Below are 114,186 nucleotides of genomic sequence, written 5' to 3'. Positions count from 1 at the left end.
TCGGCAACGTCTCGTACGGCATCGATCTGAAGCTCGACGACCTGCGCCGGTACTACGACGCGGTCGTGTTCGCCACCGGCGCGATGGCCGACCGCCCGCTCGACATCCCGGGGATCGACCTGCCGGGCAGTTACGGCGCGGCGGACTTCGTGAGCTGGTACGCCGGGCATCCCGACGTACCGCGGGACTGGCCGCTCGAGGCCCGTGAGGTCGCGGTGATCGGGGCCGGCAACGTCGCGCTCGACATCGCCCGGATGCTGGCGAAGCCGGCCGACGAGCAGCTCAGCACCGAGATCGCCGACAACGTCTACGAGGGGCTGAAGCTCAACCAGGCGACCGACGTACACGTGTTCGCGCGGCGGGGTCCGGCGCAGATCAAGTTCACGCCGATGGAGTTGCGGGAGCTGTCGCACTCGCCGTCGGTGGACGTGATCGTGCACCCCGAGGGGTTCGAGATCGACGAGGCGAGCCAGGCCGCGATCAACGCCAGCAAGGGCACGCGGCTGGTCGTCGACACGTTGCTCAAGTACGTCGAGGCCGAGCCGACCGGCGCGCCGCACCGGATCCACATCCACCTCTGCCACGCACCCGTCGAGGTCCTCGGGCGCGACCGGGTCGAGGGCCTGCGGACCGAGGTGACCCAGTTGCAGGGCGACGGCACGGTCAGGGGCACGGGGGAGTACGTCGACACGCCCGTGCAGGCCGTGTACCGCGCGGTCGGCTATCTCTCGTCCCATCTGCCGGAGATCCCGTTCGACCACCACGCCGGCGTGATCACCAACGATCGGGGCAGGGTTCTCGACCTGGACGGCGTACCGCTGCCGGGCCTTTATGTCACGGGCTGGGTCAAGCGCGGCCCGATCGGACTGATCGGCCACACCAAGTCCGATGCAGCGGAGACGATCGCGAGTCTGCTCGCCGATCTCGACACGCTGCCGCAGCGCGAGATCCGTGATCCACAAGGGATTCTGGAGCATCTCGCGGGCCGCGGCGCGACCGTGATCGACTCCGACGGCTGGGCCCGCCTCGACACCTACGAGCTCGCTCTCGGCGAGGCAGTCGGCCGCGAACGCATCAAGGTCGTCCCCCGCGAGGACATGGTGAGCATCGCGAACGGCTGACTGTCAGCGGGTGAAGGGTCAGCGGGTGACGCGGTCGACGCGGCGGCCGGTGCGGTCGAAGAGGTGGATCTGGGACGTGTCGAGGGCGAGGTGGATGCGCGTCCCGCGGGCCAGTTCGGTGTCGACCGGGAGCTCCACGACCAGGTCGGCGCGGCGGTGGGTAGCGCCGTGGATCTCGGGCGGGGGAGCGGCCGGCGCGCCGAGCCCGAGCCGGGAGCGAACTCTGGTCAGGAACGACGGCGCCGCCTCGGCCGCGGGCGACGCGTGCGCCGGTGCGACGCGGCCGATCTTGTCGGGATCGACGACCTCGATCCCGCACTGGACGAACGCGATCGACTGCTGGCCGTGGAACTCGAACGCGCGGATCGTGCCGCTCAGCTGGTTCGGCGCGTCCTCGGTCGTGATCAGCTTGAAGGCGCTCGAGCGGGCGCCGACGATCACCTCGGCGCCGTCGTGGTGCCGCAGGATCAGCGACCGGCGATCGGTGGGGTCGAGACCGATCGACTGGTTGCCGAGGTCGAGGGCGACCCGGTGGTGGGCGGTGACGCGCACGGTCGCGGCCATCAGGTTGATCCGCGGCGTACCGAGGAAACCGGCCACGAACGCGGTCGCCGGGTCGTTGTACACCTGGGTCGGCGTACCGACGTCCTCGATCCGGCCGTCCCGCATCACCGCGATCCGGTCGGCCAGCGTCAGCGCCTCGACCTGGTCGTGGGTCACGTAGAGCGTGGTCACGTTCAGGTCCCTGGTCATCGCGCCGATCTCCTGGCGGAGCTCGGTGCGCATCGTGGCGTCGAGGTTCGACAGCGGTTCGTCGAGCAGGAACACCCGCGGCCGCCGTACCAGTGCCCGGCCGATCGCGACCCGCTGCCGCTGACCGCCCGACAACGTCCGCGGCATCCGGTCGAGCACCGACTCGATGCTGAGGATCTGCGCGAGCCCTGCCGCGGTGGACCCGGCCTGTACGTCGTCCTGGCCGGCGATCTGCAGCGGGAACATGATGTTCTCCTGCACCGTCCGGTTCGGGTACAGGGCGCCGGTCTGGAAGACCATCGCCACGCCGCGCTCGCGCGGTGCGAGCCGGGTCCCGAGGGTCCGCCCGAACCAGACCTCGCCGGCGGTGACCCGTTCGAGGCCTGCGATCATCCGCAGCAGCGTGGTCTTCCCGCATCCGGACGGCCCGAGCAGCACCATGAACTCGCCGTCGTCGACCTCCAGCGACAACTCGTCCACGGCCAGGTGTTCACCCTCGAACACCTTGGACACCGCGTCGAGCCGGATCGCCGTCATGTAGGCCTTATACGGGAAACTCCGGTTCACCGGCAAGAACTGGGCACTTTGCGAACTGATTGCAGACGGCACGATCCAAAACTCAACTGTTGCTGCGGGCAATCAATCTGCCGTTGACAACGACGGTTGCGAGGTCGCCGACGGCCCCGTCCGGGGTGCTGGTCAACTGGACCAGATCGGCGCGGGTGCCGACTTCCAGGCGGCCGCGGTCATGGAGGCCGAGGAGGTCGGCGGGGGTCGTGGTGGCCATGGTGACGGCGGTTTCGAGGGGGAGCCCGCCGGGGCCGGTGGCCCACCGGAGGCAGTCGAGAAGGGAGGCGCCGCTGCCGGCCAGGTACGGCGTACCTTGCAGGCGGAGGCTTCCGTCGGCGGCGACGGTGACTGCGCCGCCGACCGCGGTGGTGTAGTCGCCGGGGGCACACCCGGCCAGGGCGGCGGCGTCGCTGGTGAGGACGCAGCGCCCGGGTCCCTTGGCGCGGACCAGGGCGGCGAAGGTGTCGGCGGGGAGATGATGGCCGTCGGCAATCAGCCCCGCGGTGAGCGTGTCCTCCGTGAGCTGGGGCCAGATCGGGTTGTGGTGTCGGTCGATCTGAGCGGGCAGTCCATTACCGAGGTGAGTCGAGAGCCGTCCGCCGGCGGCCGCGAACGCGTGGACGTCGGCGGCGGTCGCCAGCGAGTGCCCTACTGAGGGAACCACACCGCACCCTGTCGAGGGTCGTGTGAGATGGCGGGTGAACTCGATGGCGCCCTTGCGTTCGGGGGCGAGGGTCATGATGGCGATCGCGCCGTCGGCCGCGGCCTGCCAGCGGTCGAACTCGTCGGCATCCGGGTCGCGGATCACGGCCGGGTCGTGCGCACCGCGGGCGCCCTCCGCGGACGAGATGTACGGACCCTCCAGGTGCAGGCCCGGTACGCCGTACGCCACATCGGGATCGCTGGCGCGCGCGGCGGCGGCTCGCTTGACGAGCGTGGTCGTCGTCGCGTCGTCGGCGGAGATGATCGTCGGGTAGACCGTGGTCACCCCGTGTCCCCACAGCGCGCGGACGAGGTCGGGCAGCTCGCTCGCCGGGCGGGACGAGTCGTTGACGTCCAGGCCGCCGTACCCGTTGAGCTGGATGTCGACGAGACCGGGGATCAGTAGTAGATCCGGTGCCGACGGTGCGTCGGTGATTTCCTCGATCCCGTCGGCTGAGAACCGCACCCGCACACCGCGGCCGGTGGCGGTGCGACCTTCCAGGACCTCGCTCATCAGATGCGGCCTCTCCTCGGCGTCACGTGCAGTTGATCATGCCCCAGTTAGGCCGGTCGGCGGATTGGGTATTGGTGAGAGGTGGCTCGAGCATGGCTCATGGCTGGTACGGCGTTCTGCTCGCTGGTCTTGGTGGCCGCGTGTGGAGGACCGGCCACGGGCGAACCTCGGACCCCGGCACCGACCACACCCGCGGCGCCGACAACGACTGTCACTCAGACTCCGACCGGTCCGGAGGCGGGCGTCGTGCCCAACGTGGTCGGCCTGAACCATCAGCTGGCTCAGGACACCATGCAGGCGGCGGGGTTCTACTACCTGACCGAAGAGGACGCCACGGGCCAAGGCCGCCTGCTCATCAACGACCGGAACTGGGTCGTCGTCTCGCAGGAGCCTGCCGGCGGGACGCGCGCGGCATCCGACACCAAGATCGTCCTGCGCTCCAAGAAGATCGGCGAGTAGCGGCTACCGGGCGAGGGCGGTCCGGAGCTGGCGGCGGGAGGTGATGCCGAGCTTGGAGAACGTTTTGCGGAGGTGCCACTCGACGGTTCGGGGGCTGATGAAGAGCTGGGCGGCGATCTCCGGGTTGGTGAAGCCGTCGCGGGCCAGGCCGGCGATCTGCGCCTCCTGAGCGGTCAGGTCATTGGTGGTTTCGGGCGTGCGTTTCCGGACCGTCTCGCCGGTGGCGAGCAGCTCGTGGCGGGCGCGTTCGGCGAAGGCTTCGGCACCCATCGCGGCCAGTTGTTCGTGGGCGGTGCGGAGGTGGGCACGGGCGTCCTGGCGGCGGCCTTCGCGGCGCAGCCATTCGCCGTACAGCAGCTCCGCGCGGGCCGACTCGATGCGGAGACCGGTCCGGCTCAGGTGGTCGATTGACGCACGGTACGCGTCCTCGTCGTTGCTGAGGAGCGCTCGCGCGCGGGCCTCCATCCCGCGACCCCAGTCCGACGGCGTTGCGGCGACGCGCTCGTTCAGCCAGACCAGGGCGGTCTCGACCAGCTTGGTGTCGCCGGTCCGCGAGGCGGCTTCGGCGAGTTCGCCGATCACGAGTACGCCGTACGCGACAACATCCTGCTCGAACACCTGCAGCGCCGCGTCTCGGGCCGTCTCGTAGCGGCCGAGGCCGTTGTTCAGCAGGGAGCTCGTGTACGTCGCGATAGCAGTCATCCTGCCCTGGTCCTGAGCGCGTGCCTCGCGGATCATCGCGTCGATCAGCGGTGTCGCCTCGGCCTCGTTCCCGCGCAGCGCGGCCAGCTGCATGCTGCCGATCCCGAGCACGCGGTTCCCGGTCGCGGCCGCGATCTGCCGCTCTTCTTCGACGTACGTCGAGGCGGCTGCGAGGTCGCCGGTCATCGACACCACGTTGGCGCGGAAGTTCAGCGCCCACTGGAGCTGGACGAGCGCACCGCTGTCGCGGGCGATCCGGTCGTGGCGTGCGGCCAGTTCGAGTGCCGCGTCGAGGTCCCAGACGTCGACGGCGACGATCGCGCTGGCGCGGTTGCCCGCGAGCCACATCCAACCGCGGACGTCTTCGGTCTCGCTCTGCCTGGCCTGGTCCAGGGCCTTCACGAGCTGCGGTGCGGCGGCGACATACCCGCGGGTGAAGCGGAGCGCGAGCGCCTGCAGGAGCAGGTCGCCCGGCGGGTCCGACGGCGCCGGAGCGGGTGCGGCGGATGCGGCCTCACCGAGAATCCCGGGTGTGTCCGGGCCGCTCGCCCAGATCGCGGCCGACATCGCCTCCAGGTATGCGACGCGCGCCTGCTCGTGGTCGAGCGGATCCAGCTGCTTCGCGGCGACGACCAGCGTTCGGGCTGCCTCGGTCGCGTGTCCGCGGTCGAAGGCGATCTCGCCGCGCAGGCGCATGACCTCGGCCTCCCGTACGGCGTCCGCGGGGCCTGTGGACGCGGCGCCGAGTAGGTCGAGTGCAGCGTCGAGCGCACCGGCGCTGCGCTTCGCGGTGGCGGCGGCGAGTACGCGGTCGGCTCGGAGACCCGGGTCGATCGTCAGCGCGGCCGAGCGCTCGAGGAACGTGCCGGCCGCGAAGAACCCGCCACGAGCTTGCGCGCGCTGTGCGGACCGTTCGAGTTCGGCGGCGACACTCTCGTCGGGGGCCATGGTCGCCTGCGCGCGATGCCAGGCCCGGCGGTCGGGGTCGGTCTCGGGATCCGTGACGTCGGCGAGTGCCCTGTGCACGGCCAGTCGTTGCTGCGGCGTGGCCGTCCGGTACGCCGCGGACCGCACCAACGGGTGCCGGAACCGGATGTGCTGGCCGATCGTGATCAGCCCGGACTCGATCGCGCTCGCGGCCGGATCAGCGCCGAGCCCGAGTTGCTCGGCCGCCTGCCACAGGAGCGTCGGATCGCCGAGCGGTTCGGCGGCCGCGGTCAGCAGGAGGAGCCTGGTGCCGGTCGGCAATGCTTCGACGCGGCGTACGAAACCGTCCTCGAGCCTGCTTGTCAGGGTGCCTGCCGTGAGGCCGTCGGCCAGCTCCGCCGCGGTCCAGGCGCGGGGGAGCTCGAGCAGGGCGAGCGGGTTGCCGCGGGTTTCGGCCACGATGCGGTCGCGAACCCGGGGGTCGATCGGTCGGGGGAGTACGGAGTCGAGCAGGGCGCGGGCGTCGACCTCGTCGAGGCCGCGGACCTCGAGTTCCGGGAGCCCGGTGAAGGCGTGATCGATGCCGTCGCGGACCGCGAAGACCATCACGACCGACTCGGCCGCGAGCCTGCGGGTGACGAACGCGAGGATCCGAGCCGACATCAGGTCGAGCCACTGCGCGTCGTCGACCACGCACACCACGGGCCGCTCTCTGCTCGCGTCGGCGAGCAGGTTGAGGACCGCGAGCCCGATCAGGAACTTGTCCGGGGTCGGACCGCTCACCAGGCCGAACGCCGTACCGAGCGCTTCCCGTTGCGGCGCCGGCAGGCGATCGAGGTGATCCAGGAACGGCTGGCACAACTGGTGCAGACCGGCGTACGCGAGCTCCATCTCGGACTCGACCCCGGCCGTTCGGGTGACATGGCAACCGTCGGTCTTGGCGACCAGGGCGTCCAGCAGGGCCGACTTGCCGACGCCAGCTTCTCCGGTGAGCAGCAGCACCTGGCTACGCCCGGCCTTCGCCTCGCTGACCAGCCCGTCCAGTACATCGGTCTCGCGCCGCCGGCCCCGGAGCGCTCGATCTGCCATCCCCACGCCGGTCAGCCTAGCCGGGGTCTCATCTCAGGCGTCGAGTAGCTGCAGCGCCTGTGTGATCGAGGCGGTGACTGGTGCGCCTGTGGTTTGCAGGGCCTCAAGAGTCATGGCGCCGGTGGTGACCAGTACGCAGCGGGCACCGGCTGCTCTGGCGGCGTCCGCGTCGTCGACGACGTCTCCGATCAGTACGACGTCCGACGGGTCGAGCTGCTGCGCCTGCAGATGGCGGATCAGGCTGTCGACCTGCGCCCACTCCTCCTCGTCGAGCGTGCGCTGCAGGATCTGCTCGTACGAGAGCCGCATCGGACGCGCATACGCCGCCTGCCACTCGCCCCAGCTCAGCTCCGCCCGCCCGAACCCCGCACAAACCTCGTTGACGGCAGCCAGGACGGCGTGATTGTCATTGAGGAGCGTCCCGTTCCAGTCCCACACCACATGTCTCACCGGGCAACTCTAACGATCGGAAGGTAGTGCAGTGACCGAATTCCGGCAGGCGGCCGAGGTCGCGGACGGCTTTCACGCTGAGGTGATCGCACCTCTGGTGGGGGCTGTCGGCTACGCGGCTGGGCTGCTCGGATGGGGCTCGGACGTGTTGGGATATGACACTGCGCGCTCGACGGACCACGGGTGGGGTCCGCGGCTCGTCGTACTGGTTGACGCGGACCAGGTCGAGCGGGTGCGTAAGGCTGTCGACGTCGGGCTGCCGGTCGAGTACGCCGGATACCCGGTCCGCTTCGGCTGGGACAGCTACGAGCCGCGGCACCACGTGACGGTCACGACCGTGGGGGACTGGTTGCGGGAGCAGCTCGGGTTCGACGCGTCGCAGGGGATCGGGGTCGACGACTGGCTGGTCACACCGCAGCAGCAGCTCCTGGGTGTGGTCGCGGGACGGGTGTACGCCGACGACGGCCGGCTGGCACGGGTGCGTGACGCACTGGCCTGGTACCCGGACCAGATCTGGCGGTGGACGCTCGCCTGCCAGTGGTCGCGGATCGCGCAGGAGGAGGCGTTCGTCCAGCGCACACACGAGGTAGGTGACCAGCTCGGGTCACGGGTAGTGGCTGCCCGGCTGGTGCGAGACCTCATGCGGTTGGCGTTGCTGCAGGCACGGACCTATGCGCCGTACAGCAAGTGGCTCGGTACGGCGTTCGCTCGCCTCGGGCACCGGGACGGGCTCGACGTCGCGCTAGGGGCCGCGGTGGCGGCCGAGTCGTACGCCGATCGCGAGCAGGCGCTCGTCACGGCGTACGAACTGGTCGGCCGTCGCCACAACGCGCTCGGTCTCACCGACGAGCTGGACCCGCTACCGCGGCCGTACTTCGACCGGCCCGCGCAGGTGCTTCAAGCCGGGCGGTTCGCGGAGGCGTGCCTGGCGACGGTGACCGACGACGCGGTGTCGCGGCACGGGCTGATCGGGTCGATCGACCAGTTCGCGGACAACACCGACGTACTCAGCAACCCGGCCGCGTTCCGGAAGCTGATCGCTGTCTATCGTTGACCGATGACCCTCGCCCGGCACGTCATCAGCTCCGTCACGACCACCGAGATCCGCTACGAGTACCTGCGGACGATCGGCCGCAACGCGTTCCTCGGGAGCCACGGGAACGGCGGCAGCACCACGGCGTACGTCGTGGAGACCGACCGCGGCGCGACGGGTTGGGGGCTTCCGTTGTACGACGCCGATCCCGGTGTGCTGCTGGGTCGGTCGTTGGCCGAGCTGATCGATCCGGAACGGGGTGTGACCGACCCGGCGGCGGAGTTCCTCGACTACCCGCTGCACGATCTGGCGGCGCGGATCCTCGACGTCCCGGTCTACGCGATGCTCGGCGGCGCCGGGTCGCCGCGGGTGCGCTGCTACACCGGCGGCATCTACTTCGACGACCTCGACGGCGGGATGGACGCGATCCGGGCGAATCTCGCGCAGGACCACGCGTTCGGGTTCCGCGACTTCAAACTGAAGATCGGCCGCGGCCACCGGTGGATGGACACCCGCGCCGGACTGCAGCGCGACATCGAGGTGACGCGGCTGACCCGGGAGCTGTACCCGGACGCGGGGATCCTTGTCGACGGCAACGACGGCTTCACCCTCAACGGCCTCTTCGAGTACCTGGACGGTGTCGCGGACTGCGACCTGTACTGGATCGAGGAACCGTTCGCGGAACGCCACCCGGACCTCGAGGCTCTGCACGAATACCTGCAGACGCTGCCGTCCCGGCCGAAGGTGGCTGACGGCGAGTACGACCCGAACGAGGCCCATGTCCTGGAACTGGCCCGCGAAGGCCTCGTCGACGTGGCCCTGATGGACGTCACCGGCCACGGCCTCACCGCCTGGCGCCGCACCATGCCGCACCTCAAGGCCGAAGCCTCACCCCACGCGTGGGGCCAGCCCCTCAAGACCCTGTACGCCGCCCACCTGGCAGCAGGCCTCGGCAACACCCCCATCATCGAAGGCGTCCCCGGCCCCGGCTTCTACACCCTCGAAGACGGCCACGTCGTACTCCCCGAAACCCCCGGCTTCGGCCTCAACCTCCCGTAGGACTGAGTCAGGCCTCCTGGTTCAGGCGCTTGGTGTACTCCGCTACTTGCCGCAGTGACTTCTCGTCAGCCCACGACCACGTCGGCGCCGGTGTCGACGGACCGTCGTACGGGAGGTCCGCGTAGTGCGCCTGGAGCTCGGCCAGTTGGACAGTCAGCGCTGCACGTGTCTCGGCGTACGACGGGTCGTCTGCCACGTTGACGAGCTCCTCCGGGTCCTTATGCAGGTCGTACAGCTCCCACTCGGACTCGAACAGCCGCTCCGACGACCCCGGTACGCCGAGACCGGCGCCGTAGTAGTGGATGAGCTTGTAGTTCTTGGTTCTGATGCCGTAGTGCGCCGGGGCATGGTGGATCGGGTCGTCGTGCTCCCAGTACCGGTAGTACACGGCGTGTGGCCAGTCCGGGACCTCCTCGCCCCGCAGTACCGGCAGGAAGCTCCTGCCTTGCGAAGTAGGCATGTCGAGGCCCGCCATGTCGAGGAACGTCGCCGCGAAGTCCACGTTGGTGACCATCGCGTCGCAGGTGCTGCCGGCCGGGATGACCGACGGCCAGCGGATCATCATCGGCATCTGCAGCGACTCGTCGAACATCAGCCGCTTGTCGAACCACCCGTGGTCGCCGAGGAAGAACCCCTGGTCGGACGTGTAGACGACAACCGTGTTGTCGCTGACCCCCTCCTCGTCCAGTACGTCGAGGAGCCGCCCGACGTTGTCGTCGATGCTTTGGACGCACTGCAGGTAGTCGCGCAGGTAGCGCTGGTACTTCCACCGCATGCGCGCCTCCCGGTTCTCCGGGCCGCGTAGCTCGTCCGGAAGCTCCTCACCGAGCTCGTCCGCACCCAGGTCGTCCGCAACGGACATGCGCACACCACGGACCGCCTGGCTCCGGGTGCTGTGGTCGTCGAACAGCGTGCTCGGCTCCGGGATCGAACCGACCGGGTAGAGGTGCTTGTGCTTCTCGTCCGGTACCCACGGCCGGTGTGGTGCCTTGTGGTGCACCAACAGCAAGAACGGCTGCTCCGGGTCCCGCTGCCGGATCCAGTCGATGCTCTGATCCGTGACGATGTCCGTCGCATACCCGGGCACGGTCTCGGCGCCGTCCGGTCCGAGCATCAGCGGGTCGACGTACTCACCCTGCCCGGGGAACACCCGCCACGCGTCGAAGTGCCGCGGCGCGGACTCCGGCCGCTCGCCCAGGTGCCACTTGCCGAACAGCGCGGTCTGGTACCCGGCGTCCTTCAGCACCTCGACGAACGTCGGCACGCGGTAGTCGATCTCCGTGAAGATCGACGCGACCCCGTTCACGTGGCTGTACGTCCCGGTCAGGATCGACGCCCGCGACGGCGAACAGATCGAGTTCGTGCAGTACGTCGCATCCATCCGCACCCCGTCCCGCGCGAGCCGATCCAGGTACGGCGTGCTGTTCACCTTGCTCCCGTATGCTGAGATCGCGTGCGCGGCATGGTCGTCGGACATGACAAAGACGATGTTCGGAGTCGGCATCATTGCCTCACCCTAGTGAGTTGTGGACACCGCTTTCCGGCGGGTGCTTTCTGGGCGTAGGTTTGGCGCTTATGGCCATGTTCGACCTTTCCCTCGACAAGCTCCGCGAGTACCGGCCCGAGGTGGCCGCTCCCGCCGACCTGGTCGACTTCTGGCGCCGGTCCATCGAGAAGGCGCGCGCCGACGACCTGTCCGCCACGTTCACCCCGATCGACAACAAGCTCGCGGTGATCGACACCTACGACGTCACGTACGCCGGCTTCGGCGGCTCGCCCGTGAAGGGCTGGCTGCACGTTCCGGCCGGTACGGACGGCCCGCTGCCGACCGTGGTGCAGTACCACGGGTACTCCGGCGGCCGCGGCTTCCCGCACGCGACCACGCTGTGGGCCCAGGCCGGTTACGCCCACTTCGTGATGGACACACGCGGCCAGGGCTACAGCTCCGGCGGCCCGGACGGTACGCCGGACGACACGCCGTACGCCGGTCTGAACCACACGCCCGGGTTCATGACCGCGGGGATCACCGACCCCGAGACGTACTACTACCGCCGCGTGTACATCGACGCGGTGCGGGCCATCGAGGCGGCGCAGACGTCGCCGTTCGTGGACCCGGACAAGCTGATCGTCAGCGGCGGCAGCCAGGGCGGCGGCATCTCGATCGCCGCGGCCGGCCTCGCTCCGATCGCGGGGATCGAGCTGCTCGGCTGCGCTCCCGACGTACCGTTCCTGTGTCACTTCCAGCGGGCACTGCAGATCACCGACAGGGATCCGTACGGCGAGATCACGCGGTACCTGAAGGGTTTCCGGCACGATGTCGACGCGGCGCTGAACACGCTCAGCTACTTCGACGGCGTCAACCTCGGCCGGCTGGCCACGGCGCCCGCGCTGTTCTCGGTCGCGTTGATGGACGCCACCTGCCCGCCGTCGACGGTGTTCGCCGCGTTCAACCACTACGGCGCCACCGGGAGCGAGCAGAAGGACATCGAGGTCTACCACTACAACCAGCACGAGGGCGGGCAGACGTACCAGCAGCTCGCACAACTCGACTGGTTCGCGCAGATCTTCGAGGCTGCCGGAAACTAGTCATCGATCGACCGATGAGTTTTTGGTTCGTACGGCGTTACACGGTCATGGATGTCGGTCAGACTGGACCGACGGTGACCGCGGGAGGCCGCAAATGGACTGGAAGCTCGAGCTCGTGATCGTGCCGGTGTCGGACGTGGATCGGGCCAAGAAGTTCTACACCGACCAGCTCGGGTTCGCCGAGGACGTCGACCATCGGGCGGGCGACTCGTTCCGGGTCGTGCAGCTGACCCCGCCCGGGTCGGCGTGCTCGATCACGATCGGCACCGGGCTGACCTCGGCGACGCCGGGCAGTTACCAGGGCACGCACCTGGTGGTGACCGACATCGCGGCGGCCCGGGCCGAGCTGGTGGAGCGCGGCGTGGAGGTCGGCGAACCGTTCCACTTCGGCGCCCAGGGCAAACAGGACGGCCTGCACCCGGAGCGTTCCGACTACGGCACCTTCCTGTCCTTCGAGGACCCGGACGGCAACGGCTGGACGGTCCAGGAGGTTGGACACCGGCCGTGACAACTCTCGAGGAGGCGGCGTTCGCGGGTGACGAGACCGCGTTCGCCGCCCTGGCCGGGCAGTACCGGCGGGAGCTTCACGTGCACTGCTACCGGATGCTCGGGTCGTACGACGAGGCCGAGGACGCGGTGCAGGACACGTTCTTGCGCGCGTGGCGGGCCCGCGACTCGTACGACGGGCGCACGTACTTCCGGGCCTGGCTCTACAAGATCGCGACCAACATCTGCTTGGACGTCGTACGGCGGCCGGCCGCGCGAGACCTGGTGTGGCTGCAGCCGTACCCGGACCGTTTGCTCGACGAGATCGCTCCGTCCCACGATCGACCCGACGTGGTGGCCGTGGATCGCGAGACGATCGAGCTGACGTTCCTGATCGCGCTCCAGGAGTTGCCTGCTCGGCAGCGGGCCGCTCTGATCGCCCGCGACGTACTCGGCTGGTCGGCTGCGGAGACTGCCGGGCTGTTGGACACCAGCGTGGCCGCGGCGAACAGTGCGCTCCAGCGGGCCCGGGTGACGATGCAGCAGCGCCTGCCTGCACGTCGGAGCGATTGGAGTGCGCCGCAACCGACAGCTGAGGAGCGAGAGGTGCTGGCGCGCTTCATCGACGCGCACCAGCGGTGTGACGCCGCCGCGGCGATCGCGATTGCGTCCGAGGACCTGCGGATCTCGATGCCGCCCGACCGGTTGTCGTTCGACGGCCTCACCGCGTGCCTTCCGCTGTTCGAGCGCGGGCTCGGTCCGAACCGGGACGGCGAGTGGCGGCTGGTGCCGACGTCGGCGAACCGGTTGCCCGCCGCGGCGTCGTACCTCATGCGGCCGGGGGACTCGATCTGGCGGGCGTTCAAACTCGACGTGCTGTGGGTCGACGACGGAAAGATCACCGAGATCATGACCTTCGGCTACTCGCGTTTCCCGGCCTTCGGCCTCCCTGACCAGTTGGCTCCCTAGCGGCCGCTACTGTGGGGAGCATGCTGGGACTACCTACGGGGATCCAGGCCTGCTTGTTCGACCTGGACGGTGTGCTCACCGATACCGCTGCCGTTCACGCTGCCGCGTGGAAAGAGATGTTCGACGAGTTCCTCCGCGACTACGCGACGCAGCACGGGATCGCCTTCCAGGCGTTCGATGCGCGCGCGGAGTACGACGCGTACGTCGACGGCAAGCCGCGAGCCAACGGCGTCCGGGACTTCCTCACCGCGCGCGGCATCACGCTGCCGGAAGGGACCGCCGACGATCCACCGTCCGCGATGACCGTGAACGGCCTCGGCAACCGGAAGAACGAGGCAGTGCAGCGGCGGATCCGGACCGAGGGCGTGCATGTGTTCGAGGGCTCCCGGCGGTACCTGCAGGCCGCCGAGAAGGCCGGGTTCCGTCGGGCCGTGGTGTCGTCGAGCGCGAACACCCGCGAGGTGCTCGACGTCACCGGCCTCGCGCAGTACGTCGAGCAGATCGTCGACGGTGTGACGATCCGGACCGAGGGCCTGAACGGAAAGCCGGCGCCGGACACGTTCCTCGCCGCGGCCAAGGGCTTCGGGCTCGAGCCGTCGCAGGCGGCGGTCTACGAAGACGCACTCGCCGGCGTGTCCGCCGGCCGTTCGGGCCACTTCGGGCATGTCATTGGAGTAGACCGCGTCGGCCAGGCGGCCGAACTGAAGTCGCACGGCGCCGACGTGGTGGTCCGCGACCTGGCTGAGTTGCTGGAGAACAAATGATCGACCGAGGCCACCACCCGATCGAGCCGTGGCGGCTGCGAGAGACGCGGCTCGCCATGGACAAGTTGGCGCAGGCGGAGTCGCTGTTCGCGCTGTCGAACGGCCACATCGGCCTGCGCGGCAACCTCGACGAGGGCGAGCCGTACGCGATTCCCGGTACCTACCTGAACTCGTTCTACGAGCAGCGTCCGCTGCCGTACGCCGAGGCCGGCTACGGCTACCCGGAGTCCGGGCAGACCCTCGTCGACGTCACCAACGGCAAGCTGATCCGGTTGCTCGTCGACGACTCGCCGTTCGACGTCCGCTACGGCTATCTGTCCAAACACGAGCGCTCACTGGACTTCCGGACCGGCATCCTCGAACGCGACGTGGACTGGACCTCGCCCGGCGGCAAGCGGATCAAGGTCCGCAGCCGCCGCATGGTGTCACTCACCCAGCGCGCGGTCGCCGCGATCGAGTACGTCGTGGAGCCCGTCGACCAGCCCGCCCGCTTCGTGATCCAGTCCGAGCTGGTCGCGAACGAGGCGCAGCCGAAGCTGTCCGACGATCCGCGCGTGGCGGCCGTACTGGACAACCCGTTGAAGCCGGTCAGTCATGACGGCGGCGAGCACGGGACCGTCCTCATCCACCGGACGACGCGTAGCCAGCAGTTGATGGCCGCGGCGATGTCGCACGAGGTGGACACCTCCGCCCGCTACAAGATGGACCAGGACGTCCGTGAGGACTGGGCGCGGACCACGGTGATCTGCCAGCTGCAGCCGGGCGAGAGCCTGCGCGTGGTGAAGTACCTGGCGTACGGCTGGTCCAGCCTGCGGTCGGAGACCGCGATCCGGGACCAGGTCGCGGCCGCGCTCGCGAGTGCCCGGTTCTCCGGCTGGGACGGGTTGACCAAGCAGCAGGTCGAGTTCCTGGACGACTTCTGGGACGGCGCCGACGTGGAGGTGCAGGGGCACCCGGAGTTGCAGCAGGCGGTGCGGTTCGCGCTCTTTCACGTCCTGCAGGCCGGTGCACGCGCCGAGCGGCGCGCGATCCCGTCGAAGGGCCTGACCGGAGCCGGGTACGACGGGCACACGTTCTGGGACACCGAGGGCTTCGTGCTACCGGTGCTGACCTACACGATGCCGGACGCGGCCGCCGATGCGCTGCGCTGGCGACATTCGACGCTGAAGATGGCCAAGCAACGAGCCGAGGAGCTGGGGTTCAAGGGCGCCTCGTTCCCGTGGCGGACGATCCGCGGCCAGGAGTGCTCCGGCTATTGGCCCGCGGGTACGGCGGCGTTCCACATCAACGCCGACATCGCGGAAGCCGTCATGCGCTACTACCGAGCCACCGGCGACGAGGACTTCCTCGACGAGGTCGGCCTGGAGTTGCTGGTCGAGACCGCCCGGTTGTGGATCTCGCTGGGCCACCACGATCGCGAAGGCCGTTGGCACCTGCCTGGTGTGACCGGGCCGGACGAATACAGCGCCGTTGCCGACGACAACGTTTTCACCAACCTGATGGCGGCGCGCAACATGCGGTCCGCGGCCGAGGTCGCAGCGAAGTTCCCGGCCAAGGCGCGGGAGTTCGGCGTCGACAGCGAGGAAGAGGCGGGCTGGCGGGACGCGGCGGCTGCCGTGTACATACCGTACGACGCGGATCTCGGCGTACACCCGCAGTCCGAAGGTTTCACCGGGTACGCCGTGTGGGACTTCGAGGCCTACAAGGACAGGTACCCGCTGCTGCTGCATGCGCCGTACTTCCAGCTGTACCGCACCCAGGTGGTGAAACAGGCCGACCTGATGCTGGCGACGTACTGGTGTGGTGACGCCTTCACCCCCGAGGAGAAGGCGCGGGACTTCGACTACTACGAGCGGCTGACGGTGCGGGACTCGTCGTTGTCGGCGTGCGTGCAGGCCGTGATGGCGGCCGAGGTCGGGCATCTGGATCTGGCCTACGACTACGCGTACGAGGCCGCGCTGATCGACATGCGCAACCTGCACCACAACACCGGCGACGGCCTGCACATGGCATCGCTCGGCGGTGCGTGGAGTGCGCTGGTGGCCGGGTTCGGCGGGTTGCGCGAGCGGGACGGCAGCCTGTCCTTCGATCCGGCGCTGCCGATCGGCCTGGCCGGGCTGAGTTTCACGATCCGGTGGCGCGGCGTCCGGCTGAAGGTGGAGATCGATCCGGTCGCGGTGAAGTACTCGGTGCACGACGGGCCGGACGCGTCGATGACGATCCGGCACGCCGGCGAGGAGCTCCTGGTCACCGCGAAACAGCCGGTGGTCCGGACACTGGAGAAGCGCCGGCCGCTGCTGCCCCGGCCGCCCCAACCACCGGGCCGCGAACCACGGCCGGCGATGGCGATCAACGAGGGCGGCTAGGCCGACGCCCTACAGCAGATCAGCGAGTGACGTTCTTCTTGTTACGGGCGGCGAGCGACTCGGCGGTGCCGACCAGCATCACCGAGGAGATCACCGCGACGATGAAGCCGAGCACGTTCAGCTCGAAGATGCCGCCGGTGCCGAGGATGCTCGCGATGGTTCCGCCGATCACCGAGCCGGCGAGTCCGAGCAGGAGCGTGGCGAGCAGGCCGAGCTTCTGCCGGCCGGGCGTGAAGAGCCGGGCCAGCGCTCCGATGACGAGTCCGGCGATGATGAAGCCGATCATGGCTGATGTCCTCCGAGGGTCGAACGGTATGACTCCAGTCTGCCGACGCAACCGCTGCAGCGGCAGTGGAGTTCTCCCTGACCGGACCCGGAGCCGACCCTGGGCGATCTCGACCGGTCAGGGCCTCGCGGTGACGGTGAAGAGCTGGCTGTTGGCGAGCAATCGGGGAGCGCCGCCGAGCCGTCCGATGACAGCGGCCTCGAGTTGCTCGGTCGCGCGCGCGTCGCCGTGCAGGAGATCCTTGTAGCCGGCTCGGCACGGGTAGCGGGGGGTCAGGATCTCGACGTACACCTGGATGTCCGACAGTTTCGGGTATTTCTTGAGCACGCTCAGGGTGCTCTTCGCGCAGCGGATCAGCGTCGGGCGGGTCTGGTCCGAGCTCGAGCCGTTCCGGACGATCAGTTGGTCGGCCAGAGCCTTCGCGACGAAGTACGCCGCGGTGGACGACCTGTCCTGCAGGTAGCGGACGGTCGCGGTCTGCTTGACGTCGTCGGTGAGCGCGCAGAGCGCCCACTGCGGCGGCAAGTCGACCACCTGATTCAGCGGGACGTACTTGGGAATGCCGGTCAGCTTCGCGCCGCTGTTGTTGACGGCGATCAGCGCGGCTCGCGACGCCTGGTCCTGCGGGTTGGCGTACGGCGCGGCCTCCAGGCTGGTGCTGAAGTTCGCGTCCGGGATCACCACGACCGACAGGTTGCCGGTGTTCTTCAGGAGCAACGACGTACCGCTTGGATCGGTGCTGCGCGTCAGCTGGACGCCGTCGGTCTCCGCCTCCGTCGGGAGCGGCACGGTCGATTGGGTGCAGTCGGTCGCCGGTTTGAGAGACGTCTGCGTGCGCGGTACGACGATCGTCGGTGTCGGCGGGGCCGTGGACGGCAGGCCCGACCCTTTGGCGACCGCACAGCCGGCGGCGACCAACGCCGCCAGCACCACAGCACAGGGCATGAGCGCCCGACTACGTAGTGCCACCATTACCCCCTGAACTCCGAGCACCAGGTCCCCACCCACTCGGCTACAACCCCAGAATCACTCCCAGGATACTGTCCGCGCCATGCCCTAGCCTCGAATCGTGACCGTTCATCACCTGTCGAAGCGAGATGCCCGGCGGTTGGCCGTGCGGGGGCAGCTGCTCACCAGTCAGCGACCGGCGGATTTGTTCGAGGTTGTCCGCGGGCTGAACGTGCTGCAGCTCGACCAGACGGCGTACGTCGCGCCGAACGCGGATCTGGTGACCTGGAGCCGGCTCGGGTCGTCGTACGACCCGACCGAGCTGGCCGACGCGCTGGCCTCGCTGGAGCTGCTCGAGCTGCGCGGGTTCGTGCGCTTGCCGGAGACTCTGGCGCTGTTCCGGGCCGAGATGGCGGCGTGGCCGAGCGACGGGGAGCCGCTCGACTGGCAGGAGTACCGGCGGGACTGGGTGCGGGCGAACGAGGGCTGCCGCGTCGACATCCTCGAGCGGTTACGGCAGGACGGTCCGCTGGTGATGCGCGAGCTGCCGGACACCTGCGTGCGGCCGTGGAGGTCGAGCGGCTGGACCAACAACCGGAACGTGTCGCAGCTGCTCGAGTTCATGATGCAGCGCGGCGAGGTGGCGATCGCAGGCCGCGACGGCCGGGACCGCCTGTGGGATCTCGCGTCGCGGGTCTACCCGGACGATCCGGCGGTGCCGATCGCGAAGGCGGCCCGGATGCGGGACGAGCAGCGGCTGCGTTCGATGGGTCTGCTGCGCGCGAAGGGCCCGGCGTGCCCGGGCGAGCCGCTCGACGCCGGCGAGTCGGGGGAGCGAGCCGTCGTGGACGGCGTTCGCGGCGACTGGCGGATCGATCCGGAGCTGCTCGACCGGCCGTTCACCGGACGTACGGCGATCCTGTCGCCGCTGGACCGCTTGGTGTACGACCGGAAGCGGCTGGTGGAGCTCTTCGACTTCGACTACCAGCTCGAGATGTACAAACCGGTCGCGAAGCGCAAATGGGGGTACTTCGCGCTACCGATCCTGCATAACGACCGCCTGGTCGGGAAGCTCGACGCGATGTCGGACCGGAAGGCCGGCATCTTCCGCGTCAACGCGATCCACGAGGACGAACCGTTCTCCAAGACCCTGACCGCCGCCGTCCATCGCGAGATCCGCGATCTCGCGAAATGGCTGCGGCTGGAACTCGTGCTGAGCTCTTGACCGATGGAGCTGTTTACGTAAACATCGCGGGGTGAGATCAACCGTCCGCAGTCTCCTCGCCGTCCTGTTGTGCTGCTTCGCGCTGTCCGCGGTGCCTGGCGCGGTGCCCGGCGCCGCCGCCGCGGGTCCGCCGGGCACGAACGACTTCCGCGGCGTCAACTGGGCCGATCCGCGCGACAACTACGCCGACGACGAGGTCGTGCCGTCGGGACTGAGTACGGCGGACGACTACGGGACGACGTACCGCAAGGCGCTCGGGATCGTGGGGGAGTTCCGCAAGGAGCTGAAGGCGAACACGATCCGGCTCCCGATCAACCCGTCGAGTGTGGGCACCGACTGGTGGCGCTCCTACCGCGCGGCGATCGACGCGTCGACGGCCAGCGGGTTCAAGGTGATTCTCAGCTACTGGGAGGCCGACAACGCCAAGGATGGACGGGTCGACGATCCGGCGGCGTACGCGGCGATGTGGGACACGGTGGTGCAGACGTACCGACGGAACCCGCACGTGTACTTCGAGCCGATGAACGAGCCGTTCGGGTACTCGCTGACCGAGTGGGTGTCGCTGACGTCGTCGTGGATCGCGCGGCACAGCGATGTTCCGCGCGGGCGGATCGTGATCTCCGGGACGGGCTACAACGACAACGTGACCGGGGTCGGTGCGGCGCCGGAGCTGAAGGGGACGCTGCTGTCACTGCACTTCTACGGCTTCTGGGCCTCCGACACGACCGAGGCCGCCTGGCTGGCGAACCTGCGGCCGCGGATCGGCTCGTACGGCTGGCGGACGATCATCGACGAGGCCGGCTCGCCGATGACGATCGGCCTGAACTACGGCAACCACGAGGGGAACGTCTACACGTCGTACCTGGCCGCGCTCACCCAGGTCGCCCGCGAGCAGGGGATGGGCATCGTCTACTGGCCGGGTCTGCGCACCGGTGATTCGTACTCGATGACGACGCAGGTCGGGCCGCGCGATCTCGAGGTCAACAGCATCAGCGGACGCGACCAGCTGTGGTGGGGCTGGGGCCTCCTGAAGGACGAGCCGACGAACAGTGAGCCGCCCGCCCCGCCGGGTGAGCCGCTGCGCGGCGTCGCCAGCAACCGGTGCGTCGACGTACCGGGCTTCTCGACCAGCCCAGGTACGGCGCTGGACCTGTGGGACTGCAACAACGGCGGGAACCAGTCGTGGAACCTCACGGCGACGAACCAGTTGACGGTCTACGCCGACAAGTGCATGACCGCGGGGGCCTCGGCTGTGACGATCGAGACCTGCACAGGCGCCGCCGACCAGGTCTGGCAGCTCAACGCCGACCAGACCGTCACCTCGACCGCTGGGTGCCTGACGGCCAACGGGACCGGGAACGGCGCGGCCGTTGTCGTTGCCGCCTGCAACGGTTCCGCTGACCAGAAATGGACCCGCTCCTGAGCCGATGAGTGCGTTCGATGGACTGGCCCCAGGTCGTGCCGATCAGCATGAGGGCGGCGCCGATGACGGCCGGGACGGTGAGGCGTTCGTTGCCGAGGCTGATGCCGATGGCAACGGGCCAGATCGGTTCGGTGCCGAGTAGCAGGCTGGCACGGCTGGCGGACGTGCGTTGGACCGCCCAGGTCTGCGCGAGGAAGGCGAAAACGCTGCAGAACAAGGCGAGATAGACCATCTGCAGCCAGGTGCCCACACCGGCGTGCGTCGGCAGGTGCGGTACGGCGGGCACCACGAACAACGCCGTACCGACGAGGGTCTGGACTGTCGTCAACTGCAGCGGGCGCACTCCGACCGAGAGCCGGCCGACGAGTGTGACATGACCCGCGCGGACGACGGCGGCGGCGAGCATGAGCAGGTCGCCGACGCCGGGGGAGTGCAGGCCGTCGGCGGACATCAGCAGTCCGACGGCGACCATGCAGATCGCGGCCGCGAGATAGAACAGCGGCGGCAGGCCACGTCCATCGAGCAGCGGCGTGAGGACAAGCGTCAGGCTGATGATCAGTCCGGCGTTCGCGGCGCTGGTCTGCGTCACGCCGTACGTCTCCAGGACCAGGACCGACGCCTGCGTGAGACCGAGGATCAGGCCGGCCTTCAGTTCCTTCCGGGTGATGCCGCGAACCAACGGGACCAAGGCGAGGGCGGAGATGCCGTAGCGGAGGAACAGCACGGTCAGCACCGGTGCGCTGCTGGTCGCGGTCTTGGCGGCGAGATAGCTCGAACCCCAGACGACGGCGACCAGGAGCAGGACGAGATCGGTACGGCGGGATCCGGGCACGGGTTCAACGGTGAGGGGTCGCAACGTTGAAGCCAAGTACCAATGTCTTCAGCAACGCTGTAGGACAGCTAAAGTATCTGGATGGACGAACGGCAGCTGCGCGTGCTCCGGGAAGTCGGTGAGCTGGGCAGCGTCACCGCGGCCGCGGAGGCGCTGCTCGTGACGCCGTCGGCGATCTCACAGCAGCTGCGCTTGCTGCAACGATCGATGCCGGTACCCCTGACCGAACGCGACGGCCGCCGGGTCGTACTCACCGCGGCCGGGCGCGCGTTGGCCGGGGCGGCTGCGGACGTGGAGTCAGCGCTGGCGCGGGCCCGGCAGGTGGTGGATGAGTTTGCCGAGCAGCCGGATGCGGTCGTGTCGGTCGCCGCGTTCCACAGTGCGGCCGCGGCGTTCTTCCCTTCGCTGCTGCGGGCGGGGGACGGGCCGCGGGTCAGTCTGCATGACGAAGACGTTCCGCAGGACGAGTTCCCGCCGTTGACCCGGGAGTACGACGTCGTACTGGCGCATCGGCTGGATCATGCTGCTGCCTGGCCGCGGACCGTTGCGGTCACGCCGTTGCTGCATGAGCCGTTGGACGTCGCCGTACCTGTCGATCATCCGTTGGCGTCGAAGCGGTCGGTGTCGCCGCGGGACGTGGCGGGGGAGCCGTGGATCACCGTGCACGACGGGTTCCCGTTGATGGCGACGATCGAGGCGATCGGGGCGGCGGCCAACCATCGGCTCGAACTGGTCCACCGGGTGAACGAGTTCACCGTGGTCGCCGAATTGGTTGCCGCCGGCGCCGGGTTGGCGCTGATCCCGCGGTGGACGGCCCGTTCGCATCCGGGCCTCGTGCTCCTTCCGATGCGGGGCGTGCACGCGCGGCGGCACATCGATGCGCTGCATCGGCCGGAGCGGACGGCTCGGCGGGCGGTGCGGACGACACTCGCCAACCTTCAGGCCGCGGCGGCGACGGTGCGGAAGCCGAGCGCTTGATAGCCTCGCGGGAGTTCGCTGTCACCCCGCCCGGGGCAGTGGTTCGGGTCCGGAGAGGGAGACATGACAGGAACTATGCGTGGCGTTCTTGCCGCGGTCGGCGTGCTAGGAGTCATCGGCGTCATCGCCGGGCCGATGGCGGCCGCCCAGATCGCGGGACCGAAGCGGCCGCCCGGCGTACCGTCGGGTGAAGTCTCGATCCCGGTGGCGGGGGAGTTCAACGTGGCGACGAGCAACGGGCCGCTGCGCGCGCTGGCGCCGCACGGGCCGTTCGAGAGTGGGCGGGCGGTGGTCGTGATGGTGTCGCAGGGCGCACGAACCACCGTTCGCCTGAAGGTGACCGGAGTCGGGCGTACGGCGGCCGGTCGCACGTTCGGCGCGCATCTGCACACCGGCCCGTGCGTGGCAGGCGACGGCGCGGCCGCCGGACCGCACTACAACACCGACGTGATCAACGGCCGCAAGCCGGCACGCGTCGACCGCGAACGCGAGATCTGGCTCGACTTCACCGTCAGCCCTAGCGGCGCGGCGAACGCGTCGACCGCCGTACCCTTCGCGCCGAAACCAGGCGACCGCTCCATCGTCATTCACGAACACGCAACCGACCACCACGGCACCGCCGGCGCCCGCCTCGCCTGCCTCCCCCTGACCTGGAACTAGGCCGAGCCACCGTTGCTCTTCAGGAGTTGGGCGTTGATCCACTGACCTTGGGGCGAGCAGAGGAAGACGACGAGGTCGCCGGTGTCCTGCGGCGTGCCCAGGCGACCGAGTGGAGTCTGCTGGAGGCAGGCGGCGCGAATCTCGTCGGTCATCCAGCCGGTGTCGATCGGACCCGGGTTGATCACATTGGCGGTGACGCCGAGCTCGGACAACTCGTGGGCAGCCGCGAGAGTGATCCGGTCGAGCGCGCCTTTGCTGGCGCCGTACGGGAGATTGTGGACGGTGTGGTCGCTGGTCAGCGCCACGATCCGGCCGGTGCCGTGGGCTCCGGAGAAGCGCCGGGCGAACTCGCGGATCAGCAGCCAGGTCGCACGGGCGTTGACGGCGAAGTGCCGGTCGAAGCTCTCGATGGTTGTGTCGAGGATGCTGGAGTCGACCGACTCACAGTGACACATCACCAGCGCGGTGACCTTACCCAGTTGCTCCTCGGCGGCGGTGAAGATCTGCTCCGGAGCCGCAGGATCGGTGAGGTCGGCCTCGATCGGCGCCACTGTCGCGCCGAGGCCGCGGAGCTCCTTGGCGATCTCGTCGGTGGCCCCGGACTGCACACCCCAGCTCATGCGGTCGTCGTACGCCGTCCAGTAGCTGAAGGCGATGTCCCAGCCGGAGGCGGCGAGCCGGCGGGCGATGCCGGCGCCGATGCCGACGGTACGGCCCACGCCGGTGACGAGCGCGACAGGGCGGGCAGTTGGCTGAGCTAATAGCTGGGCCGCTGTCTCGGTCATGCCAGCGATCCTGGTGGACGGCTCGCCCGGTCGGCAACCGGATTGTTCGACGTCCGCCGGGAGCCCTTCTAGGCCGTGTTGCCGAGCAGGGGCGGTGGGTCGGGGTCGGCCCAGGCGGGGCGGCTGACGACTGGGTGGCCGTTGTTCATTGAGACCGTGAGCTGTCCGCGGTGGACGTTGTTGTGGTCGCGTTTGCAGAGGAGGGCGAGGTTGTCCAGAGACGTCGGTCCGCCGTCGGCCCAGTGGGTGATGTGGTGGGCCTCGGATATGCCGGGCGGTGCGCCGCAGGCGATGCAGCCTTTGTCGCGGGCGTTGAGGGCGTGGCGGATGGCGCGGGTGACGAAGCGGTGTTCGGCGCCTACGTCGAGGGGTTCGGAGTTGGAGCCGAGGACCAGGGGGATGATGCCGGCGTCGCAGGCGAGCCGTCGTACGGCGGCGGCAGAGAGGTTGTCGCCGTGGACGAGGTGGCCGCGGCCGGAGGTGCCGGCGGCGCTCTTGAGGTCTTCGAGGTCGACCGTGACGGTGATGTGTGGCTTGATGTCGCCGTGGCTGGGCGCTGCGGATCCGGTGCCGGCCGCGGTGGTGAGGACGGCGGTGAGGGCGTCGGCCTGTCGCTTGCTGCGCGGCCGCGGGTCGCGCTGACCGTCGTGGGTCTTGTGCGGTTTGGCACCGGCGAAGATCAGGGTCTGGAAGAGTTCGGCGTTCTCGTCGGCGAGGTAGCCGCCGAAGGTGACGCCGCGATCGGCCGCTTTGATCCACAAGGCCTCGCGAGACGACGCTTCGTCCTCGTCGCCGCGGGGCTCGGGGCCGTCGGTGTCGAGCCGTTCGCGCATCTCGTTGCCGAGCTTGCGCAGGTCGGCCGGCGGGAGCAGGCCGGCTGCCTCGACCATGGCCTCCTCGGCGACACGCAGGTCCTCGACCGGCACGCCGGCCGCGGTCGGCACTTTCTCGAGCGCGGAGACGATCGCGTCGGCCTGTCCCAGGTTCACCGATGTCCGGGGCGTCGAGTTGTCGGAGTCGTTGGAGCTGTCCGGGCGGCCGGTGCCGAGGGCCGCGTTCACGGCCGGGTACTTGTGCAGGGCACGAGCCAGGCGGAGGTCTCGGCGTACGTCGGCGGCGTCCAGGCGGTAGCGGACCGAGAGCAGTTGCACCGTGTCGCGAGCACCGACCTCCTGGGCATAGCCGTCGGCGTCGAGCCCGGCTGTCAGGTGGAGGCAGCGCACCTGGAGGCGCGCAATCTCGGCGTGCGCCGCGTCGAGAGCCGACAGCTTCTCGCCACCGCTCATCGACCATACGGGTCGCTCGTCCAAGATCACCATACACACGACCCTAGACACCACCACGGACAGTTTCCGGCCCGCAAAGCCCTTATCTACAAGGGATCCCGCAATTGGCAACTTCCTGTCAATTTATCCACAAGCGAACAGATCGAGTGGATCCGCTGTCGGGAGGGTTCCCGAGCCGGACTGATTCGGCGGTCTGCTAGCTGTCGGCGTGCACGATGTGGGCGTCCGGGCCTGGGAAGAACAGTGACTCGGTGTCTGTGTCGGTCCAGTGGACAAGGTACGGCGGTGCGCCGTTCGGGTCGTGTACCTCGACGATCTGTCCTTCGCGCCGGTGTGCCGACAGGTGGCTACTCTCCACTACGACCTGGTCTCCTGCTGCAGCTTTCACCACACCCACCTCCTCCTCCCCAGCTTGGTCCACTCCTCAGTGGATGTCGATGGCGAGCCTGGCGGCGAGCCCCGCGAAGATCGCGGCCGTGACCCGCTCGAGCCGCCGCCGGATCCTGCTCCCGGTACGGAAGAACCTCTCGGTGAGCGTGCCGGCCAGCAGCGCCGCACTCGCGTCGACGGGGAAGCCGACCAGGATGAACACCGCGCCGAGCACCAGGAACTGCACCGTCACCGGCCAGCTACCGCTCCCGGTCGTGATGAACTGCGGGACGAACGCCAGGTAGAACAGGATCACCTTCGGATTCGCCAGATTGGTGAGGGTCGCCATCAGGTACGTCCGGCGCAGCGTTCGTCGAGGCAGCTGCGGCGCGTCCTCGGGCGCCCCGACCTCCTGCCGGCTGGCACGCCAGGTCAGATACGCCAGATAGAGCAGGAAGGCCGCTCCCGCGATCCGTACGCCGTTCAGGACCTGCGGCGCCGCCTGGATCAACGCACCCAGCCCGAGTGCTGCCGCGACGCTGTGCACCGCGAGACCCGTCGACATCCCGGCCGCCGCGACGACCCCGGTACGTCGCCCACCCGCCGCCGCGTTCGCGACGATGAACAGCATGTCCGGTCCTGGTACGACGCTGACCAGGAAGACCGCGACCAGGAACCCGAGCACCACCGAGACGTCCATGCGTTCCATCCTGACCCACAGGTGTCGCCGGGTCGGCCAGGTTTTCGCTCTGTGGTCAGTTCGGGAGGGTGACGGTCGCGGTGGTGCCGCCGGAGGTTGAGGAGGTCAGGGCGATCGTGCCGTTGTGCGCTCGGGTGATTTCGCGGGCGATGGACAGGCCTAGGCCGGAGCCGCCGCTGGCGCGGGAGCGGCTGGTGTCCAGGCGGACGAAGCGTTCGAAGACCCGTTGCCGGTCCTGCTCGGGGATTCCGTCGCCGTCGTCGGACACCGTGATGATCGCGGATCCGTTCTGCTCGGCCGTGGTCAGGTGGACCGTGGTGTGTGCGGCGCGGGCGGCGTTGTCGACGAGGTTCCGCAGTACCTGGCTCAACCGGGCCGGATCGCCGACGACCCGGACCGGATGGACGTCGCCGGTAACGGTCAGATCAGGTGTCGAACTCCGTAGCCGCTGGATCTCGGCCGCGACCAGGTCGTCGAGATCCACATCGACCTGCCGCATCCGGATGCCGGTGTCGTCGGCCTTCGCGAGCAGCAGGAGATCCTCGACGAGCTGCCGCATCCGGTCGGTCTCGGTCTCCATCACCTGACGCAGCTCGTGCCACGCCTGCCCGGTGGTGTCCGCCTCGATGACCTCCAGCGCCGCTGTCAGCGTGGCCAGGGGCGACCGCAACTCGTGGCTGGCGTCCGCCACGAACGCCCGCTGTGTCGCCTGCCCGGTCTCCAGCCGGTCGAGCATCTCGTTCATCGTCACCGCGAGCCGCGCGATCTCGTCCCGGGTCTGCGGTACGGGGACCCGCTCGGTCAGATCCCGCGTGCCGATGCGCTGCACCCGGCCGCGGATCCGTTCCACCGGCCGCAGCGCCTGCCCGACCATCAGCCACCCGGCGACCCCGACCACGATCAGCAACGCGGGGAACCCGATCGCCAGGTACTTCGCCACGGTCACGACCGTCTGCCGCTGCGTCTCCACGGACGACGCGACCACGACGGTGTACGTGCGGCCGTTGTACGCCGCTCCCTGGGCGACGATCAGGAACGAGTGGTCGTCGTCGATCAGCGGCATCTCGCCGACCTGGGACCGGAGCAGCGCATCGGCCGGTGGGCGGAGGTCGGTCAGCGGGGTGGTGTCGACCCGGGTCGACGAGGCGGCGTCGACCCGGCCGGACGGGTCGAGCACCTGGATCAGCTGGCCGGCGCGCGTGGTCTCGGCGAGGTCGGCGGTGAGTCCCGCCGTACCCTTCGCGCTGACCTGCCTGGCTATGTCGCCGACGCGGCCCTCGGCGGCGTCGGACACTTCGGTGATCAGAGCGCGCTGAAGGAGCAGCAGCAGCGCGGCCGCGCCGAGCATCATCGCCACGGCGACCACGATCACCGCGGCCGCCGTCGAGCGGCTCCGCACACTGGCCTGCCGCAGACCCCCGGCGGTCCGGTACCACCCGTCGACGCGACGTCGCACCACCGTGCTCACATACCTAGTCTCGCTCAGCCGCCTTCGGGGTTCATGCGGTAGCCCATCCCGCGGATGGTCTCGATTGCGTGCCGGGCGAACGGGGTGTCGATCTTCTTCCGCAGGTACCGGACGTAGACCTCGACGACGTTCGGGTCGCCGTCGAAGGCCGGATCCCAGACGCCGGCCAGGATCTCGGCCTTGCTGACGGTGTCCCCGCGGTGCCGCATCAGGAACTCCAGCAGCCCGTACTCGCGGGGCGTGAGGGTGATCTCCCGCCCGTCGCGCTCGACCCGTCGCCGGGCCACGTCGAGCGTCAGGTCGCCGGCCGTCAGCACCACCGGGCGCTCCGGCCCGCCGCGCCGGATCAGCGCCCGCAGCCGGGCGACCAGGACCAGGAAGCTGAACGGCTTGGTCAGGTAGTCGTCCGCGCCGAGGTCGAACGCGTCGGTCTGGTCGTACTCGCCGTCCTTCGCGGTCAGCATCAGCACCGGCGTCCAGATCCCGCGCGCCCGGAGCAGTTCGAGCACGCGGTACCCGTTCAGCTTCGGCAGCATGATGTCCAGCACGATCACGTCGTAGCTGTGCTCGGTCGCGGCCCACACCGCGTTCTCGCCGTCATGGACCAGTTCCACCACGAAACCGGCGTCGGTCAGCCCACGGTGCACCGTGTCGGCCAGCCGGAGTTCGTCCTCGACCATCAGCACTCGCATTCTCACAGTCTCACCGCTGACCGCTGAGAATCCGCTGAGAGGCCACAACTTGACGTCGTGAAGGCGGCATCCCTACGGTTGTCGAAGCGCTTCGACAACCCCCCGAGAGAGGCTGTCCACGATGAAGTTCACCGATGGGTACTGGCAGTTACGGGCGGGGCTCACCCGGTTGCGGCCGGCGGAGGTCGAGAGCGTGCAGGTGGGGGACCGCGATCTGACCGTGTTCGCGCCGGCCCGGCGGATCGAGCGGCGGGGCGACACCCTCAACCAGCCGATGTTCACGGTGACGTTCTCCTCGCCGGCGCGCGGTGTGATCGGCGTCCGGATCGCGCACCATCTCGGCGGGTTGCCCGCACGGCCGTCGTACCGGCTGAACACCGACGACGAGCATCCGGTGAAGGTCGAGGTCGGCGCGACCGAGGCGCGGCTGACGTCCGGCGAGCTGAGCGTGGTGATCGCGCTCGAAGGTCCGTGGGACGTCCGCTTCGAGCAGGACGGGAAGCCACTGACGAACTCGGGGGAGCGCAGCGTCGGGCTGATCACCGATGCCGACGGCAAGCGCTACGTGCACGAGCAGCTGGCACTCGGGGTCGGCGAGACGATCTACGGGCTCGGCGAGCGGTTCGGCGCGTTCGTCAAGAACGGTCAGGTGGTCGACAGCTGGAACGCCGACGGCGGTACGTCGAGCGAGCAGGCGTACAAGAACGTCCCGTTCTATCTGAGCAGCAAGGGGTACGGCGTACTCGTCGACAACCCCGCCCGCGTGTCGTTCGAGCTCGGCTCGGAGGTGACGTCCCGCAACCAGTTCAGCGTCGAAGGCGAAGAGCTCGGGTACTACGTCTTCGCCGGCCCGGCGCCGAAGGACGTACTGCGCCGCTACACCGCCCTCACCGGACGACCCGCCCGCGTCCCCGCCTGGTCGATGGGGTTGTGGTTGTCGACCTCGTTCACCACGGACTACACCGAGGAGACCACGAGCGCGTTCGTCGACGGCATGGCGGAGCGGGACCTGCCGCTGAGCGTCTTCCATTTCGACTGTTTCTGGATGCGGCAGTTCAACTGGTGCGACTTCGTCTGGGATCCGGTCGCGTTCCCGGATCCGGCCGGGATGGTCCGCCGGCTGAAGGAGCGCGGGCTGCGGGTCAGTCTGTGGATCAACCCGTACATCGCGCAGCGCTCGGTGCTGTTCGAGGAGGGACGCCGGCTCGGGTACCTGCTGAAGCGCCCGGACGGCTCCGTCTGGCAGTGGGACATGTGGCAGGCCGGGATGGCGATCGTCGACTTCACCAACCCGGACGCGACGGCGTGGTTCCGCTCGAAGCTGCAGGCGCTGATCGACATCGGCGTCGACTGCTTCAAGACCGACTTCGGCGAACGCATCCCGACCGATGTCGTCTGGTACGACGGTTCCGACCCGGAGCGGATGCACAACTACTACGCGCAGCTCTACAACGCCGCCGTGTTCGGATTGCTCGAGGAGAACCGGGGCCAGGGCGACGCGGTCCTGTTCGCGCGCTCCGCCACTGCCGGCGGGCAGCAGTTCCCGGTGCACTGGGGCGGCGACTGCGAGTCGACGTTCGAGGCGATGGCGGAATCGCTGCGCGGCGGGCTGTCGCTGGCCTCGTCGGGCTTCGGCTACTGGAGTCACGACATCGGCGGGTTCGAGGGGACGCCTGATCCCGCGATCTTCAAGCGGTGGGTGGCGTTCGGTCTGCTCTCGTCGCATTCCCGGCTGCACGGCTCGTCGTCGTACCGGGTGCCGTGGGCCTTCGACGACGAGGCGGTCGACGTACTGCGGAGGTTCACCAAGCTGAAGCTGTCGTTGATGCCGTACCTCGTCGCGGCCGCCGAAGAGGCGCATCGGGACGGGGTGCCGATGATGCGGCCGATGGTGCTGGAGTTCCCGGACGATCCTGCTGCCGCCTATCTGGATCGCCAGTACATGCTCGGCCCGGACCTGCTCGTCGCGCCGGTGATGAGCTTCGACGGCGAGGTCTCGTTCTACCTGCCGCGGGGACGCTGGACGTCGCTGCTGACCGATGAGGTGCTGACCGGTCCTGGGTGGATGCACCAGACGCACGGTTTCGACACCTTGCCGTTGTACGTCCGTGAGGGCGCGGTGATCCAGCTGGCAGACCCGGCCGTCATCGAGCTCACGCTCCGCGACGAAAGGTGGAATCCCGCATCGTAGAGGGCACCTGCGAGCGCTACACCGTGAAGCTCTCCAAGACCACGTCGGCTGCGGAGAACACCGCGTAGAGCGTGTGTACGCCGGTCACCGAGGCGAGCTCGCCCGCGATCGCGACGAGCTCGCCCGTCGGCGGCACCTGCACGGTGCTCAGGAGTTCACCGTGCAACGGATCGTCCAGACGGAGCTCGATGGTGGCGGGTCGATCGCCGCGGTTGGCGACTCGGGCTTGGTACGTCGCCGGCTCGACCACGAGGTCGTCGAAGGCCAACCAGGCTTGCGGTTCCAGCGAGACGACCGCGTCGCCGCGGTCGCGTGCGGCGGTCGTCAGCGTGATGGCGCAGTACTCGTCGAAGCTGGTTGCGGCGAGGCGGGTGAGCGTTCGTGGCGGGATCCGCTCGCCGCGCACGTCGAGGGTCGCGGTCAGGCGCAGATCGGTGCTGGACCGGCCGACCATGATGCTGTGGCGCGCCGTCTCGACGCAGCGCCGGTCCCGGGTCACATCCCAGAAACCGAGGTCCGCAGCCGCGACGGTCAGTTCGATCTCCGCGGTCTCGCCCGGATCCAGTGCCACGCGGCGGAAGCCGCGCAGTTGCCGCAGCGGTTGCTTGACCCGTGAACGCTGCTGCCGCGTGTACAGCTGAGCGGTCTCGGTTCCCGGGCGATCACCGGTGTTGGTGATGGTGAACGTGACGCGGACCTCGCCGTCCGCCGCCGTCGACGGTGCGCTCAGCCGCAGGTCGCCGTACGTGAAGGTGGTGTAGCTGAGGCCGTGGCCGAAGGGGTAGAGCGGTGTGCCCCGGTAGTACAGGTACGTCGCGTCTGTCGCGATGATGTCGTAGTCGAGCAGTCCGGGCAGGTCGGCGGCGGAGTGGTACCAGGTCTGAGTCAGTCGCCCCGCCGGGTCGTCGTCGCCGAAGAGTACGTCGGCGAGCGCGCGACCGTACTCCTGCCCGCCGTGCGCGGACCACAGGATCGCCGGGAGGTGCTGTTGCGCCCAGCCGATCCCGTACGGGTAGCTGCTGCTCAGCACCAGCACCGTCCGCGGGTTCGCCGCGTGCACCTGCCGGATCAGACGGTCCTGAGCCGGCGGCAGGTCCAGGGTCTCCCGGTCCTCGGTCTCGCGACCGTTCACCAGCGGGTGGTTGCCCGCGACAACGATCGTGACATCGGCGCGGGCGGCCAGCTCGGCGGCCGTCGCCGCGCCGTCGACCACCACGTCGAGCTCGAACGCGGTTCCGTCGTCCGCCAGGCCGACCGTGCCGTCCGCGTCGACCTGGAGGTACCGGCCGCTGTGCAGGTGCTGGATGCGGAGGGTGTTCGACGACTGCACGAGCCGGAAGGTCTGCTTGACCTCCCAGCCGTTCGGACCGGGCTGGTCCGCGACGAGCTCACCCTCGTCGGTGACGGTCAGGTGCCGCCCGTTGCGCACCGAGCGCAACGCCCAGGCGTCACCACCCCAGTCGAAGAGATCGAACTCGCCAGGGTCGATGCTCGTCCGCAGCACCGCGTCGTCACCGACAACGAGGCACGACGACGACCCGGCGATCCGCAGCGTGATCCGGTCGACGCCCTCGCAGTACTCGACTCGCTCGTGGCCCAGCCGTTCGATGAGGCCGTCCAGCGCGGTGACCTGGTAAGGCAGGGTCCCGGCGTACCAGTCCTCCGACAGTGTGCCCGCGAGTGGTCCGACGACGGCGACCCGGATCGATGCATCGAGCGGCAGGACCTGGCATTCGTGCTTGAGCAGCACGATCGCCTGGCGCGCCGCGTCGTGGGCGAGCCGGCGGTGGCTGGGGCAGTTGACCAGTTCGGGTTCGAGCGCCCGGTACGGGTCGAGCTCGGACGGGTCGAATTCACCCAGCCGGAAGCGGATCGCGAGCACCCGCCGTACGGCGGAGTCGAGGTCGGCGGCCGTGATCAACCCGCGGTCGAGTGCAGCTCGCAACCGCTCGATGCTCGGGACGGCGTCGGTGCCGTCCTGCGTGAAGCTGTCCACGCCCGCCTTGAGTGCTGCGGCGTACGCGGTCGGTCCGTCGGGCAGGTACTGCTGCAGGCCGAACAGATTCGCCGGTGCGTACGCGTCGCTGACGACCAGCACTTCGTCGGTCGTCCAGGTCCGGAGTACGTCGTTGATCAGCGGGCTGAGGTGGGCGGGCCGTCCGTTCACCAGGTTGTACGACGGCATCACCGCGACCGCTGCGCCCGCTTCGATCGGCGCACGAAACGCCGGTAGCTCGTAGTCGTGCAGGACCCGTGGCGGCAGGTTGCTCGAGGTCGTGCAGCGGTCGGTCTCGTTGTTGTAGGCGAGGAAATGCTTCAGGGTCGGAGCAGTCTTCAGGTACGCCGGATCGTCGCCGGCCAGACCGTGTCCGTACGCGGTCGCGATCACCCCGGTCAGCCAGGGATCCTCGGCGTACCCCTCCTCGTTGCGGCCCCAGCGCGGGTCGCGCAGCGGGTTGACCACCGGCGCCCAGACGTTGAGGCCGACGCCGACCGGGTCCTTCTGGTGGAACACGCGGACCTCGTCGCCGACCGCGTCACCGACGGCGCGGACGAGCTCCGGACTCCAACTGGTGGCCAGGCCGATCGCCTGCGGGAACACCGTCGCCGGACCGTGCCAGGCGACACCGTGCAGGGCCTCGGTGCCGGTGCGGAACGCCTCCACGCCGAGCCGCGGGACAGGCGGCTGGTGCTGGTGCAGGAACGCGAGTTTCTCGTCCGGGGTGAGCCGGGCGAGCAGGTCGTCGATCCGCGCGTCGATCGGCCGGGACGGGTCGCGGAACGGGGGAGAAGCTGGAGTACTCATCGGCGGTCGACTCCACACGGGCTGGTGTCGAAGCGCTTCGATTCAACCGGGCGGCGGAAGCTGGTCGAAGCGCTTCGACAGACGGGCGTGAACAGAGGGTTGCATCCCGGGAGCTGAGGGTCAAGACCTCGGCGACGCGGAACGGGGGCAACGCTTTCCAGCGGGCTCAGCGGGCTGGCAGCCGCCCGCTGGTCAGTGGGGTGAGGGCCTGAGCGGTGGCGCCCAGGGGAGTGGCGGTGTGCGGGAAGGTGGATGCGGCGATGGTGCAGCCGCCGGCGTCGGGAGCGATCGTGGCCTCGCGGAGCGCCTTGTCGATGGCGGGGGAGAGGTGCTCGGCGAGCAGGGCGTAGGCGCCGCCGAGGAGGACGATCTCGGGGTTGAGGATGTTGACCAGGGCCGCGATCCCGTGGCCCAGGTGCGTCCCGGCCTCGGCGAGCACCTTTGTGACGGCGGCGTCCTGGGCGTCGGCGCGCCGGATCAGCGTCTCGAGTTGGTGCTGCGGGTCGTCGTCGATGCTGCCGTCGACCTGCTCCAGGATCGCCGGCAGGCTGGCGAGCGCCTCGAGACACCCGCGGCGTCCACAACCACACGCGGGTCCATCCGGGACCAGGCGCAGATGCCCGATCTCGCCGACGTACCCGAGATGTCCCGCGAGCGGCCTGCCGTCGGCGATGATGCCCGCGCCGACTCCCGTGTCGCCGGTGAGCTGGATGAGGTTCGCCGTACCGGCGTAGGGGCCGTAGAGGTGCTCGGCGAGCACGCCCAGCGACGCGTCGTTGTCGACCGTCACCGGGATGTCGGGCCGTCCGAGCGCTGCCGCGAGCTCGGCGCGCAGCGGTACGTCGCTCCAGCCGAGGCCGGCGGCGAGTACGACGGCGCCGTCGCGATTGACCAGACCGGGTACGCCGACCGTGATGCCGAGCACCTGCCGCCCGGAGGACTGCACAGTGGTGATCGCCCGGCGGGCCAACGCGGCGACGGCGGCAATGGTCTTCGCCGGGCCGGCGTCGACGCCCGGCCCGGCGCGGTGCCAGCGCAGGACCTGCTCACCGGCCGTGTCGCAGCCGAGTGCGGTCAGACCGCGTGCGCTCACCTCGAGCCCGATCGTCGCGTACGCCGAACCGTCGAGCACGAGCAGCGTCGCCGGGCGGCCGACGTGGTTCTGGGTCTGCTGCGTCTCGCGCACCAGCCGGCGCTCGAGCAGCTCGCCGACGATGCTCGTCACGGTCGCCTTGTTCAGCCCGGTCCGGGCCGCGATCGCGGCCCGCGAGCAGGGGGCCTCGCGGCGCAGGTGGCCCAGCACCGCCGCCAGGTTGGTGGCGCGGATGTCGGTGTGATCCGCGGTCTGTGTGATCAAGGTCCGTCCCGTTCGAAAGAAGTACTGGGTCAGTTCTACACCTTGTCGTGCTGTCGGCTCTGCGTTAATTTGTTTGGCTACTAGCCCAACTAAGTCTAGGGGATGCGACGTGACCGGACCAGAGATCGGCGGCACCAGCCGCCGCACCTTCATCTCCCTGCTCGGCGCCGGCGCGGCGGCGGCCGCGGGCGGGGTGACGCTGACCGGCTGCTCGGACGGCGGTTCGGGGTCCAGTACGACGGGCCGCGCCGAGACCGAGGACAAGCTGTCCGGACTGCTGCCGAAGTACACCCCGTACGAATCGGCCAAGCCGGACCTGCCGGGAGAGAACGGCGCCTCGCCGGGCTTCTCGCACTACCCGGCCGAGCTGAAGCGGGCGGTGCCGGACAAGATGGTGCCGAGCGGCAAGCAAGTGACCGCGATGACGCCGCTGTGGAGCCCGATCCCGCCGCTGGCCGGCAATTCGTATTTCGAGGCGAACAACGAACGGATCGGCGCGCCGGTCAAGTTCAACATCCTGAACGGCAACGACTACGGGGACAAGCTCGGACCGATCCTTGCGGCCGGCAACGTTCCGGAGCTGCTCTGCATCCCGGGCTGGAACATCTCCAGCCTGACCCGGTTCGGCCAGGCCGCGGACAAGCTGTTCGAGGACCTCACACCGCACCTGGCCGGCGACAAGGTGTCGGCGTACCCGATGCTGGCGAACCTGCCGACCCGGGCCTGGGCGTACGGCGTCTGGAACTCGCAGCTGAAGGCCGTGCCGTTCCCGTCGGACGGCTTTCCCTGGATGCTGATGTACCGCAAGGACATCCTCGACCAGCTCGGCGCGGAGCCGCCGAAGAACTCCGACGACCTGCTGGCGCTGGGCAAGCAACTGACCGACGCGAAGGCGGGCCGGTGGGCGTTCGGCTCGGTCGCCGACGAGGTCCACCGGGCGTTCGGGGTGCCGGGCGGCTGGATCAAGGACTCCGGCGGCAAGCTGGTCAACAAGATCGAGACACCGCAGTTCGAGGAGGCGGTGGCGTTCATCCGGAGGCTGTTCCAGTCGGGGTACGTGCACCCGGAAGTGGTCGCGAACGCCGGCGCGGACGAGAACGCGCTGTTCGAGGGCGGCAAGTTCCTGATCCGGCAGAACGGGCCGGGAGGCTGGCACGAGTCGCTGCAGCGGCAGCAGACGGTCAACCCGAAGTTCAACCCGCAGCCGGTGATGCCGTTCGCGCACGACGGCGGTACGCCGATCACGTGGGGCGGCGACCCGGCCGGCATCTTCACCTTCGTGAAGAAGGGGCTCGGCGAGGAGCGCGTCAAGGAGTTGCTCGGCGTGATGAACTACACGGCGGCGCCGTTCGGGACCGAGGAGTACCAGCTCTACAACTACGGTGTCGAGGGCAAGCACTACACGAAGCAGCCGTCCGGTGCCCCGAAGCTCACCGCCCTGGGACAGAAGGAGGTCTCGCAGACGTACATCTTCCTGGGCGGCCGTCCGACGGCGATCACCGAGAGCGAGTACCCGGGGTACGTCGAGTCGATGAGCGCGTGGCAGAACGCGTCCGCGAAGGTCCGGGAGAAGAACCTGTTCGACGGGATCCGGGTCGAGCAGCCGGCCAAGATGGCGGCGCTGAACCAGCCGTTCGACGACGCCCTGCAGGACATCTACCGCGGTCGCAAGCCGGTCAGCGAGCTGAAGACCGCCGTCAAGCAGTGGCAGGACAACGGCGGCAACGAAGGCCGGGAGTTCTACGCGAAGGTCCTCAGTGACAACGGTCGGTAGGGTGCGCGTGCGTGGTGCCAGGGCGCGGACGGCCCGGGCCGGCGGGATGACGTTGCGGCATCGGCTGCGGCGGGACTGGCCGCTGCTGGTGATGGTTCTGCCGGTGGTGGTGCTGCTGGGCGTCTTCCACTACTTCCCGACGCTCGGGAACGTGATCGCCTTCCAGGACTACTCGCCGTACGCCGGGATTCGCGGGAGCGAGTTCATCGGGTTCGGGAACTTCCAGCGGATGTTCGCCGAACCCGCCTTCTGGAGGGCGGTCGCGAACACCGTCTCGATCACCGCGGTCCAGCTCGCGTTCTTCTTCCCGATCCCGATCGCCCTGGCGCTGCTGCTGAACAGCGTCCTGTCGTCGAAGCTCCGCAACCTCATCCAGGGCGTCGTCTACCTGCCGCACTTCTTCTCCTGGGTGCTGGTCGTGTCGCTGTTCCAGCAGATGATCGGCGGTGCCGGCCTGCTCGCACAGACCTTGCGCGACCACGGACACCAGGCGGTCGACCTGATGACGAAACCGGACACGTTCATCCTGCTCGTCACCGCGCAGGCTGTCTGGAAGGACGCCGGCTGGGGGATGATCGTGTTCCTCGCGGCGCTGTCGACCATCAGCCCGGAGCTCTACGAGTCCGCCGCGGCCGACGGCGCGAACCGGTGGCGCCGGCTCTGGCACATCACGCTGCCGGGTCTGCGCCCGGTGATCGTCCTCCTGCTGATCCTGCGACTGGGTGACGCGCTGACGGTCGGGTTCGAGCAGTTCATCCTGCAACGCAGCGCCGTCGGCGGTGGCGCCGCGGAGGTACTCGACACGTACGTCTACTACCAGGGCCTGCTCGTCGGCGACTTCGGCTACGGCGCCGCGGCCGGCCTCTTCAAGGGCGTCGTCGGCCTCGTCCTCGTTCTGGTCGCCAACCGATTCGCCCACATGGTGGGCGAGCAGGGGGTGTATTCGAAGTCATGAGCGCACGAGCTGTCTGGGAGGAAGAACCGACCGTTGCCGGTCGGCTGGGCAAGCCGGTGGTGCTGACGTTGATCGCGCTCGCGGTCGCGTTCCCGTTGTACGTCGTGGTGGTGACGAGCCTGTCCTCGACGGAGGCGGTAACCCGAGCCGGCGGGCTGGTCGTCGTACCGCGGGAACTGACTGTTGCGGCGTACGTGCAGTTGCTCTCCGGCGGAGTGGTGACGAAGGCGTTGCTGATCAGTGTCGGGATCACCGCGATCGGTACGGCGTTCAGCCTCGGGATCACCGTGCTGGCGGCGTACGGGTTGTCGCGGCCGGGATCGTTGTTCCACCGGCCGCTGCTGTTCGTCGTGCTGCTCACGTTCCTGTTCGGGCCGGGCATCATCCCGAGCTATCTCGTGGTCAACGCGCTCGGGCTGATCGACCACTACGCGTCGCTGATCCTGCCGGCCGCGATCTCGGCGTTCAACCTGATCGTGATGCGGTCGTTCTTCATGGGTATCCCGAGCGAGCTGATCGACAGTGCCCGGATCGACGGGGCCGGCGAGTTCGCGATCCTGCGGCGGATCGTGCTGCCGTTGTCGAAGGCCGTGGTCGCCGTGGTGGGACTGTTCTACGCGGTCGGTTACTGGAACGCGTTCTTCAACGCGTTGCTGTACATCAACGACAACAGCAAGTGGCCGCTGCAGATGGTGTTGCGGACCTACATCGTGCAGCAGCAGCCGCTGCCGACGGGTGCCGGCGGAGTGGCGACCGGCATCGCGGGCCTGTCACCGGCGCCCGGTCTGGCGATCAAGATGGCGATCGTGGTGATCGCGATCGTGCCGGTCCTGCTGGTCTACCCGTTCATCCAGAGGCACTTCCAGAAGGGCGTCATCATCGGCGCGGTGAAGGGGTGAGGTCACGATGAACCTGGCACGACGGCATTTCCTTGCCCTCGGCACCGGCACGGCTCTGGCCGCGGCGTCGGCGACAACCGCAACGGCAGCAGGGTCGGCAGGAGCGGCGGGCTCGTACCGCTGGCGCAACGTGGAGATCGTCGGTGGCGGCTTCGTCACCGGGATCGTCCACCATCCGGGGAAGCGCGGCCTGGTGTACGCGCGGACCGACATCGGCGGAGCCGTGCGGTTCGACAACCGCACCCAGCGCTGGGTGCAACTGTTGCACTGGGTCGGCTGGGACGAGTGGAACTTGACCGGAGTCGAGAGTCTCGCGCTCGACCGGGCCGATCCGCAACGCCTGTACCTCGCGGTCGGCACCTACACCAACGAATGGTCGCCGATCAACGGCGCGATCCTGCGATCCTGCGACCAGGGACGCACCTTCGAGCGGACCGACCTGCCGTTCAAGCTCGGCGGCAACGAGCCTGGCCGCTCGATGGGCGAGCGACTCGTCGTCGACCCCCGCGACGGCCGCGTGCTGCTGTTCGGTACCCGCAACCAGGGGCTGTGGCGCAGCGGCGATCGCGGCGTGACCTGGTCCCGGGTGGACAGCTTCCCGGTGACCGGGAAACCCGGGATCGGTATCGGCTTCGTCTTCTTCGACCGGCGCGACGGCACGATCTATGCCGGCGTCGCGGATCCGGCGAACCCGCTCTACCGCAGCACCGACGCCGGCCGCACCTGGACGGCGGTCCCCGGGCAGCCGACCGGGCTATTACCCCATCACGGCGAATTGGGGGCCGACGGCAACATCTATGTCACGTACGGCGACCTCCCCGGACCGTACGAGATGTACGACGGCGCCGTCCACAAGCTGAACACCGCGACCGGCGAGTGGACCGACATCACCCCACTGCGCCCGAACACCGGTGGTGAAGCCGGTTTCGGGTACGGCGGACTCGCCACCGACCCGCGCAAACCCGGCACGGTGATGGTGTCGACGATGAGCCGGTGGGGTCCGGTCGACGATGTCTTCCGCTCTGTCGACGGCGGCCGGACCTGGCATTCGATCGGCGAGCGGATCGTGCTCGACACGTCCGGAGCGCCATACCTGGACTTCCACGGCACCCCGAAGCTCGGCTGGATGATCGGCGACATCTCGATCGATCCGTTCGACTCGGACAAGGTCATGTACGTGACCGGTGCGACGATCTTCGGCACCGACGACGTGACCGGGGCGGAGGCGGGTCGCAGTACGCACTGGTCGGTCCGTGCGCAGGGTCTCGAGGAGACTGCCGTCCTCGATCTGATCAGTCCGCCGTGGGGTCCGCCGTTGATCAGCGCGCTCGGGGACATCGGGGTCTACCGGCACGACCGGCTGGACGTCGTACCGCCGGACGGGCAGGCGTCGAATCCGGTCAGCGGTACGTCGCCGAGCCTGGACTACGCGGCGCTCGCCCCGGGATTCGTCGTCCGGCTGGCGAACGCGAACGCCGGCGAGCGGGGCGCGTACTCGACCAACGCCGGGAGCAGTTGGCAGCCGTTCGCGGGCGAGCCGCCAGGGATGACGCAGACGGGTCGCGTGGCGGTTGGCGCCGACGCACGAACGATCGTCTGGGCACCGGGCGATGTCGTCGCGCACTACTCCCGCGATCGTGGCGCGACCTGGATCGCCGTCGCCGGCCTGCCCGCCGGGTCGGTGCTCGCCGGCGATCGGGTCGACGGGAGCGTGTTCTACGGATTCGATCCGGCCACCGGTACGGCGTACGTGAGCACGAACGGAGGCGCCGCCTTCGCGGCGACGGCAACCGGTCTGCCGACGGGCGGCGGGAAGCTCGAGACCGTGCTGGACCGGGCCGGACACTGCTGGCTCGCGGCCGGCGCCGGTGGGCTGTACCGATCGGTCGATCGCGGATCGACGTACTTGCCCGTGACAACGATCGAGGAGGCGTACATCATCGGCTTCGGCAAGGCGGCGCCACACCGCCGGGAGATGGCGGCGTACACGTCCGGGAAGGTCGCGGGCGTCCGCGGGATCTTCCGGTCGGATGACAGCGGCGGCTCCTGGGTGCGGGTGAACGACGACAGGCACCAGTACGCGTCTACCGGTGAGGCGATCGCGGGTGATCCGCGGGTTTACGGGCGGGTGTACCTGTCTACCAACGGATTCGGGATCCCCTACGGTGAGCCGGTATGACGCGACTTTGGTACGGCGGCGACTACAACCCCGAGCAGTGGGATCCGGCGGTGTGGAAGGAAGACGTCGCCCTGATGCAGCAGGCCGGGGTCAACCTGGTGACTCTCGGGGTGTTCTCGTGGTCGTCGTTGGAGCCCGCGCCAGGGCGGTACGAGTTCGGTTGGCTCGACCAGGTGCTCGACCTGCTGCACGACGGTGGTGTGAGCGTCGACCTGGCCACCCCGACCGCGTCACCGCCGCCGTGGTTCAGCCGGTTGCACCCGGAGGCGATGCCGGTCACAGCGGACGGCGTACGCCTGACGCACGGCAGCCGGGACACGTACTGCGCGTGCGCGCCGGCGTACCGCGACGCCGCACGAGGGATCGCGCGGACCCTGGCCGAGCGGTATCAAGACCACCCGGCCCTCGCGATGTGGCACGTGCACAACGAGTACGGAACCACGTGCCACTGCTCGCTGGCGGCAGCACGTTTCCGCGAGTGGCTCCAGGAGCGGTACGGCGACCTGGACCGGCTCAACGAGGCGTGGACGACCGCCTTCTGGAGCCAGGGGTACGCCGACTGGACGGATATCGAGCCGCCACGGAAAACGCAGTACTTGGTGAATCCGACCCAGTTCCTGGACTACCGGCGATTCTGGTCGGACGAGCTGCTGGCGGCGTTCCTCGAGCAGAAGGCCGAACTGCGGACGTTCTCGGAGCTGCCGATCACGACCAACTTCGTCTTCGGCCCTTGGGTGCCGGTGAATCACGCGCAGTGGGCCGCGGCGGTCGATGTCGTGGCCATCGACAACTATCCGGACGCGACCGGCGCGGAGGAGCAGACCGCGTTCGCGGCGGACCTGGCCCGGTCGTGGGCCCGAGGCGGGTCCTGGCTGCTGATGGAGCAGGCAGCCGGGACGCTCATCGACGGACGCCGGTTGCAGGCGAAGGAGCCGGGCCGGATGGCACGGCACAGCCTGTCGCACATCGCGCGGGGCTCGCAGGGCGCGTTGTTCTTCCAGTGGCGGGCGTCACGTGGTGGATCCGAGATGTACCACTCGGCGATGGTCCCGCACGCCGGGCCGGACAGCCGGACCTTCCGCGAGGTCGCGGAGCTCGGCGCGGTCCTGCCGCAGTTGGCGGAAGTTGCCGAGAGCAAGGTCGAGGCCGAGGTCGCGATCCTGTGGGACGCCGAGTGCTGGTGGGCGATGCAGGGTACCCATCTGCCGTCGTCGGCACTGGACTACCTCACCGCGACACGATCGGCGCACCGGCACTTCTGGCGGGCCGGCGTGACGGTCGACTTCGCGTCGCCCACCGCGGACCTCTCGTCGTACACGACAGTCGTCGTCCCCAGCCTGTATCTGGTGAGCGACGAGGCCGCGGCAGCGCTCACGGCGTACGTCGATGGCGGCGGGCAGCTGGTGGTCGGGTACTTCAGCGGGATCGTGGACCCCGACCTGCGGGTCCGGCTCGGTGGGTATCCGGGGACGTTCACGGAGCTTCTCGGCGTCCGGGTGGAGGAGTTCCACCCGCTGCCGATCGACGGCGAGGTCGCCTTGTCGTCCGGTGGGCGCGGGCGGGTGTGGAGCGAGGATGTGCGGGCCGTGTCGGCCGAGGTGATCGATCGGTACGCCGGTGGCGTGCTGGACGGCAAGCCCGCGATCACGCGGCACGAGTTCGGCGCGGGCGTCGCCTGGTACGTGTCGACCGAGGTGGACGACGAGACCGCTGCGAGGTTGCTGGGCCTGTCGGCATCACCGGTCGAGACGGTACGGCGCCGGGCCGGCGACACCACGTGGACGTTCCTGATCAACCACGGTGACGCGCAGGTCGACGTACCGGCTGATGGGAGCGAGCTGGTCGTCGGCGAGCTGCCGTTGCCGCCGGGTGGTTACGCGGTGGTGAGATCACGGTGAGGCGCCTGGCAGCTGCTCTCGCGCGCCGTGAGGGCCGGTGGCAGCAGAGTCAGCGCGGGGACGTCGCCGCCCTCGAGTTTCGTGATCAGCGACTCGACCGCCTGGCCGCCGATCCGCTCCGCGGGGATCGAGACCGACGACAACTGCGGAACCTGCCGCTCGGCGACGTCGTCCGCGCAGATCGCCACCAGCGACATGTCGTCGGGGACCCGGCGGCCGAGCCGGCGCAGGACGTCCAGGAGCGGTCCGATGATCGGCTCGTTCTGCACCACCAGGCCGGTGATGTCCGGGTGCTCGTCGAGCAGTTGACGCACCGTGTGCAGGATCGCGTCGAACGTGTGCTCACAGGGCGTCTCGACGCCGACCACCCCGCGGCGCTCGGCGGCTTCCGCGAAACCGGTCAGCGTCCGTTGCGCGAAGCCCGTCTGCCGTTCGTACACCGCGGACGGCGTCCCGAGCAGGGCCAGCGAACGGTGGCCGAGGTCGGCCAGGTGGTCGACACAGTGCGCGCCGGCGGCCACGAAGTCCAGGTCGATACAGGTGAGTCCGTCGGCGTCGTCCGGGTAACCGATCAGCACCGACGGCATCGGCAGCTCCCGGAGGACCGGGACCCGTTCGTCGTCGAGCTCGATGTCCATCACCACGAGCGCGTCCACGAGCGAGCTCTGCGCGACCCGCTCGAGCCCGTCCGGTCCTTCGTCGGCGGTCAGCAGCAGTACGTCGTGGTCGTACCGGCGGGCCGTGGTCACGACCGCAGCGGCGAACTGCATCATCACCGGGACGTGCATACCGGTGCGCAGCGGGATCACCAGCGCGAGCACGTTGGACCGCTGGCTGGCCAGCGCGCGGGCGCTCGCGTTCGGGCGGTAGCCGAGGGCGCGGACGCTGCGCTGCACGCGCTCCCGGGTGTCGGTCGAGATCGTCCGCTTCCCGCTGAGCACGTACGAGACCGTGCTGGCCGCAACCCCGGCGTGCCGCGCGACGTCGGCGATCGTGACCACGTCGTCCCCTTTCCTGAGCCTGTCCCAGTTCTACCCCAGTCGAAGCGCTTCGACACCACTCTAATCCCTGTGTACGCCCACGTTTTTCCCCTGCGTTCGCCCCAACGAGAGGAACAGAAATGCAGAGATGGTGGAAAGCAGCAATCGCGGTACTGACAGTACTGGCCGCGGGCCTGGTGACCGCGGCACCGGCCCACGCGGCGACGTGGTCGTCGTCGGACAAGTTCGGCAGCTGGTCCAACGGCGGGTACACCGTCCGCAATGACGTCTGGGGCAGTGGCGCCGGACCGCAGACCATCTGGGCCAACTCCTTCAGCAACTGGGGAGTCTGGGCCGACCACCCGAACACCGGCGGCGTGAAGTCGTACCCGCACTCCGCCCGATACATCGGCAAGCCGGTCAGTGCCCTCGGCACGCTGAGCAGCAGCTTCAACGTGTCGCGACCGGGCAGTGGATCGTACGCGTCGACGTACGACATCTGGGCCGGCAACAACGCCTACGAGATCATGCTCTGGATGAACAAGCAGGGCGCGGTCGGGCCGATCGGCAGCAAGCAGACCACGGTCGGTGTCGGCGGCCACACGTGGGACGTCTACCGCGGCAGCAACGGCGCCAACGCGGTGTTCTCGTTCCTCCGTACGTCCAACACCAACTCCGGCTCCGTCGACATCAAGGCCGTCCTGAACTGGATCCGCAGCCAGGGCTGGATGGGTGACGCGACCGTCGGCGAAGTCCAGTTCGGCTTCGAGATCACCTCGTCGTCCGGCGGCCTGAACTTCACCAGCAACTCCTACTCCGTCACGTCCAACTGACGCACGCGAGCGACGGGGGTCGGCGGGTTCACCCTGACTTGGCTGAGCGTGATGCCGAGCAGTACCAGGGCGAGCCCGCCGACCTGTCGCAGGTTCAGCACCTCCCCGGAGACCAGGACCCCGAGCAGTACGCCGGTGACCGGATTCAGCAGCCCGATGAGGCCCACGGTGGCCGCAGGGAGTCTGCGAAGGCCCGCGAACCAGGCCGTGAACGCCAGGGCGGTCGCGACGAGTCCGACGTACGCGAAACCGGCGACGGCCGGTCCGTCGAGGCGTGGCGGGGCGCCTTCGACGACGATCGCGAACGGGATCAGGACGAGACCGCCGGCGACCAGCTGCCATGAGGTCGTCGCGAGCGGACCCTCGCCGGCCCGACCCCACTTCTTGGCCAGGACATAGCCGCACGAGGACATCGTCAGCGCGGCCGCCGACGCCACTACGCCGCGAAGGTCGACCGCGGACGATCCGGCGCCGAGGAGCAGTACGACGCCGGCGATCCCGGCGGTCGCGCCGATCAGGACCTGAGCGGTCGGGCGTTCCGCGAGCAGGCCCCAGGCGAAGAGCGCCATGGTGAACGGCGCCGCGGACATGATCGTCGACGCGAGGCTGACCGGGAGCAGCTGGGACGCGAGGTAGATCAGCGCGAAGAACGCGCCCATGTTGCAGATCCCGAGCAGCAGCGATCGCCACCACCAGACGCCGCGGGGGAGGCGTCGGGCTAATGCGAGCAGGAGAAGCCCCGCGGGCAGTGCGCGGAACACTGCGCCGTACAAGGGATGTCCGGCCGGCAGGTACTCGTGGGTGACGAAGTAGTTCGTGCCCCAGGCGATCGGCGCGATCGCGGTGACGACACTCCAGCGGAAGGTATCTTCCATGGAAGACACTATATCTTCCCGGGAAGATATAGTGGAATCCGTGGACCACGTAGCGAGAATCCAGGCGGAGTGGCAGGTCGAGCGACCGGACGTCGACACCGCCCCGCAGGGCGTGATCGGACGGCTGCATCGGATCGCGAATCAGCTGACCGGCGAGCTGACGCTGCTCTACGCGAAGTACGGGCTGACCGAGGGGGAGTTCGACGTTCTCGCAGCGCTGCGGCGTGCGGGAGCGCCGTACGAGCGGGCGCCGGGGGAGATCGCGCTGCACACGATGGTGACCACGGGCGCGGTTACCAAGCGGGTCGACCGGCTCGAGGAAGCCGGTCTGGTCCATCGCCGGCGCAGCGACGCCGACGGCCGCGGCCGGGTGGTCCGCCTGACGCCCGCCGGGCGCCGGCTGATCGACAAGGCCTTCACTGCTCACATGGCCAACGAGAAGCGCCTCCTCGAAGCCCTGACGCCGGGCGAGACCGCGCAGCTCGAGAAGCTCCTCACCAGCTGGCTCGCCCGCCTCGAGCCGGACGATTGACCTTGCAGGTGAACCGGACCGGACCGCTTCCGCACTGATTGCGCATGCCTTTGGTTGACGGCGCGCGGGGACGGCCTGCGCCCGCCTTCAGGCACGGGTGGGTAACCTCTGGTGGTCGCCAGGGGCCCGATAGGAGATGATGCCCACCGTGACCGGACCACAACGCGAGCTCGCGCAGACGCCGTCGGAGGCTGATCCGGCCGTCGCCGGCCTGACCGTCGGGCTCGGTGGACCGTCGGGACGGTTCGCCAGGCTCAGCTCGTCGTGGTGGACGCCGCTGCGGATCGCGCTCGCCGTCTGCACGCTCACCTTCGGCCTCGGCGTGCTGCAGAAGGCGCCGTGCATGGAGGCCGGCTGGGACCGGCAGAGCTGGCGGCCGTTCAAGGCGCTCTGCTACTCCGACATCGGGTTCCTGTACCAGGAGCGCGGTTTCGCGGAGGGCAACCGGCCGTTCCTCGACACCGGCAACTACCCGGTGCTGGAGTACCCGGTGCTGACCGGCGGCTTCATGGAGGTCGCGGCGCAGCTCACCTGGGTGATTACCGGCGATCCGAAGAAGGACCTGACCGTCGAGCAGAAGCGCGACACGGCCGGGGTGTTCTTCCTGGTCAACACCGTGCTGCTGTTCCTCTGCGCGTTGCTGATCGTCGGCCTCACGGTCGCGACCGCGCGCGGGGTCGCAAGACGCCCGGGCGCGGCCCGTGGACAGCCGTTGGACGCCCTGTACGTCGCCGCGGCGCCGGCGCTCGCACTGACGTCGACGATCAACTGGGACCTGTTCGCGGTCGCGTTGACCGCCGGGGCGATGTTCGCGTGGTCGCGCGGGAAACCCATCTGGTTCGGCGTACTGCTCGGGCTCGGGACGGCGGCGAAGTTCTACCCGTTCCTGCTGCTCGGTCCGTTGCTGATCGTCTGCATCCGCGGACGGAAGCTGTGGCCGTGGATCCAGGCGACGGTGGCGACCGCGGTCGCGTGGGGACTCGTGAACGCGCCCATCTACCTGCTCGCGAAGAACGAGTGGCTGTCGTTCTGGCAGTTCAACGACGAACGCGAGAGCGACTACGGCTCGATCTGGTACGTCCTCAAGCTGGCCAAGCACGAGGTCGCGGACGTCAACCAGTTGAACATCGTGATCTTCGCCGGGTTGTGCCTGTCGATCGCGATCCTCGGCCTGATGGCGCCGCGGCCGCCCAGATTCGCGCAGCTCGCGTTCCTGGTGGTGGCGGCGTTCCTGCTGATCAACAAGGTCTATTCACCGCAGTACGTGCTGTGGCTGCTACCGCTGGTCGCGCTGGCCCGGCCGCGGTTGCGTGACTGGTTGATCTGGCAGGCGTGCGAATGCTTCTACTGGATGCTGGTGTGGATGCATCTGGCGCAGTTCCTGGCGCCTGGCGACCCGCAGATCCCGGACCGGATCTACTGGTTCTCGGTGATCCTGCGTATGGCCGGCACGCTCTGGCTGATGCTGGTGGTCGCGCGCGACATCCTGCTCCCGGAGAACGATCCGGTCCGTCACGGTGACGTGGTCGACGATCCCAGCGACGGCGTCAGATCCCGGGCCCGGGCCGACCTCGCAACCGCCTAGAACCTCAGTTTCGCGACGTCCAGGTTGCCGCCGCTCACCACGGCGGCCGTGACGCCTTCGGGCCGGAAGCCCTCGAGCATTGCCGCGAAGGGTGCTGCGGCCGCCGGTTCGAGGGCGAGCTTGGTCCGTGACATGACCAGGCGCGTCGCCTCGAGCAGTGCGTCCTCGGACACGCGGACGACGTCGTCGACGTACTGCTGGATGAGCGGGAGGTTCCGGGTGCCGCAGACCGGTGCGGCGAGGCCGTCGGCGATCGACCGTGCGGTCAGGAGCTTCTGCGGTACGCCGGCCCCGAGGCTGCGGCTCACCACATCGGCCTGCTCCGGCTCGATCCCGATCACGCGGATCGCCGGCTTCAGCAGTTTCACCGCCGTCGCGACCCCCGAGATCAGCCCGCCGCCGCCCACCGGAACCAGGACGGTGTCGAGATCCGGGCGGTCCGCCAACAGTTCCAGACCGAGGCCGGCGTGCCCGAGGATCACGTCCTCGTCGTCGAACGGGTGAACGCCGGTCAGCTGCCGGTCGTCCCGGATCCGCTCGTACTGCGCCATCAGGTCACCCTCGACGAGTTCGACGGTCGCGCCGTAGCCGCGGGCCGCGTCGATCTTCGCCGGTACGGCGGTCGCCGCCATCACCACCGTCGCCGGCGCCCCGGCGTCTCGTGCGGCCCAGGCCAGAGCGCCGGCCGCGTTGCCCGCCGACACCGTGATGACACCGCGCTCGCGCTCCGCGGTCGTCAACCGCAGCAGCTTCGTCAGCAGTCCGCGGACCTTGAAGCTGCCGGTCTTCTGGAACAGCTCGGCCTTGAGCACCAGGTCGGCCGCGAACCGTTCGTTCAGTGCGGACGAAGTCAGTATCGGTGTCCGGTGGATCCGTCCCTCGAGCTCGCTGGCGGCCTGGCGGATGTCTTCGAGCGTCGGCATACAGGCGAGGATAAAAGTCTAGTAGGTTGATCATATTTCGAGACAAAGACTGCGGGCGGTCGCGGGCGATCTACCGTCGGTGTCATGAGGCCGACGTTGACCGTGATCGTGGATCCCGCCGACCGCTGGATGAGCCGGGCCGCGTGTATCGGCCAGGCGCCGACGTACGACGAGGACGCCTCCCGGTGGGAGCAGCGGAAGGCGCGTGAGCTGTGCCTGACCTCGTGCCCGGTGCTCGCTGAGTGCCGGGAGTGGGCACGGCGGACGAAGTACACCGGGACGGCCGCCGGCGAGACCCTGCTGTACGGGCGTCGCCGGGGCCACCCGGAATCCGCTGCGAGCTAGATGCGGGCGGCGACCGCGGCGGCGAGTTTGCCGGCGGCGTAGGGGGACTGCGGCAGGAACAGGTACGGCTCGATGAGCTCGATCTCCATCAGCAGGAAGCGGTCGTTGACGACGACTCCGTCGACCCGGGCGTAGGTGGGCGTCGGCCCGGAGGCAGCCAGGGCGGCCTGGGCGCTTTCGAGTACGGCGGCAGGCGGGTCGGTCGGCGTCGTCTGGCCGCCGTACGACTCCTGGACCCGGTAGTCGCCGGACGCGGGACGCTTGACCACCGCGTGGCTGAACTCGCCGTTGAAGAACAGCAGCGACCACTCGCCGTCGGACTGGATCTCCGGCACGAACGGCTGCACGAGGTACACCACGTCCGGCAGATCGCTCAACGCCTGCTCGAACTCGGGGGAGCCGGCGACGCCACGGACCGTGTGCAGCGCGTTGCCGCCCACGGTCGGCTTGACGACGATCTGCTGACCGGACAGTCCGGCCACCACCTCGCGCAGGCACGCGCCCGCCGCGACCTGGGACGGAACGATCGCCACGCCGCGCTCGCGCAGTTCGAGCAGGTACTGCTTGTCGCTGTTCCAGCGGACCTGATCCGTGGCGTTCAGAACCGGTACGCCGGCCTTGTCGAGCTGGGCGAGCCACTCGGTGAATTCGGCGTACAGCCAGAAGTAGTCCCAGACCGTGCGCAGCAGGACGGCGTCGTACGCGGACCAGTCGACCGACGGGTCGGTCCAGACCTCGACCACCGGGTCGAGGCCTGCGGCGCGGAGCGCGTCCAGGAGCGGGCGTTCGTCAGGGTGCAACTCAGCGTAGTCGGCCGAGGTTGCGAGGGCGATGCGATTCGTCACGCTCGCCAGTGTTGGCGGGGAAGGGCGGTGCGGTCAAACCTGACTTCGCAACGAGTTGGTGACGGATCGTGAGTCCGGCGACCACGATGACAGCGGCGGTCAGGTGAATGAGGCCCTGGCGGGTGTCGTGGCCGAAGCTCGCGTAGGCGAGGTACGACGCGAGCGGTACGGCGATCCACTCGGGGCGGCTTGCCAGTGCGGCGAGGGCGATGAGCGGGAGGCCGTACCACGGGTACGTCGGGGTGGCGATCAGGAGCGCCGCGCCGTACAGCCAGCAGCAGGTGAGGGCGATCGGGTCGCGTCGGGCGCGGTGGAAGGCGAGGGCCGCGAGGGCGAGTGCGAGGACCGCGGCGACGACCTGGCGGGCCTCAGGAGGCAGCAGGAGCGCGAGAATCGCGGATCGGGAGCTGCCGTCCTCGAACCCTTCCTGGTTGAGGTAGCCGGGGAGGAAACCGAGTACCAGGGTGCCGACGGCAAGGACGTGCGGGACGTACGAGGCGATGAAGGTGCCTAGGGCAACGAGTGGGCGCCGGCGGCGGAACGCGGGGAGCAGCAGGAGGGGGAGGAGCTTGACGCTGCCGGCCGCTCCGAGGAGGACGGCGGCGAGTTTCGGTCTGCGGGCGGTGGTGACGACGGCGGCTGTGATGAAGAGCGCGGCGAGGACGTCGACGTGGGCGGCGTTGCTCGCCTCGAGAGCGACGATCGGTGACCAACCCCACAGGGCGGCCCAACGCGGGTTCTGCACGGCGAGTAGCCAGGTGAGTGCGATCGCGATCAATGCGGCTGCTATCTGGAGTCCGAGGGTGCCGGCCGACCACGGGGTGAACAGGGCGACGACGGTGAAGTAGGCCTCGGCGATTGGTGGGTAGATGGTTGGCACGCCGGGGCGGTTGATCCGCGTCCTGGGGTCGTCAACCGGGAGTTGCGCCGGGTCGTTCGGGATGCCCGTTACGCCGGAGCGCTGGTCTGGAGACAGTCCCGGGAACAGCACGGGATCCCGCAGCTGGGCCAGCGAGTCGTCGAGCGGCACATAGCCGTACGGCGAATGCCCCGACAACTGCACCCGCCCGTCCCACACGTACCGGTAGGCGTCCGTGCTCGTAATCGGCGCCTGCGTCAGCCCCGGCAGCTGACACAACCCCGCCACGACCACCACCAGACCAACACTCAACCCCCGCCCGAACCGCCACACCAACCCCGCAACCACAAGAGTCCCCACCACCAACACCACATCCGGCCACCACCGCGACCCCGCCGCCACAACCACCCCACAACTCGTGACCGCAGCGACCCCACCGACCCACCAAGCGCTACTTTGTGCGCCGTTCGACCATTTCCGGCGCCAGAATTTGACTGAACCGAGCCCAAAGTCGCGGTCTGGGGCAGTCATGCGGTTCGGCGGAGGGTTAGGAAGGCTCGGTGGGGGGTGCGCCAGTCTTCGGTGGGGTGGAGGTGGGTGGTGCGGGCGTGGCGGATCAGGGCTCGGGTGCCTACTCTTGCCCAGGGCAACGGGGTGGAGTGGCGGCCGGTGGAGCTGCGGAGGACGATCGGGGTGCTGTCGTCGAGATCGTCGTCCGGGTCGACCTCGACCAGCACGAGACCGTCGGGACGCACGAGCTCGGCGCAGCGACGCAGGAGATCGGCCGGATCACCGCCGATCCCGATGTTCCCGTCCATCAGCAGCACGCTGCCCCAGCGCCCCTCGCCCGGCAGCCGATCCTGCACCGGACGATGCAGCGCGGCCGCACCACGCGACGTGGTGAGCGACACCGCCCGCGGCGACACATCCACCCCGAGCGCCGGGATTCCGCGTTCCGCAAGCGCAGTGACGATCCGCCCCGGCCCGCACCCGATGTCCAGCACCGGCCCCTCACACCGACTGAGCGCGAGCCGATCCACGTCATCCGCCGGCGCCGTCCAACGATCTACTTCGGACAACGACGGCACAGTCCGTCCATCGATGCCGGTGGCAACAACTCGCGCCGTACCACCCAGCGCCTGCTCGAACAGCAGTCCCGGATGCGCCGCATGCTGCAGTCGCCGGTACAGCCGCGACACCCGCAACGACGGGAACGCCTCAGCGAGGTACGCCGCATCCTGCGGCGTGTCCATGTCCCGCAGCGTCGGCAGGATCCGCACCCGCAACCCCAACGCCAGCAACCGCCGGAGCTGATCGCGCCCGGTGTGATCGGTCGACATCGGTACGCCGATCAGCGCGCGCGGATCCGACGTACGGAGCCCGAGGCACCAGTACCCGCCGTCCTCGGTCAGCCCCAGTACGGCGTCGTACTCGGCCCACTCGAACCCGAGCAGCTCCGGCCGTAGCTGCGGCGTGTCCATCCCGACGAGCAGCATCGGCGTACCGTCGTACACGTCCTCGAACGCCGCCGCGAGCCGCTCGTCGAGCCCGCCGCCGCGTTGCTTCACGACCTCGAACCCAGGCGGCAACCAAGGCCCCGCCTCACCCTCGAGCACGATCACCCGCCGCGTCGCGGGCGCGAACTTGACCGCGCTGAGCGTGTCGACGAGCGACGCCCGCGCGAGCGCAGCCGCCTCCCGCGCAGTGAACTCGCTCTGCAGCCGCGTCTTCACCCGCCCCGGCACCGGCTCCTTCGCGATCACGATCAACGTGTTCACCGGGCGAGCACCTTCGACATGTCGAGTACGGCGCGGGCGGCGCCGAGCGGCGTACCGGTGACTTTCGAGCGGCCCGAGCGCGGGAGGTAGTCGACGTCGACCTCCGCGATCCGCCAGCCGGCGTCGGCGGCGCGGACCACGGTCTCCAACGGGTATCCGGACCGTCGATCCGTCAGCCCGAGTTCGAGCAGCGCGGTACGCCGGGCAGCGCGCATCGGACCGAGATCGTGCAAAGCGACGCCCGTACGGCGCCTGATCCGCCGGGACAGCTCCGCATTCGCCAGCCGGAGATGCCACGGCCAGACCTGCCGCGACACCGGACGGCGACGGGCGACGATCAGATCCGCACGGCCGGCAAGGACCGGCGCGGTGACCCGGACCAGTTGCCGCGGATCGAGCGAGGCGTCCGCATCCATCACCGCGACGACGTCCGCCTCGGCCGCCTCCAGACCGGCATGACACGCAGCGCCGTACCCCTTGATCTTGCACTGCACGACGGTCGCGCCCAGTCGTGCGGCGACGGCGGCCGAGTCGTCGGTGGAGCCGTTGTCGACGACGATGGAGCGGACGCCGGGCGGGAGCCGTTCGAGAACCCAGGGCAGGGCGGCCGCCTCGTTCAGGCACGGCAGGACGAGATCGACGGACATGCTTCGACGGTAAGGACGAACCCGCGTCGCCAGGGCCTGAACACGACTACGGGTCGCTTACGGCGTACTGCGTTCCGGTGCTGGTGCGGCTCCGGGACGGGCGGAGGATCTACGCTCGGACCGTGGCTACTCGTGTTCTTGTGGTGGACGACGACCCGACCGTGTCGAACGTCGTCTCGGCGTACCTGACCAAGGCCGGGTACGACGCCCGCGTGGTCGCGGACGGTGCCTCGGCGGTTGAGGTGTGGCAGCAGTGGAAACCGTCGGTCGTCGTACTGGATGTGATGCTGCCCGGGCTGTCCGGACTCGAGGTGCTGCGCCGGATGCGCGCGGCCGACGACGGTGCCGCGGTGATCATGCTGTCTGCGCGCGGCGAGGAGGAGGACCGGCTGGTCGGCCTCGAGGTCGGTGCGGATGACTACGTGGTCAAGCCGTTCAGCCCGCGGGAGCTGACGCTGCGGGTGCAGGCGATGGTACGGCGCGAGGAGCGCCTGGCCGGGCTCGATCTGACGCCGACCAAGCTGAGCGCGGGGCCGGTCATGGTCGACACGGCGGCGCGGCGCGCGTACCTCGGTGAGGACGAGCTGTCGCTGACGCATCGCGAGTTCGACCTGCTGGCGTACCTGGTGTCGCATGCCGGCAAGGCGTACACGAAGGCCGAGTTGCTCCGCCGTGTGTGGGGCTGGGACTTCGGCGACTCGTCGACGGTCACTGTGCACGTACGGCGGTTGCGGGAGAAGATCGAGGCGGATCCGTCCGACCCGAAACTCGTGCTGACCGTGCCGCGGACCGGGTACCTGTTCGCCGGTGACGCCTGATGAACAGAGATATGGCGACGATCCTGGCGCTCACCACGCTCTGGACGCTCGTGGTGGCGGCGGTCGGCGCGGTTGTGCTGTGGCGGTTCCGGCGGCGGTCGTTGCGGGTCACGATGATCGTGGCCGCGCTGGCTCCGATGGCCGGGGCGCTGGCGGCGGTGCTGCAGAGCGTGCGGGCGATGTTCATCTCCGAGCACGACTCGTGGGTGGTGCTGTGGACGCTGGCGTTCGCGGCGTTGCTCGGGCTGGCGATGTCGGTGCTTCTCGGGCACTGGATCACTGTGGGGTCGCGAGACGTCGGACGGCGGTTGCGTCATCTCGGTACGTCGTACGAGCCGACCGAAGCTGCTGGTGTGGTGGTTCCCGCGGAGCTGGCCGCGTTGACGAACGAGTTGGAGATGACGCGGAAGAAGCTCGCCGCGTCGCATCAGCGGGAGCGGGCGCTGGAGACGAGCCGGCGGGAGCTGGTGGCGTTCATGTCGCATGATCTGCGGACGCCGCTGGCCGGGCTGCGGGCGGTGTCGGAAGGGCTCGAGGACGGCGTGATCGACGACGTACCGGGCGCGTTGCGGCAGATGCGGTCGACGGTCGACCGGATGACCGGGCTGGTGGACGACCTGTTCGAGCTGTCGCGGTTGTCGACGGCGCCGCCGCCGCGCCGGCGGTCGGCGGTGAGTCTGCGGGAGCTGGCCGAGGACGTCGCGGGGGAGAACAACGAGCATGCGCGGGCGGAAGGCGTTCAGCTGGCCGTTTCGACGCCGGGTGACGACGATCGGCTCGCCGTACAAGGGGATCCGGACGAGCTGACGCGCGCCGTCACCAACCTGGTCGGGAACGCGATCCGCCACACGTCGGCGGGCGGGACGGTGACGCTGACGGTCGATCGCGAACTCGACGGGCGGGTCCGGCTCGCGGTGACCGACGGCTGCGGCGGGATTCCGGCCGACGATCTCGAACGCGTCTTCGATGTCGGCTGGCGCGGCGACGAGCAGCGCACGCCCGATGCGGGCGGCGGCGGCCTGGGGCTGGCGATCGCGCGCGGTGTGGTCGAGTCCCACGACGGGAAGATTGCCGTCAGCAACGTCGACGGCGGCTGCGCCTTCGAGATCGACCTCCCGCCCGTACTAGCCAGCCGAGTGGAGTAGATCCTCGAGACCGGTTTGCAGGTCGTACGCCGGCTTCCAGCCCAGCCCGTTCTTCAGGCGGTCGGACGACGCGGTGATGTGCCGAACATCGCCGAGGCGGTACTCGCCGGTGACGACGGGCGGCGGGCCGCCGTATGCGCGGGCCAGCTCGGTGGCGACCTCGCCGATCGTGGTGACGGTGCCGCTGCCGACGTTGTACGCCGTGAACGGCGGCTGGTGAGGGAGTGCGGCCGCTGACAGCGTGACCGCGGCCGCGACGTCGCGGACGTGCACGAAGTCGCGGCGTTGACGGCCATCTTCGAAGACGCGCGGCGTCTCGCCCCGTTCGAGCGCGGAGCGGAAGATCGCGGCGACTCCGGCGTACGGCGTATTGCGCGGCATGCCGGGGCCGTACACGTTGTGGAAGCGGAGCGCCGTGACGCGGCCGCCCGTCTCGCGGGCCCAGGCGGCGGCGAGGTGCTCGCCGTTGAGTTTGCTGGCCGCGTAGGCGTTCCGCGGATCCAGTACGGCGTCCTCGGTCACGAGACCGGGCCGCAGCGGGGCGCCACAGCGCGGGCAGGGCGGTTCGAAGCGGCCTACGTCCAGGTCTTCGGTACGGCGGGGTCCCGGAGCGACCTGTCCGTGGTCGTCGCACTCGTAGCGGCCCTCGCCGTACACGACCATCGAGCTCGCGTAGACGAGGTTGCGGACGTTGCCGAGGGACTTCAGGAGGACCGCCGTACCGAGGCTGTTGGAGGAGACGTAGTCGTCGATGTCGTCGAGATGGACGCCGAGGCCGACCTTCGCGGCCAGGTGGATGACGGTGTCGATGCCGTCCATCGCCCTGGTCATGGTGTCCGCGTCGCGGATGTCGCCGACGATCAGGCCGGGTCGGCTCGCGGGGCGTGCGGCGTGCACGTCCGGCCGGAACGAGTCGAGAACGGTGACTTCGTGGCCCTCGGCAAGGAGTTGGTCGTGGACGTGACGGCCGATGAACCCGGCGCCGCCGGTGAGCAGGACCTTCATCGCGCAACCGCCGGTGCCGCAACCGCTGATGCCTCAACTGCTGGTGTCGCGGCTGCGGTGCCGTCGAGGACGTGGCGGCAGGTGCAGTCGGCGTCGGGTTTCGGGAGCTGGCCGATGACGACCTTCAACAGCTGTTGAAGGCGTTCGATGCTGTGCTTGAACGCCTCGAAGACCTCGGCCTGGGTCACGCCGGTGCCGGTCTCGACGCCGGCGTCGTGGTCGGTGACGACGGCGATCGACGTGTAGCAGAGCGCGAGCTCGCGCGCGATCGCCGCCTCGGGCGCGCCGGTCATGCCGACGACCGACCAGCCCTGCGCCGCGTGCCACTGCGACTCGGCGCGGGTCGAGAACCTCGGTCCGTTGATGACCACCATCGTGCCTTCGGGTACGACGTTGCCAGCGGCAATCACCGTGGCGCGACCGGCGGGACAGTACGGGTCTGCGGCGGACGTGTGGACCACCGGCGCCTCGTCGTACACCGTGTGTTCCCGGCCCCACGTGCGATCGACGTACTGGTCGGGGACCACGAATGTGCCGGGGGTCAGCTCAGACTTGAGCGATCCGACCGCGCAGGGGCCGAGGACCTGGCGGACGCCGAGCTCGCGTAATGCCCACAGGTTCGCGCGATAGTTCACGCGGTGCGGCGGGAACCGGTGGTCAGCGCCGTGCCGCGGAATAAACGCGACCTCCCGCCCGTCGAGGTTACCAACGAGCGGCGGCTCGCTGGGTGCGCCGTACGGGGTGTCGATCTCGATGGTCTCCGCACCGGACAGGAACGAGTAGAACCCAGACCCACCGATCACACCAATCTCAGCCATACTCCGACGCTAATGCCGCCCCAACCCATCGATCACCCCATCAGCCCCCACCGTCACCGCTCCGTAAGCGCCCACCCTCCACTCAGCGCTCTTTGAGCACCCACCAACCATTTTCCGGGGCTTGAAATGGTTGGTGGGTGCTCAAAGTGGGGCTGGTCAGGTGATCGAATGGGAGTGTGGAGATCTCCTGGGTGCTGCTCGCGGTGGGCGCGGTGCTGCTGCTGTTCGGCGCCTACGCGAGCTGGACTGCCGGCCGGCTCGACCGGTTGCACCACCGTGTGGATCTCGCCCGCGCATCACTGGAGACCGAGCTGGCCCGCCGCTCGGCCCTGGTCGCGGAACTGGCCGGCAGCGACATCCTCGACCCGGCCTCCGCGCTCCTGCTCCTCGACGCGGCCCACCGTGCCCGCGCAGCCTCACTCGACGCGCTGGAACTCCGCGAACAGGCTGAGTCCGCCCTCACCCGCGCAATCCATGCCACCGGCACCGACATCGAACCCTGGGCCGGCGAGCTCACCCTTGCCATGCGCCGCGTCCAGCTGGCCCGCCGCTTCCACAACGACGTCGTCGTCTCCACCCGCGACCTCCGCCACCGCCGCCTCGTCACCTGGTTCCGCCTGGCCGGCCACGCCCCCATGCCCACCACCATCGAACTGGAAGACGGCAACTGACGCGTGCTAGCGTCGAGGGCGGACGTACGAAAGTCACGGTCCGGTAGGTAGTCCGGATGGCGGTTCGACCGCTCGTACAGAAGCTCTCCGGTGCGTCCCTTTTCGATCAAGAGAAGGGACAACCGCCATGCATGTAGTCGTTATCGGTGCCGGCCTGGGTGGCTTGGCGCTCGCCCAGGGCCTGCGCCGCGCGGGGATCAGTGTCGCCGTTTACGAGCGGGACGCAACGCCTGTCATCCGCAATCAGGGGTACCGGATTCGGATCGATCCCAACGGCATTGCCGCGTTGCGCGCGGTGCTCAGCAAGTCGGCGTACGGCGTCTTCGCCGCGACGGCCGGTACGCCGGGTGGGATGACGGCGACGTACGACCACGAGTTGAATCTCCTGCACCGCTTCGAGCAGCCTCCGATGCCAGGGCTGCCCGGTGGCGGGAATCTTGCGGTGAACCGGCAGACGTTGCGGGAGATCCTGCTCGCGGGGCTGGACGGGGTGGTTCGGTTCGGGGCTCGGTTCACCCGGTTCGAGTCGGGACCGGACGGCGTCACGGCGCATTTCGAGGACGGGTCCGTGGCGGTCGGCGACGTACTGGTGGGAGCCGACGGAGCTGGGTCGGTGACTCGGCGGCAGTTGTTGCCTGAGGCCCGGGTCGTCGATGCGGGGCTGCGGCTCCTGTACGGGAAGGCGGCGTTCGGGGTCGAGGAGCTGCTCGGGTTGTGGACGACGGTCGTGGGGCCGGGTAAGCGGTTCGTCGGGCTGGCACCGGTGCGGTTCGGGGAGGCTCCGGGGCGGACGCTGGGGTTGTCGCCGGCGACGGACTACCTCACGTGCGTGTTCGGAGCGCGGGTGGAGGAGTTTCCGTGCTCTGACTTGTTCGCCTTGACCGGGGCGGAGTTGAAGTCAGTCGCGCTGGCGATGACCGAAGGGTGGCATCCCGCCGTACGGGAGGTTGTCGCCGGGCAGGACGCGATCTTTCCGGTGACGGTGCGATCCAGCGTGCCGAACGGTCCTTGGGAGACGAGTCGCGTGACGCTGCTCGGGGATGCGATTCACGTGATGAGTCCGGCGATCGGGGTCGGCGCCAACACCGCGCTGCGGGACGGCCAGGTACTGGCTGCGCGGATCCGCGAGGCGGTGGGCGGCCGACCGGTGGTCGAGGCGTTGCGGGAGTACGAGGCGGAGATGGTGGGCTACGGTTTCGACGCGGTGCGTGAGTCGGCACGGCGCGGGCACGAGCTGGTCGGCCAGAACCCGTTGGAGGACGCGAAATGAGCGGCTTCGAGGAGGATGTCGAGCGGTATCGGCATGAGTTGTGGGTGCACTGTTACCGGATGCTCGGGTCGTACGACGAGGCTGAGGATCTGGTGCAGGAGACGTTTCTTCGTGCGTGGCGGGCGATGGGGGAGTTCGAGGGGCGATCGTCCGTGCGGGCCTGGTTGTACCGGATCGCGACGAACGCGTGCATCGACGTACGGCGTCCTCGCCGGGTGCTGCCGTACCAGTTGGAGCCGGCCTCGTTTCCCGCGACTGCTCTGCCGGCGCGGGAGGATGTGCCGTGGTTACAGCCGTTTCCCGACGTACTGCTGGATCGGGCCGAGGAGCCGGACGCGGTCGCGATCCGGCGGGAGACGATCGAGCTCGCGTTCCTGATCGCGATCCAGTACCTGCCTGCGCGGCAGCGCGCCGTACTGATCTTCCGCGATGTTCTCGGCTGGTCCGCCCGTGAGACCGCGGCCGCTGTCGACCTGTCCGTGGCGGCCGTCAACTCCGCCCTGCAACGCGCCCGCCCGGTCCTGCGGGAGCACCTACCCCCGCACCGCTCCGAGTGGTCGGCGCGCGACACGTCCGAAGACGAACGCAAACTCCTTCAGCGCTACCTCACCGCTTGGGACAACGCCGACCCCACCGCCCTGGCCGCCCTCATGCACGAGGACATCCGCATCACCATGCCGCCGTACCCGTTCTGGTTCTCAGGCATCGAAGACGCAGTGCGCTCCCTGACCCCCAACCTGACTCCGACCTACCGCGGTCACTGGCACTTCATCCCCACCACCATCAACCGCCAACCCACCCTCGCCGCCTACCTGGAACACGACTTGTTCGCGTTGGACATCTTCCGCATAGAGTCCGGCCTGATAGCCGAAATAACCGCCTTCGAAACCACCAACCACCAGCTGTACGGCCTTCCGGAGGAACTGCGGTGAAGTTCATCGTGCACCACGAGCCCGCGCTGCGCGCGGACAGCAACTACATCGCCCGGATCGCGCTGGCCCCGTTCGGATTCGACGGCGAAGCCGAACAGGTCTGGCTCCGGCGAACAGCACACGGCGTAGGCACGATGTGCTGCATTCCCTTCCGCGCGTACGGCGTAGCGCTCGGCGACACCGTCCATATCTCGCCGGACGGCGCCACGGTCACCCAGGTGGTAGCCCGGTCCGGGCGGCGAGTGCTGCGCGCGTTGGTCGTCGAGCCGGACCCGGCGGGTGCAGCCGCTGAGCTCGAAGAACACATCGCGCGGGCAGGCCTGCGGATTCGAATTGAGCGGTGGCCGGCATGTGGCGATCGATGTCCCACAGGGTGTCGAGCCCACGGGGTTGCTGGACTACCTGGATGCCCGCGAGGCGGGCGGTAATCTGCTCTGGGAGTGGGCGGACGTGGAGCCGTTCGCCGCCGGACCTATTTCGCGTCGGCGTAGATCTCGACGGTGGCGGTGGTGAAGGTGAAGTTGGCGGGGGTGGGGCCGAAGGTCAGGATGCCGGCGAGGTTGCTGGCTTGCTGGATCGCTTCGGTGACTTGGTCGGCTTCGTCGGCGGGGCAGTGGACGATCACCTCGTCGTGCTGGTGGAAGACGAGTTCGGCCTTGAGGGGTGTCAGGGACTGACGGAGGGCGGCCAGGAGCAGGAGGGCCCAGTCGGCGGCGCTGCCTTGGACGACGAAGTTTCTGGTGAAGCGGCCGCGGGCTCTCGCGTGGCGGGGGTCTGTGGTGGGGATGTCGGCCGGCGGGCCTTCCAGGAGGGCTTCGTCGAGGGGGTGGCCGCTTGGTGGGCAGGTGCGGCCCAGGTACGTGCGGACCAGTCGGCCTTCCTCGCCCGCGCGGGCCGCGTCGTCGACGTACGCGACTGCCTGCGGGAATCGCTTGCGCAGCATGGCGAGGTTCTTGAGGCCGTCGCCGGACGTCTGCCCGTAGATCGCACCCAGGACGGCGATCTTCGCCTGCGCCCGGTCTCCGGAGAACGCCTGGTCCGACACGGCCTTGTAGAGATCACCGGGATCACTGGCGACCTCCATCAGCGCGCGATCGCGGGAGATCGCGGCGAGGACCCGCGGTTCGAGCTGGGAGGCGTCAGCGACGACGAGCCGCCAGCCGGGGTCCGCGACCACCGCGCGGCGGATCACCTTCGGGATCTGCAGGCCGCCGCCGCCGTTGGTGATCCAGCGCCCGGACACGGTGCCGCCGGGAAGGAACCCGGGTCGGAAGCGTCCGTCGTGGACCCAGTCGTTCAGCCAGCTCCAGCCGTTCGCCGTGTAGATCCGGTAAAGCTTCTTGTACTCGAGTAGCGGCGCGACCGCCGGATGATCAACATGCTCGAGCTCCCACTTCCGCGTCGACTTCACCTGGTGCCCGGCCTGCTTGAAGGCCTTCAGTACGTCGGCCGGCAGCTCGGGCCGCACGCGATGCCCGAACGCGGCGGAGATCTCGTCCGCGAGCTCGGTCAGCCGACGCGGCTCGCCCGAACCGGCGAACCGTTCACCGAGCAGCTCGCTCAGCAGCTCCCGATGCGCGTCGGCGCTCCACGGTAACCCGGCGAGATCCATCTCCGCCGCGACGAGCATCGCGGACGATTCCGATGCCGTGAGCAACCGCATGCGGTCCGGGTATTCGGCCAGATCGTGCCGTCGGAGTTGGTCGGCGTACACCTGAAGCAATGCCTCGAACGGGATCGGCTCGACGGCGATCTCGAACAGCGACGACTGCTCACCCGGTACGACGGCGCGCAGCGGCGGATCCGGTGGGACCGGGCGACCGCTCAAACGCGCCCACGCAGCGGCCGCGGACCGTGGTTCACCGAGCCGACCCTCGTGGCCGAGCAGCAGCCCTTCGGTGTTCTCAATGTCGTAGCACCGCTCGACCCGCACCCCGGCTGCCAGCAACCGCGGATAGATCTCGGTCGACGAACGCCACACCCACCGCGTGACCTGCGGCCGCGACGCGACGGCCGCGACCAGATCCGGCTCGCGCAGAATCTCCCCGGCAGGCTGACCGTCCGGGTGCAGGGCAACGAGCATCGCCCCGCCGCCCTCCTCCGGAGCGATCAGCCACCGTTCGTCCACGAGCCCCATCCTCACACCCGCCACCGACACTTCCACTTTGAGCACGCACCAACCATTTGGAGGGCCGGAAAATGGTCGGTGGGTGCTCAAAGAGCGTTGATCAGGCCAGTTGTGGGAGACTGGACTTATGTGGCGGGCGGGGGATCTGGAGGCGGCGGACGGGACCAAGACCGAGCAGGTCGAGGGGCTCGTGCTGCGGCGGATCGAGCGGGGCGACCTGTCGATCGGGTCGCGGTTGCCGTCGGAGCGGGTGCTGGCGGAGCGGCTCGAGGTGAGCCGCGTGACTGTAGTACGCGCACTGGAGAACCTGCGGCGCGACGGCGTACTGGAGACCAAGCGTGGCTCGGGGACCGTAGTACGGCCGCTGGACCGGCTGCTGGACCCTGTGGCGCCGGCGTCGACCGTGACGGCAGGGGACCGGCCGGTGTTGGACCTGCGGTTCGCCACGACGGCCGCGCCGCATGATGTGGCTGAGGCAGCAGCGCAGATCGTGCAGGACGGGCTGCCACAGGCCATGGGAGGTGACGGACCGCCACCAGGTGGATCGCAGGAGCTCAGAGCGGCGCTGGCCGAGCGCCTCACCGCAGAGGGCGTGCCGACCGAGCCGGAGCAGCTGACGCTCACCGTAGGCGCAGCAGCCGGTCTGAACGCCGCACTGGCCGGGCTGGACCTCGGACCGGGTGTAGCGATCACCGAAACCCCGACGTACCCGGCTGCCTTCGACCTGCTCCGCAAACACCGCCTGGACGTAGCAGGCTGGCCAGCAGGTGTCTGGGATACCGACCAGCTCGCTCACCTCTGCCGGCGCCACCGCCCGAAGGTCATCTACCTGCAGGCCGACAACCACAACCCGACCGGCCTCAGCCTCCCAGCCGACCGGCGCCAGGCAGTGGTCGAGATAGCACGCAGGTACGGCGCTGCTCTGATCAGTGACGAGACGATGCGGCCACTGTGGTTGGCGAGTGGGGAGCAGGCGGAGCCGCTGAGCCGTCACCCGCGCACCGTGAGTGTCGGCTCGCTGTCCAAGACGGTGTGGGGCGGGCTGCGCGTCGGCTGGGTGCGTACCGGCAAGCAGCTCCGCAGGCGGATCAACACCGCGGCACAGCTCAGTGTGGCGTCGCCGAGCGCGCTGGACGACCTCCTGGCCCGGGCGATCGTGCCGAAGCTCGACAAGGTGATCGGCCGCCGCAGGACCCGGCTGCGCGCCAACCTGAACGCCCTGGAGACCGGACTCCGGACACTCGACGGTGTGGCATGGCCCACGCCGACGGGCGGTATGACGCTCTGGCTTGAGCTGACCGAGATCAGGGCCCGCCGCGTCCTGGAGGCGGCCCGCGAGCAGGGCCTGCTGCTAGGCGCCGGTGACCTGTTCACACCGGACGCGACCGACCGCCGGCACATCCGGATCCCGTTCACCGCCCCGCCGGCCACGCTCCGGCTCGTGGTCGCCCGGCTGGACGAGGTACTTCAGTCCACTTGATTCCGGGTGGACTGAAGATCGATGCCCGCCACCTCCTAACCTGGAGGTGAGGCCCACGACCAGGAGGATGTAGTGACCGAGAACCAGACCCCGCAGGTTGGCACCGCGAAGGTCAAGCGCGGCATGGCGGAGATGCTCAAGGGCGGCGTGATCATGGACGTCGTCACCGCCGAGCAGGCCAAGATCGCCGAGGACGCCGGCGCGGTCGCGGTGATGGCGCTGGAGCGGGTCCCGGCCGACATCCGCGCCCAGGGCGGCGTCTCCCGGATGAGCGACCCGGACATGATCGACTCGATCATCAACGCGGTGTCGATCCCGGTGATGGCCAAGGCCCGGATCGGTCACTTCGTCGAGGCGCAGGTGCTGCAGAGCCTCGGTGTGGACTACATCGACGAGTCCGAGGTGCTCACCCCGGCCGACTACGCGAACCACATCGACAAGTGGCAGTTCACCGTGCCGTTCGTCTGCGGCGCGACCAACCTGGGCGAGGCACTGCGCCGGATCACCGAGGGTGCGGCGATGATCCGCTCCAAGGGCGAGGCCGGCACCGGTGACGTGTCCAACGCGACCACGCACATGCGCCAGATCCGCCAGGAGATCCGCAAGCTGCAGAACCTGCCGGAGGACGAGCTGTACGTCGCGGCGAAGGAGCTGCAGGCGCCGTACGAGCTGGTCAAGGAGGTCGCCGCGCTCGGCAAGCTGCCGGTGGTGCTGTTCACCGCGGGCGGCATCGCCACCCCGGCCGACGCCGCGATGATGATGCAGCTCGGCGCCGAGGGCGTGTTCGTCGGCTCCGGCATCTTCAAGTCGGGCAACCCGGCGCAGCGCGCGGAGGCGATCGTCAAGGCCACCACGTTCCACGACGACCCCGACGTGATCGCCAAGGTCTCCCGCGGTCTGGGCGAGGCGATGGTCGGCATCAACGTCGACGAGATCCCGCAGCCGCACCGGCTTGCCGAGCGCGGCTGGTGAGCTCCGCCAAGAGTTCCGGCAGCCTGCCGTCGGTGGACGAGCGGACCGCCCGGGAGCTGCGGGGCCTGGCCCGTGTCCTGGTGCGGTCCGGGTACGCCGACCACGCGGCCATCACTGCTGCGTTGACCGAGGCCGTCTCGGAGGACGCGCCGTCGATGGACGCGGCCGCTCTCGTGCCGCTGCTGATCGGCGAGGCGGTCATGGACCTCAACGAGGACGCCTCCACCTGGCCCGAGTCGACGGATCCGGACCGGTTGGATGCCGTACTCGCGGAATTCGAGCGTCTCGGCTTGGTGGTGGTCCGCTACACGTCGGACCACCACGCGGCTCGGCAGGCGCTGGAGGCCGCGGACGGTCCGCAGGGGCTGGTGTTCTTCACCGACACCGACGTCTGGCACGCGGTCGACTTCGGGATGCTGGAGCTGAAGCTCTGGCACCCGGACACCGCGAACGTCGCACCGGGGGAGCCGCTGCTGGAGGACGTGCTCGCGCTGCTGCGCCAGAACGACCTGCCCGCGGTGTTCGACGAAGGCCGCATCGAGGTCACCCTCGACTGGCAACGGAGGGTGACGCTGTGACAGTCATCGGCGTTTTCGCGTTGCAGGGGAACGTGCGCGAGCACCTGGCCATGCTGGCCGAGGTCGGTGTCGAGGGTCGCGCCGTACGGCGTCCGTCCGAGCTGGCCGAGGTCGACGCGATGGTACTGCCGGGTGGTGAGTCGACGACGATGGACAAGCTGGCCCGGGCGTTCGACCTGTTCGAGCCGCTGCAGAAGCGGATCGCGGACGGGATGCCGGTGTTCGGCACCTGCGCCGGGATGATCCTGCTGGCGAACGAGATCACCGGCGGGACGGTCGACCAGGAGACACTCGGCGGACTCGACGTGACGGTCCGCCGGAACGCATTCGGGCGGCAGGTGGACTCGTTCGAGGCGGATCTCGAGTTTGCTGCTTTCGACACGCCGTACCACGCCGTGTTCATCCGGGCACCGTGGGTGGAGCGGGTCGGCCGGGACGTGGAGGTACTCTCGACGGTGAGGTCAGGCCCTGCCGCAGGTAGGATCGTCGCGGTTCGCCACGATCGGCTGCTGGCCACGTCGTTCCATCCGGAGATGACCGGGGACGCCAGGCTGCACGGCTACTTCGCCGAGCTGGTCCGCGGCCTCTGAGACGTTGCAAGCGGTAGAAGGGTTGGGTTCGCCATGTCAGGCCACTCCAAGTGGGCCACCACGAAGCACAAGAAGGCCGTCATCGACGCGAAGCGCGGCAAGCTCTTCGCGAAGCTGATCAAGAACATCGAGGTGGCCGCCCGGATGGGCGGTGGCGACCCTGGCGGGAACCCGACGCTGTACGACGCCATCCAGAAGGCGAAGAAGTCCTCGGTCCCGAACGACAACATCGACCGCGCGGTCAAGCGCGGCTCGGGTGCCGAGGCGGGCGGCGCGGAGTACCAGACGATCATGTACGAGGGCTACGGCCCGAACGGCGTGGCGATGCTGGTCGAGTGCCTCACCGACAACCGGAACCGGGCCGCCGCGGACGTCCGTACGGCGATGACGCGGAACGGCGGATCGCTCGCCGACCCGAACTCGGTCGCGTACATGTTCAACCGCAAGGGCGTGATCGTCGTCGCCAAGGAGCAGGACGGTAAGTCGCTGTCCGAGGACGACGTGATGGAGGCCGTGCTCGAGGCCGGCGCCGACGAGGTCAACGACCTCGGCGAGTCCTGGGAGGTCGTCACCGAGGCCACCGACATGGTCGCGGCCCGGACCGCGCTGCAGGACGCCGGCATCGACTACGACTCCGCCGATGTCCAGTTCGTCCCGTCGATGACGGTCGAGCTGGACGCCGACGGCGCCGGCAAGATCTTCCGCCTGATCGACGCCCTCGAGGACAGCGACGACGTCCAGAACGTCTACGCGAACTTCGACGTGTCCGACGAAATCATGGCCGAGGTCGGCTGAAGCTCGAGGGGCCGCGGTGACCGCGGCCCCTCTGCTTGAACTGAAGTGTGTCAGATTATTGACGAGCGTCGGACGGAATGGCACGATTCGAGGCAACTTGAGCCTCGAGGGAGTGCGCCATGGCTGGAACGTTCGTGTTGATCACCGGTGCCTGGCATGGGGGATGGGCCTGGCGGCCCGTCGCCGAGGAGCTTCGGTCCGCGGGTCATCAGGTGCTGACTCCGACCCTGCCCGGACTGCAGGACGGTGCGGACCCGACGCCGTACACGCTGGCCGACGTCGTAGATTCGGTCGTCGAGCTGGTCGAGGGCGAGGACCTGCGGGACGTCACGCTGGTCGGGCACAGCTGGGGCGGTTACGTGATCGCCGGCGCCGCACCGCGACTCGCGGCGCGGCTGCGGAAGCTGGTGTTCTGGAGCGCATTCGTTCCGGCCGAGGGCCGCAGCCTGTACGACGAGGTGCCGCCGAACTACCAGGCCTTGTTCGACGGACAGGCGCAGGCGTCCGGGAACAACTCGGTCGCGATGCCGTTCGAGGTGTGGCTGATGGCGTTCATGCCGGACGCGTCCGAGGACGTGCAGCGCGTCGTCCACAGCCTGCTCGTGCCGCAGCCCATGCAGTACTTCACCGAGACCGTCGCACCACTGGATCTCGACACCCTCGGCGTACCGGTCGCCTACCTGCTCGGCGAGGACGACGTCGCCCTGCCGCCCGGCGAATACGGCTGGAACCGATTCGCCGAGCGGCTCGGCGTCGCCCCCGTCCCAGCCCCCGGCAGCCACGAAGCCTGCTTCACCCGGCCGGTCGAACTGGCCGAAGCCCTGTTGAAGATCTAGCTACATTCCGAGGGCTTTTCCGTCGATCACCTGGTTGGACGGCGGGGCCTTCGGCGTTGTGACCTGGTTGTACTCGGTGAAGGTCAGCGCGTCGGTGCCGGACGACTCGAGGCGGACCGGGCGCGCGGTGACCGTGTCGACCCAGAGCGTGCCGTCGGTGTCCCGGAGACCGATCGCGGTGACACCGCCGATGGTCCGCGGTGCGGTCTTGCGGAGCGTGCCGGTCGGCTCGAACAGCGTGTCGAAGAACTTCGGCTTGCTGGCGAACGCCGCGAGCTCACCGAGATCCTTGTCGGTCAGCGGGGTCTTGATCCAGCGACCCGCGACCAGCGCGATCACGGCGTCCGCGTCGGCCTTGTCCTTGATCTGGGCGCGCCAGAACTTGTCACTGATCTTCAGGTACGCCGTCCGTTCCAGGACGATCATCGAGAAAGCGGCGCCGTTGATGCTCATCGTGCCCTGACCGCCGGCCTTGCTCAGCCGGATGTCCAGCACGATCCGGTCGCCCTCGTCGGACATCGCGCCCTTCATCCGCACGCTGGTCGCGGCCTTCGCGGCAGCCTGCGTCTTGGTCAGGATCTTCGTCGCGGACAGCCCGGCGATACTGCTCACCGGCGTACTGGCAGGCGGCGTACTGGCAGGCGCCGGCGACGGAGTCACCACCGGAGACGGTGTGACCGACGTGGCGGTAGGTGTCGGCGTGGTTCCGATCGCGTCGCCGGTCGCCGGGTCGGATCCCTGGCAACCTGCGACGAGTACAACCAGCACGCCCGCCATCGCGCAGGCCGCCGTACGACGTATCAGCATCTTGCTCCCCCTCCCGCACTCCCCAGTGCAGATACCTGAGAGATGCCGCCAGTACCCGAAAAGTTGCGGTCCCCGAGACCTTTCTTGACTTCTTGACTGAGTTCGCTCATTATTGAGTCAACTCAGAAAGATTGGTAGGGAAGTTGCCATGCGAGCGTTTGTCGTCAATCAGTACAAGGGGCCGGTGCAGCAGGCCGAGGTCCCTGAGCCTGCGGTCGGGGAGCACGACGTGCTCGTCGAGGTCCGGGCGGCCGGGCTCAACGTGCTCGACGAGAAGATCCGGGCGGGCGAGTTCAAGCAGATCCTTCCGTACAAGTTGCCGCAGATCCTCGGCAACGACGTCGCCGGGACGGTGCTCGGTGTCGGCGCTGAGGTGCGGGGATTCGCGCCTGGCGACGAGGTGTACGCCCGGCCCGGCAAGGACCGCATCGGAACGTTCGCGGAGCGCATCGCGGTCGCCGAGGCCGACCTGGCGCTCAAGCCGGCATCGGTCAGCATCGAGGAGGCGGCCTCGCTGCCGCTGGTGGCCTTGACCGCCTGGCAGGCACTCGTCGAGAAGGGCAACGTACGGCCAGGGCAGCGGGTCCTGATCCACGCCGGCGCCGGCGGCGTCGGGACCATCGCGATCCAGCTCGCCAAGTACCTCGGCGCGACCGTCGCCACCACGGTCAGCTCCGGCAACGCCGAGTTCGTACGCGAACTCGGGGCCGACATCGTCATCGACTACCGCAGCCAGGACTTCGAACAACTCCTGGACTCCTACGACCTGGTGCTGGACAGCCTCGGCGGGAAGAACCTCGAGAAGTCGCTGCGCGTGCTGCGCCCCGGCGGCAAGGCGATCGGGATCGTTGGACCACCCGACGCGGCGTTCGGCCGCGAACTCGGCGCGAACCCGCTGCTCCGGCTGGTGATGACCGCCCTCAGCAGCGGTATCCGCCGCCAGGCCCGACGCCTCGGCGTGACGTACGAGTTCCTCTTCATGCGCGCCAGCGGTGAGCAGCTTCGCCAGATCGCGGCCCTCGTCGACAGCGGCGTACTGCGCCCCGTCGTCGGACGGGTCTTCGACTTCGACCAGACCGTGCAGGCAGTGCAGTCGCTCGAAAAAGGCGGCATCCGCGGCAAAGCCGTCATCAGCCGGCCCTGACAACCCCATCTCATCCCGCACCATCCACAGAACAGGACAAAACCATGAACACGAACAATCACGCACAGAACAACGTCATCACCGCCTACAAGGACGCGCCGGCCCGGACCGTCGATGCCGGCGGCGTCACCTACGCCTACCGCGAGTTGGGGCCGAAGGGCGGGATCCCCGTCGTCTTCTTCGTGCACCTCGCCGCGACGCTGGACAACTGGGACCCCCGGATCATCGACCCCATCGCGCAGAACCGGCACGTCATCACCTTCGACAACCGCGGCGTCGGCGCCTCCACCGGCAGCGTTCCCGACAGCGTCGAGGCGATGGCCGACGACGCCTACACCTTCATCAAGGCGCTCGGCTTCGACACGATCGACATCTTCTCCTTCTCCCTCGGCGGCATGATCGCCCAGGCCCTCGTGGTGAAGCACCCCGAGCTCGTCCGCAAGCTCGTGCTCACCGGCACCGGGCCGAAGGGCGGCAAGGACATCGACAAGGTTGTCGGCACCACGTACTACGACATCCTGCGCGCCACGCTGACCCGGCAGGACCCCAAGGAGTTCCTGTTCTTCAACCGCAACGCCACCGGCAAGCCCGCCGCGCGAGCGTTCGTCAACCGGCTCAAGGAGCGCACCGCCGACCGCGACGCGGACATCAAGACCAAGGCGTTCCGGACCCAGCTGAAGGCGATCCAGAAGTGGGGCCGCTCGGCCCCCGACGACCTGTCGAAGATCACCCAGCCCACCCTGATCGCCAACGGCGACAACGACCGCATGGTGCCCTCGATCCTGTCCGAAGACCTGCACCGGCGCATCAAGGACAGCGAGCTGATCATCTACCCCGACTCGGGACACGGCGGCATCTTCCAGTACCACCAGAAATTCGCCCCCGTCGCCGTCGAGTTCCTCGCCCGCTGACCACCTCGACCAAACACTCGCGACCAGGAAAGAAGCCAGCGCCATGGATACGACGCAGCTAGGAGTGAAGAAGCACCTCACCTCCTCGATTCCACTCTGGGTGCGCACCGACCAGCCCCGCCAGACCGGCATGGACTACTGGAAGGGCCCGCACTCGAAGATCATCTCTGCCACTCCTGGCCTGGAGGAGTACCGGCAGATCCACCTTGCCGAGGACAACCCGGGCCGGTGGCCGGTGACCGACGGGGTGGAGACGTCGATCCCCGTCGACCGCAAGATCGACGGCGTCGCGGAAGTCACCTTCCACTCGGCGCTCTCCCCGCTGCTAGGGCGCAAGCAGACGCAGCTGGCGTACAAGGACGAGATCAACGTGTTCCGCCGTACTCTCCTCTACACCGGCCCGCCGAACTCGTCGCGCTGGTACGAGGTCGCCGGCCCAGGCGAGACCGTCGGTGCCCGTGCGATGGTCTACCTCCGCCGCAGGGACGGGGTCGGCGGCGGCGAGTTCCGGAAGTTCATCAAGGAGCAGCTCGTTCCCGCACTCGCCGGCACCGGTGTGCTCAAGGAGCTGCGTACGCAGACGTTCTTGCCCTGGATCGAAAAGCTCTGGGACACCCCGAACGTCGCACACGACAACCCCCACGACCAGCAGTTCCACGCCTCCGTCATCCTCGGGTTCACCGACACCGCGGCACGCGACGCCTTCTTCACCAGCAACGTGATCGAGGAACTCTCCAACCAGCTGGCACCACTCGCCTCCGCGATCCATGCGTACGACGTCGACGCCGCCCTCACCTACGTCAAGAACGGCGCCATCCTGCCGCACTACGAGCAGTAGCCGCATCAGGCGTCCCACAACAGAAAGAGCGTCACTATGCCTTCCCTCGATGAAGCAGTCGTCCTGGTCACAGGAGCAAACGGCGGCATCGGAACGCACTTCGTCCACCAGGCTCTCGCGCGCGGCGCGGCGAAGGTCTACGCCACAGCCCGCGCCCCGCGCACCTGGGACGACGAGCGCATCGTCCCCCTCACCCTCGACATCACCGACGCCGATTCCATCGCTGCGGCCGTTGCGGCAGCCCCAGACGTGACGATGCTCATCAACAACGCGGGCGCCCTCCCGCCGAGTGCAAGCCTCCTGGACGTGACCGAGGCCGACATCCGGGCGAACCTGGAGACCAACTTCTTCGGCCCTGTCTTCCTCGCCCGTGCGTTCGCGCCGGTCCTCACCGCCAAGCCGCAGTCCGTTCTCGTGGACGTCCACTCGGTTGCGAGCTGGTACGGATTCGGCGGCACCTACAGCGCCGGCAAGGCCGCGCTCTGGTCGGCCACCAACTCCCTACGGCTCGAACTCGCACCTCGAGGCGTCCACGTGACGGGCGTGCACATGGGGTACGTCGACACCCGCATGGCAGCGCACACGGACGGACCCAAGCTGCAGCCGGCCGACCTCGCGACCTTGGTCTACGACGCAGTCGAGGCCGGCGAGTACGAGGTCATCGGCGACGAGCTGACCGCCCAGGTCAAGGCAGCTCTGAGCGGCCCGGTCGAGGCGCTCTATCCGGAGCTCCGCGACCCGAAGGCTCCGCTCGTCGCCGTGGAAGAATAGGCGCGGCACTGTGGAGACCACACGGCCGGAGACCACACAGCAGACAAGGACGGCACCCATGCCACTCGCCTCCCAACGAGTCGGACGGCGCGAACGGAACAAGCAGGAGAAGCTCGACCGCATCACCGCCGCCGCCCGAGAGCTCTTCGCCGAGCGCGGCGTCGACGAGGTCACCACCCAGGAGATCGCGGACAAGGCCGACATCGGTGCGGGCACGCTGTTTCTGTACGCCAAGACCAAGGGTGAACTCCTCCTGCTCGTGCAGAACTCGATGTACGCCGACGCGCTCGCACAGGGCAGGTCGGCGGCCGAGACCGTCCCCGACGTACTCGACGCGGTGATGGCGATCGTCCGCCCGGTGGTGGAATGCAACCGCAAACAGATCGACAACGGACGGACGTACCTTCGGGAGATGGTCTTCGGCGACCCCGAGGAGCCGCATCACCGCGAAGCGCTCGGCCTGACCGTGCAGACCGAGCAGGCGATCGCCGATGTCCTCCAGCGGGACGAGCGCATCAGCGCCGCCGACGCCGCGACGCTCGCCCACATCGTGTCCGCGATCATGTTCGTCAGCATGGCCGCGACGATCAACGTCGCCAACCCGGTCGACGACGTCGTACAGGAGATCAAAGACCAGGTCCGGGTTCTGTTACCGAGGTGATGTCAGCCTCCTCACGGGTTGACGATCTGGTCGCCGACCAGGGCGAGGGTTTGGATGGCGGCGAGGCCGTAGAGGGCTGTGGTGTTGGTGGAGACCCACTTGGCGGCCTGGGTCGGGTTGAGGGTGGTGGTCACGTCTTCGGCGGTCCAGGGGAGCGTCGGCGCGTAGCCGTCACCTTTGTAGAACTCCGACCAGGCACGGGCTGCCAGGTCGTCACGGTTCAGTCGGACCGAGGCGTACGCCGTGAGTCGCGCGTGGCCCTGCCGCAGGATGAGGTTGCCGAAGTATGCCCCGCACTCCGCCGTCTGCTCTGCGCGGGTCGCGTTGAACAGCCGGCAGTACTGCAGCCACGCGGCCTCGAACGCGGGCATCTCCACCAGGTCGATCATCTCGGCGCAAATCTCCACCTCGCCGAACATGGCGCTCAGATGGGACACACTGACGATCTTCTCGGCCACAGGCGCGAAGCGACCCGTGTCGAGGTCGTAGAGCCCGCTGCCGGTGACGAACCCGTTCGGCATCGCCCCGATCGTCTCCATCGTCCCGAGCAGCTTGGCCTTCGCTACAGCAGCCTTAGGTCCTTGCCGCTCCCACTCGGTCAGCCAGGCAGCGGCCAGGCCGCTCCAGTCGGTGCCGAGGCCGATGGAGAGTGCATGCGGGTCAGGGGTGTACGGCTCGGTCCTGATCTTCCGCAGCGGGTCCAGCACCAGGAACGTCTTGTCCGAGTCCACCAGCTCCGACAGCAGGTCGCCGGTACGCTCGTCAGCCGTCAAGTAGTAGTAGAACCGCCGGTACGCCGCCGTACTGATCCGCTGCTGCTTCGCACTGTCCGCCCAGTGCTGTACGCCGTGCCGCGTACCCAGACCGGCCCACTGACCCAGGTGGTAGACGTCGACCTCACCAGTGTGCCGAGTCATCGCCTCCGCGAACCGGAAGATGTCGGCTCGCCCTGACCGCAGGAACGCGTACCAGAGCCACAGGTCCGGTGACAGCTCCGAGTTGTCCCAGGCGTACCCGCCCACGTCGTACCGCCACACCAGCCGGTCCTCGTCGAACGTGTGCATGATGTCGCCGTAGTCCCAGAACCCGTACCAGTGCCGCGACTCGACCTGCCCGCGGTAGTAGTCGAACAGGAAGTCCAGGTGGTCCTCGATCGCGTTCTTCGCGGGCACGGACCGGTCCACCGGGCTGAACAGCCCACCGAACACCCGGGAGCTCACCAGCTGATCCACCGGGTTGATGAGCTGCGGCGGCGTCCGTACCTGGTCGGCCAGGTCACCCAGCCGCGCAGCCGACGGCGTCGCCTCCAGCGCCCAGAACGTCAGCTCAGACGTCCGGGCGATCCCGTACGGCGTACCGAACGCGGGCTCGTAGTCCTCGTAGGTGATGTTGAGGCCCTCGAGCTGCTCCGGGTACGTGTCCTGGCCCATGCCATCGTGGTAGAACCGCGTGTCCATCGCACCGGCCGCCGGGGACCACAGCCACACGGTCACCTCGGCTTCCTCGGACGCCGCCTTCCGGACGTCCAGCTGCGTCGGGTGCCGCTGCCAGAAGTCCCTTAACCCGAAGGCGAAGCCGCCGCTCACGCCACCGACGTACCCGAGCCCGGACGCGCGCTTGCCCTGGTCGACGGAGACCCATCCGGAGCCTTTGGCAGTTCGCTTACGCACCGTGAACCCGTCCGCGGTCAACTGGCTCAGCGAGTAGTCACCCCACTCGGGGATGTACTGCAGCCGCGTCGTCACCCGCTGGTCCCACGTCGCCGGATCCGGCAGCTTCGTCCCGGCGATCTGCGCGGCCCGTACGACGGCGCCCGGGTCCCGCCGCAGGCCGGTGATGCCCTGCACCGCCTCGGACACCATCCCGTGTCCCTCGCCGACGAACCGGACATGCCGGTCGTACGCCGCGTCGCGCATCGGCACCGAGAAGCGCACGCCGAGCCCGGCGATGTAGTCCTTCTGTCCGTCGCGGTCGTAGACGAACGTGTGCACCATCCGCACGTTCTCCGCACCGGCGACGAAGTACAGCCGGACCGAGAACGGCAACCAACTCAGGCCCTTGCGTGACTTGTGCCGGCCTTCGATCCGTACGACGGCGCGCACCGGCCCGGACTGCTCCACGGTGACCCGGGTGATGTCGCTGTCGTACTGCTCGCGGACCACACCGCCGTCCTCATCGTCCGCGATCCTGTCCTGCTTGAGGTTGACCAGTTGGCCCTTGCTGGCGATCAGTACGTCGCCACGCCAGATGTGGCTGATCAGCTCCTTTCCGCTCTTCCGGATCCGCGCCTTGATCACGCCCGTGTCGACGTCGACGTACAGCTTCTCGTTCTTGACCGTGACGGGATGCGCTGGCGCAGTCGCCGTACCCGGGCCGAGCGTGTATGACTCAGCAGGTGCGTCCACAGCGATCGCGTGCGCACTCCACTTGAGAGAGCCGTCCGGCCAGTACGCGGTCGGCCAGCTCTGCAGCGGTACGTCGGCGCCGTCAGCGGACTTGAGTGCGAACGACTGGTTCGCTGGTACGGCGCCCTTCGGCCAAGGCGTGCCCCAGGTAGTGACAGCCGCTGTGGTGGGCTTGCCTTCGAGCCAGCTGAGCTTCACGTCGGGAGCTTCGGCAGCCGCGGCAGGTTGGATCTTGTCGAGCAGGGACACCGCAGGTACGGCGGCCATACCTGCTAGGACCGTACGTCGGGAGACCTCCATGCTGCACCACCTCTGTCAGGTCTGTGTTCGGGGATCAGGGTCAGGTTCTGGATCGCTGCCAGCGCGTACTGCGACGCACCGTTGGTACTGATGAACGCGGCCTCGTCGACCGGCATCAGCGCGCCGTCGACGGGAGTGGTCTTCCACTCGGCCGTGTCCACTGACAACTTGCGCCAGGCCAGCCGCGCCAGCTCCGGGTCACCGGTGCGTGCAGCCGCGTACGCAGCCAGTCGGCTGTGAGCCTGTTCTTGCGAGATGCCCTGCAACGGCTGACCGAGCTCTGCCTTCTGCTCCTCGGGCGAGAGCAGGTAAAGCCGGCAGTAGTCGAGCCATGCCTTCTCGAACCCCGGTACGTCGAGGTCCAGGTCGATGAGCTCGGAACAGATCTCGGGGAGTCCGAAGAGTGAGGACAGGTGGGAGACCGCGATGGTGTCCCGGCTGGTGTCGAAGCGCCCGGTGGACAGGTCCAGCCGCGCACTACCGGTCAGGAAGCCGTAGTGCAGCGCAGCGATGTCGGACATCGTTCCCACGAGCCGTGCACGGGCCCGCTCGTCTCCGTGTCGTTCCCATCGCGTGAGCCACGCAGCAGCCAGTGCACCCCAGTCCACCCCCAGCTCGATTGACAGCGCGTGCGGGTCGGGGGAGTAGACGTCCGGTCGTACCTTGCGCTGCGGGTCGACGACGAGGAACGCCTCCTCGATGGTCGCCAGCTCGTCCATCAGGTCACCTGTCCGCTCGTCTGCGGTCAGGTAGTAGTAGAAGCGCCGGTAGATCGCACTGGAGATCCGCACCTGCTTGCAGCTGCAGCCCCAGTGCTGCACGTTGTGCCGCGACCCCAGACCCTTCCAGCGGCCCAGGTGATGTACGTCGACCTCACCGGTGTGCCGCGTCATCGACTCGGCGAAACGGAACACGTCGGCCCGCCCGGTCCGCAGGTACTGGTACCAGAGCCACAGGTCGGGGGAGAGCTCCGAGTTGTCCCAGGCGAACCCGCCCACGTCGTACCGCCACGTGTGCCGGTCGCGGTCGTAGGTGTGCATGACGTCGCCGTAGTCCCAGAACCCGTACCAGCGGCGTTGCTCGCGCTGACCGACGTAGTACTGGAAGAGGAAGTTCAGCCGGGCCTCGATGTCCTGGTGGTCTGCAGTGGGCAGACTCCAGGTGCCGAACACACCTGCCGCCAGCAAACGCGCAGGAGAGACCGTGAGCAGTCCAGGCGAGTTGAGCAGCGCTACGTGTTCCGACAGCTCTTCAGCTGACGGTGTGGTGTCGTGGACGCACAGGCTGAGCTCATGCGTACGGGCGACACCGTGCGCGTTGCCGAAACCGGGCTCGTAGTCCTCGTAGGTGATCTCCAGTCCTTCGAGCTGTTCGGCGTACGTGTCCTGGTCCATGCCGTCGTGCCAGTAGCGCACGTCCATGGCCGGTGCGCTGGGCGACCACATCCACACGGTGGCCGTCGCTACGTCCGAGGCCGCGTTGCGGATGTCCAGCCGGGTCGGGTGCAGTTTCCAGAAGTCACGGAGCCCGAAGCCCAGTCCGCCGCTGACGCCACCGACGTACCCGTAGCCGGGTGCTCTGGTGCCGGACGGGATGGTGATCCACCCCTGTCCCGCTCCGGTGCGTTTGCGCAGCGTGAAGCCGTCCGCGCTGGTCTGGTCGAGGGTGTAGTCGTTCCACTGCGGGATGAGGTGCAGACGGTCGGCCACCTCCGGGTTGGGGATGTATTCGACAGCACCGCCGGCGACCTGGGTACGTCGTACCTCTTCGCCCGGATCGCGGCGTAGACCAGTCAGACCGCGGACTGCCTCGGTCAGGAACCCGGAGGGGCCCGCGAGCCGGATGTGGCGATTGTGCGGCTCGTCGCGCATGACCACGTCCGCACTGAGTCCCAGACCGGCCAGGAAGTCCCGATCCGGATCACCGTCCCAGACGAAGCTGTGCACGATCCGTACGTCGGCAGCGCCCGCGTAGAAGTACAGCCGCACCGAGAACGGCAGCCAGTCGCCGTGCTTGCCCTCGAGCCTGACGACGGCCCGCACCGGCCCGTCCTGCTCGACGGTGATGCGGTCCACGGTCGCCGTCGTTTGCTCGCGCGCTACACCCTCGTCAGGAGCGTCCTGCCGCAAGCTCACCAGCCGAACGTCCCGCACCACTTCCTGATCGTTGTAGCTGATCGACGCGATCAAGCCCGGCGGCTTCAGCACCCACGTCACCGCGCCCGTCGACACCCGCACCTCGCTGTCGACTCGCTCGACCACAACAGGACGGCGTGGTGCGGCCGGCGCACCGACGACCAGCTCGTACGACGACTCGGGCTGCTCGGACGGCCCGATCGCGTGCGCGGACCACTTCACCGAGCCGTCCGGCCACGTCGCAGTCGTCCAGCTCTGCACCGGCGTACCGTCGCACAACGCGAACTCGGTGCCCTCGGCAACCGTGCCTCGAGCCCACGGAACGCCCCAGGAAACACCTTGTCGACAAGGTGTTTCTAGCCACTGAACTGTGGTCATTCCTTCACCGAACCGATCAGGACGCCCTTCGCGAAGTGCTTCTGCAGGAACGGGTAGAAGAACAGGATCGGCAGTGTCGCGACCACCACGACCGCGAACTTCAGGCCCTGCTCCGGGAACGTCACCGTCTCCAGTTGCTGCAGCACGTTCGCCGAGTCCGCGTTCGCCGCGGTGAGCTGGCGGACGATCATCTGCAGCGTCCACTTCTTGCTGTCGTCGATGTAGAGCAATGGCGACATGTAGTCGTTCCAGATCCCGACCGCGTAGAACAGCGAGAACGTCGCGATGATCGGTTTCGACAACGGCAGCACGATCCGCAGGAACACGTTCAGCTCGTTGCACCCGTCGATCCGGGCCGCTTCCTCGAGCGCCTCCGGCAACTCCTGGAAGAAACTCTTCACCACGATCAGGTAGAACGGGTTGATCGCCAGCGGCAGCATCAGCGCCCAGTAGCTGTCCAGCAACCCGAGGTCCCGTACGACGAGGTACGTCGGGATCATGCCGCCGCTGAACACGAGCGTGAAGATCACCAGGTTCAGCACCAGCGCCCGCCCCGGCAAGAACTTCTTCGCCAAGGGATAGGCCATCGTCAGGGTCAGCAGCAGCTGGATCACCGTGCCGACCGCGGTCACCCCGACCGTGGTCAGCAACGCGCGGACGAACGTGTCGGTGGAGAAGATGTAGTGGTACGTGTCGGTGACGAACTTGTGCGGCCACAGGAAGAACGGCCGCGAGCTGATCTCGGACTCGGTCGCGAACGATCCGGCGAGCACGTAGAGCAGCGGAAGCACCGTGACGAGAGCCAGACCGGTCAGGAACACGACGTTCAGTACGTCGAAGATCCGGCTCCCGACGGAGTCGTAGTAGCGCACGCGCTGTTTCATCGGTCCTCCTCTCAGAACAGGCCGCGCTGGCCCATGCGCTTGGCCAGCAGGTTGGAGCCGAAGATCAGCACGACGCCGATCACGCCCTTGAACAGACCGACGGCGGTCGCGTAGCTGAACGAGCCCTGGGTGATGCCGATGTAGTACACGAACGTGTCGAACACGTCCGCGACGTCACGGTTCAGCGACGTGGTCATCAGCCAGATCTGCTCGAACCCGGAGTCCATCAGATGCCCGGACGTCAGGATTGCCATCACCACGATCGTCGGCCGGATCGCCGGCAGCGTGATGTGCCAGAACTGCCGCCACCGCCCGGCGCCGTCCACTCGAGCGGCCTCGTACAGCTGCGAGTCCACGCCCGCCAGCGCGGCCAGATAGATGATCGTGCCCCAGCCGGTCTGCTTCCACAGCAGCTGCAGCACGATCAGCGGCCGGAACCAGTCCGCCTGCGCGACGTAATCCGTCTTCTGCCCGCCGACCAGGCCGTGGATCCAGTTCGCGATCACACCGAAGTCCACCGAGAACAGCAGGTAGGTCAACGAGGCGACGATTGTCCACGACAGGAAGTGCGGAATGTAGACAAGTGACTGCACGGACCGCTTCAGCACGTTGACCCGGAGCTCGTTGAGCAGCAACGCGACGACGATCGGCGCCGGGAACACGAAGACGATTGTCAACAATGCGAGCAGCAGCGTGTTGAACATCAGCCGGCCGAAGTCCGGCCCGGTGAACAGCTCCTGGAAGTGCTTCAGCCCGACCCATTCGCTCCCCGAGTAGCCGAGGAACGGCACGTAGTCCTTGAACGCGATGGTGAGGCCGTACATCGGCAGGTACTTGAACACCACGAAGTACGTCAGGCCGGGCAGGAGCAACAGGTACAACCAGCGGTAGCGCCAGAGGTTGTGCGTACGGCGTCTGCGCCGCGGGGCGGACGCCGGCCGCGAAGAATCCGCGGCTGGCTGTACCACCTCCGGCACCAGGTCGGTGGCCATCGATCAGCCGCCGGCCTTGGCAGCCAGGTCGTTGACCTCCTTGACGATGTCCGTGCCGCCGCTGTCGTACCAGCGCTTGATCTGCGCCTTCAGCTGGTCCTCGGTGATCGCACCGGACAGGTACTTGATCCGCGCGTCCGGGATGATCGTGTCGAGCGTCTGCCCCTTCGCCACCGAGGTCGGCGCGATGATGCTCAGCGCGGGGTTGAACACCGCTGTCTTCAGGTCCTCGTTCATCAGGACGTCGAACTTCTCCCGCATCTTCCGGCTGGCCTCGTCGTTCGGCCGCAGCGCGTACGCGCCCAGCCCGACCGACGCCCGGGTGCCGAGCTGGATGAAGGCCTTGTCCACGTCGTTCTGGATCGCCTTCACCTTGGCGTCGTCCTGGTTGATCGGTACGGCGTACTTGCCGTCGGCCTTGAAGTTGCGGCCCTCGATCCCGTTGGTGAGCAGGATCGAGCCCTCCTTGGACTCGAGCTTGTCCAGCGTCTGCAGCACCTGGTCGAGTTGCTCCTCGGTCCGGATGTGCTGCTTGGAGATCGCCATCACCATGTTGTAGCCGGTGAACGGATACGAGTGCTTCTGGCCGTCCGGACCCTTCAGGTTGCCGACCAGCGTGACCTTGTCGAAGTCCTTCGGGTTCTTCTCCTTGAACAGGTCGAGCAACTGGGTCGCCCGCACGTTCACGTCGATGATCATGCCGCCCTTGCCCTGCACGAACGGGTCGTTCCAGTTCGCGCTGTCCAGCGTGGCGAAGTCCGGGTTCACCAGGCCCTCGGAGACCCACTTGCGCAGCCACTGGTTCGCGGCCAGGAACTCCGGGGTGTCGAAGCCCGGCACGAGCTTGCCGTCCCGCTCACCCCAGCCGTTCGGCGCGCCGAACCAGGTCTCGATCACGTCGTACGGGCTGGCGCTGGCGTAGTTGCCTGGCCACTTCGGGATGATCAGGCCGTAGGTGTCCTTCTTGCCGTTGCCGTCCGGGTCCTTCTCGGCGAACGCCTTCGCGATCGTGTACAGGTCCTCGACGCTCTGCGGTTCCTTCAGGCCGAGCTTGGCCAGCCAGTCCTTGCGGATCACGATGCCCGAACGCAGCAGCGGCCGGACCCGGTAGATGCCGTACGTCTTGCCGTTGGTCTGCGTGTTCTTCGCGGTCTGCTCGTTGGCCGGCTTCAGGTTCTGGTACTTGTCGAGCTTGCCGGTCAGGTCCCAGAACGCGCCGGCCTCGGCCGCCTTCACGAACGACGGGCTCTTCTCGTTCGCCACCATCACGTCCGGGATCTTGTCCGACGCGAGCGTGACGTTCGACTTGTCGCCGTACTCCGCGTTCGGCACCCAGGTGATCTGGAGCTTCTTGCCGATCAGTTTCTCGACCGCCTGCTGCAGTTCGCCGTTCGGGTCCGGCGCGGTGCCGAACAGCGGCGCCATCACCGTCAGCTCGGTACTGGCGGTCTGGCCGCCTTTGTCGTCGCCGCCGCCGGAACAGGCGGAGGCGGCGAGCAGTGCCGTCGACAGTGCGGCGGCGACGGCTACGCGCCGTCGGGAGAAGTTGGTCATTGGTTCCCTTTCAGGTGCAGGCGCGCTTCGTTCTCGGCGAAGAAGCGCAAGCAGAGCCAGGTGTCGAGCTGGATCCAGACGCCGCCGGCCAGGACGAACCCGAACACCGGGAACTTCACCGACACGAAGGCGATGGACACCGCGACGAACAGCAGGACCAGGGACGACGCCGGCCGCGCGAGCGCGACCAGCGATGCCTTGGGCAACAACATGCGGATCCCGAGGTCGTAGTGCACGGCCATCGGAAGCGCATACGCCGCGATCAGCCCGAGCGCGACGAGCGCCGCGAGGCTGGCCAGGCGGGGGAGTGCGGCCCCGAGCGCGGCGAAGTACAGGTAGTTGCCGACGAGGACGACGGCGGCCGCGACCAGGGGCAGTACGACGAGCGAACCGCGACGGAACTCCTGGCGGAACGCGGTACGAAAAGCAGGGAAGGCGTGAAACGATTCATCGGATGACCTGCGTCTAGCCAGGGAATATGCCGCGAGTGTGGCCGGGCCGATACCCAGAGCAATCCCGCCGAGCAGCGTGAAGAGGATCCACAGGGCGTTCAGCTTGATCACCCAAAGGACCTCGTCCGCAGCGCCGTACAGCTTGATGGCCCAGCCAGTGTTCATGCCGGTTCCTGCCTTGTTTCGGGGCGAAAAGTGATGTGACCGTATGGTTGAATCGTCTCAATGTCAAGGCTTGGGAAAGCGTTTGTCAGGGAGTGGTCACGGGGGTGCGCGAAGGCGGGGGTCAGGCCTGGGAGACGCGCAGGTTCGCGTACTCGCCGATCAACGGCGCCATTTGCCGCAAGCCGAGGCGGCCGCCTGGCAGGGGGTGTTCGTCGTGCCCGGTGAACGTGACGAGGTCGTTGACTGCAAAGGTGATCTCGCCGCGGTGGACGGTCAGGCGCAGGTGGTACGGACCGTCGGCGTCGGTGACGTCCGGGATCGGGTCGGCGCCCTGCGCGACGAGGTGGAACCCGTAACTCTTGCGCAGGTTGCAGGTGTGGAAGGCGCGCTCGGCCGGCCAACGTCTGCGGAAGTACGAGACGTGGTAGGTGTCGAGGTCGCCGTGGTGGTACTGCTCGTACGGCCCGGTGCGCGGCCGCAGGTCGAACAGATCCTCGCCGTGGCGGCCCTTGGCGTGGAAGAACAGGATGCACAGGCCGGGTTCGCGGATCGGCCAGAAGTCCCACTCGATCGTCACGTCCGGCGGGAAGTCCTCCGGGCACCACAGCACGACGTTCGCGTCCTGCCCGTCCGCCGCCGGCCGCACACTCTCCAGACGCAGCCGGCCGAGTGGGAACGACGTCGCGCCGTCGCCCTCGAGCCGGAAGCCGTCGAGATCGGCCGGCGACGCGAGCGGGTTCTCGTACAGGACCGTCATCAGCGCCGGCGCTGGAAGTCGCTCGACTCGCGGACGATCAGATCCGGCTGGAAGATCACCTGACGGTGCCGATGCCGCTCGGCCGACTCGACCTCTTCCTGCAGCAGTTCCATCGCGGTCCGCCCGAGCAACTCGGCCGGCTGCCGCACCGACGACAGCGGTACGGCGGCGGCGCGGGCGAAATCTATGTCGTCGTACCCGACGATCGCCATGTCCCGCGGGACCCGGAGGCCGGCGACCGCCATACCCTGCAGGAATCCGAGTGCGAGCAGGTCGTTGGCGAGGAACGCCGCGGTCGGCCGCGAGCGCGCCGGCAGCGCGGCGAGCTGTTCACCGATCGCGCGACCTTCGACCACGCCCATCACGTCGACCTCGTAGTGCCGCAGGTCGACGTCGCCCGTCTCCTCGGCGATCGCGGTGATACCGGCCTTGCGGTCCGCCACCTGCTGCATCGTGAACGGCCCGCCGATAAAGGCGATCCGGCGATGGCCGGACTCGATCAGGTGGTTCCCGGCGAGGCGTCCGCCGAGCTGGTCGTCGACCGACACCGAGCACAGCCCGCGGTCCGCCGTACGGTCGACGAGCACCACCGGCGTACCGCGATCGACCAGCGCGGTGAGCCGCGGATCGGTGCTGTCGAACGGCGTGATCAGGATGCCCATCACGCGCTGCTGCTCGAGCTGGTCGAGGTGATGTCCCTCGCGCACCGGGTCGGTCTTGCTGTTGCAGAGCATCACCACGGTGTCGTGCTCGTACGCCAGCGCCTCGGCGCCTTCGGCCAGGTCGGTGAAGAACGGGTTGGTGACGTCGAGCACCACCAGCCCGACGGTCCGGCTACGCCCCGCCCGCAGGTGCCGCGCCGCCTCGTTCCGCACGAACCCGAGCGCCTGGATGCTGTCCTGCACTCGCTGACGGGTCTCCGGCGCCACGATCCCCGGCCGATTGAGGAAGTTGCTCACAGTCCCCACCGAAACCCCGGCCCGCTGCGCAACCTCCTTGATGCTGGGCGTCGCCATCGTCCCCCGTCCAGCAGCCAACCCGGTCGCAACCAGTCTAGTCAGCCCCGATTGAATCGTCTAAATCACCCGACCTCCGCGTAGCGGACACCGCTTCGCGGCGGCTGTCTTGTCGGCGCCACCGGCGGCGCGCGGCTCCATCCGATCGATCACGCCCCGGCGGAGCACTCGTCTGCGGGTTTGCGGAACATATTTGGCACCAGGCGCACATTTGTTACCGCAAACCTGGGGTGTGAACGACTGTCTTGTTTGCTTCGGATGGGGCAGCGCGTCAGCGCAGTTCCTCCGGGGATAGCGGACCCATGTAACTCGTGGGTAACATGCCGGCATGGCGAGTCAGGTGTTGGGGTTGTGGGAGCGGCTGCGTGGGGTGCCGGGTGGGGAGCGGGTGTTTTCTTGGGGGTTTACCTGGAAGGCGCCGTACTTTCGGTCGGTGCGGCCGCGGTTCGTGCAGGTGAGTCCTAACTACGCGGCGTTGACGTTGCCCAAGCGGCGGGCGGTGTTGAACCACATCGGGACTGTGCATGCGATTGCTGTGTGCAACGGTCTCGAGGCGGCGATGGGGGCGTTGGCGGAGGCGACGGTGCCGGCGGGGAAGCGGTGGCTGCCGAAGGGGATGGAGGTCTCGTACCTCGCCAAGTCGACGTCCGACCTGACGTGTTCGGCGGAGACCGATCCGGAGACGTGGACCGCGGGACCTGACGTCCCGGTGCAGGTGAAGGCGACGCGTGACGACGGCACCGTGGTCGTCGAGGGCACGATTCACCTGTGGGTAACTGACAAGAAGTAAGGTCTCCGCGTGACTGAGCTGCGGGTGGTGGACGTTACCGAGGAGCACTTGGACTCGGTGTGGCAGGTGCGGACGCGGTCGTTCGGGATGGGCGGTGACCGCGACGAGTGGAACAAGACCGCGCGGAATTTCATCGTCGACGGTCGGTATCTCGGCGTCGTCGACGGTGACGAACTGGTCGCGGCGGCGCGGATCTGGCCGCACGAGCAGTGGTGGGGCGGGCGCCGGGTGCCGATGGGAGGCGTGGCCGGCGTCGTCGTCGCACCGGAGTACCGCGGTCGTGGGGTCGGCAGCCTGTTGATGCGCGCCGTACTCAACCGGTGCGCGGAGAAGGTCTATCCGCTGACGGCGCTGTATCCGGCGACGACCGTGCTCTACCGGCACCTGGGATACGAGTTCGCCGGGAGCCGGCATCTCTATACCTTCGAGGCCGCCGATCTGCGGACCCTGGGCGGCAGCGGTACGGCGGTGCGCAAGGCGGGCCGCGACGACGCGGACCTGTTCCTGGAGCTCGCGGCGAAGGTGCATGAGACGCGGCGCTCGAACGGCCCGCTGATCTGGCCGCGCGCCCAGGTCGAGTCCTGGCTGGAGGACGAGGGCAGCTTCGCGTATGTCGCCGAGGACGGCTTCGTCGTCTACAGGTGGTCCGACCGCAACCTCGCGGTCGAGGAGCTCATCGCCGGGTCGGAGGAGACCGCCCGCGCACTGTGGGCGACCGTCGGCTCGGGTGCGTCGATCGCGAAGACGGTGGAGGCATGCTGCCCGCCCTTCGATTCGATCCACCTGATCGCGGAGCACGAGGCGCTCGGCAAATCCTGGCAGAACCGGTGGATGCTCCGGCTCGTCGACGCTCCGGCAGCCCTTGCGGGACGGGGTTTCCCGGACGGCGTCGTACTCGAGGCGGACCTACGGATCGACGACCCAGAACTGCCCGCGAATACCGGCGACTGGCACCTCTCGATCAGCAACGGATCCGCCACCCTCGCCCCGGCAGAGCCGTCAGGCGACGCACTCCTCCTCGGCCCGCGCGGACTGGCGGCGCTGTACGCCGGTACGCCGCTGGCCACCCTCCGCGGTGCCGGGCTGGTCACCGGGGGAGCGGCCCCCGCCGACTCGGCGTTCGACGCGGTGTTCGGCGGACCCGCGGCGTACATGCTCGACGACTTCTGAGTCCCGGCGCGCCGATTTCCAAACGCATATCGCCTCCGACTAGGGTTGTCGAACAAACGTTCGGAGGTGGTCATGCGGGTGCTCGGCGTCGACCCGGGACTGACCCGGTGCGGCCTCGGCGTCGTCGAGGGGACACCAGGGAAGCCGCCGGCGCTGGTCGCCGTCGGGGTGATCCGGACGCCGGCCGACCTGGACGTTTCCAAGCGCCTCGTGCTGATCGAGCAGGAGCTCGACGAGTGGATCTCCCGGCACCAGCCGGACGCGGTCGCGGTCGAGCGGGTGTTCGCGCAGCACAACGTCCGGACGGTGATGGGTACGGCGCAGGCCTCGGGCGTCGCGATGGTGGTCGCGGCCCGTCGCGGACTGCCGGTCGCGCTGCACACGCCCAGCGAGGTGAAGGCCGCGGTCACCGGATCCGGCCGCGCGGACAAGGAGCAGGTGACCACGATGGTCACCCGGATCCTCAAGCTGAGCGAGCGTCCGACGCCCGCGGACGCCGCGGACGCGCTGGCGCTGGCCATCTGTCAGGTCTGGCGTGGCGGAGTGGCGAGCAAACTGCAGGAAGCGGCCTCCAGCCGGGCGAATCTCGAGGCGGCGGCGCAGGCGCAGTCGCGGTTGCAGATGGCACGGTTGCGGGCTGCGGTGGCCGCCCAGCAGGGCAAGCGGTGAGAACGGGAGGTTGGCGATGATCGCCTTTGTACGTGGACCGGTGGCGGCCATCGGGCTGGACAGTGCCGTGGTCGAGGTCGGCGGGATCGGCCTGCAGGTGTACTGCGACCCGGGCACACTGGCCGGTTTGCGCCCGGGGCAGGAGGCGCGGATCGCCACGTCGATGGTGGTCCGCGAGGATTCGCTGACGCTGTACGGGTTCGCCGACGACGACGCGAAGAACCTGTTCGAGCTCCTGCAGACCGCGTCCGGCGTCGGGCCGAAGCTCGCTCAGGCGGCGCTCGCGGTGCTGAGCCCGGACCAGTTGCGCCAGGCGGTCGCGACCGAGGACCTCGCCGTACTGGTGAAGGTTCCGGGCATCGGTAAGAAGGGTGCGCAGCGGATCGTGCTGGAGCTGAAGGACAAGATCGGTGCGCCGTCGAGGACGGTGACCGGCCGGCCGCTGCAGGCGCAGGAGGCGTGGCGCGACCAGGTGCGGGCCGGTCTGGTCGGTCTCGGCTGGTCTGCCCGCGATGCCGAGGACGCGGTCACCGCGGTGTCGCCGCTCGCCGCCGACAACCCGAATCCGTCCGTTCCCGACCTGCTGCGCGCTGCGCTCCGCGTGCTCTCGAAGGCGTAAACGATGGAAGACAACGTTCGCCCACTGGTCTCCGCCGACGCGGTGGACCTCGAGGAACGCAAGATCGAGTCCGCGCTCCGGCCGCGCACACTGGCCGAGTTCGGCGGTCAGCGGCGGGTCAGCGAGCAGCTCGAGCTGGTGCTGCACGCGGCTCGTGGCCGCAACCGCACGCCGGACCACGTCCTGCTGTCCGGTCCGCCCGGGCTCGGCAAGACCACGCTCGCGATGATCATCGCCAGCGAGATGGCCGCTCCACTGCGGGTGACCAGTGGTCCGGCGATCCAGCACGCCGGCGACCTGGCCGCGATCCTGTCCGGGCTGAGCGAGGGCGAAGTCCTGTTCCTGGACGAGATCCACCGGATGTCGCGGCCCGCGGAAGAGCTGCTCTACATGGCGATGGAGGACTTCCGGGTCGACGTGATCGTCGGCAAGGGACCGGGCGCGACCGCGATCCCGCTCGAGATCCCGCCGTTCACCCTGGTCGGCGCGACCACGCGGGCCGGCCTGTTGCCGGGGCCCCTGCGCGACCGGTTCGGATTCACCGGTCACCTGGAGTTCTACGAGTCCGTCGAACTGGAGAAGATCGTGAACCGGTCGGCCGCGCTGCTCGAGGTCGACATCACCCCGGAGGCCGCGACCGAGATCGCGTCCCGTTCCCGTGGGACGCCGCGGATCGCGAACCGGCTGCTCCGCCGGGTCCGCGACTACGCGGAGGTCCGGGCGGACGGCATCATCACGCTCGCCCTGTCGAAAGCGGCCCTGGACCTGTACGAGGTGGACAAGATGGGCCTCGACCGGCTGGACCGGTCGGTTCTGGACGCCCTGTGCCGCCGGTTCGGGGGCGGACCGGTCGGTCTTTCCACGTTGGCGGTTGCGGTCGGCGAGGAACGTGAGACTGTGGAGGAAGTGGCCGAACCGTTCCTGGTCCGGTCGGGCTACCTGGCCCGTACGCCGCGTGGTCGTGTCGCCACGCCCGCGGCCTGGCGGCACATCGGGCTCAAGGTCCCGAAGGGCGCGACGTTCGCGGACACGCTCTTCGACACCGATGAGGACTGAAGGAGTTCAACCTCAACTGAACACGACGACCGCCGGGGAACCTCCGCCGGTGCCGGAACGTAGACACTGCGTAACGTAGACGCTGCGTAGCGACCAGTAGTGAGTAACGCAAACGTGACCCGGCGTCATGCGGCAGTTGTTGACGCGCGGCGTTAGACTCCCCGGTGGCCTGACCTCCAGGTCTTCCGCCGCGACCTGCGCAGATGTGCGGTGCACGCCTTACAACCGACCCGACGAAGGATTCTGAGACCCGATGCAACTCCTCGCCGTACCGATGGCCTCCTCCGGGGGTGGCGGCATCACGCTGCTGCTGCCGCTGATCCTGATCGTCGGAATGATCTGGTTCATGAGCCGCTCCCAGCGTAAGCAGCGTGAGCGGCAGGCACAGACCGTTGCCTCGCTGACCCCCGGGACCAAGGTGATCACCACCAGCGGCCTGGTCGGCATCGTCGAGGAGACCGACGACGAGTACGTGACGTTGGAGATCTCCGAGGGCGTACTGGTCCAGGTCGTCAAGGCCGCCGTCGGCCGGGTGATCCCGGAGGAGGACGCCTCCGCCGACGAGGCCGAGACCTCCACCGAGGCCACTGAGGCCACCGCAGCCGACGAGACCGCCGACGCCGACGCTGCGTCGACCCGGGAAGAGGCTGACGACGACGCCGCGAAGGTCGACGTACCGGATGCGGGTAAGGCCGGTGACAAGGCCGACGGCAAGGTCCAGGACACGCCGAAGCTGCCGCCGACGCACACCGAGAACTGATTCTTCCGTCCCAACGGCCTGCGGCGCGGCGTTCGGCGTCCACCTGACGGTGCGGCGCGCCCAGAAGTACAAAGGTTGAAACTGACGTGGCAACGACTTCGACATCCCGCCCCGGGCGGAGCCTGATCGGCTTGCTGGTGGTCGTGGTTCTGCTGTTCGGGATCATGGCGCTGACCAAGACCTGGAAGCCCAAGCTCGGGCTGGACCTGCGGGGCGGCACGACCATCACGCTGACCGCGAGCACGATCGCCGGCAGCGGCAAGGTCACCGCCGACCAGCTGACCGAGGCCAAGAACATCATCGGCCAGCGGGTCAACGGCGCGGGTGTCGCCGAGTCCGATATCACCACCTCCGGCGGGAACCACATCAACGTGGCCGTGCCGGGTGCCACGAAGGAGTCGCTGGTGCAGCAGGTCGGTCAGACCGCGCTGCTCTACTTCCGGGTCGTGTACGGCTCGGACGCCGCCGCGCCGCAGCCGACCCCCACGACGACCCCGTCGACGACGCCGAAGCCGAGCACGACGCCGAAGGCCACGACGACGCCGAAGCCGAGCGCCACGATCAAGCCGAGCGGCACGACCAGCACCACGCCGAAGGGCCGGGCCTGGTCGAGCGCGCTCGGCGGGGCGACGCCGACGCCGACCCCGAAGGCCAGTACGACGCCGACCGCGAAGCCGAGCGCCACGCCGTCAGCGACACCGTCGACGCCGGCCACCGGGGGAGACCCGCTGAACTACACGCCGGACGCGGCCACGCAGGCGGCGTTCGCGGCGTACAAGTGCGGCGACAAGCAACTCGACGACCCGAACAAGGCGATCTTCTCCTGCGACCGCCAGGGCACCTACAAGTACCTGCTCGGCCCGGCGATCCTGAAGGGCACCGACCTGTCGGACGCCTCGGCCGGCATCCCGCAGAACGGTCTGCAGTGGCAGGTGAACCTGAAGTTCACCGGTGAGGGCGGCGACAAGTTCCTCAAGGCCACCACGGCGATCTCGCAGCGCGGCCAGGGCCAGAACCTGTTCGCGATCGTGCTCGACGGCGAGACCATCTCGACCCCGAGCGTGGACAACCCGATCCCGGGCGGCCAAGCGCAGATCACCGGTACCTTCACCGAGGCCGAGGCCCGCGACCTGGCGAACGTGCTGAAGTACGGCGCGCTGCCGGTCAAGTTCGACATCTCCTCGGTGGAGACGGTGTCGCCTCAGCTCGGTGGTGACCAGCTCTCCGCCGGCATCTGGGCCGGACTCATCGGTCTGGCGCTCGTCGTCGTGTTCTGCTTCCTCTACTACCGCGGTCTCGGCATCGTGGTGGTGCTCTCGCTCGCGGCTGCCGGCGTACTCACCGGATCGCTGGTGCTTCTGCTCGGCAAGGCGATCGGGTTCACGCTGACGCTGGCCGGTATCGCCGGATTGATCGTGGCCGTAGGTATCACCGCCGACTCGTTCATCATCTACTTCGAACGACTCCGCGACGAGGTCCGTGAGGGCCGTAGCCTGCGGTCCTCGGTCGAGACCGGCTGGGCCCGTGCCAAGCACACGATCATCGCGGCCGACTCGATCTCGCTGCTCGCCGCGCTGGTCCTGTACGTCCTGGCGATCGGCAGCGTCAAGGGCTTCGCGTTCACGCTCGGCCTGACCACGCTGATCGACCTGGTCGTGGTGTTCCTGTTCACCAAGCCGGTGGTCACGCTGCTGGCCCGGACCGACTTCTTCGGCCACGGGCACAAGCTGTCCGGCCTGGATCCGGAGCATCTGGGCGTCGAACGACTGCCCGGACAGACGAAACCGTCGGCCCGGCCGCGGAAGACGCCGTCGACGCGCAAGCCGGTCGGAGGGGAGGTCTGATGTCGAAGCTCGGACAGATCGGTGCCAAGCTGCACCGCGGTGACGTCTCCTACGACTTCATCGGCCACCGCAAGTTCTGGTTCAGCCTCTCGGCGGTCCTGGTCATCATCTCGCTGGCCGGCCTGTTCGTCCGCGGGCTGGCGCTCGGCATCGAGTTCAAGGGCGGCGTCGAGTACGACGCCAAGGTCAAGGTCACCGACCACACCGTGCAGGACTTCGGCGACGCCGTGAAGGCGACCAATGCGAAGGACCTCGGCGACCCGATCGTCACCACGATCAACAACGAGAAGGTCCGGGTCCAGACCAAGCCGCTGGCCCAGAACGACATCGCCACCGTACGCGCGGCGATCGCCAAGGAGGCCGGCATCCCGGCCGACCAGGTCACCTCGCAGCAGATCGGCGCCTCGTGGGGCCAGCAGATCGCGAACAAGGCGATCCTGGCGCTGATCGTGTTCCTGGTCCTGGTGTTCTTGGTGATCTGGGGCTACTTCCGGGAGACGAAGGCCTCGATAGCCGCGATCATCGCGCTGATCCACGACGTCACGATCACGGTCGGTGTGTACGCGCTGATCGGGTTCGACGTCACGCCGGCCACGGTCATCGGCGTACTGACGATTCTCGGTTACTCGCTGTACGACACCGTCGTGGTGTTCGACAAGGTCCGGGAGAACACCCGCGGCATCACCGGGTCGAACCGGTACACCTACTCGGACGCGACCAACCTGGCCGTCAACCAGACCGTGGTCCGGTCGATCAACACCACGGTCACCGCGCTGCTGCCGGTGGGCGCGATCCTGGTCGTCGGCACCGTGGTCCTCGGCACCGGTCCGCTCAAGGACCTGTCGCTGGCGCTGTTCGTCGGTATCGCGGTCGGTGCGTACTCGTCGATCTTCATCGCGCCGTCGCTGCTCGCGGTCTTCAAGGAGCGCGAGCCGGGCATGCAGGCGCTGAACAAGCGGGTGACCGCGAAGAAGGCGCAGCTCGCTGCGGCTGCGGCCGCTCCGGTGAGCGTGGCGACGGCCGGCGCCCCGGCGGGTGCCGCCGCGCGTTCCGACGTACAGGACACGCCCCGGAAGGCGGACCGGGCGACCGGGACGGCTCCGACGCCGTCGTCGCGGCCGATGAAGGCGGCGGCCGCCGGGCGTCCGCAGCCGACGCGCAAGCCGCGGTCGAAGCGCGGTAAGTGATGCGGTCGCTCGAGCAGGTCCTCGCGGACGGTATCCGCGACATCCCGGACTACCCGCAGGCGGGGGTGGTGTTCAAGGACATCACCCCGCTGCTGGCCGATCACACCGGCTTCGGCCAGGTCGTCGAGGCGCTGGCGGCGGTCGGGAAGGACGACGACGGCAGACCGGTCGTAGACAAGGTGGTCGGGATCGAGGCGCGCGGGTTCATCCTGGCGGCCCCGGTCGCGCTCGCGCTCGGCGCCGGGTTCGTGCCGGTGCGGAAGAAGGGGAAGCTGCCGGCGGCGACGTACGAGGAGTCGTACGCGCTGGAGTACGGCGAGGCGACGATCGAGGTGCACCAGGACGCGTTCGCTCCCGGTGACCGCGTCCTCGTCATCGACGACGTCCTGGCCACCGGCGGCACGGTCGAGGCCTGCCTGCGGCTGATCCGCCGCTGCGGCGCCGAGGTGCTCGGTACGGCGGTGTTGCTGGAGCTGTCGTTCCTCCCGGGCCGCAAACGCCTCGAAGGCGAAGCCGTCAGCGCCCTCGTCACCGTCTGAAATCGCGTCCGAATTCGGGCAAACTCTCCGTCGCCGCCGGGTTACCCGGCGTGTTGTCCACAGGCGGTTCTGCCTCGTTGGACGCTGGCCTCTAGACTGGTGCCCTGTCGGCGGAGGGACACAACGTGGGCGAAGACCCGGCGATGACATCTGCGGTGCCGAACGCCGTACCGCAGGAGCCGCCACGCGCGCCGTCACCGGTGCGCCCGGCTCCCGTGTCGCCGCCGCCTGCGTCCCAACCGCCGCGGATCGCGCCGGCCCGGGTCCGCGCCCGGCTCGCCCGCCTCGGCGGCACCCGGCACCCGAATCGGGCGCCGATGCTCGAGCCGCTGTTCCGGGTGGTCCGCGCGACCCACCCGAAGGCCGATCTCGGCATGATCGAGCGCGCCTACCGGACCGCGGAGAAGTACCACACCGGCCAGATGCGCAAGAGCGGCGACGCGTACATCACGCATCCGCTCGCGGTCGCCACCATCCTCGCCGAGCTCGGTATGACCGCGACCACGCTGTGCGCCGCGCTGCTCCACGACACCGTCGAGGACACGCCGTACACGGTGGACGAGCTGACCCGCGACTTCGGCGAAGAGATCGCCATGCTGGTCGACGGCGTCACCAAGCTCGACAAGGTGCGGTACGGCGAGTCCGCGCAGGCCGAGACCATCCGCAAGATGGTCGTCGCGATGTCCAAGGACATCCGGGTGCTGGTCATCAAGCTGTCCGACCGGCTGCACAACATGCGCACGCTCGGCTCGCTGCGCCAGGAGAAGCAGGAGCGGATCGCCCGCGAGACGCTGGAGATCTACGCCCCGCTGGCGCACCGGCTCGGTATGAACACGATCAAGTGGGAGCTCGAGGACCTGGCGTTCTCGACCCTGCACCCGAAGGTGTACGACGAGATCGTCCGGCTGGTCGCCGAGCGCGCGCCGTCCCGCGACGAGTACCTGGCGACCGTGATCGACCAGGTGCACGAGGATCTGCGCCTCGCCAAGGTGAAGGCGACGGTCACCGGCCGTCCGAAGCACTACTACTCGATCTACCAGAAGATGATCGTCCGCGGCCGCGAGTTCGGGGACATCTACGACCTGGTCGGCATCCGGGTCCTGGTCGAGTCGGTCCGCGACTGTTACGCGGCGCTGGGCATCATGCACGCGCGGTGGAACCCGGTCCCCGGCCGGTTCAAGGACTACATCGCGATGCCGAAGTTCAACATGTACCAGTCGCTGCACACCACGGTGATCGGGCCGCAGGGCAAGCCGGTGGAGCTGCAGATCCGGTCGTTCTCCATGCACCGCCGCGCGGAGTACGGCATTGCCGCGCACTGGAAGTACAAGGAGGACCCGTCGTCGGTCGCGCCGGCCGCGCCGAGCACCGAGATCGGCGGGCCGAACGACATGCCGTGGGTGCGGCAGCTCGTCGACTGGCAGCGGGAGACCTCCGACCCGTCGGAGTTCCTCGACTCGCTGCGGTTCGAGATCAACAACGCCGAGGTCTACGTCTTCACCCCGCGTGGCGACGTGATGTCGCTGCCGACGGGGTCGTCGCCGGTCGACTTCGCGTACGCCGTGCACACCGAGGTCGGCCACCGCTGTATCGGCGCCCGCGTCAACGGGCGCCTGGTGCCGCTGGAGAGCACCCTCGAGAACGGTGACGTCGTCGAGGTCTTCACCTCGAAGGCGCAGGGCGCGGGTCCGTCGCGGGACTGGCTCACGTTCGTCAAGAGCCCGCGTGCGCGGAACAAGATCAAGCACTGGTTCTCCAAGGAGCGCCGCGACGAGGCGATCGAGCACGGCAAGGACGCGATCGCGAAGCAGCTCCGCAAGGAGGGCCTGCCGCTGCAGCGCCTGCTGTCGCACGAGACCCTTACCGCAGTCGCGAACTCCCTGCGGTACCCGGACGTGACCGGTCTGTACGCCGCCGTCGGCGAGCAGCACGTGAGCGCGCAGGCCGTCGTACGGCGTCTCATCGAGACGTACGGTGGCGAGGAGGGTGCTGCCGAGGATCTCGCCGAGGGCATGCGGCTGCCGGCCAGCAAGGAGCGGCGGAAGCGGACCGCGCGCGGCGACGCCGGTGTCATCGTCAAGGGCGCGACCGATGTGCTGTCGAAGCTGGCCCGGTGCTGTACGCCGGTGCCGGGTGACGAGATCATCGGCTGGATCACCCGCGGCGCGGGCGTCTCGGTGCACCGCGCCGACTGCGCGAACGTGGAGAACCTGAAGACCCAGCCCGAGCGCATCGTCGAAGTCGAGTGGGCGCCGACGGCGCAGTCCGTCTTCCTGGTCGCGATCCAGGTCGAGGCGCTGGACCGCGCCCGCCTGCTGTCGGACATCACCCGGGTGCTGTCGGACTACCACGTGAACATCCTGTCCGCGGCTCTCACCACAACCCGCGACCGCATCGCGAAGTCCCGCTTCACCTTCGAAATGGGCGACCCAACCCACCTCGGCCACGTCCTGAAGGCAGTCCGCTCGGTCGAGGGCGTCTTCGACGTCTACCGCGTCACACAGTAGGCGCCGGTGGGCGACTGGTTCCGTGGTTCGGCCGACGGGCCGGGCCTGAAGCTGTACAACGGGGCGTCCTCGATGTTCCTGGACGTGCTTGCGCTGCCTGCGTGTGAGCTGGCGGAGACGGCGTTCGAGCGTGGGTTTGCGTTGCTCCTGTGCAACTCCCGGGTCGGGCTGGGGAACGCCGGGTTCGATCTGGACGAGCTGCCGTGGCCGGCTACCGGGTGGGAGGCGGAGCGAGACTTCCTGCTGCGTGTGGTTCGGCTCGCGGCGGCGCGGTTCCGGTGGGAGCTGCTGAGTTACGAGCCGCCTCCCATCGAGGTGTATCTGGCGGAGTACGAGCGGCTGGTCCTGGACTTCAGCCCGCCGGCCGAGCCGGTTGGGCTGCCGCGGCTCTGGGATCCGGAGCCGGTGGAGGCTGCGTTCGTCCGTTGCCCTGAGCATGGGTTGTACCTCGGCGACTACGCGGACTGCCGGCTCTGTTTGTGAGGGTGGGGACACTGCAGATATGAGCCGTGTCGGGCGTCGCGCGTTTCTGGTCGCGGGTGTTGGGTTGCTGGCTGGGTGCAGTGATTCGTCAGCTCAGAATCAGCCGAGTGCAACGCCCTCTGCTCCTTCATCGACACCCAGTTCGCCGCCGACGTCCAGCGCACCGGCGACGCCGTCGCCCGCGCCCACGGTTGTGCTGCCCTCCGTGCAGAGCTGGGTGGCAGGGCCGGGGGAGATCCAGCCGCAGGTGAAGAAGCTTGCGGTGGCGGCGGTGGTGAAGCTCCTGCAGCCGACGGATACGCGGGCGGTGATCGAGGTGATCGACGCACAGTACGGCGGCATCTTGAGCGACTCGGCCAGCGTGCTGGTGCCGTGCCGCGTGTACTCGATCCGACAGAACCGTTTGATCAGCGGCGGTACGACGGTCGACGTACGGCTGAGCAAGTCGTCACAGGGGACCTGGCGGGTGACCGCGACGCATCCGGCTCAGCCCGGTGCGCCTGTCGCGAGCCTCTCGGCCGCCGCGCGGCAGGTACTCGCCAACGAGCAGATCCTGTTGCCGCCCGCATCCGCTGCGGACATCCGCTCGGGGCAGGTGCATGACAGCGTGCTCACCACGATGCTCGAGCTCGCCAAGACCTATCGGATCGGCGTCAGCGTGATCCGCTCTGGCCACCCGACCAACGTATTCGGCACCGACCGCCCGAGCGATCACCCCCGCGGCCGCGCATTCGACACCTGGCAGATCGACGGCCACCCGGTCGTGTCGCCGTCAACGTCCCGCGCACTCGTCACGTCGTACATGCGCGCCACCGAGTCCCTGGGCTCGTACAACGTAGGCGGCCCCTACCAACTCCCCGGCACGGCGTACTTCTCCGACCAAACCCACCACGACCACATCCACGCCGGCTTCCGCGCCTAGTCCCATTCCCAGGTGATTCCTACTGTGCCGGGGTCTGCGGAGGGTTCGATGACGTGGACTCGGGCGTCGGGGGTGAGCATCAGGTCGCGGTGTAGCAGGTTTGGGCCGGAGGTGTGGCGGCGGCGGATCTCGTGGACGCGGACCGGCAGTGCGGCTCGGTCGAACTGCACCTCCAGCACGTAGTGCATCCCGCCCCACTCGCTGAACCGCTGGTACTCCGTCGCCGGCAGCCCCGTGCGGTCCTCGATCTCGTAGCGCACGACGGCCGTCTCGCCGACGGCGAGGACCCGGTCGAGCAACAGTTCCCCGAGCATCGCGCCGGCCTCGGGGGAGCGGGCGATCCGGCCGGTTCGGCAACCACTCAACGCCCGCAAGGCGAGCTGCTCGGCGTCGCAGCCCGGCTCGCCCTGGTGCGCGATGATCAGCCGATCCACCGGCTGTACGGCGACCACGCTCTGGATCACCCGCCGGCTGTGCGCGCTTCGGTCCGCGCCCAGCCGGACCTCTTCGAGAACGGTCACGTTGCGCAGCCTGCCGTGGGCGTCGCGGCGGAGCCGGTCGAGCAGTCGGGTGAGGGCCTCGGCGTAGTCGACGACGGCGTACGGCTGCGGCGTCGTCTCCGGCTCGGTTCGCGCCGGAGGGATCCGTCCGGTCAGCCAGCCGGGCGGCACCTGGAGGAGGTCCTCGAGCGCCGTCACGATCGCCAGCGAATCCTCGCGGGGGACCCGGCGGCCGCTCTGCCAGGTGCTGAGCGTGGCGACCCCGACGTGCAGCCCGCGGTCGGCCAGGTGGGTCCGGATCCGGTTGAGGGCCAGCCCGCGGCGGGCGATCGCCTGCCGCAACGCCTCCGCGAACGACGCTTCCGGAGTCACCGCACGGACTTCGACCGGCTTGATCATGGCCCCACGCTCCTTCAGGGCAGCAGTGTAAACATTCACAGCACCCGCTGACACTGCCTCGTCACGCATCGTTCACGCGTCGTTGCCGTTCACACCCCGGATCCGAGTTCTTGCCGCGCCGCGATCCCGTCCCGACGATGGACTCCGCCCACTCCGCAGTACCCCTCTCGAAGGAGGACTCATGCGCAGGCTCCGCCCTAGGCCTCGTCGCACCTGGTCGTTGCTCCTGGCCACGATTCTCGGTCTGGTGACGCTGGCCCCGCTCGCCCCGCCGGCCTCGGCCGCACCCAGCAGCTACTACCTGAACGTCACCGGCCAGGCCCAGCAGAAGTCGAACTGGTGCTGGGCCGCGAGCGGCAACAGCATCGCCGCGTTCTACGGCCGCTCGTACTCGCAGAACCAGTTCTGCAACCTTGCCTTCGGCTACTCGATGAACGGCACCTGCCCGAACAACCAGGCCACGCTCGGCAACGACCAGAACGCCTTCCGGGCGATCGGGATCAGCGCCGGCAGCTACGTCTCGTCCACGCTCGGCTTCAGCACGCTCGTCACCGAGATCGCCGCCGGCCGCCCGGTGATGACGCGGATCGGCTGGACCTCGGGCGGCGGTCACATGATGGACATCATCGGGTACGACGCCTCCGACTCGACCATCGAGTACTACAACCCGTGGCCGGACGATCCGCGCTACAACTACTCGACCTACAACTGGTACCGGTCCAACTCGCAGTTCACCTGGACGCATTCCCTGTACCGGATCGGAGCCTGACATGCGCCGCCCGAAGAACGTCCTGCTCCGCTGCGCCGCCGTACTCGCTGCTGGTCTCGGTTTCACGTTCGCCGCCGCCGGTCTGGCCGGTGCGGCAGGTCCGCAGCCGGTCGCGCCGACGGAGTTGTCCAAGGCAACTAATGCCGCGCGTTCGTCCGAGGCGCTGAGCCTGCTGGGCAAGGCCGGCGGTACGGCGAAGGCCGTGGCGAGCGTCGCGCGGGACACGCAGCCGATCTACGCACTCAACCCTGCCTTCGTGCGTGACGCTGCGGCGCCGGTCGCGACCTTCTGGTACGCCGCGACCACTGCGGCGCAAGGTGGTCGGACGTTGACCGTCTTCACCACGCCGGACGCGAAGGGCGCGTGGCATGCCGTGAACGTGGCCTCGGGCAACACCGAGGCGCGGATGGTGTCGGCTGCCGCGGGTGCGCTTGTGTTCACCGAGCCTCAGATCGGCGCGTGGTACACCCTCTCCGGCACTCAGGTGCGGCCCCTCAACCAGTCGGCCATCAAGTCGATCGGCGCCCGACCGATCACCGTCACCGCCTACCAGGAGCTCGTCTCCAACCGCTACTCCGACAAGCTCCCGGGCACGCACTACAACGACGTCGGCATGGCTGGCGGCTACGACCCCAACAGCTCGGCTACGGCCGCCGCTGAGGTCGCGCCGGCCAACACCCACCTCCTGTTGATCACCGGTGGCGTGCTCGTGCTCGCACTCCTGGTGCTCGCTCGCCGGTACGCGGTCAAGATGCGCTACAACGACTGACTCCTGCCCGGTTCGTCGTACTAATCCATTGGTGCGGCGAGCCGGGTGGTTGGGATCATCGGCGAATGCCTTTCCCGGATGAGCTAGGACCTGCGGTAGCTGTCGTCGACTACAACCCGGATTGGCCGTCCGAGTTCAAGCACCTCGCTGGCCGACTGCGGGCCGCGGTTGGCGATCGGGCCGTCGCGATCGACCACATCGGCTCGACGTCCGTCCCAGGCCTCGCCGCCAAGAACTGCATCGACGCGCAGATCCGCGTACACGCTCTAGCCCCGGACCTCGTCGATCTACTGGAGTCCGCCGGCTTCCGCTGCCGCCCCGAACCGTGGAATCACACCGAAACGTCGTACGGGCAAGCCTGCGAGAAGCTCGTCTTCGCCCCACCAGTCGGAGAACGCGCCACCAACACCCACGTCCGCGTCGCGACCGGCCCGAACACGCGCTACGCCCTACTGTTCCGCGACTACCTCCGCGCCAACCAAGACGCCCGCCAAACCTGGGCCGCCTTCAAGCAACGCCTAGCCCAATCCGTCCCCAACCTCAACGACTACGGCCAAATCAAAGCCCCCGCCACCAACCTCCTCATGACCGCCGCCGAACACTGGGCAACTCAAACCGGCTGGAGCATCCCCTGATCACCACCGCCGCGGCAGCCGAGGATCCTGACACAAGAACCCACCAACGGCCAACTCCAGCGCCGGATAGGAGCCCCACAGATCCGTTCGTCGTACCGAGATGATGTGCCGACCCAGGGCGTCCAGTTCCGTACGGCGGGTTTCGTCCTTCAGCTGTTGTTTGGTCGACGAATGCCACTGGTCACTGTCGTACTCCAAGCCCAGTCGCCGCTCGTCCACCGGCCGATCCGGATACCCCAGATCCAACCGATACGTCCGCCCGTTGCCCTCGACGCGGACCTGGAGTTCGGGGCGGGGGAAGCGGGTAGCGCGTCGGCCCTGAGCACGATGGTTTCCGGCACCCGCACGTCGACGTACACGCCGCCTATCAACTGCCGGATCTCACCCCGGGCCAAGAGCCACTGGAGCTTGCGCCCTACCTGATGTGCACGGAACGGGATGCCGCAGAAGTACAGCGGCAGGTCAGCAGGAAACATCCGCAAAGCATCGCTGAATCCGACGATTCCTGCGGAAAGTTGTCCACAGGGGTGGGTTAGCTGAAGTCGGTGAGGGCGTTTTGGGCTTGGGTTAGCCATTCGCGGCGGGCGGCGATGGCTTCGCGGGCTTCGGTGGCCTTGCGGGTGTTGCCCTGGGACTCGAACTTGCTGGCCTGCTTCTCCAGGTCCGAGATCAGGGACTGGAGCTGCTTGACCGTGGCCTCGGCGCGGGCGCGGGCCTCGGGGTTGCTGCGGTTCCAGACCTCGTCCTCGGCCGCCTTCACGGCCTGCTCGACGGCGCGCAGCCGCCCGTCGATGGCGCGCATCGAGTCCCGCGGGACCTTGCCGATCTGGTCCCAGCGGTCCAGGTAGTCGCGGAGCTGCTCACGAGCGGTACGCGCGTCCTCGACCGGCAGGATCGTCTCGATCTCGGTCAGCAGCGCTTCCTTGGCCTGCAGGTTCTGAACCTGCTCCGCGTTCTCCTCAGCCTGTACGGCGTCCCGCGCACCGAAGAACAGGTCCTGCGCGGCCCGGAACCGTGCCCACAGCTTGTCGTCCACCTCGCGCGGTGCCGGTCCGGCGGCCTTCCACTGCCGCATCAGGTCCCGGAAGCGCCCGGACGTCGGGCCCCATTCGTTCGACGACGCGAGGGACTCCGCCTCGGCGGCGAGCCGCTCCTTCACCAGGGCGGCCTCTTCACGCTTGGAGGACAGCTCCGCGAAGTGCTGCTTGCGATGCCGCGTGTACGTCGTACGCGCAGAGGAGAACCGGTGCCAGAGCTCGTCGTCGCTGGACTTGTCGAGCCGGGGGAGTGCCTTCCACTCGTCGAGCAGTTCGCGAAGCCGGGTCACGCCGTGCCGCCAGTCGGTGCCGGCTGCGATGGTCTCGGCCTCGGTGGCGATCTTGGTCTTGGCGGAGCGCGCCTCCTCGACCTTGGCAGCCCGTTCGGCCTTGCGCCGTTCACGCTGCTGCGCGACCAGGGGAGTGAGGGCCTCGAGGCGGGTCAGCAGGCCGTCCAGGTCGCCGACGGCCTGGGCGTCCTCGATCGAGCCGGTGACCTTCTTGACCGCGGCGCGGGCGTCGTCCGGGGAGACCGTGCCGGCCTGGACCCGCTGCTCCAGCAGCTCGACCTCGAAGGCCAGCGCGTCGTACCGGCGGGTGTAGAAGGCGAGGGCTTCCTCCGGGTTCGCGTCCGGCCACTGGCCGACCGCCCGTTCACCGTCCTTCGTCCGTACGAAGACCGTTCCGTCCTCGGCTACCCGGCCCCAGTTCTCTCCGGCCACAACTCGCCCCTTCCGGCGGTATGCACTGCGCTCGTGCCCATTCTGGTCAGTCCCCGGTCCAACCGCGCGGACAGGGCCCGCCTGGGCGCGTCGAGCTGCCTTCTCGACGCTCAAGCCTCCGGCGTGCGAAGGCTTATCCCTGAACAATCACAAACTCCCAGCTCAGGCGCAACGGTGTTGCGTCACAATCCGGTTCGTTCTCACCCGATCCGCACCGGTAGCCTTAGGGGGTGTCCGGTGGTCCCACGGGACACCGCCTAGGTGTTCCCGAATTCGTTCCAGGAAGGTTTGTCGTGCTCATCGCCGGGTTCCCCGCGGGTGCGTGGGGTACGAACTGCTACGTCGTCGCCACCGGCCAGGGCGCGGAGTGCATCGTCGTCGACCCCGGTCAGGACGCGACCGACGGCGTCGAGCAGGTCGTCCGGGAGAACAAGCTGAAACCCGTCGCGGTGCTGCTCACGCACGGTCACATCGACCACATGTTCTCGGTGCTCCCGGTCTGTGGGACGTATGACGCGACCGCCTGGATCCACCCCGACGACCGGCACCTGCTCGCCGACCCGATGGCGGGGATCAGCCCGGAGACGGCGCGGATGCTGCTCGGCGGCGATCACACCTTCGCCGAGCCCGACGACGTGGCCGAACTGAAGGACGGGCAGTCCCTGGAGCTCGCGGGCCTGAACTTCACGGTCGACCACACCCCAGGCCACACCCGAGGATCGGTCACCTTCACTACGCCGTACGACGGGCCGGAAGAGGTGCCCGCGGTGCTGTTCTCCGGTGACGTGTTGTTCGCCGGGTCGATCGGCCGGACGGATCTGCCTGGCGGCGACCATCCGGCGATGCTGCATACGTTGGCCACCAAGATCCTGCCGATGCGCGACGAGATCGTCGTCCTGCCGGGTCATGGCGGCCAGACCACGATCGGCCGGGAGAAGGCGACCAACCCCTACCTGCAGGACCTGGAGATACAGAACTTATGAGCAAGGTGACCCCACTCAGCGGGTTCCCCGAATTCCTACCGTCTGACCGGATCGTCGAGCTGCAGTTCCTCGACGTGATCCGGGAGACGTTCGAGCTGCACGGTTTCGCGTCGATCGAGACCCGTGCGGTCGAGCCGGTCGAGCGGCTGTCCAATCAGGGCGAGGACGCCGACAAGGAGATCTACGGCGTACGGCGGCTCGCGGCCGGCGCGGACGAGGACGCGGCCCTCGGCCTGCACTTCGACCTGACGGTGCCGTTCGCCCGCTACGTGCTGGAGAACAGCGGCAAGCTGGTGTTTCCGTTCCGGCGCTACCAGATCCAGAAGGTGTGGCGCGGTGAGCGTCCGCAGGAGGGCCGGTACCGCGAATTCACCCAGGCGGACATCGACATCATCGACAGCGGCGAACTGCCGTTCCACTACGAGGTCGAGCTGCCGCTCGTGATCGCGGACGCGTTCCGGAAGCTGCCGATCCCGCCGTTCCGGATCCAGGTGAACACCCGGCAGATCCCGGAGGGCTTCTACCGCGGCCTCGGCATCGAGGACATCACCGGAACGCTCCGGATCGTCGACAAGCTGGACAAGATCGGCCCGGACAAGGTGACCGACCTGCTGACCGCGGCCGGCCTGTCAGCGGAGACCGCCAAGCAGGTGCTGCGGCTGGCCGAGATCTCAAGCACCGACGCGTCCTTCGCGGATCAGGTACGGGCGCTCGGCGTGCAGCACGAGGTCCTCGACGAGGGCCTCGAGCGACTGTCGCAGATCATGACGGCGGCGAACGAGCACGCGCCGGGTCTGCTGGTGGCGGACCTGAAGATCGCGCGCGGCCTCGACTACTACACCGGCACGGTCTACGAGACCCAGCTGATCGGTGACGAGGGCTACGGGTCGATCTGCTCCGGCGGGCGGTACGACTCGCTGGCGTCCGACGGCAAGACGACGTACCCCGGTGTCGGGATCTCGATCGGTGTGTCGCGGCTGGTGCACCGCTTGATCAGCAAGGGATTGCTGACCGCGAGCCGTCGTACGCCGACTGCCGTCCTGATCGCGCTCAACTCGGAGGACGACCGGGCCGAGGCGATGCGGACGGCGATCCAGCTGCGCGGGCGGGGGATTGCGGTGGAGGTGGCGCCGGCTGCCGCCAAGTTCGGGAAGCAGATCAAGTTCGCCGATCGCCGCGGTATTCCGTTCGTCTGGTTCAGCACCGAGAACGGGCCTGAGGTGAAGGACATCCGCAGCGGCGAGCAGTTGCCCGCGGACGCCGCCACCTGGGCCCCGCCCGCCGAAGACCTACGACCAAGCATCAACACGCAAGAGGAGAACTCGTGATCCGTACCCATTCCGCAGGCTCGTTGCGCGCGGAGAATGCCGGCCAAACCGTGATTCTGGCGGGCTGGGTGGCGCGGCGGCGCGATCACGGCGGCGTGGCGTTCATCGACCTGCGCGACTCGAGCGGCACCGTCCAGGTCGTGATCCGCGACGAGGAGGCCGCGCACGGCCTGCGCTCGGAGTACTGCCTGAAGATCGTCGGCGAGGTCTCGCCGCGCCCCGAGGGCAACGCGAACCCGAACCTGCCGACCGGCGAGATCGAGGTGATCGCCACCGAGGTCGAGGTGCTGAACGAGGCGGCCCCGCTGCCGTTCCCGGTCGAGGAGCACCACGCGACGCCGGTGAACGAGGAGATCCGGCTCAAGTACCGGTACCTCGACCTGCGCCGCCAGGGCCCGGGTTCGGCGCTGCGCCTGCGCAGCGAGGTGAACAAGGCCGCCCGTGAGGTGCTGTCGAAGCACGACTTCGTCGAGCTCGAGACGCCGACGCTGACCAAGTCGACGCCGGAAGGCGCTCGCGACTTCCTGGTGCCGGCCCGCCTGCAGCCGGGCAGCTGGTACGCGCTGCCGCAGTCGCCGCAGCTGTTCAAGCAGCTGCTGATGGTGGCCGGTATGGAGCGGTACTACCAGATCGCCCGCTGTTACCGCGACGAGGACTTCCGCGCCGACCGGCAGCCGGAGTTCACCCAGCTGGACATCGAGATGAGCTTCGTCGACCAGGACGACATCATCGCGCTGTCCGAGGAGATCCTCACCGCGCTGTGGAAGCTCGTCGGGTACGACGTGCAGACGCCGATCCCGCGGATGACGTACGGCGAGGCGATGGCGCGGTTCGGCTCCGACAAGCCGGATCTGCGGATGGGCCTCGAGCTCGTCGAGTGCACGGAGTACTTCAAGAACACGCCGTTCCGCGTGTTCCAGGCGCCGTACGTCGGTGCTGTCGTGATGCCGGGTGGCGCCGACCAGCCGCGCAAGCAGCTGGACGCGTGGCAGGAGTGGGCCAAGCAGCGGGGCGCTCGCGGATTGGCCTACGTGCTGGTCGGACAGGACGGCGAACTCGCCGGGCCGGTCGCGAAGAACCTGTCCGAGGAGGAGCGCGCGGGTATCGCCGACCACGTCGGCGCGAAGCCGGGTGACTGCATCTTCTTCGCCGCCGGTCCGGTGAAGACGTCGCGGGCGCTGCTCGGCGCGGCCCGCCTGGAGATCGGCCGTCGCGGCGGTCTGATCGACGAGTCGACCTGGTCGTTCGTGTGGGTCGTGGACGCGCCGCTGTTCGAGCCGGCCGACGACGCGACCGCCGCGGGTGATGTCGCGGTCGGGTCCGGCGCGTGGACCGCCGTACACCATGCCTTCACGTCGCCGAAGCCGGACTCGCTGGAGACGTTCGACACCGACCCGGGGTCCGCGCTGGCGTACGCGTACGACATCGTCTGCAACGGCAACGAGATCGGCGGCGGCTCGATCCGTATCCACCGCGAGGACGTGCAGAAGCGCGTGTTCAAGGTGATGGGGCTGACCGACGACGAGGCTGGCGAGAAGTTCGGGTTCCTGCTCGACGCGTTCAAGTTCGGCGCGCCGCCGCACGGCGGGATCGCGTTCGGCTGGGACCGGATCACGGCGCTGCTGGCCGGCACCGAGTCGATCCGCGACGTGATCGCGTTCCCGAAGTCCGGCGGCGGTTTCGACCCGCTGACCGCGGCGCCGGCGCCGATCACGCCCGAGCAGCGCAAGGAAGCCGGCGTGGACGCGAAGCCGGAGCCCAAGGACAACTAGGAAGGTCGATCAAAGTCAGCGCCAGAACGAGGAGAGTGGGCGTCGACCCCGAGATCGAGCTGAGTGCGGCGGAGGCGCGAGGCGTCGCACTCGGTGCGCAGGGCATGGGCCGACGGCGGCCGGGCGGCCGGATCGACGCCGGCCGCCTGCGGCGCGGGATCGAGGATGTCGGTCTGCTGCAGCTGGACTCGGTCAACGTCCTGTGCCGCTCGCATTACCTGCCGCTCTTCTCCCGGCTCGGCCCCTACCCGCGGGGCATCCTCGACCGCTTGGCCTCGCATGCTGACACTGCTGCCGGATCGGCGACGCGGGTCGGGCGCGACCGCAGCCTGTTCGAGTACTGGGGACACGAAGCCTCGCTACTGCCGGTCGAACTGCAGCCGCTGTTGCGCTGGCGGATGGCGCGAGCGGAGAAGCTCACCGAGAGACCTGCCCGTCTCCTGGCCGCGGAGAAGCCTGACCTGCTCGAGTCGGTTCTGCGCACGGTGCGCGAGCGGGGTCCGATCCGTGCCGCCGAGTTCGCCACGCCAGTGCGCAAGCCCGGAAACCCTTGGTACAACTGGAGCGAGGGCAAGATCGCGCTCGACTACCTCTTCTTCGCCGGCCGCGTCTGCGCCGCGCATCGCGTCCGCTTCGAGCGCCGTTATGACCTTCCCGAGCGGGTGTTGCCCGCAGCCGTCCTCGACGGCCCGACCCCGTCCGAGGACGAGGCGCAGCGTCAGCTGCTGATGATCGCGTCGGCGCGCCTCGGCGTCGCGGCCGAGCCCGACCTCGGTGACTACTTCCGCCTGCCACGGGCGGAGTCCAAGACGCGCGTTGCCGAGCTGGTCGAGGCCGGCGCCCTCACCCCGGCCCGAGTCGAAGGCTGGAGCGCACCCGCCTACGTCACGGCGGGGCGGCTCCCAGTGCCCGCGCGCGAAGCGCGCGCCCTACTGTCGCCGTTCGATCCGCTGGTCTGGTCGCGGCCGCGCACCGAGAGGGTCTTCGGCTTCCGCCATCGGATCGAGCTCTACACGCCGGCGGCCAAGCGGCTGCACGGTTACTACGTGCTTCCGTTCCTCCTCGGCGACAGCCTTGTGGCGCGGATCGATGTCAAGAGCGACCGCGGTGCGGGTGTCCTGCGGGTGCTCGGCGCATTCGCCGAGCCGGGGGCTGCTACCGGCGCGGTCGCTCTGGAACTGGCGGACGAGCTGCGGCTGCTTGCCGGATGGCTCGAGCTCGAACACGTCTCGGTGGCGAGGAAAGGCGACCTCGCCGGGAAGCTGGCGAAGGCAGTTACCGCCGGCCAACGTTCAGGGTCAGAGCACTAGCCCTGGTCGAAAGGGTTGAGCCCTCCCGGATTGTGGAGGAAACTGGCGGCGTTGTGAGAATGCTTGGTTAGGTTTTCACGGCGACCGCCCCCTCCTACCGCCCCAGGAGCTGTTCAATGCGTCGTTTTCTCCTAGCTGTTCTCACCTGCCTCGGTCTCACGGCAGGCGCATTGGTCGCCGCGTCACCGGCGTACGCGGCCGTCTTCCAGACGTACGGCAGCGGCGTCAACATCCGCGCCGACGCCTATCTCTCCTCGGCTGTCGTCGGCACGTTGAGCGGTCCCACGTCGATCGACGTTGACTGCCAGAAGAGTGGCGACCTGGTCAGCAACTCGGACGGGACCAGTTCGTGGTGGGCCCATGTGCCCGCGCTCGGAGGCTACGTGACCGTCGTGTACGTCGCGATTCCCGAGGACAAGCTTCCCGGCGTACCCGAATGCGGCTCCGAGCCGCCCGCGGGTGACATCACGCTGGCCGACGTCCAGGCGATGTTCGGCAGTCGGATCGCCAACCCGTCGCTCGTCGAGACCGGTCTGCCGTCGCTGAACCAGGCGATGCGGGACGCTCAGATCAACACGCCGTACCGGAAGGCGGCGTTCCTCGCGACGCTGGTGCACGAGTCGCGGCTGGAGTACAACATCCGCGAGATCGGCGACACCCGCCCGTACGGCGGGCGCGGGTACATCCAGCTGACCGGCGACTTCAACTACGGACCGGCCGGCCAATACTTCGGCATCGACCTGCTCGGCAACCCGGACCTCGCGCTGTCGCTGCAGTGGAGCGCGCCGATCGCCCGCTGGTACTGGACCGTTGCCCGTGACATCAATCCGTACGCCGACAACCTCGACATGGGCCGCGTCAACGCCGCGATCGGTTACCCGGCCGGCGCCGAGGACCAGCGCCGCTGCGATTCGTTCAAGGCCGCGCTGAACTACCTGACCGGCTCCGTCCCGCCCGGCGTGATCTGCACCCGCCCGTCCGCTCTGAAGGGTGACACCAGCAAGCTGACGCGCGCCCAGTTCGAGGCTCTCGCCTCTTGACTCAGGCGAATTCCAGTAGAGCAGTCCCGAGGGCGCGGACCACCTCCTCTTCGCGAGGGTTCCGCGCCCGCGGGTTGCGCACGGAGCCCACAGAGCTCTGACGAAAGACCCCGTTCGTATACGATGAACCGGGTGAGCACGAACTCGGTTCTCGTCGGCGACGGCCACCGGCCGCTACGTGACGTGGTCGCCGCCGAGTTGCGTCGCCTCATTCTGGCCGGCTCGCTGCCACCGGGCGAGCGCCTGGTCGAGGACCGGCTGGCCCAGCAGCTGGGCGTGTCCCGCAACCCGATCCGGGAGGCGATGCGGGTGCTCGAGGCCGAGGGATTCCTCGACGTCACGGCGCGGCGGGGTGCCTTCGTGGCCAAGCTGTCGGCCCAGCAGGCCGAGGACCTGTTCCACGTCCGGCTCGCGCTGGAGCCGCTCGGCGCGCGTCTGGCGGCGTCGGTCGAGAACCCCGAAACCGCCTTGATCACCAGGGCTTGGACCATTCTCGACGTGGTCCGCGAGTCCGGCCCGGATCAGGATCTCGACGTCTTGTCCACCCTGCACACCGAGCTGCACTCGCTCATCTTCGAACTGACCCGTAACGACTACCTGATCGCTCTCGCGATCCCGATGGTCAAGCGCGGTCAGTGGTTGTTGCGGCAGAGCGCCCCGCTGCAGAACCCGGCGGCCTGGGCCGAGCACGACGGCCTGATCGCGGCGATCGCCGCGGGCGATCCCGACCTCGCCGAGGCCGCGGCTCGCCATCACGTTCTCAGCGTCCGCAACGCGCTCCGCCCGCATCTCGAGCCGGCTGAGCCGCTGCTGGGCCCCGCCTGAAGGCAACTCCGTATACAGCAGGCGACCGCAGTCCTTCCGGCGCCAACGTCCAGGTTCCTCTGGATTTCCGGTTGGCTGAACCACAACCCTGTTGTTTTACAGGCGATCTCCACCGTGCATACCTCTCGAACGAAACCACCTCGTGTTCGTCACGAAACATGGACGTAGCAGGCACCGTATACAACATACGGAACAGCTTGTCGTGCCTGCCCAAGGAGCACGTCCCATGGATCTCACGCCTTCTCCCGTCACCACTCCGATCTCCCGCCGGCGGCTGCTCGGCTGGGGCGGCGGCCTAGCCGCCGGGATCGGCCTCGGTCCGATGCTCACGGCCTGCGGTGACAGCACTTCGTCCGCGGCCTCGTCGTCTGCCGGTGGCGGCACGCTGACGATGGGAATCAATGCCACCCCCGACACCCTCGACCCAGGCGCCACCGGTCTCGCGCTGACACTGCTGATCTCGTTCGCGCTGTTCGACCCGCTGGTCTACTGGCTGCCGGACGGGAAGGGTGGCAGTGCCTTCCACCCGGGCCTGGCGGAGTCGTGGACGATCTCGCCCGACGCCTCGGTGTACACCTTCAAGCTGCGCAAGGGCGTGACGTTCCACGACGGGACGACGTTCGACGCGAAGGCGGTCAAGGCGACGTACGACCACGTGGTCGACCCGAAGACCAAGTCCAAGAGCGGTCTCGGTGCGCTCGGGCCGTACAAGGAGACGAAGATCCTCGACGACTACACCGTGCAGATCGTCTTCACGGCGCCGAACGCGTCGTTCCTGCATCAGCAGGCCGCCGGCAACTTCGGTATCTCCTCGCCGGCCGCGCTGGCGAAGTACGGGCCGACGGCTTACGGGAACAATCCGGTCGGGACCGGACCGTTCACGTTCCAGAGCTACCAGGCCGGTAGCCAGCTGACGCTGCTGAAGAATCCGAAGTACACCTGGGGTCCGAAGGCGCTGGGCGACGGCCCGGCCAAGCTGGACAAGCTGGTGTTCCGGATCGTCACCGACGACAGCGGCCGCTACAACGCCTTGCAGAGCGGGCAGTTGCAGATCGCCATGAACCTGCCGCCGAACAACATCTCCGCGGCGCAGAAGTCCGGGAAGTTCCAGCAGTTGCTGGTGCCCTCCATCGGTACGCCGCTGGGGATGCCGATCAACGTGACCAAATCGCCGACCGACGACCCGCTGGTGCGGCAGGCGATCATGTACGCCGTCGACCAGGACGCGCTCGTGAAGGACGTCCTGTACGACGTCTACAAGCCCGCGCACAACGTGCTCACCCCGATCACGCCCGGTTTCAGCGAGGCGGCGAGCAAGACCTACTCCTACGACCCGGACAAGGCCGGCAAGCTGCTCGACCAGGCCGGCTGGACGGCCGGCGACGGCGGGACCCGGACCAAGAACGGCGCCAAGCTGAACCTCGAGATCATCCTGTTCAGCGGCGGCGGGCTGGAGTTGCCGACGCAGTTCGTCGTGTCGGAGCTGCAGAAGGTCGGGTTCAGCGCGAACACCGCCGTACAGCCGTTCGCGACGGCACAGGCCAGCTTCAACTCCGGCGCGCACAACCTGGGCTCATTCGGGTACTACGGCGCGGACCCCTACCTGCTCAACATCTGGGTCAACTCCAACGCGATCCAGTCCGGCTTCAACTGGTCGCACTACGCCAGCCCGGCGGTGGACAAACTGATCGCCAAGGCGAACGCGACCGCTGCCGACGCGACCCGGAACGGCCTGTACGAACAGGTCGGCGCGAAGCTGATGCAGGACTCGATGTACCTGCCGCTGTGGGACGTGGCCGGGGCGTTCACGCTGTCGCCGAAGGTGCAGAACCTGCATCAGACCCTGAACGGCTACCTGGCGTTCCACAGCGCCACAGTCGGCTGATGACGCTGTTCGTGGTGCGACGGTTGGGCGCGGCGATCCCGGTCGTCATCGGCATCACCCTGATCGCCTTCGTCCTGGTGCACGTCGTACCAGGCGATCCGGCCAAAGTGATCCTGTACGGCGCGAACGCGTCACCGGAGCAGATCGCGACGCTGCGGCAGCAACTCGGACTGGACGATCCGTTGTGGCGGCAGTACGCCGACTTCGCGATCAACCTGGTGCACGGCAATCTGGGGACGTCGTTCCTGACCCAGACCCCGGTCAGCCACGAGTTGCTGTCCCGGGCCCCGAGTACGCTGATCCTGACGGCGACCTCGATGCTGGTGGCGGTGCTGGTCGGCGTACCGCTCGGACTGGTCGCGGGCATGCGTCCGGGTTCGATCCTGGACACCGCGGCGCGGTGGATCTCGTTCGCGGGCGTCGCGGTGCCGTACTTCTTCCTGGCCCTGCTGCTCGTGCTGGTGTTCAGTGTCAAGCTGCACCTGCTGTCCGCGATCGACGACGGTACGGCCAAGAGCCTCCTGCTGCCGGCGGTCTCGCTGGGCTGGGGCTACGCGGCGATCCTGACCCGACTCGTCCGCGGCCGCGTGATCGACGAGCTGCGCAGCGACTACGTGAAGTCCGCCAGGGCGCGCGGCAGTGGCGAGCTGCGCGTGCTGCTGCGGCACGTACTGCGGAACTCCTCGGTGCCGGCGGTGACCACGATCGGCCTGCAGTTCGGCAACATCCTGACTGGTGCCGCGATCACCGAGGTGATCTTCGGCCGCGCCGGGCTGGGGAGCTTCCTGGCCACCTCGATCACCAGCAAGAACATACCGGTCGTGCAGGGTGCGGTGGTCGTGATCGGGATCGCCTACGTGGTGATCAATCTCGGCGTGGACCTGATCGTCGGCGCCATCGATCCACGCACCAGACAGGAGGCCGCCGCATGAGCCGGCTCAAGTGGGCGGCCCTGAGCCTCGCCATCCTGCTGGTGCTGCTCTTGCTGGTCGCGCCCGGCGTGCTGGCTCACGTCGACCCGGTCGCGACGAGTGACGCGCACCTCGAGGGCCCCAGCGGCAGCCATCTGTTCGGTACTGATCTGCTCGGCCGGGATGTCTACAGCCGCACCGTGTACGGCGCGCGTCCGGTACTGGTCGCGAGCTTCCTGGGGGTGCTTCTCGCCAGCGCCGCGGGCGTCGCGATCGGAGTACTGGGCGGCGTGGCGCCGCGCTGGCTCAACGCCGTGGTGATGCGTCTGGTGGACGTGTTCCTGGCCCTGCCGGTGCTGCTGATCGCGTTGATCCTGATCGCCACCGCCGGGTCTGGTGTCCGCAGCATCGTGCTGGCGATCGGGATCGCGTTCACCCCGGGCTTCGCCCGGGTGGTCGAGTCCTCGGTCCGCCGGCTCCGCAAGGCCGAGTATGTCGAGGCGGCCCGGGTGTTCGGTTCCACCACGCTGCGCACCTCGTGGCGGCACTTGCTGCCCAACCTGCTGACCGAGGTGGTCGTGCTCGGCAGCAGCGCGATCGGCTGGGGCATCCTGACCGCCACCACCCTGAGCTTCCTCGGTCTCGGTGTCCGTCTGCCGGCGCCGGACTGGGGCAGTGACCTGGCCGCCGGTGCGACCAATCTGGCCGACGCCTGGTGGCTGTCGACGTTTCCCGGGCTCGCGATCATGGCGACGATCCTGCTGGCGAACTTCTCCGGCGATCACCTGATGCGGGTGCTGGATCCGCGGGCCGGGGTCAGGTTCGGGCGAAGCTTCCGCCGGCTCGCGATCCGGCTGTCCCGTCACGGAGGTGACATCGCGCATGAGTCTGCTTGAGGTGACCGGGCTGCGGACCGAGATCGACACCGCACAAGGCCGGATCTGTCCTGTCGACGGGGTGAGCTTCGCCGTCGAGGCGGGGGAGACTCTCGGTGTCGTGGGGGAGTCCGGGTCCGGCAAGACGATGACCGGGATGTCGATCATGAGGCTGCTGCCGCCCGGTGGGTCGATCACCGGCGGCTCGATCCGGCTGGACGGCCGCGAGCTGACCGAACTGGACGAGTCGGCCATGCGCAAGGTGCGCGGCACTGAGCTGGCGATGATCTTCCAGGACCCGATGACCTCGCTGAACCCGGTCCGGACGATCGGCAGTCAGTTGCGGGAGGCGTACCGGATCCACGTCGGCAGCAGCCGCGCCGCTGCGACGGCTCGGGCGACCGAGGTGCTCGGACTGGTGGGGATGCCGCGACCGCGCGAGCGGCTGGACGACTATCCGCATCAGCTGTCCGGCGGGATGCGGCAACGGGTGATGATCGCGCTCGGCCTGATGTGCGATCCGAAGCTGCTGATCGCCGACGAGCCGACGACCGCGTTGGACGTCTCGATCCAGGCCCAGATCCTGACCTTGATCGACGACCTGAAGTCGCAGCTGTCGATGGGCGTCCTGCTGATCACCCACGACATGGGAGTGATCGCCGAGTACGCCGACCGGGTCGCGGTCATGTACGGCGGACAGGTGGTCGAGCAGAGCGGCGTACGGGAGTTGTTCGAGGCGCCGCGGCATCGGTACACCGAGGCGTTGCTCGCCGCGATGCCGACGCTGGAACTCGACCGGAACGCGGAGCTGGCCACGATTCCCGGCAGTCCGCCGAAGTTGCTCGACCTCGCGCCGGGATGCCGGTTCGCTCCGCGGTGTGCGTTCGCGCAGGACGACTGCCGCAGCGCTGATCCGTCGCTGATCGGTGGGGATCACCTGCACGCCTGCTTCCATCCGGCCGATGGGCGCACCCCGGCCGCTGCTGTGGTCGCTGGCGTCCGGGAGGCGACCGAGCCGCGCGGATCTGACTCGCTGGTGCAGCTCTTCGACGTACACAAGCGGTTCGGCGTGCGGTCGAAGCGGCCCTTCGCCCCGTCGCGGGCGGTGCAGGCGGTGTCGGGAGTGACGCTGACCATCGCGGCTGGGGAGACGCTGGGGATCGTCGGGGAGTCGGGCTGCGGCAAGACCACCCTCGGGCGAATGCTGGTGGGGCTGGAACGGCCGACCAGCGGATCCGTCAGCTTCGACGGCCGGGACCTGTCGGCGCAGAGCCGGACCGGGTTCCGGAAGCGCCGGCGTGATCTGCAGATGATGTTCCAGGATTCGGCTGCCGCGCTCGATCCGCGGATGACCGTTGCCGCGCTGATCGCGGAACCGTTGGTGGCCCAGGGAGTCGGGACCCGGCGCGAACGACGCCGTACGGTGGCCGAACTGCTGGCGGCGGTCGGATTGCCACCCGAGGCGGCGGAGCGTTACCCGCACGAGTTCTCGGGTGGCCAGCGGCAGCGGATCGCGATGGCCCGGGCGCTGGCGCTCCGGCCGAAGGTGATCGTCGCGGACGAGCCGGTGTCCGCGCTGGACGTCTCGGTCCAGGCGCAGATCCTCAACCTGATGCGGTCGCTGCAGGAGCGGTACGGCCAGACGTACGTCGTGATCTCGCACGACCTGTCGCTGCTGAAGTACCTGGCCGACCGGATCGGCGTGATGTACCTGGGCCGACTCGTCGAGCTCGGAGCCGGTGAGGATGTCTACAGCGCACCACGCCACCCGTACACGGCCGGGCTGATCAAGGCGATCCCGGTGCCGGAGTCGGCGAAGAACCGGGAGGCCGCGGCCCGGTCGACCGGCCTCGGCGGAGAGTTGCCGTCGGCTATCGATCCGCCGAGCGGCTGCCACTTCCGGACCCGGTGCCCGCTCGCGACCGAGCGCTGTGCCACGGAGGTCCCGGTACTGAAACCCTCTGACGGCCTGCACGCTGTCGCGTGCCACCACCCCCTGACCACCCACGTCCTGACGCCCGTGAGGTAGACGATGATCCACAAGCTGGACGCAACCCCCGAGACAACCGTCGACGTGTTCACCGCCGAGCTGCCCGCGGTGCTGACGATCGATCCCGGCGACACGCTGACCGTCCACTCACTGGATGCTTCGGGCTACCTGTCACCGCAGACCACACCTGGTGAGCAGCAGCCGAAGATGTTCGACGAGGCTCGCGGCCACTGCCTGACCGGGCCGATGGCGGTCCGCGGCGCACAGCCAGGTGACGTGCTCGCGATCCACTTGGTCTCCCTCACCCCCGACCCCTGGGGCTGGACCGTCGCCGGCGCCCTGAAGTCGCCGATCACCGAGCGGCTGGGCGTCACCGACCAACCCGCCTGGCTGCTCTGGGATCTCGATCCTGACGCTGGAACCGGGCGCTGCAACGGTGGCTTCACGCGTGACCTCGCACCGTTCCTCGGCGTCATCGGCGTGGCCCCCGAGAGCAGCGGCGAACATTCCACGATCCCGCCCCGAGCCGTCGGTGGCGGCAACATCGACTGCAGGTCCTTGGTCGCGGGGTCGACGCTCTATCTGCCGGTCGCGGTCGCGGACGCGATGCTCAGCCTCGGCGACGGTCACGCCGCGCAAGGCGACGGTGAGGTGGGAGGTACGGCGATCGAGTGCCCGATGACCACGACTCTGACCGTGGACCTGGTCCGGGAGACCCGCCCGATCGAGTCGATCCACGCGGAGACTCCGGAGGGCCGGATCACCTTCGGGTTCGACGCCGACCTGAACGTCGCGACCGGCGACGCGCTCGACGCGATGGTGCGCTGGATGCAGGCGATCCTCGACGTCGGCAAGAGCACCGCCCTGGCACTTGCCAGTACCGCCGTCGATCTCCGCGTCACCCAGGTCGCGAACCAGACCTGGGGCGTGCACGCCCTGCTGCCGGCCGGCGTGCTGGGATGACCCGGGTACAGACCGGCAGCTTCGAGCTCGGGGATCTGAAGGTCGAGAAGGGCGGCGTCATCCGCGACGCCAGGCTGTCCTGGCGGACCTACGGCACGCTGTCCCCGGCGCGCGACAACGCGATCGTCTACCCGTGCAGTTACGGCGCGACGCACGAGACGCAGGAGTGGCTGATCGGGCCCGACGGCGTACTGGACTCCGAGCGGTGGTTCATCGTCATCCCCGACATGTTCAGCAACGGGCTCTCGTCGAGCGC

General features: G+C 68.6%; 105 protein-coding genes (2 of these 105 running past the window's edge). 67 read left to right on the top strand and 38 right to left on the bottom strand.

Annotated features, from left to right (window positions below; translation table 11 throughout):
• Positions 1–1,121: the 3' portion of an FAD-dependent oxidoreductase gene (locus tag ACLJOO_RS33835; RefSeq protein WP_410791728.1), read on the top strand. The gene continues 220 nt to the left of window position 1, outside the view; 1,121 of the gene's 1,341 nt are visible here — the last part of the coding sequence; its start codon lies beyond the left edge, outside the window; its stop codon occupies positions 1,119–1,121.
• Between the two features lie 18 nt (positions 1,122–1,139).
• Here ACLJOO_RS33835 and ACLJOO_RS33830 read toward each other — a convergent pair whose 3' ends face one another.
• Entirely contained in the window at positions 1,140–2,411 is a 1,272-nt protein-coding gene (locus ACLJOO_RS33830; RefSeq protein ID WP_410791727.1) for an ABC transporter ATP-binding protein, read from the bottom strand.
• Between the two features lie 82 nt (positions 2,412–2,493).
• Positions 2,494–3,660 (bottom strand): N-acetylglucosamine-6-phosphate deacetylase, encoded by a 1,167-nt coding sequence (locus ACLJOO_RS33825; protein WP_410791726.1) that lies wholly within the window; start codon positions 3,658–3,660, stop codon positions 2,494–2,496.
• A gap of 99 nt (positions 3,661–3,759) precedes the next feature.
• Between ACLJOO_RS33825 and ACLJOO_RS33820 the strand changes: the two genes are divergently transcribed.
• Complete coding sequence (locus ACLJOO_RS33820; RefSeq protein WP_410791725.1) at positions 3,760–4,119, top strand: PASTA domain-containing protein; 360 nt, start codon at positions 3,760–3,762, stop codon at positions 4,117–4,119.
• Between the two features lie 3 nt (positions 4,120–4,122).
• Here ACLJOO_RS33820 and ACLJOO_RS33815 read toward each other — a convergent pair whose 3' ends face one another.
• Both ACLJOO_RS33815 and ACLJOO_RS33810 read right to left on the bottom strand, forming a co-directional pair.
• Positions 4,123–6,837, bottom strand: coding sequence for a helix-turn-helix transcriptional regulator (locus tag ACLJOO_RS33815; RefSeq protein WP_410791891.1), 2,715 nt, complete (start codon positions 6,835–6,837; stop codon positions 4,123–4,125).
• Positions 6,838–6,870: 33 nt separating this feature from the next.
• Positions 6,871–7,287: an HAD family hydrolase gene (locus ACLJOO_RS33810; protein ID WP_410791724.1), complete on the bottom strand. Its 417-nt coding sequence runs from the start codon at positions 7,285–7,287 to the stop codon at positions 6,871–6,873.
• 31 nt (positions 7,288–7,318) lie between these two features.
• Between ACLJOO_RS33810 and ACLJOO_RS33805 the strand changes: the two genes are divergently transcribed.
• Positions 7,319–8,341 (top strand): DUF4037 domain-containing protein, encoded by a 1,023-nt coding sequence (locus ACLJOO_RS33805; protein ID WP_410791723.1) that lies wholly within the window; start codon positions 7,319–7,321, stop codon positions 8,339–8,341.
• 3 nt (positions 8,342–8,344) lie between these two features.
• Entirely contained in the window at positions 8,345–9,379 is a 1,035-nt protein-coding gene (locus tag ACLJOO_RS33800) for an enolase C-terminal domain-like protein (RefSeq protein ID WP_410791722.1), read from the top strand.
• A gap of 7 nt (positions 9,380–9,386) precedes the next feature.
• Here the strand turns inward: ACLJOO_RS33800 and ACLJOO_RS33795 are convergent, their stop codons facing one another.
• On the bottom strand, positions 9,387–10,883 hold the full coding sequence (locus tag ACLJOO_RS33795) for a sulfatase (protein ID WP_410791890.1): 1,497 nt from the start codon (positions 10,881–10,883) through the stop codon (positions 9,387–9,389).
• Between the two features lie 71 nt (positions 10,884–10,954).
• On the opposite strand from ACLJOO_RS33795, the gene ACLJOO_RS33790 reads away from it, so the two are divergent.
• The 5 genes from ACLJOO_RS33790 (at position 10,955) to ACLJOO_RS33770 (ending at position 16,550) form a co-directional block, all read left to right on the top strand.
• Positions 10,955–11,965, top strand: a complete 1,011-nt coding sequence (locus tag ACLJOO_RS33790) for an acetylxylan esterase (protein ID WP_410791721.1) — start codon at positions 10,955–10,957, stop codon at positions 11,963–11,965.
• Between the two features lie 94 nt (positions 11,966–12,059).
• Positions 12,060–12,473 carry a glyoxalase superfamily protein gene (locus tag ACLJOO_RS33785; protein WP_410791720.1) on the top strand — a complete coding sequence of 138 codons (414 nt, stop codon included), beginning with the start codon at positions 12,060–12,062 and terminating at the stop codon, positions 12,471–12,473.
• Positions 12,470–13,420, top strand: coding sequence for a sigma-70 family RNA polymerase sigma factor (locus tag ACLJOO_RS33780; protein WP_410791719.1), 951 nt, complete (start codon positions 12,470–12,472; stop codon positions 13,418–13,420). The genes ACLJOO_RS33785 and ACLJOO_RS33780 overlap by 4 nt, the downstream gene beginning before the upstream one ends.
• Before the next feature lie 20 nt (positions 13,421–13,440).
• Positions 13,441–14,184: a beta-phosphoglucomutase family hydrolase gene (locus ACLJOO_RS33775; protein ID WP_410791718.1), complete on the top strand. Its 744-nt coding sequence runs from the start codon at positions 13,441–13,443 to the stop codon at positions 14,182–14,184.
• Positions 14,181–16,550, top strand: coding sequence for a glycoside hydrolase family 65 protein (locus ACLJOO_RS33770; protein ID WP_410791717.1), 2,370 nt, complete (start codon positions 14,181–14,183; stop codon positions 16,548–16,550). Before ACLJOO_RS33775 ends, ACLJOO_RS33770 begins: the two co-directional genes overlap by 4 nt.
• A 19-nt stretch (positions 16,551–16,569) precedes the next feature.
• On the opposite strand, the gene ACLJOO_RS33765 is transcribed toward ACLJOO_RS33770, so the two are convergent.
• Positions 16,570–16,836, bottom strand: a complete 267-nt coding sequence (locus ACLJOO_RS33765) for a GlsB/YeaQ/YmgE family stress response membrane protein (RefSeq protein ID WP_410791716.1) — start codon at positions 16,834–16,836, stop codon at positions 16,570–16,572.
• 117 nt (positions 16,837–16,953) lie between these two features.
• Complete coding sequence (locus ACLJOO_RS33760) at positions 16,954–17,781, bottom strand: hypothetical protein (protein ID WP_410791715.1); 828 nt, start codon at positions 17,779–17,781, stop codon at positions 16,954–16,956.
• 124 nt (positions 17,782–17,905) lie between these two features.
• On the opposite strand from ACLJOO_RS33760, the gene ACLJOO_RS33755 reads away from it, so the two are divergent.
• Together ACLJOO_RS33755 and ACLJOO_RS33750 are read left to right on the top strand one after the other, a co-directional pair.
• Complete coding sequence (locus ACLJOO_RS33755) at positions 17,906–19,009, top strand: DNA glycosylase AlkZ-like family protein (RefSeq protein WP_410791714.1); 1,104 nt, start codon at positions 17,906–17,908, stop codon at positions 19,007–19,009.
• Between the two features lie 31 nt (positions 19,010–19,040).
• Positions 19,041–20,432: a ricin-type beta-trefoil lectin domain protein gene (locus tag ACLJOO_RS33750; protein WP_410791713.1), complete on the top strand. Its 1,392-nt coding sequence runs from the start codon at positions 19,041–19,043 to the stop codon at positions 20,430–20,432.
• On the opposite strand, the gene ACLJOO_RS33745 is transcribed toward ACLJOO_RS33750, so the two are convergent.
• On the bottom strand, positions 20,326–21,264 hold the full coding sequence (locus tag ACLJOO_RS33745) for a DMT family transporter (protein ID WP_410791712.1): 939 nt from the start codon (positions 21,262–21,264) through the stop codon (positions 20,326–20,328). The genes ACLJOO_RS33750 and ACLJOO_RS33745 overlap by 107 nt on opposite strands.
• An 81-nt stretch (positions 21,265–21,345) precedes the next feature.
• On the opposite strand from ACLJOO_RS33745, the gene ACLJOO_RS33740 reads away from it, so the two are divergent.
• Together ACLJOO_RS33740 and ACLJOO_RS33735 are read left to right on the top strand one after the other, a co-directional pair.
• The gene (locus ACLJOO_RS33740; protein WP_410791711.1) at positions 21,346–22,242 is read left to right on the top strand and encodes a LysR family transcriptional regulator; all 897 of its coding nucleotides are present in this window, start codon (positions 21,346–21,348) and stop codon (positions 22,240–22,242) included.
• Positions 22,243–22,305: 63 nt separating this feature from the next.
• Entirely contained in the window at positions 22,306–22,902 is a 597-nt protein-coding gene (locus ACLJOO_RS33735) for a superoxide dismutase family protein (protein WP_410791710.1), read from the top strand.
• Here the strand turns inward: ACLJOO_RS33735 and ACLJOO_RS33730 are convergent.
• The 6 genes from ACLJOO_RS33730 to ACLJOO_RS33705 form a co-directional block, all read right to left on the bottom strand.
• A complete protein-coding gene (locus tag ACLJOO_RS33730) occupies positions 22,899–23,687 on the bottom strand; it encodes an SDR family oxidoreductase (RefSeq protein ID WP_410791709.1) in 789 nt (262 codons plus the stop codon). The two genes, ACLJOO_RS33735 and ACLJOO_RS33730, sit on opposite strands and share 4 nt — an antisense overlap.
• Positions 23,688–23,755: 68 nt before the next feature.
• Positions 23,756–25,006 (bottom strand): DUF222 domain-containing protein, encoded by a 1,251-nt coding sequence (locus tag ACLJOO_RS33725; protein WP_410791708.1) that lies wholly within the window; start codon positions 25,004–25,006, stop codon positions 23,756–23,758.
• A gap of 163 nt (positions 25,007–25,169) precedes the next feature.
• A complete protein-coding gene (locus tag ACLJOO_RS33720) occupies positions 25,170–25,364 on the bottom strand; it encodes a DUF1918 domain-containing protein (RefSeq protein ID WP_410791707.1) in 195 nt (64 codons plus the stop codon).
• Between the two features lie 33 nt (positions 25,365–25,397).
• Positions 25,398–26,042: a LysE family translocator gene (locus tag ACLJOO_RS33715; RefSeq protein WP_410791706.1), complete on the bottom strand. Its 645-nt coding sequence runs from the start codon at positions 26,040–26,042 to the stop codon at positions 25,398–25,400.
• 55 nt (positions 26,043–26,097) lie between these two features.
• On the bottom strand, positions 26,098–27,510 hold the full coding sequence (locus ACLJOO_RS33710; protein ID WP_410791705.1) for a sensor histidine kinase: 1,413 nt from the start codon (positions 27,508–27,510) through the stop codon (positions 26,098–26,100).
• 14 nt (positions 27,511–27,524) lie between these two features.
• Entirely contained in the window at positions 27,525–28,202 is a 678-nt protein-coding gene (locus ACLJOO_RS33705; protein WP_410791704.1) for a response regulator transcription factor, read from the bottom strand.
• Between the two features lie 121 nt (positions 28,203–28,323).
• Between ACLJOO_RS33705 and yicI the strand changes: the two genes are divergently transcribed.
• Positions 28,324–30,393, top strand: coding sequence for an alpha-xylosidase (yicI, locus tag ACLJOO_RS33700; RefSeq protein ID WP_410791703.1), 2,070 nt, complete (start codon positions 28,324–28,326; stop codon positions 30,391–30,393).
• A gap of 16 nt (positions 30,394–30,409) precedes the next feature.
• On the opposite strand, the gene ACLJOO_RS33695 is transcribed toward yicI, so the two are convergent.
• A complete protein-coding gene (locus ACLJOO_RS33695; protein WP_410791702.1) occupies positions 30,410–33,199 on the bottom strand; it encodes a glycoside hydrolase family 3 C-terminal domain-containing protein in 2,790 nt (929 codons plus the stop codon).
• Positions 33,200–33,365: 166 nt separating this feature from the next.
• A complete protein-coding gene (locus ACLJOO_RS33690) occupies positions 33,366–34,556 on the bottom strand; it encodes an ROK family protein (protein WP_410791701.1) in 1,191 nt (396 codons plus the stop codon).
• A gap of 109 nt (positions 34,557–34,665) precedes the next feature.
• Between ACLJOO_RS33690 and ACLJOO_RS33685 the strand changes: the two genes are divergently transcribed.
• The 5 genes from ACLJOO_RS33685 to ACLJOO_RS33665 are packed head-to-tail and all read left to right on the top strand — an operon-like array spanning position 34,666 to position 42,261.
• Entirely contained in the window at positions 34,666–36,330 is a 1,665-nt protein-coding gene (locus ACLJOO_RS33685) for an ABC transporter substrate-binding protein (RefSeq protein ID WP_410791700.1), read from the top strand.
• 7 nt (positions 36,331–36,337) lie between these two features.
• Positions 36,338–37,285 carry an ABC transporter permease gene (locus tag ACLJOO_RS33680; RefSeq protein WP_410791699.1) on the top strand — a complete coding sequence of 316 codons (948 nt, stop codon included), beginning with the start codon at positions 36,338–36,340 and terminating at the stop codon, positions 37,283–37,285.
• Positions 37,282–38,184: a carbohydrate ABC transporter permease gene (locus ACLJOO_RS33675; protein WP_410791698.1), complete on the top strand. Its 903-nt coding sequence runs from the start codon at positions 37,282–37,284 to the stop codon at positions 38,182–38,184. Before ACLJOO_RS33680 ends, ACLJOO_RS33675 begins: the two co-directional genes overlap by 4 nt.
• Positions 38,185–38,191: 7 nt before the next feature.
• A complete protein-coding gene (locus ACLJOO_RS33670; RefSeq protein WP_410791697.1) occupies positions 38,192–40,363 on the top strand; it encodes a carbohydrate-binding protein in 2,172 nt (723 codons plus the stop codon).
• Positions 40,360–42,261, top strand: coding sequence for a beta-galactosidase (locus tag ACLJOO_RS33665; RefSeq protein ID WP_410791696.1), 1,902 nt, complete (start codon positions 40,360–40,362; stop codon positions 42,259–42,261). Before ACLJOO_RS33670 ends, ACLJOO_RS33665 begins: the two co-directional genes overlap by 4 nt.
• Here ACLJOO_RS33665 and ACLJOO_RS33660 read toward each other — a convergent pair.
• Positions 42,237–43,262 (bottom strand): LacI family DNA-binding transcriptional regulator, encoded by a 1,026-nt coding sequence (locus ACLJOO_RS33660; protein ID WP_410791695.1) that lies wholly within the window; start codon positions 43,260–43,262, stop codon positions 42,237–42,239. The two genes, ACLJOO_RS33665 and ACLJOO_RS33660, sit on opposite strands and share 25 nt — an antisense overlap.
• A gap of 119 nt (positions 43,263–43,381) precedes the next feature.
• Between ACLJOO_RS33660 and ACLJOO_RS33655 the strand changes: the two genes are divergently transcribed.
• Positions 43,382–44,074, top strand: coding sequence for a glycoside hydrolase family 12 protein (locus ACLJOO_RS33655; RefSeq protein WP_410791694.1), 693 nt, complete (start codon positions 43,382–43,384; stop codon positions 44,072–44,074).
• On the opposite strand, the gene ACLJOO_RS33650 is transcribed toward ACLJOO_RS33655, so the two are convergent.
• Positions 44,053–44,949 (bottom strand): DMT family transporter, encoded by an 897-nt coding sequence (locus ACLJOO_RS33650; RefSeq protein ID WP_410791693.1) that lies wholly within the window; start codon positions 44,947–44,949, stop codon positions 44,053–44,055. The two genes, ACLJOO_RS33655 and ACLJOO_RS33650, sit on opposite strands and share 22 nt — an antisense overlap.
• A gap of 40 nt (positions 44,950–44,989) precedes the next feature.
• On the opposite strand from ACLJOO_RS33650, the gene ACLJOO_RS33645 reads away from it, so the two are divergent.
• Positions 44,990–45,481 carry a MarR family winged helix-turn-helix transcriptional regulator gene (locus tag ACLJOO_RS33645; protein ID WP_410791692.1) on the top strand — a complete coding sequence of 164 codons (492 nt, stop codon included), beginning with the start codon at positions 44,990–44,992 and terminating at the stop codon, positions 45,479–45,481.
• Positions 45,482–45,620: 139 nt separating this feature from the next.
• Positions 45,621–47,066 (top strand): glycosyltransferase family 87 protein, encoded by a 1,446-nt coding sequence (locus tag ACLJOO_RS33640; RefSeq protein WP_410791889.1) that lies wholly within the window; start codon positions 45,621–45,623, stop codon positions 47,064–47,066.
• Here ACLJOO_RS33640 and ACLJOO_RS33635 read toward each other — a convergent pair.
• Positions 47,063–47,989 carry a threonine/serine dehydratase gene (locus ACLJOO_RS33635; protein ID WP_410791691.1) on the bottom strand — a complete coding sequence of 309 codons (927 nt, stop codon included), beginning with the start codon at positions 47,987–47,989 and terminating at the stop codon, positions 47,063–47,065. The two genes, ACLJOO_RS33640 and ACLJOO_RS33635, sit on opposite strands and share 4 nt — an antisense overlap.
• Before the next feature lie 84 nt (positions 47,990–48,073).
• Between ACLJOO_RS33635 and ACLJOO_RS33630 the strand changes: the two genes are divergently transcribed.
• Complete coding sequence (locus tag ACLJOO_RS33630) at positions 48,074–48,334, top strand: WhiB family transcriptional regulator (protein ID WP_131339534.1); 261 nt, start codon at positions 48,074–48,076, stop codon at positions 48,332–48,334.
• On the opposite strand, the gene ACLJOO_RS33625 is transcribed toward ACLJOO_RS33630, so the two are convergent.
• From ACLJOO_RS33625 to ACLJOO_RS33610, 4 genes are all read right to left on the bottom strand, one after another.
• On the bottom strand, positions 48,331–49,179 hold the full coding sequence (locus ACLJOO_RS33625; RefSeq protein ID WP_410791690.1) for a RimK family alpha-L-glutamate ligase: 849 nt from the start codon (positions 49,177–49,179) through the stop codon (positions 48,331–48,333). The two genes, ACLJOO_RS33630 and ACLJOO_RS33625, sit on opposite strands and share 4 nt — an antisense overlap.
• Positions 49,136–50,335: a glycosyltransferase 87 family protein gene (locus tag ACLJOO_RS33620; RefSeq protein ID WP_410791689.1), complete on the bottom strand. Its 1,200-nt coding sequence runs from the start codon at positions 50,333–50,335 to the stop codon at positions 49,136–49,138. Before ACLJOO_RS33620 ends, ACLJOO_RS33625 begins: the two co-directional genes overlap by 44 nt.
• A 230-nt stretch (positions 50,336–50,565) precedes the next feature.
• On the bottom strand, positions 50,566–51,816 hold the full coding sequence (locus ACLJOO_RS33615; protein ID WP_410791688.1) for a DUF2064 domain-containing protein: 1,251 nt from the start codon (positions 51,814–51,816) through the stop codon (positions 50,566–50,568).
• Positions 51,813–52,463 (bottom strand): glycosyltransferase family 2 protein, encoded by a 651-nt coding sequence (locus ACLJOO_RS33610; protein ID WP_410791687.1) that lies wholly within the window; start codon positions 52,461–52,463, stop codon positions 51,813–51,815. The genes ACLJOO_RS33615 and ACLJOO_RS33610 overlap by 4 nt, the downstream gene beginning before the upstream one ends.
• Positions 52,464–52,585: 122 nt before the next feature.
• Between ACLJOO_RS33610 and ACLJOO_RS33605 the strand changes: the two genes are divergently transcribed.
• Positions 52,586–53,281 carry a response regulator transcription factor gene (locus ACLJOO_RS33605; protein ID WP_130388383.1) on the top strand — a complete coding sequence of 232 codons (696 nt, stop codon included), beginning with the start codon at positions 52,586–52,588 and terminating at the stop codon, positions 53,279–53,281.
• Positions 53,281–54,426, top strand: coding sequence for a sensor histidine kinase (locus ACLJOO_RS33600; RefSeq protein WP_410791686.1), 1,146 nt, complete (start codon positions 53,281–53,283; stop codon positions 54,424–54,426). The genes ACLJOO_RS33605 and ACLJOO_RS33600 overlap by 1 nt, the downstream gene beginning before the upstream one ends.
• On the opposite strand, the gene ACLJOO_RS33595 is transcribed toward ACLJOO_RS33600, so the two are convergent.
• Both ACLJOO_RS33595 and ACLJOO_RS33590 read right to left on the bottom strand, forming a co-directional pair.
• Complete coding sequence (locus ACLJOO_RS33595) at positions 54,406–55,431, bottom strand: NAD-dependent epimerase/dehydratase family protein (protein WP_410791685.1); 1,026 nt, start codon at positions 55,429–55,431, stop codon at positions 54,406–54,408. The genes ACLJOO_RS33600 and ACLJOO_RS33595 overlap by 21 nt on opposite strands.
• Positions 55,428–56,249 carry an S-methyl-5'-thioadenosine phosphorylase gene (locus ACLJOO_RS33590; protein WP_410791684.1) on the bottom strand — a complete coding sequence of 274 codons (822 nt, stop codon included), beginning with the start codon at positions 56,247–56,249 and terminating at the stop codon, positions 55,428–55,430. Before ACLJOO_RS33590 ends, ACLJOO_RS33595 begins: the two co-directional genes overlap by 4 nt.
• Positions 56,250–56,425: 176 nt before the next feature.
• Between ACLJOO_RS33590 and ACLJOO_RS33585 the strand changes: the two genes are divergently transcribed.
• The 4 genes from ACLJOO_RS33585 (at position 56,426) to ACLJOO_RS33570 (ending at position 59,550) form a co-directional block, all read left to right on the top strand.
• Entirely contained in the window at positions 56,426–56,920 is a 495-nt protein-coding gene (locus tag ACLJOO_RS33585) for a hypothetical protein (RefSeq protein WP_410791683.1), read from the top strand.
• A gap of 127 nt (positions 56,921–57,047) precedes the next feature.
• Positions 57,048–58,190 (top strand): FAD-dependent oxidoreductase, encoded by a 1,143-nt coding sequence (locus ACLJOO_RS33580; RefSeq protein ID WP_410791682.1) that lies wholly within the window; start codon positions 57,048–57,050, stop codon positions 58,188–58,190.
• Entirely contained in the window at positions 58,187–59,122 is a 936-nt protein-coding gene (locus tag ACLJOO_RS33575) for an RNA polymerase subunit sigma-70 (RefSeq protein ID WP_410791681.1), read from the top strand. The genes ACLJOO_RS33580 and ACLJOO_RS33575 overlap by 4 nt, the downstream gene beginning before the upstream one ends.
• Positions 59,119–59,550, top strand: a complete 432-nt coding sequence (locus ACLJOO_RS33570) for a DUF4265 domain-containing protein (RefSeq protein ID WP_410791680.1) — start codon at positions 59,119–59,121, stop codon at positions 59,548–59,550. The genes ACLJOO_RS33575 and ACLJOO_RS33570 overlap by 4 nt, the downstream gene beginning before the upstream one ends.
• A 44-nt stretch (positions 59,551–59,594) precedes the next feature.
• Here ACLJOO_RS33570 and ACLJOO_RS33565 read toward each other — a convergent pair whose 3' ends face one another.
• A complete protein-coding gene (locus ACLJOO_RS33565; protein WP_410791679.1) occupies positions 59,595–61,259 on the bottom strand; it encodes a bifunctional 3'-5' exonuclease/DNA polymerase in 1,665 nt (554 codons plus the stop codon).
• Positions 61,260–61,377: 118 nt separating this feature from the next.
• On the opposite strand from ACLJOO_RS33565, the gene ACLJOO_RS33560 reads away from it, so the two are divergent.
• From ACLJOO_RS33560 to ACLJOO_RS33535, 6 genes are all read left to right on the top strand, one after another.
• Positions 61,378–62,730, top strand: coding sequence for a PLP-dependent aminotransferase family protein (locus tag ACLJOO_RS33560; RefSeq protein ID WP_410791678.1), 1,353 nt, complete (start codon positions 61,378–61,380; stop codon positions 62,728–62,730).
• 72 nt (positions 62,731–62,802) lie between these two features.
• Positions 62,803–63,702 (top strand): pyridoxal 5'-phosphate synthase lyase subunit PdxS, encoded by a 900-nt coding sequence (pdxS, locus tag ACLJOO_RS33555; RefSeq protein ID WP_410791677.1) that lies wholly within the window; start codon positions 62,803–62,805, stop codon positions 63,700–63,702.
• Between the two features lie 32 nt (positions 63,703–63,734).
• The gene (locus ACLJOO_RS33550; RefSeq protein WP_410791676.1) at positions 63,735–64,280 is read left to right on the top strand and encodes a DUF6891 domain-containing protein; all 546 of its coding nucleotides are present in this window, start codon (positions 63,735–63,737) and stop codon (positions 64,278–64,280) included.
• Complete coding sequence (gene pdxT, locus ACLJOO_RS33545) at positions 64,277–64,870, top strand: pyridoxal 5'-phosphate synthase glutaminase subunit PdxT (RefSeq protein WP_410791675.1); 594 nt, start codon at positions 64,277–64,279, stop codon at positions 64,868–64,870. Before ACLJOO_RS33550 ends, pdxT begins: the two co-directional genes overlap by 4 nt.
• 33 nt (positions 64,871–64,903) lie before the next feature.
• On the top strand, positions 64,904–65,665 hold the full coding sequence (locus ACLJOO_RS33540) for a YebC/PmpR family DNA-binding transcriptional regulator (protein ID WP_131463192.1): 762 nt from the start codon (positions 64,904–64,906) through the stop codon (positions 65,663–65,665).
• Between the two features lie 119 nt (positions 65,666–65,784).
• Complete coding sequence (locus ACLJOO_RS33535; RefSeq protein ID WP_410791674.1) at positions 65,785–66,501, top strand: alpha/beta fold hydrolase; 717 nt, start codon at positions 65,785–65,787, stop codon at positions 66,499–66,501.
• On the opposite strand, the gene ACLJOO_RS33530 is transcribed toward ACLJOO_RS33535, so the two are convergent.
• Entirely contained in the window at positions 66,502–67,308 is an 807-nt protein-coding gene (locus ACLJOO_RS33530; protein WP_410791673.1) for a hypothetical protein, read from the bottom strand.
• Between the two features lie 148 nt (positions 67,309–67,456).
• Between ACLJOO_RS33530 and ACLJOO_RS33525 the strand changes: the two genes are divergently transcribed.
• From ACLJOO_RS33525 to ACLJOO_RS33505, 5 genes are read left to right on the top strand one after another with little or no spacing between them, the layout of a single operon-like run.
• On the top strand, positions 67,457–68,452 hold the full coding sequence (locus ACLJOO_RS33525; protein WP_410791672.1) for an NADP-dependent oxidoreductase: 996 nt from the start codon (positions 67,457–67,459) through the stop codon (positions 68,450–68,452).
• 44 nt (positions 68,453–68,496) lie between these two features.
• On the top strand, positions 68,497–69,363 hold the full coding sequence (locus tag ACLJOO_RS33520) for an alpha/beta fold hydrolase (RefSeq protein ID WP_410791671.1): 867 nt from the start codon (positions 68,497–68,499) through the stop codon (positions 69,361–69,363).
• A gap of 43 nt (positions 69,364–69,406) precedes the next feature.
• Positions 69,407–70,201: a hypothetical protein gene (locus tag ACLJOO_RS33515; RefSeq protein WP_410791670.1), complete on the top strand. Its 795-nt coding sequence runs from the start codon at positions 69,407–69,409 to the stop codon at positions 70,199–70,201.
• Between the two features lie 36 nt (positions 70,202–70,237).
• Positions 70,238–70,972, top strand: coding sequence for an SDR family oxidoreductase (locus tag ACLJOO_RS33510; protein ID WP_410791669.1), 735 nt, complete (start codon positions 70,238–70,240; stop codon positions 70,970–70,972).
• 58 nt (positions 70,973–71,030) lie between these two features.
• Positions 71,031–71,633 (top strand): TetR/AcrR family transcriptional regulator, encoded by a 603-nt coding sequence (locus ACLJOO_RS33505; protein WP_410791668.1) that lies wholly within the window; start codon positions 71,031–71,033, stop codon positions 71,631–71,633.
• Between the two features lie 11 nt (positions 71,634–71,644).
• Here the strand turns inward: ACLJOO_RS33505 and ACLJOO_RS33500 are convergent, their stop codons facing one another.
• From ACLJOO_RS33500 to ACLJOO_RS33465, 8 genes are all read right to left on the bottom strand, one after another.
• On the bottom strand, positions 71,645–74,338 hold the full coding sequence (locus ACLJOO_RS33500; protein ID WP_410791667.1) for a Tat pathway signal sequence domain protein: 2,694 nt from the start codon (positions 74,336–74,338) through the stop codon (positions 71,645–71,647).
• Positions 74,311–76,851, bottom strand: coding sequence for a Tat pathway signal sequence domain protein (locus tag ACLJOO_RS33495; RefSeq protein ID WP_410791666.1), 2,541 nt, complete (start codon positions 76,849–76,851; stop codon positions 74,311–74,313). Before ACLJOO_RS33495 ends, ACLJOO_RS33500 begins: the two co-directional genes overlap by 28 nt.
• Positions 76,848–77,735 (bottom strand): carbohydrate ABC transporter permease, encoded by an 888-nt coding sequence (locus ACLJOO_RS33490; protein WP_410791665.1) that lies wholly within the window; start codon positions 77,733–77,735, stop codon positions 76,848–76,850. Before ACLJOO_RS33490 ends, ACLJOO_RS33495 begins: the two co-directional genes overlap by 4 nt.
• Before the next feature lie 11 nt (positions 77,736–77,746).
• On the bottom strand, positions 77,747–78,727 hold the full coding sequence (locus tag ACLJOO_RS33485) for an ABC transporter permease (protein WP_410791664.1): 981 nt from the start codon (positions 78,725–78,727) through the stop codon (positions 77,747–77,749).
• A gap of 3 nt (positions 78,728–78,730) precedes the next feature.
• A complete protein-coding gene (locus ACLJOO_RS33480) occupies positions 78,731–80,281 on the bottom strand; it encodes an extracellular solute-binding protein (RefSeq protein ID WP_410791663.1) in 1,551 nt (516 codons plus the stop codon).
• Positions 80,278–80,898 carry a YesL family protein gene (locus tag ACLJOO_RS33475; RefSeq protein ID WP_410791662.1) on the bottom strand — a complete coding sequence of 207 codons (621 nt, stop codon included), beginning with the start codon at positions 80,896–80,898 and terminating at the stop codon, positions 80,278–80,280. Before ACLJOO_RS33475 ends, ACLJOO_RS33480 begins: the two co-directional genes overlap by 4 nt.
• A gap of 121 nt (positions 80,899–81,019) precedes the next feature.
• Positions 81,020–81,655, bottom strand: coding sequence for a DUF1961 family protein (locus ACLJOO_RS33470; RefSeq protein WP_410791661.1), 636 nt, complete (start codon positions 81,653–81,655; stop codon positions 81,020–81,022).
• On the bottom strand, positions 81,655–82,671 hold the full coding sequence (locus ACLJOO_RS33465) for a LacI family DNA-binding transcriptional regulator (protein ID WP_410791660.1): 1,017 nt from the start codon (positions 82,669–82,671) through the stop codon (positions 81,655–81,657). Before ACLJOO_RS33465 ends, ACLJOO_RS33470 begins: the two co-directional genes overlap by 1 nt.
• Before the next feature lie 328 nt (positions 82,672–82,999).
• On the opposite strand from ACLJOO_RS33465, the gene ACLJOO_RS33460 reads away from it, so the two are divergent.
• The 12 genes from ACLJOO_RS33460 (at position 83,000) to ACLJOO_RS33405 (ending at position 95,217) form a co-directional block, all read left to right on the top strand.
• Positions 83,000–83,461: a hotdog fold domain-containing protein gene (locus ACLJOO_RS33460; protein WP_410791659.1), complete on the top strand. Its 462-nt coding sequence runs from the start codon at positions 83,000–83,002 to the stop codon at positions 83,459–83,461.
• 9 nt (positions 83,462–83,470) lie between these two features.
• Complete coding sequence (gene eis / locus ACLJOO_RS33455) at positions 83,471–84,631, top strand: enhanced intracellular survival protein Eis (protein WP_410791658.1); 1,161 nt, start codon at positions 83,471–83,473, stop codon at positions 84,629–84,631.
• Between the two features lie 72 nt (positions 84,632–84,703).
• A complete protein-coding gene (gene ruvC / locus ACLJOO_RS33450; RefSeq protein ID WP_410791657.1) occupies positions 84,704–85,300 on the top strand; it encodes a crossover junction endodeoxyribonuclease RuvC in 597 nt (198 codons plus the stop codon).
• 16 nt (positions 85,301–85,316) lie between these two features.
• On the top strand, positions 85,317–85,919 hold the full coding sequence (ruvA, locus tag ACLJOO_RS33445; RefSeq protein ID WP_410791656.1) for a Holliday junction branch migration protein RuvA: 603 nt from the start codon (positions 85,317–85,319) through the stop codon (positions 85,917–85,919).
• A gap of 3 nt (positions 85,920–85,922) precedes the next feature.
• On the top strand, positions 85,923–86,975 hold the full coding sequence (ruvB, locus tag ACLJOO_RS33440; protein ID WP_410791655.1) for a Holliday junction branch migration DNA helicase RuvB: 1,053 nt from the start codon (positions 85,923–85,925) through the stop codon (positions 86,973–86,975).
• 253 nt (positions 86,976–87,228) lie between these two features.
• Positions 87,229–87,735 (top strand): preprotein translocase subunit YajC, encoded by a 507-nt coding sequence (gene yajC / locus ACLJOO_RS33435; protein WP_410791654.1) that lies wholly within the window; start codon positions 87,229–87,231, stop codon positions 87,733–87,735.
• Between the two features lie 86 nt (positions 87,736–87,821).
• Positions 87,822–89,579 (top strand): protein translocase subunit SecD, encoded by a 1,758-nt coding sequence (gene secD, locus ACLJOO_RS33430; protein ID WP_410791653.1) that lies wholly within the window; start codon positions 87,822–87,824, stop codon positions 89,577–89,579.
• Positions 89,579–90,766, top strand: coding sequence for a protein translocase subunit SecF (gene secF / locus ACLJOO_RS33425; RefSeq protein ID WP_410791652.1), 1,188 nt, complete (start codon positions 89,579–89,581; stop codon positions 90,764–90,766). Before secD ends, secF begins: the two co-directional genes overlap by 1 nt.
• A complete protein-coding gene (locus tag ACLJOO_RS33420; protein WP_410791651.1) occupies positions 90,766–91,305 on the top strand; it encodes an adenine phosphoribosyltransferase in 540 nt (179 codons plus the stop codon). The genes secF and ACLJOO_RS33420 overlap by 1 nt, the downstream gene beginning before the upstream one ends.
• Positions 91,306–91,448: 143 nt before the next feature.
• The gene (locus tag ACLJOO_RS33415; protein WP_410791650.1) at positions 91,449–93,812 is read left to right on the top strand and encodes a RelA/SpoT family protein; all 2,364 of its coding nucleotides are present in this window, start codon (positions 91,449–91,451) and stop codon (positions 93,810–93,812) included.
• Positions 93,813–93,818: 6 nt separating this feature from the next.
• A complete protein-coding gene (locus ACLJOO_RS33410) occupies positions 93,819–94,295 on the top strand; it encodes a hypothetical protein (protein ID WP_410791649.1) in 477 nt (158 codons plus the stop codon).
• Between the two features lie 205 nt (positions 94,296–94,500).
• Positions 94,501–95,217 (top strand): hypothetical protein, encoded by a 717-nt coding sequence (locus ACLJOO_RS33405; RefSeq protein WP_410791648.1) that lies wholly within the window; start codon positions 94,501–94,503, stop codon positions 95,215–95,217.
• Here ACLJOO_RS33405 and ACLJOO_RS33400 read toward each other — a convergent pair.
• Positions 95,214–96,116: a hypothetical protein gene (locus tag ACLJOO_RS33400; RefSeq protein WP_410791647.1), complete on the bottom strand. Its 903-nt coding sequence runs from the start codon at positions 96,114–96,116 to the stop codon at positions 95,214–95,216. The genes ACLJOO_RS33405 and ACLJOO_RS33400 overlap by 4 nt on opposite strands.
• Positions 96,117–96,297: 181 nt before the next feature.
• Between ACLJOO_RS33400 and ACLJOO_RS33395 the strand changes: the two genes are divergently transcribed.
• The 3 genes from ACLJOO_RS33395 to ACLJOO_RS33385 all read left to right on the top strand — a co-directional run bounded on the left by ACLJOO_RS33395 (position 96,298) and on the right by ACLJOO_RS33385 (position 98,289).
• Positions 96,298–96,885, top strand: a complete 588-nt coding sequence (locus ACLJOO_RS33395) for a papain-like cysteine protease family protein (RefSeq protein WP_410791646.1) — start codon at positions 96,298–96,300, stop codon at positions 96,883–96,885.
• Position 96,886: 1 nt separating this feature from the next.
• A complete protein-coding gene (locus tag ACLJOO_RS33390) occupies positions 96,887–97,654 on the top strand; it encodes a hypothetical protein (protein WP_410791645.1) in 768 nt (255 codons plus the stop codon).
• A 65-nt stretch (positions 97,655–97,719) separates the two neighbouring features.
• Positions 97,720–98,289 carry a GrpB family protein gene (locus tag ACLJOO_RS33385; protein ID WP_410791644.1) on the top strand — a complete coding sequence of 190 codons (570 nt, stop codon included), beginning with the start codon at positions 97,720–97,722 and terminating at the stop codon, positions 98,287–98,289.
• On the opposite strand, the gene ACLJOO_RS33380 is transcribed toward ACLJOO_RS33385, so the two are convergent.
• On the bottom strand, positions 98,290–98,508 hold the full coding sequence (locus ACLJOO_RS33380) for a hypothetical protein (protein ID WP_410791643.1): 219 nt from the start codon (positions 98,506–98,508) through the stop codon (positions 98,290–98,292). It lies immediately after the preceding gene.
• Between the two features lie 313 nt (positions 98,509–98,821).
• Positions 98,822–100,048, bottom strand: coding sequence for a DUF349 domain-containing protein (locus ACLJOO_RS33375; protein ID WP_410791641.1), 1,227 nt, complete (start codon positions 100,046–100,048; stop codon positions 98,822–98,824).
• A 293-nt stretch (positions 100,049–100,341) separates the two neighbouring features.
• On the opposite strand from ACLJOO_RS33375, the gene ACLJOO_RS33370 reads away from it, so the two are divergent.
• The 12 genes from ACLJOO_RS33370 to ACLJOO_RS33315 form a co-directional block, all read left to right on the top strand.
• Positions 100,342–101,031: an MBL fold metallo-hydrolase gene (locus ACLJOO_RS33370; protein WP_410791639.1), complete on the top strand. Its 690-nt coding sequence runs from the start codon at positions 100,342–100,344 to the stop codon at positions 101,029–101,031.
• Complete coding sequence (hisS, locus tag ACLJOO_RS33365; RefSeq protein ID WP_410791638.1) at positions 101,028–102,359, top strand: histidine--tRNA ligase; 1,332 nt, start codon at positions 101,028–101,030, stop codon at positions 102,357–102,359. The genes ACLJOO_RS33370 and hisS overlap by 4 nt, the downstream gene beginning before the upstream one ends.
• Positions 102,356–104,131, top strand: coding sequence for an aspartate--tRNA ligase (gene aspS / locus ACLJOO_RS33360; RefSeq protein WP_410791636.1), 1,776 nt, complete (start codon positions 102,356–102,358; stop codon positions 104,129–104,131). Before hisS ends, aspS begins: the two co-directional genes overlap by 4 nt.
• A 35-nt stretch (positions 104,132–104,166) precedes the next feature.
• Entirely contained in the window at positions 104,167–105,441 is a 1,275-nt protein-coding gene (locus ACLJOO_RS33355) for a winged helix-turn-helix domain-containing protein (protein ID WP_410791634.1), read from the top strand.
• Positions 105,442–105,557: 116 nt separating this feature from the next.
• Positions 105,558–106,481, top strand: coding sequence for a glycoside hydrolase family 19 protein (locus ACLJOO_RS33350; protein ID WP_410791632.1), 924 nt, complete (start codon positions 105,558–105,560; stop codon positions 106,479–106,481).
• Between the two features lie 132 nt (positions 106,482–106,613).
• On the top strand, positions 106,614–107,306 hold the full coding sequence (locus tag ACLJOO_RS33345) for a GntR family transcriptional regulator (protein ID WP_410791631.1): 693 nt from the start codon (positions 106,614–106,616) through the stop codon (positions 107,304–107,306).
• 226 nt (positions 107,307–107,532) lie between these two features.
• Positions 107,533–109,191, top strand: coding sequence for an ABC transporter substrate-binding protein (locus tag ACLJOO_RS33340; RefSeq protein WP_410791629.1), 1,659 nt, complete (start codon positions 107,533–107,535; stop codon positions 109,189–109,191).
• Positions 109,191–110,123 carry an ABC transporter permease gene (locus tag ACLJOO_RS33335; protein ID WP_410791627.1) on the top strand — a complete coding sequence of 311 codons (933 nt, stop codon included), beginning with the start codon at positions 109,191–109,193 and terminating at the stop codon, positions 110,121–110,123. The genes ACLJOO_RS33340 and ACLJOO_RS33335 overlap by 1 nt, the downstream gene beginning before the upstream one ends.
• A complete protein-coding gene (locus tag ACLJOO_RS33330; protein ID WP_410791626.1) occupies positions 110,120–110,998 on the top strand; it encodes an ABC transporter permease in 879 nt (292 codons plus the stop codon). Before ACLJOO_RS33335 ends, ACLJOO_RS33330 begins: the two co-directional genes overlap by 4 nt.
• The gene (locus ACLJOO_RS33325; RefSeq protein WP_410791624.1) at positions 110,985–113,006 is read left to right on the top strand and encodes a dipeptide ABC transporter ATP-binding protein; all 2,022 of its coding nucleotides are present in this window, start codon (positions 110,985–110,987) and stop codon (positions 113,004–113,006) included. Before ACLJOO_RS33330 ends, ACLJOO_RS33325 begins: the two co-directional genes overlap by 14 nt.
• Positions 113,007–113,009: 3 nt before the next feature.
• Positions 113,010–113,930 (top strand): acetamidase/formamidase family protein, encoded by a 921-nt coding sequence (locus ACLJOO_RS33320; RefSeq protein WP_410791622.1) that lies wholly within the window; start codon positions 113,010–113,012, stop codon positions 113,928–113,930.
• A protein-coding gene (locus ACLJOO_RS33315; protein ID WP_410791620.1) for an alpha/beta fold hydrolase crosses the window boundary here: on the top strand, positions 113,927–114,186 show its beginning. The gene runs 745 nt beyond the window's last position; 260 of the gene's 1,005 nt are visible here — the first part of the coding sequence; the start codon lies at positions 113,927–113,929; the stop codon falls past the right edge of the window. Before ACLJOO_RS33320 ends, ACLJOO_RS33315 begins: the two co-directional genes overlap by 4 nt.

It is taken from the genome of Kribbella sp. C-35, from assembly GCF_046549195.1.
Taxonomy (GTDB): domain Bacteria; phylum Actinomycetota; class Actinomycetes; order Propionibacteriales; family Kribbellaceae; genus Kribbella.
Note: the sequence above shows the minus strand (reverse complement) of the source record. Positions and strands in the feature narration are given on the sequence as shown.

Bases quoted from the DNA above. Each gene is read 5' to 3' on its own strand.
- ACLJOO_RS33730 (WP_410791709.1), bottom strand. From the start codon at position 23,687: ATGACCGAGACAGCGGCCCAGCTATTAGCTCAGCCAACTGCCCGCCCT.
- ACLJOO_RS33675 (WP_410791698.1), top strand. From the start codon at position 37,282: ATGAGCGCACGAGCTGTCTGGGAGGAAGAACCGACCGTTGCCGGTCGG.
- ACLJOO_RS33540 (WP_131463192.1), top strand. From the start codon at position 64,904: ATGTCAGGCCACTCCAAGTGGGCCACCACGAAGCACAAGAAGGCCGTC.
- yajC (WP_410791654.1), top strand. From the start codon at position 87,229: ATGCAACTCCTCGCCGTACCGATGGCCTCCTCCGGGGGTGGCGGCATC.
- ACLJOO_RS33525 (WP_410791672.1), top strand. From the start codon at position 67,457: ATGCGAGCGTTTGTCGTCAATCAGTACAAGGGGCCGGTGCAGCAGGCC.
- hisS (WP_410791638.1), top strand. From the start codon at position 101,028: ATGAGCAAGGTGACCCCACTCAGCGGGTTCCCCGAATTCCTACCGTCT.
- ACLJOO_RS33795 (WP_410791890.1), bottom strand. From the start codon at position 10,883: ATGCCGACTCCGAACATCGTCTTTGTCATGTCCGACGACCATGCCGCG.
- ruvB (WP_410791655.1), top strand. From the start codon at position 85,923: ATGGAAGACAACGTTCGCCCACTGGTCTCCGCCGACGCGGTGGACCTC.
- ACLJOO_RS33510 (WP_410791669.1), top strand. From the start codon at position 70,238: ATGCCTTCCCTCGATGAAGCAGTCGTCCTGGTCACAGGAGCAAACGGC.
- ACLJOO_RS33740 (WP_410791711.1), top strand. From the start codon at position 21,346: ATGGACGAACGGCAGCTGCGCGTGCTCCGGGAAGTCGGTGAGCTGGGC.
- yicI (WP_410791703.1), top strand. From the start codon at position 28,324: ATGAAGTTCACCGATGGGTACTGGCAGTTACGGGCGGGGCTCACCCGG.
- ACLJOO_RS33490 (WP_410791665.1), bottom strand. From the start codon at position 77,735: ATGAAACAGCGCGTGCGCTACTACGACTCCGTCGGGAGCCGGATCTTC.
- ACLJOO_RS33515 (WP_410791670.1), top strand. From the start codon at position 69,407: ATGGATACGACGCAGCTAGGAGTGAAGAAGCACCTCACCTCCTCGATT.
- secF (WP_410791652.1), top strand. From the start codon at position 89,579: ATGTCGAAGCTCGGACAGATCGGTGCCAAGCTGCACCGCGGTGACGTC.
- ACLJOO_RS33325 (WP_410791624.1), top strand. From the start codon at position 110,985: ATGAGTCTGCTTGAGGTGACCGGGCTGCGGACCGAGATCGACACCGCA.
- ACLJOO_RS33320 (WP_410791622.1), top strand. From the start codon at position 113,010: ATGATCCACAAGCTGGACGCAACCCCCGAGACAACCGTCGACGTGTTC.
- ACLJOO_RS33415 (WP_410791650.1), top strand. From the start codon at position 91,449: ATGACATCTGCGGTGCCGAACGCCGTACCGCAGGAGCCGCCACGCGCG.
- ruvC (WP_410791657.1), top strand. From the start codon at position 84,704: ATGCGGGTGCTCGGCGTCGACCCGGGACTGACCCGGTGCGGCCTCGGC.
- ACLJOO_RS33340 (WP_410791629.1), top strand. From the start codon at position 107,533: ATGGATCTCACGCCTTCTCCCGTCACCACTCCGATCTCCCGCCGGCGG.
- ACLJOO_RS33580 (WP_410791682.1), top strand. From the start codon at position 57,048: ATGCATGTAGTCGTTATCGGTGCCGGCCTGGGTGGCTTGGCGCTCGCC.
- ACLJOO_RS33600 (WP_410791686.1), top strand. From the start codon at position 53,281: ATGAACAGAGATATGGCGACGATCCTGGCGCTCACCACGCTCTGGACG.
- ACLJOO_RS33390 (WP_410791645.1), top strand. From the start codon at position 96,887: ATGCGCCGCCCGAAGAACGTCCTGCTCCGCTGCGCCGCCGTACTCGCT.
- ACLJOO_RS33395 (WP_410791646.1), top strand. From the start codon at position 96,298: ATGCGCAGGCTCCGCCCTAGGCCTCGTCGCACCTGGTCGTTGCTCCTG.
- ACLJOO_RS33825 (WP_410791726.1), bottom strand. From the start codon at position 3,660: ATGAGCGAGGTCCTGGAAGGTCGCACCGCCACCGGCCGCGGTGTGCGG.
- ACLJOO_RS33505 (WP_410791668.1), top strand. From the start codon at position 71,031: ATGCCACTCGCCTCCCAACGAGTCGGACGGCGCGAACGGAACAAGCAG.
- ACLJOO_RS33775 (WP_410791718.1), top strand. From the start codon at position 13,441: ATGCTGGGACTACCTACGGGGATCCAGGCCTGCTTGTTCGACCTGGAC.
- ACLJOO_RS33565 (WP_410791679.1), bottom strand. From the start codon at position 61,259: ATGGGGCTCGTGGACGAACGGTGGCTGATCGCTCCGGAGGAGGGCGGC.
- ACLJOO_RS33465 (WP_410791660.1), bottom strand. From the start codon at position 82,671: ATGGCGACGCCCAGCATCAAGGAGGTTGCGCAGCGGGCCGGGGTTTCG.
- ACLJOO_RS33790 (WP_410791721.1), top strand. From the start codon at position 10,955: ATGGCCATGTTCGACCTTTCCCTCGACAAGCTCCGCGAGTACCGGCCC.
- ACLJOO_RS33350 (WP_410791632.1), top strand. From the start codon at position 105,558: ATGCGTCGTTTTCTCCTAGCTGTTCTCACCTGCCTCGGTCTCACGGCA.
- ACLJOO_RS33815 (WP_410791891.1), bottom strand. From the start codon at position 6,837: ATGGCAGATCGAGCGCTCCGGGGCCGGCGGCGCGAGACCGATGTACTG.
- ACLJOO_RS33765 (WP_410791716.1), bottom strand. From the start codon at position 16,836: ATGATCGGCTTCATCATCGCCGGACTCGTCATCGGAGCGCTGGCCCGG.
- ACLJOO_RS33635 (WP_410791691.1), bottom strand. From the start codon at position 47,989: ATGCCGACGCTCGAAGACATCCGCCAGGCCGCCAGCGAGCTCGAGGGA.
- ACLJOO_RS33735 (WP_410791710.1), top strand. From the start codon at position 22,306: ATGACAGGAACTATGCGTGGCGTTCTTGCCGCGGTCGGCGTGCTAGGA.
- ACLJOO_RS33590 (WP_410791684.1), bottom strand. From the start codon at position 56,249: ATGGCTGAGATTGGTGTGATCGGTGGGTCTGGGTTCTACTCGTTCCTG.
- ACLJOO_RS33655 (WP_410791694.1), top strand. From the start codon at position 43,382: ATGCAGAGATGGTGGAAAGCAGCAATCGCGGTACTGACAGTACTGGCC.
- ACLJOO_RS33575 (WP_410791681.1), top strand. From the start codon at position 58,187: ATGAGCGGCTTCGAGGAGGATGTCGAGCGGTATCGGCATGAGTTGTGG.
- ACLJOO_RS33560 (WP_410791678.1), top strand. From the start codon at position 61,378: ATGTGGCGGGCGGGGGATCTGGAGGCGGCGGACGGGACCAAGACCGAG.
- ACLJOO_RS33475 (WP_410791662.1), bottom strand. From the start codon at position 80,898: ATGAACACTGGCTGGGCCATCAAGCTGTACGGCGCTGCGGACGAGGTC.
- ACLJOO_RS33695 (WP_410791702.1), bottom strand. From the start codon at position 33,199: ATGAGTACTCCAGCTTCTCCCCCGTTCCGCGACCCGTCCCGGCCGATC.
- ACLJOO_RS33715 (WP_410791706.1), bottom strand. From the start codon at position 26,042: ATGGACGTCTCGGTGGTGCTCGGGTTCCTGGTCGCGGTCTTCCTGGTC.
- ACLJOO_RS33670 (WP_410791697.1), top strand. From the start codon at position 38,192: ATGAACCTGGCACGACGGCATTTCCTTGCCCTCGGCACCGGCACGGCT.
- ACLJOO_RS33330 (WP_410791626.1), top strand. From the start codon at position 110,120: ATGAGCCGGCTCAAGTGGGCGGCCCTGAGCCTCGCCATCCTGCTGGTG.
- ACLJOO_RS33760 (WP_410791715.1), bottom strand. From the start codon at position 17,781: ATGCCCTGTGCTGTGGTGCTGGCGGCGTTGGTCGCCGCCGGCTGTGCG.
- ACLJOO_RS33830 (WP_410791727.1), bottom strand. From the start codon at position 2,411: ATGACGGCGATCCGGCTCGACGCGGTGTCCAAGGTGTTCGAGGGTGAA.
- ACLJOO_RS33800 (WP_410791722.1), top strand. From the start codon at position 8,345: ATGACCCTCGCCCGGCACGTCATCAGCTCCGTCACGACCACCGAGATC.
- ACLJOO_RS33640 (WP_410791889.1), top strand. From the start codon at position 45,621: ATGCCCACCGTGACCGGACCACAACGCGAGCTCGCGCAGACGCCGTCG.
- ACLJOO_RS33470 (WP_410791661.1), bottom strand. From the start codon at position 81,655: ATGACGGTCCTGTACGAGAACCCGCTCGCGTCGCCGGCCGATCTCGAC.
- ACLJOO_RS33460 (WP_410791659.1), top strand. From the start codon at position 83,000: ATGGCGAGTCAGGTGTTGGGGTTGTGGGAGCGGCTGCGTGGGGTGCCG.
- ACLJOO_RS33530 (WP_410791673.1), bottom strand. From the start codon at position 67,308: ATGCTGATACGTCGTACGGCGGCCTGCGCGATGGCGGGCGTGCTGGTT.
- ACLJOO_RS33480 (WP_410791663.1), bottom strand. From the start codon at position 80,281: ATGACCAACTTCTCCCGACGGCGCGTAGCCGTCGCCGCCGCACTGTCG.
- ACLJOO_RS33520 (WP_410791671.1), top strand. From the start codon at position 68,497: ATGAACACGAACAATCACGCACAGAACAACGTCATCACCGCCTACAAG.
- ACLJOO_RS33785 (WP_410791720.1), top strand. From the start codon at position 12,060: ATGGACTGGAAGCTCGAGCTCGTGATCGTGCCGGTGTCGGACGTGGAT.
- ACLJOO_RS33495 (WP_410791666.1), bottom strand. From the start codon at position 76,851: ATGACCACAGTTCAGTGGCTAGAAACACCTTGTCGACAAGGTGTTTCC.
- ACLJOO_RS33500 (WP_410791667.1), bottom strand. From the start codon at position 74,338: ATGGAGGTCTCCCGACGTACGGTCCTAGCAGGTATGGCCGCCGTACCT.
- ACLJOO_RS33420 (WP_410791651.1), top strand. From the start codon at position 90,766: ATGCGGTCGCTCGAGCAGGTCCTCGCGGACGGTATCCGCGACATCCCG.
- ACLJOO_RS33725 (WP_410791708.1), bottom strand. From the start codon at position 25,006: ATGGTGATCTTGGACGAGCGACCCGTATGGTCGATGAGCGGTGGCGAG.
- ACLJOO_RS33535 (WP_410791674.1), top strand. From the start codon at position 65,785: ATGGCTGGAACGTTCGTGTTGATCACCGGTGCCTGGCATGGGGGATGG.
- ACLJOO_RS33820 (WP_410791725.1), top strand. From the start codon at position 3,760: ATGGCTGGTACGGCGTTCTGCTCGCTGGTCTTGGTGGCCGCGTGTGGA.
- ruvA (WP_410791656.1), top strand. From the start codon at position 85,317: ATGATCGCCTTTGTACGTGGACCGGTGGCGGCCATCGGGCTGGACAGT.
- ACLJOO_RS33770 (WP_410791717.1), top strand. From the start codon at position 14,181: ATGATCGACCGAGGCCACCACCCGATCGAGCCGTGGCGGCTGCGAGAG.
- ACLJOO_RS33385 (WP_410791644.1), top strand. From the start codon at position 97,720: ATGCCTTTCCCGGATGAGCTAGGACCTGCGGTAGCTGTCGTCGACTAC.
- ACLJOO_RS33630 (WP_131339534.1), top strand. From the start codon at position 48,074: ATGAGGCCGACGTTGACCGTGATCGTGGATCCCGCCGACCGCTGGATG.
- ACLJOO_RS33665 (WP_410791696.1), top strand. From the start codon at position 40,360: ATGACGCGACTTTGGTACGGCGGCGACTACAACCCCGAGCAGTGGGAT.
- ACLJOO_RS33485 (WP_410791664.1), bottom strand. From the start codon at position 78,727: ATGGCCACCGACCTGGTGCCGGAGGTGGTACAGCCAGCCGCGGATTCT.
- ACLJOO_RS33610 (WP_410791687.1), bottom strand. From the start codon at position 52,463: ATGTCCGTCGATCTCGTCCTGCCGTGCCTGAACGAGGCGGCCGCCCTG.
- ACLJOO_RS33705 (WP_410791704.1), bottom strand. From the start codon at position 28,202: ATGCGAGTGCTGATGGTCGAGGACGAACTCCGGCTGGCCGACACGGTG.
- ACLJOO_RS33595 (WP_410791685.1), bottom strand. From the start codon at position 55,431: ATGAAGGTCCTGCTCACCGGCGGCGCCGGGTTCATCGGCCGTCACGTC.
- ACLJOO_RS33335 (WP_410791627.1), top strand. From the start codon at position 109,191: ATGACGCTGTTCGTGGTGCGACGGTTGGGCGCGGCGATCCCGGTCGTC.
- ACLJOO_RS33400 (WP_410791647.1), bottom strand. From the start codon at position 96,116: ATGATCAAGCCGGTCGAAGTCCGTGCGGTGACTCCGGAAGCGTCGTTC.
- ACLJOO_RS33650 (WP_410791693.1), bottom strand. From the start codon at position 44,949: ATGGAAGATACCTTCCGCTGGAGTGTCGTCACCGCGATCGCGCCGATC.